Origin of the sequence: uncultured Victivallis sp. (genome assembly GCA_944389935.1) — a bacterium.
Taxonomy (GTDB): domain Bacteria; phylum Verrucomicrobiota; class Lentisphaeria; order Victivallales; family Victivallaceae; genus Victivallis.
The window spans coordinates 1-113,898 of record CALXOE010000005.1 but is presented as its reverse complement, the minus strand read 5'-3'; the positions used below and the strand labels follow the sequence as shown (position 1 = coordinate 113,898).

At 60.1% G+C, this 113,898-nt stretch carries 96 protein-coding genes and 1 tRNA gene; 45 read left to right on the top strand and 52 right to left on the bottom strand.

The annotated features are described in order from the left end of the window. The 3 genes from Q0J85_RS03155 to Q0J85_RS03145 all read left to right on the top strand — a co-directional run. Positions 1–462 (top strand): hypothetical protein (locus Q0J85_RS03155; protein WP_294478166.1); only part of this gene is annotated, 462 nt, incomplete at its 5' end. 187 nt (positions 463–649) lie between these two features. Then, entirely contained in the window at positions 650–1,051 is a 402-nt protein-coding gene (locus tag Q0J85_RS03150) for a hypothetical protein (RefSeq protein WP_294478165.1), read from the top strand. Positions 1,052–1,188: 137 nt separating this feature from the next. Continuing rightward, positions 1,189–1,743: a hypothetical protein gene (locus Q0J85_RS03145; protein WP_294478164.1), complete on the top strand. Its 555-nt coding sequence runs from the start codon at positions 1,189–1,191 to the stop codon at positions 1,741–1,743. A gap of 36 nt (positions 1,744–1,779) precedes the next feature. On the opposite strand, the gene tilS is transcribed toward Q0J85_RS03145, so the two are convergent. After that, on the bottom strand, positions 1,780–3,183 hold the full coding sequence (gene tilS / locus Q0J85_RS03140) for a tRNA lysidine(34) synthetase TilS (protein ID WP_294478162.1): 1,404 nt from the start codon (positions 3,181–3,183) through the stop codon (positions 1,780–1,782). Between the two features lie 68 nt (positions 3,184–3,251). Between tilS and rdgB the strand changes: the two genes are divergently transcribed. The 5 genes from rdgB (at position 3,252) to Q0J85_RS03115 (ending at position 10,670) form a co-directional block, all read left to right on the top strand. Then, on the top strand, positions 3,252–3,857 hold the full coding sequence (gene rdgB / locus Q0J85_RS03135) for an RdgB/HAM1 family non-canonical purine NTP pyrophosphatase (RefSeq protein WP_294478161.1): 606 nt from the start codon (positions 3,252–3,254) through the stop codon (positions 3,855–3,857). 246 nt (positions 3,858–4,103) lie between these two features. Next, entirely contained in the window at positions 4,104–5,807 is a 1,704-nt protein-coding gene (locus Q0J85_RS03130) for an alcohol dehydrogenase catalytic domain-containing protein (protein ID WP_294478160.1), read from the top strand. Then, positions 5,804–8,449, top strand: coding sequence for a hypothetical protein (locus Q0J85_RS03125; RefSeq protein ID WP_294478159.1), 2,646 nt, complete (start codon positions 5,804–5,806; stop codon positions 8,447–8,449). The genes Q0J85_RS03130 and Q0J85_RS03125 overlap by 4 nt, the downstream gene beginning before the upstream one ends. A gap of 2 nt (positions 8,450–8,451) precedes the next feature. Then, positions 8,452–9,441 carry an ADP-glyceromanno-heptose 6-epimerase gene (rfaD, locus tag Q0J85_RS03120; protein WP_294478158.1) on the top strand — a complete coding sequence of 330 codons (990 nt, stop codon included), beginning with the start codon at positions 8,452–8,454 and terminating at the stop codon, positions 9,439–9,441. Then, positions 9,429–10,670, top strand: coding sequence for an RsmB/NOP family class I SAM-dependent RNA methyltransferase (locus Q0J85_RS03115; protein ID WP_294478157.1), 1,242 nt, complete (start codon positions 9,429–9,431; stop codon positions 10,668–10,670). Before rfaD ends, Q0J85_RS03115 begins: the two co-directional genes overlap by 13 nt. On the opposite strand, the gene Q0J85_RS03110 is transcribed toward Q0J85_RS03115, so the two are convergent. The 8 genes from Q0J85_RS03110 to pheA form a co-directional block, all read right to left on the bottom strand. Continuing rightward, a complete protein-coding gene (locus tag Q0J85_RS03110) occupies positions 10,625–11,335 on the bottom strand; it encodes a polyprenol monophosphomannose synthase (RefSeq protein ID WP_294478156.1) in 711 nt (236 codons plus the stop codon). The two genes, Q0J85_RS03115 and Q0J85_RS03110, sit on opposite strands and share 46 nt — an antisense overlap. 24 nt (positions 11,336–11,359) lie before the next feature. Then, complete coding sequence (locus tag Q0J85_RS03105) at positions 11,360–11,662, bottom strand: putative quinol monooxygenase (protein WP_294478155.1); 303 nt, start codon at positions 11,660–11,662, stop codon at positions 11,360–11,362. Between the two features lie 9 nt (positions 11,663–11,671). Next, positions 11,672–12,415, bottom strand: a complete 744-nt coding sequence (locus Q0J85_RS03100; protein ID WP_294478154.1) for a rhamnogalacturonan acetylesterase — start codon at positions 12,413–12,415, stop codon at positions 11,672–11,674. After that, complete coding sequence (locus tag Q0J85_RS03095) at positions 12,412–13,605, bottom strand: iron-containing alcohol dehydrogenase (protein ID WP_294478153.1); 1,194 nt, start codon at positions 13,603–13,605, stop codon at positions 12,412–12,414. Before Q0J85_RS03095 ends, Q0J85_RS03100 begins: the two co-directional genes overlap by 4 nt. 3 nt (positions 13,606–13,608) lie before the next feature. After that, positions 13,609–15,483 (bottom strand): beta-N-acetylhexosaminidase, encoded by a 1,875-nt coding sequence (locus tag Q0J85_RS03090; RefSeq protein ID WP_294478152.1) that lies wholly within the window; start codon positions 15,481–15,483, stop codon positions 13,609–13,611. A 219-nt stretch (positions 15,484–15,702) separates the two neighbouring features. Then, on the bottom strand, positions 15,703–16,731 hold the full coding sequence (ilvC, locus tag Q0J85_RS03085) for a ketol-acid reductoisomerase (RefSeq protein WP_367274586.1): 1,029 nt from the start codon (positions 16,729–16,731) through the stop codon (positions 15,703–15,705). An 84-nt stretch (positions 16,732–16,815) separates the two neighbouring features. Next, complete coding sequence (gene amrB, locus Q0J85_RS03080) at positions 16,816–17,697, bottom strand: AmmeMemoRadiSam system protein B (RefSeq protein ID WP_294478150.1); 882 nt, start codon at positions 17,695–17,697, stop codon at positions 16,816–16,818. A 15-nt stretch (positions 17,698–17,712) separates the two neighbouring features. Next, positions 17,713–18,783 (bottom strand): prephenate dehydratase, encoded by a 1,071-nt coding sequence (gene pheA / locus Q0J85_RS03075; protein WP_294478149.1) that lies wholly within the window; start codon positions 18,781–18,783, stop codon positions 17,713–17,715. A 135-nt stretch (positions 18,784–18,918) separates the two neighbouring features. Between pheA and Q0J85_RS03070 the strand changes: the two genes are divergently transcribed. From Q0J85_RS03070 to Q0J85_RS03060, 3 genes are read left to right on the top strand one after another with little or no spacing between them, the layout of a single operon-like run. Continuing rightward, positions 18,919–19,968 (top strand): hypothetical protein, encoded by a 1,050-nt coding sequence (locus tag Q0J85_RS03070; RefSeq protein ID WP_294478148.1) that lies wholly within the window; start codon positions 18,919–18,921, stop codon positions 19,966–19,968. 2 nt (positions 19,969–19,970) lie between these two features. Further along, on the top strand, positions 19,971–20,417 hold the full coding sequence (gene nrdR / locus Q0J85_RS03065) for a transcriptional regulator NrdR (protein ID WP_294478147.1): 447 nt from the start codon (positions 19,971–19,973) through the stop codon (positions 20,415–20,417). A gap of 31 nt (positions 20,418–20,448) precedes the next feature. Next, complete coding sequence (locus Q0J85_RS03060; RefSeq protein ID WP_367274585.1) at positions 20,449–21,633, top strand: class I SAM-dependent rRNA methyltransferase; 1,185 nt, start codon at positions 20,449–20,451, stop codon at positions 21,631–21,633. Between the two features lie 16 nt (positions 21,634–21,649). On the opposite strand, the gene Q0J85_RS03055 is transcribed toward Q0J85_RS03060, so the two are convergent. The 4 genes from Q0J85_RS03055 to Q0J85_RS03040 all read right to left on the bottom strand — a co-directional run bounded on the left by Q0J85_RS03055 (position 21,650) and on the right by Q0J85_RS03040 (position 25,971). After that, positions 21,650–23,470, bottom strand: a complete 1,821-nt coding sequence (locus Q0J85_RS03055; RefSeq protein ID WP_294478145.1) for a PQQ-binding-like beta-propeller repeat protein — start codon at positions 23,468–23,470, stop codon at positions 21,650–21,652. 129 nt (positions 23,471–23,599) lie between these two features. After that, positions 23,600–25,195, bottom strand: a complete 1,596-nt coding sequence (locus Q0J85_RS03050) for a flotillin family protein (protein ID WP_294478144.1) — start codon at positions 25,193–25,195, stop codon at positions 23,600–23,602. 21 nt (positions 25,196–25,216) lie between these two features. Further along, complete coding sequence (locus tag Q0J85_RS03045; RefSeq protein ID WP_294478143.1) at positions 25,217–25,378, bottom strand: hypothetical protein; 162 nt, start codon at positions 25,376–25,378, stop codon at positions 25,217–25,219. A 17-nt stretch (positions 25,379–25,395) separates the two neighbouring features. Continuing rightward, positions 25,396–25,971, bottom strand: coding sequence for a hypothetical protein (locus tag Q0J85_RS03040; RefSeq protein WP_294478142.1), 576 nt, complete (start codon positions 25,969–25,971; stop codon positions 25,396–25,398). A 200-nt stretch (positions 25,972–26,171) separates the two neighbouring features. Here Q0J85_RS03040 and Q0J85_RS03035 point away from each other — a divergent pair, with 200 nt between their 5' ends. Beyond that, a complete protein-coding gene (locus tag Q0J85_RS03035; RefSeq protein WP_294478141.1) occupies positions 26,172–26,852 on the top strand; it encodes a hypothetical protein in 681 nt (226 codons plus the stop codon). Positions 26,853–26,894: 42 nt separating this feature from the next. On the opposite strand, the gene Q0J85_RS03030 is transcribed toward Q0J85_RS03035, so the two are convergent. The 11 genes from Q0J85_RS03030 to lnt all read right to left on the bottom strand — a co-directional run bounded on the left by Q0J85_RS03030 (position 26,895) and on the right by lnt (position 39,988). After that, the gene (locus Q0J85_RS03030; protein WP_294478140.1) at positions 26,895–27,674 is read right to left on the bottom strand and encodes a prepilin-type N-terminal cleavage/methylation domain-containing protein; all 780 of its coding nucleotides are present in this window, start codon (positions 27,672–27,674) and stop codon (positions 26,895–26,897) included. A gap of 43 nt (positions 27,675–27,717) precedes the next feature. Further along, complete coding sequence (locus tag Q0J85_RS03025) at positions 27,718–31,491, bottom strand: discoidin domain-containing protein (protein ID WP_294478139.1); 3,774 nt, start codon at positions 31,489–31,491, stop codon at positions 27,718–27,720. Between the two features lie 3 nt (positions 31,492–31,494). Next, positions 31,495–32,526 carry a LacI family DNA-binding transcriptional regulator gene (locus Q0J85_RS03020; RefSeq protein WP_294478138.1) on the bottom strand — a complete coding sequence of 344 codons (1,032 nt, stop codon included), beginning with the start codon at positions 32,524–32,526 and terminating at the stop codon, positions 31,495–31,497. A gap of 145 nt (positions 32,527–32,671) precedes the next feature. After that, positions 32,672–33,979, bottom strand: a complete 1,308-nt coding sequence (locus Q0J85_RS03015) for an MFS transporter (protein ID WP_294478137.1) — start codon at positions 33,977–33,979, stop codon at positions 32,672–32,674. A 400-nt stretch (positions 33,980–34,379) separates the two neighbouring features. After that, on the bottom strand, positions 34,380–34,874 hold the full coding sequence (locus Q0J85_RS03010; RefSeq protein WP_294478136.1) for a flavodoxin: 495 nt from the start codon (positions 34,872–34,874) through the stop codon (positions 34,380–34,382). A 37-nt stretch (positions 34,875–34,911) separates the two neighbouring features. Continuing rightward, positions 34,912–35,526 carry a DUF3793 family protein gene (locus Q0J85_RS03005; RefSeq protein ID WP_294478135.1) on the bottom strand — a complete coding sequence of 205 codons (615 nt, stop codon included), beginning with the start codon at positions 35,524–35,526 and terminating at the stop codon, positions 34,912–34,914. 104 nt (positions 35,527–35,630) lie between these two features. Then, positions 35,631–35,930 carry a putative quinol monooxygenase gene (locus tag Q0J85_RS03000; protein ID WP_294478134.1) on the bottom strand — a complete coding sequence of 100 codons (300 nt, stop codon included), beginning with the start codon at positions 35,928–35,930 and terminating at the stop codon, positions 35,631–35,633. Positions 35,931–35,946: 16 nt separating this feature from the next. Next, positions 35,947–36,489, bottom strand: coding sequence for a DUF2059 domain-containing protein (locus Q0J85_RS02995; protein WP_294478133.1), 543 nt, complete (start codon positions 36,487–36,489; stop codon positions 35,947–35,949). Next, positions 36,486–37,352, bottom strand: a complete 867-nt coding sequence (locus Q0J85_RS02990; protein WP_294478132.1) for a S1-like domain-containing RNA-binding protein — start codon at positions 37,350–37,352, stop codon at positions 36,486–36,488. Before Q0J85_RS02990 ends, Q0J85_RS02995 begins: the two co-directional genes overlap by 4 nt. Before the next feature lie 3 nt (positions 37,353–37,355). Further along, a complete protein-coding gene (locus Q0J85_RS02985) occupies positions 37,356–38,213 on the bottom strand; it encodes a DUF89 domain-containing protein (protein WP_294478131.1) in 858 nt (285 codons plus the stop codon). 2 nt (positions 38,214–38,215) lie between these two features. Beyond that, positions 38,216–39,988, bottom strand: coding sequence for an apolipoprotein N-acyltransferase (gene lnt / locus Q0J85_RS02980; RefSeq protein ID WP_294478130.1), 1,773 nt, complete (start codon positions 39,986–39,988; stop codon positions 38,216–38,218). Positions 39,989–40,153: 165 nt separating this feature from the next. On the opposite strand from lnt, the gene nadB reads away from it, so the two are divergent. From nadB to Q0J85_RS02950, 6 genes are all read left to right on the top strand, one after another. After that, positions 40,154–41,806 carry an L-aspartate oxidase gene (nadB, locus tag Q0J85_RS02975; RefSeq protein WP_294478129.1) on the top strand — a complete coding sequence of 551 codons (1,653 nt, stop codon included), beginning with the start codon at positions 40,154–40,156 and terminating at the stop codon, positions 41,804–41,806. Positions 41,807–41,815: 9 nt separating this feature from the next. Then, on the top strand, positions 41,816–43,084 hold the full coding sequence (gene pcnB, locus Q0J85_RS02970) for a polynucleotide adenylyltransferase PcnB (RefSeq protein ID WP_294478128.1): 1,269 nt from the start codon (positions 41,816–41,818) through the stop codon (positions 43,082–43,084). A 4-nt stretch (positions 43,085–43,088) separates the two neighbouring features. Then, positions 43,089–44,447 carry a family 10 glycosylhydrolase gene (locus Q0J85_RS02965; protein WP_294478127.1) on the top strand — a complete coding sequence of 453 codons (1,359 nt, stop codon included), beginning with the start codon at positions 43,089–43,091 and terminating at the stop codon, positions 44,445–44,447. A 69-nt stretch (positions 44,448–44,516) separates the two neighbouring features. After that, on the top strand, positions 44,517–45,707 hold the full coding sequence (locus Q0J85_RS02960; RefSeq protein ID WP_294478126.1) for a PHP domain-containing protein: 1,191 nt from the start codon (positions 44,517–44,519) through the stop codon (positions 45,705–45,707). A gap of 1 nt (position 45,708) precedes the next feature. Next, positions 45,709–46,701: an aldo/keto reductase gene (locus Q0J85_RS02955; RefSeq protein ID WP_294478125.1), complete on the top strand. Its 993-nt coding sequence runs from the start codon at positions 45,709–45,711 to the stop codon at positions 46,699–46,701. A gap of 16 nt (positions 46,702–46,717) precedes the next feature. After that, positions 46,718–47,575, top strand: coding sequence for a hypothetical protein (locus Q0J85_RS02950; protein ID WP_294478124.1), 858 nt, complete (start codon positions 46,718–46,720; stop codon positions 47,573–47,575). A 4-nt stretch (positions 47,576–47,579) separates the two neighbouring features. Here the strand turns inward: Q0J85_RS02950 and dut are convergent, their stop codons facing one another. Then, entirely contained in the window at positions 47,580–48,014 is a 435-nt protein-coding gene (gene dut / locus Q0J85_RS02945; RefSeq protein WP_367274583.1) for a dUTP diphosphatase, read from the bottom strand. A gap of 138 nt (positions 48,015–48,152) precedes the next feature. On the opposite strand from dut, the gene Q0J85_RS02940 reads away from it, so the two are divergent. Then, positions 48,153–50,363 (top strand): type IV pilus twitching motility protein PilT, encoded by a 2,211-nt coding sequence (locus Q0J85_RS02940; protein WP_294478122.1) that lies wholly within the window; start codon positions 48,153–48,155, stop codon positions 50,361–50,363. 90 nt (positions 50,364–50,453) lie between these two features. Here Q0J85_RS02940 and Q0J85_RS02935 read toward each other — a convergent pair whose 3' ends face one another. Then, positions 50,454–53,564, bottom strand: coding sequence for an efflux RND transporter permease subunit (locus tag Q0J85_RS02935; protein ID WP_294478121.1), 3,111 nt, complete (start codon positions 53,562–53,564; stop codon positions 50,454–50,456). A 10-nt stretch (positions 53,565–53,574) separates the two neighbouring features. Next, positions 53,575–54,828 (bottom strand): efflux RND transporter periplasmic adaptor subunit, encoded by a 1,254-nt coding sequence (locus tag Q0J85_RS02930; protein ID WP_294478120.1) that lies wholly within the window; start codon positions 54,826–54,828, stop codon positions 53,575–53,577. 219 nt (positions 54,829–55,047) lie between these two features. Here Q0J85_RS02930 and Q0J85_RS02925 point away from each other — a divergent pair, with 219 nt between their 5' ends. The 4 genes from Q0J85_RS02925 to Q0J85_RS02910 all read left to right on the top strand — a co-directional run bounded on the left by Q0J85_RS02925 (position 55,048) and on the right by Q0J85_RS02910 (position 58,416). Beyond that, positions 55,048–56,406 (top strand): RsmB/NOP family class I SAM-dependent RNA methyltransferase, encoded by a 1,359-nt coding sequence (locus tag Q0J85_RS02925; protein ID WP_294478119.1) that lies wholly within the window; start codon positions 55,048–55,050, stop codon positions 56,404–56,406. Continuing rightward, positions 56,403–56,885 (top strand): tRNA (cytidine(34)-2'-O)-methyltransferase, encoded by a 483-nt coding sequence (locus tag Q0J85_RS02920; protein WP_294478118.1) that lies wholly within the window; start codon positions 56,403–56,405, stop codon positions 56,883–56,885. Before Q0J85_RS02925 ends, Q0J85_RS02920 begins: the two co-directional genes overlap by 4 nt. A 10-nt stretch (positions 56,886–56,895) precedes the next feature. Beyond that, entirely contained in the window at positions 56,896–57,183 is a 288-nt protein-coding gene (locus tag Q0J85_RS02915; RefSeq protein ID WP_294478117.1) for a hypothetical protein, read from the top strand. A gap of 162 nt (positions 57,184–57,345) precedes the next feature. Continuing rightward, a complete protein-coding gene (locus tag Q0J85_RS02910) occupies positions 57,346–58,416 on the top strand; it encodes an ADP-ribosylglycohydrolase family protein (protein ID WP_294478116.1) in 1,071 nt (356 codons plus the stop codon). A gap of 43 nt (positions 58,417–58,459) precedes the next feature. Here the strand turns inward: Q0J85_RS02910 and Q0J85_RS02905 are convergent, their stop codons facing one another. The 5 genes from Q0J85_RS02905 to Q0J85_RS02885 form a co-directional block, all read right to left on the bottom strand. After that, the gene (locus tag Q0J85_RS02905; protein ID WP_294478114.1) at positions 58,460–60,898 is read right to left on the bottom strand and encodes a hypothetical protein; all 2,439 of its coding nucleotides are present in this window, start codon (positions 60,896–60,898) and stop codon (positions 58,460–58,462) included. Positions 60,899–60,908: 10 nt separating this feature from the next. Then, on the bottom strand, positions 60,909–61,556 hold the full coding sequence (locus Q0J85_RS02900) for a DUF1559 domain-containing protein (RefSeq protein ID WP_294478112.1): 648 nt from the start codon (positions 61,554–61,556) through the stop codon (positions 60,909–60,911). Positions 61,557–61,578: 22 nt separating this feature from the next. Then, complete coding sequence (locus Q0J85_RS02895; RefSeq protein WP_294478110.1) at positions 61,579–62,685, bottom strand: GntR family transcriptional regulator; 1,107 nt, start codon at positions 62,683–62,685, stop codon at positions 61,579–61,581. Positions 62,686–62,840: 155 nt separating this feature from the next. Then, a complete protein-coding gene (locus tag Q0J85_RS02890) occupies positions 62,841–64,208 on the bottom strand; it encodes an NCS2 family permease (protein ID WP_294478109.1) in 1,368 nt (455 codons plus the stop codon). 195 nt (positions 64,209–64,403) lie between these two features. Continuing rightward, positions 64,404–64,883 (bottom strand): hypothetical protein, encoded by a 480-nt coding sequence (locus Q0J85_RS02885; RefSeq protein WP_294478106.1) that lies wholly within the window; start codon positions 64,881–64,883, stop codon positions 64,404–64,406. Between the two features lie 183 nt (positions 64,884–65,066). Between Q0J85_RS02885 and Q0J85_RS02880 the strand changes: the two genes are divergently transcribed. The 3 genes from Q0J85_RS02880 to rfaP are packed head-to-tail and all read left to right on the top strand — an operon-like array spanning position 65,067 to position 67,793. Then, complete coding sequence (locus Q0J85_RS02880; RefSeq protein ID WP_294478104.1) at positions 65,067–65,855, top strand: glycosyltransferase; 789 nt, start codon at positions 65,067–65,069, stop codon at positions 65,853–65,855. Next, positions 65,852–66,991, top strand: coding sequence for a glycosyltransferase family 4 protein (locus Q0J85_RS02875; RefSeq protein WP_294478102.1), 1,140 nt, complete (start codon positions 65,852–65,854; stop codon positions 66,989–66,991). The genes Q0J85_RS02880 and Q0J85_RS02875 overlap by 4 nt, the downstream gene beginning before the upstream one ends. Further along, positions 66,975–67,793, top strand: coding sequence for a lipopolysaccharide core heptose(I) kinase RfaP (gene rfaP / locus Q0J85_RS02870; RefSeq protein ID WP_294478100.1), 819 nt, complete (start codon positions 66,975–66,977; stop codon positions 67,791–67,793). The genes Q0J85_RS02875 and rfaP overlap by 17 nt, the downstream gene beginning before the upstream one ends. Here rfaP and Q0J85_RS02865 read toward each other — a convergent pair. Genes Q0J85_RS02865 through Q0J85_RS02855 form a run of 3 tightly spaced genes read right to left on the bottom strand, consistent with a single transcriptional unit; the run spans position 67,784 to position 71,630 of the window. Next, positions 67,784–68,314, bottom strand: coding sequence for a Fe-S-containing hydro-lyase (locus Q0J85_RS02865; RefSeq protein ID WP_294478097.1), 531 nt, complete (start codon positions 68,312–68,314; stop codon positions 67,784–67,786). The two genes, rfaP and Q0J85_RS02865, sit on opposite strands and share 10 nt — an antisense overlap. Further along, positions 68,311–69,165 carry a fumarate hydratase gene (locus Q0J85_RS02860; protein ID WP_294478095.1) on the bottom strand — a complete coding sequence of 285 codons (855 nt, stop codon included), beginning with the start codon at positions 69,163–69,165 and terminating at the stop codon, positions 68,311–68,313. The genes Q0J85_RS02865 and Q0J85_RS02860 overlap by 4 nt, the downstream gene beginning before the upstream one ends. Further along, positions 69,162–71,630, bottom strand: coding sequence for a Na/Pi symporter (locus Q0J85_RS02855; protein ID WP_294478092.1), 2,469 nt, complete (start codon positions 71,628–71,630; stop codon positions 69,162–69,164). Before Q0J85_RS02855 ends, Q0J85_RS02860 begins: the two co-directional genes overlap by 4 nt. 169 nt (positions 71,631–71,799) lie before the next feature. Between Q0J85_RS02855 and Q0J85_RS02850 the strand changes: the two genes are divergently transcribed. From Q0J85_RS02850 to Q0J85_RS02825, 6 genes are all read left to right on the top strand, one after another. After that, positions 71,800–72,720, top strand: a complete 921-nt coding sequence (locus Q0J85_RS02850) for a DUF362 domain-containing protein (RefSeq protein ID WP_294478090.1) — start codon at positions 71,800–71,802, stop codon at positions 72,718–72,720. 2 nt (positions 72,721–72,722) lie between these two features. Further along, positions 72,723–74,297 carry a 4Fe-4S binding protein gene (locus Q0J85_RS02845; protein ID WP_294478088.1) on the top strand — a complete coding sequence of 525 codons (1,575 nt, stop codon included), beginning with the start codon at positions 72,723–72,725 and terminating at the stop codon, positions 74,295–74,297. A gap of 41 nt (positions 74,298–74,338) precedes the next feature. After that, positions 74,339–75,109, top strand: coding sequence for a 1-acyl-sn-glycerol-3-phosphate acyltransferase (locus Q0J85_RS02840; RefSeq protein WP_294478086.1), 771 nt, complete (start codon positions 74,339–74,341; stop codon positions 75,107–75,109). Beyond that, positions 75,102–75,887 carry a hypothetical protein gene (locus tag Q0J85_RS02835; RefSeq protein ID WP_294478084.1) on the top strand — a complete coding sequence of 262 codons (786 nt, stop codon included), beginning with the start codon at positions 75,102–75,104 and terminating at the stop codon, positions 75,885–75,887. Before Q0J85_RS02840 ends, Q0J85_RS02835 begins: the two co-directional genes overlap by 8 nt. A gap of 20 nt (positions 75,888–75,907) precedes the next feature. After that, entirely contained in the window at positions 75,908–77,089 is a 1,182-nt protein-coding gene (locus Q0J85_RS02830) for an FAD-dependent oxidoreductase (RefSeq protein ID WP_294478083.1), read from the top strand. A gap of 116 nt (positions 77,090–77,205) precedes the next feature. Next, complete coding sequence (locus Q0J85_RS02825; protein WP_294478081.1) at positions 77,206–78,000, top strand: DUF134 domain-containing protein; 795 nt, start codon at positions 77,206–77,208, stop codon at positions 77,998–78,000. 65 nt (positions 78,001–78,065) lie between these two features. Here Q0J85_RS02825 and rbr read toward each other — a convergent pair whose 3' ends face one another. From rbr to Q0J85_RS02790, 7 genes are all read right to left on the bottom strand, one after another. Further along, a complete protein-coding gene (gene rbr / locus Q0J85_RS02820) occupies positions 78,066–78,602 on the bottom strand; it encodes a rubrerythrin (RefSeq protein WP_294478079.1) in 537 nt (178 codons plus the stop codon). Positions 78,603–78,797: 195 nt separating this feature from the next. Then, positions 78,798–80,021: a Gfo/Idh/MocA family oxidoreductase gene (locus Q0J85_RS02815; RefSeq protein ID WP_294478078.1), complete on the bottom strand. Its 1,224-nt coding sequence runs from the start codon at positions 80,019–80,021 to the stop codon at positions 78,798–78,800. Positions 80,022–80,103: 82 nt separating this feature from the next. Continuing rightward, positions 80,104–82,032, bottom strand: coding sequence for a penicillin-binding protein 2 (locus tag Q0J85_RS02810; protein ID WP_294478076.1), 1,929 nt, complete (start codon positions 82,030–82,032; stop codon positions 80,104–80,106). Then, positions 82,029–82,583 carry a hypothetical protein gene (locus Q0J85_RS02805; protein ID WP_294478074.1) on the bottom strand — a complete coding sequence of 185 codons (555 nt, stop codon included), beginning with the start codon at positions 82,581–82,583 and terminating at the stop codon, positions 82,029–82,031. Before Q0J85_RS02805 ends, Q0J85_RS02810 begins: the two co-directional genes overlap by 4 nt. Further along, entirely contained in the window at positions 82,580–83,449 is an 870-nt protein-coding gene (gene mreC / locus Q0J85_RS02800) for a rod shape-determining protein MreC (protein WP_294478072.1), read from the bottom strand. The genes Q0J85_RS02805 and mreC overlap by 4 nt, the downstream gene beginning before the upstream one ends. 26 nt (positions 83,450–83,475) lie before the next feature. Next, on the bottom strand, positions 83,476–84,507 hold the full coding sequence (locus Q0J85_RS02795; protein ID WP_294478070.1) for a nitronate monooxygenase family protein: 1,032 nt from the start codon (positions 84,505–84,507) through the stop codon (positions 83,476–83,478). A gap of 99 nt (positions 84,508–84,606) precedes the next feature. After that, a complete protein-coding gene (locus Q0J85_RS02790) occupies positions 84,607–85,983 on the bottom strand; it encodes a hypothetical protein (protein WP_294478068.1) in 1,377 nt (458 codons plus the stop codon). 94 nt (positions 85,984–86,077) lie between these two features. On the opposite strand from Q0J85_RS02790, the gene thiD reads away from it, so the two are divergent. After that, positions 86,078–86,935 (top strand): bifunctional hydroxymethylpyrimidine kinase/phosphomethylpyrimidine kinase, encoded by an 858-nt coding sequence (thiD, locus tag Q0J85_RS02785; RefSeq protein WP_294478066.1) that lies wholly within the window; start codon positions 86,078–86,080, stop codon positions 86,933–86,935. Continuing rightward, positions 86,932–87,906, top strand: a complete 975-nt coding sequence (locus Q0J85_RS02780; protein WP_294478064.1) for an N-acetylmuramoyl-L-alanine amidase — start codon at positions 86,932–86,934, stop codon at positions 87,904–87,906. Before thiD ends, Q0J85_RS02780 begins: the two co-directional genes overlap by 4 nt. Positions 87,907–87,909: 3 nt before the next feature. Here the strand turns inward: Q0J85_RS02780 and Q0J85_RS02775 are convergent, their stop codons facing one another. Then, a complete protein-coding gene (locus Q0J85_RS02775) occupies positions 87,910–88,809 on the bottom strand; it encodes an AraC family transcriptional regulator (RefSeq protein WP_294478063.1) in 900 nt (299 codons plus the stop codon). Positions 88,810–88,906: 97 nt separating this feature from the next. Here Q0J85_RS02775 and Q0J85_RS02770 point away from each other — a divergent pair, with 97 nt between their 5' ends. Both Q0J85_RS02770 and Q0J85_RS02765 read left to right on the top strand, forming a co-directional pair. Further along, positions 88,907–90,028: a TIM barrel protein gene (locus Q0J85_RS02770; RefSeq protein ID WP_294478061.1), complete on the top strand. Its 1,122-nt coding sequence runs from the start codon at positions 88,907–88,909 to the stop codon at positions 90,026–90,028. Positions 90,029–90,032: 4 nt separating this feature from the next. Continuing rightward, positions 90,033–91,565 (top strand): xylulokinase, encoded by a 1,533-nt coding sequence (locus tag Q0J85_RS02765; protein WP_294478058.1) that lies wholly within the window; start codon positions 90,033–90,035, stop codon positions 91,563–91,565. Positions 91,566–91,672: 107 nt separating this feature from the next. Here the strand turns inward: Q0J85_RS02765 and tsf are convergent, their stop codons facing one another. From tsf to argH, 3 genes are all read right to left on the bottom strand, one after another. Then, positions 91,673–92,482 carry a translation elongation factor Ts gene (gene tsf, locus Q0J85_RS02760; protein ID WP_294478056.1) on the bottom strand — a complete coding sequence of 270 codons (810 nt, stop codon included), beginning with the start codon at positions 92,480–92,482 and terminating at the stop codon, positions 91,673–91,675. A 33-nt stretch (positions 92,483–92,515) separates the two neighbouring features. Further along, positions 92,516–93,376: a 30S ribosomal protein S2 gene (rpsB, locus tag Q0J85_RS02755; RefSeq protein WP_294478054.1), complete on the bottom strand. Its 861-nt coding sequence runs from the start codon at positions 93,374–93,376 to the stop codon at positions 92,516–92,518. Between the two features lie 113 nt (positions 93,377–93,489). Continuing rightward, on the bottom strand, positions 93,490–94,863 hold the full coding sequence (gene argH / locus Q0J85_RS02750; RefSeq protein WP_294478053.1) for an argininosuccinate lyase: 1,374 nt from the start codon (positions 94,861–94,863) through the stop codon (positions 93,490–93,492). Between the two features lie 141 nt (positions 94,864–95,004). On the opposite strand from argH, the gene Q0J85_RS02745 reads away from it, so the two are divergent. The 5 genes from Q0J85_RS02745 to Q0J85_RS02725 all read left to right on the top strand — a co-directional run bounded on the left by Q0J85_RS02745 (position 95,005) and on the right by Q0J85_RS02725 (position 102,234). After that, positions 95,005–95,199 carry a hypothetical protein gene (locus Q0J85_RS02745; RefSeq protein ID WP_294478051.1) on the top strand — a complete coding sequence of 65 codons (195 nt, stop codon included), beginning with the start codon at positions 95,005–95,007 and terminating at the stop codon, positions 95,197–95,199. Positions 95,200–95,319: 120 nt separating this feature from the next. Beyond that, positions 95,320–96,849 carry a hypothetical protein gene (locus Q0J85_RS02740; protein ID WP_294478049.1) on the top strand — a complete coding sequence of 510 codons (1,530 nt, stop codon included), beginning with the start codon at positions 95,320–95,322 and terminating at the stop codon, positions 96,847–96,849. 44 nt (positions 96,850–96,893) lie between these two features. Next, positions 96,894–97,772: a bifunctional methylenetetrahydrofolate dehydrogenase/methenyltetrahydrofolate cyclohydrolase FolD gene (folD, locus tag Q0J85_RS02735; protein WP_294478047.1), complete on the top strand. Its 879-nt coding sequence runs from the start codon at positions 96,894–96,896 to the stop codon at positions 97,770–97,772. 25 nt (positions 97,773–97,797) lie between these two features. Further along, on the top strand, positions 97,798–99,063 hold the full coding sequence (locus tag Q0J85_RS02730; RefSeq protein ID WP_294478046.1) for an efflux RND transporter periplasmic adaptor subunit: 1,266 nt from the start codon (positions 97,798–97,800) through the stop codon (positions 99,061–99,063). 9 nt (positions 99,064–99,072) lie between these two features. Beyond that, the gene (locus tag Q0J85_RS02725; protein ID WP_294478045.1) at positions 99,073–102,234 is read left to right on the top strand and encodes an efflux RND transporter permease subunit; all 3,162 of its coding nucleotides are present in this window, start codon (positions 99,073–99,075) and stop codon (positions 102,232–102,234) included. A gap of 15 nt (positions 102,235–102,249) precedes the next feature. On the opposite strand, the gene Q0J85_RS02720 is transcribed toward Q0J85_RS02725, so the two are convergent. Further along, on the bottom strand, positions 102,250–103,467 hold the full coding sequence (locus tag Q0J85_RS02720) for a hypothetical protein (protein WP_294478043.1): 1,218 nt from the start codon (positions 103,465–103,467) through the stop codon (positions 102,250–102,252). Between the two features lie 81 nt (positions 103,468–103,548). Here Q0J85_RS02720 and Q0J85_RS02715 point away from each other — a divergent pair, with 81 nt between their 5' ends. Together Q0J85_RS02715 and Q0J85_RS02710 are read left to right on the top strand one after the other, a co-directional pair. After that, positions 103,549–104,736 carry an ATP-binding protein gene (locus Q0J85_RS02715; protein WP_294478041.1) on the top strand — a complete coding sequence of 396 codons (1,188 nt, stop codon included), beginning with the start codon at positions 103,549–103,551 and terminating at the stop codon, positions 104,734–104,736. A gap of 127 nt (positions 104,737–104,863) precedes the next feature. Further along, positions 104,864–106,336, top strand: a complete 1,473-nt coding sequence (locus Q0J85_RS02710) for a TIM barrel protein (protein ID WP_294478038.1) — start codon at positions 104,864–104,866, stop codon at positions 106,334–106,336. A gap of 70 nt (positions 106,337–106,406) precedes the next feature. On the opposite strand, the gene Q0J85_RS02705 is transcribed toward Q0J85_RS02710, so the two are convergent. Together Q0J85_RS02705 and Q0J85_RS02700 are read right to left on the bottom strand one after the other, a co-directional pair. Continuing rightward, positions 106,407–106,931 carry a hypothetical protein gene (locus Q0J85_RS02705; RefSeq protein ID WP_294478036.1) on the bottom strand — a complete coding sequence of 175 codons (525 nt, stop codon included), beginning with the start codon at positions 106,929–106,931 and terminating at the stop codon, positions 106,407–106,409. A gap of 15 nt (positions 106,932–106,946) precedes the next feature. After that, positions 106,947–108,236: a 3-isopropylmalate dehydratase large subunit gene (locus tag Q0J85_RS02700; protein WP_294478035.1), complete on the bottom strand. Its 1,290-nt coding sequence runs from the start codon at positions 108,234–108,236 to the stop codon at positions 106,947–106,949. Between the two features lie 154 nt (positions 108,237–108,390). Between Q0J85_RS02700 and Q0J85_RS02695 the strand changes: the two genes are divergently transcribed. Then, a complete protein-coding gene (locus Q0J85_RS02695; RefSeq protein ID WP_294478033.1) occupies positions 108,391–108,948 on the top strand; it encodes an XRE family transcriptional regulator in 558 nt (185 codons plus the stop codon). 31 nt (positions 108,949–108,979) lie between these two features. On the opposite strand, the gene Q0J85_RS02690 is transcribed toward Q0J85_RS02695, so the two are convergent. The 3 genes from Q0J85_RS02690 to cysS form a co-directional block, all read right to left on the bottom strand. Then, entirely contained in the window at positions 108,980–110,764 is a 1,785-nt protein-coding gene (locus tag Q0J85_RS02690) for an ATP-binding protein (RefSeq protein ID WP_294478031.1), read from the bottom strand. Between the two features lie 13 nt (positions 110,765–110,777). Beyond that, positions 110,778–111,473, bottom strand: coding sequence for a response regulator transcription factor (locus tag Q0J85_RS02685; protein WP_294478029.1), 696 nt, complete (start codon positions 111,471–111,473; stop codon positions 110,778–110,780). A 99-nt stretch (positions 111,474–111,572) separates the two neighbouring features. After that, positions 111,573–112,982, bottom strand: a complete 1,410-nt coding sequence (cysS, locus tag Q0J85_RS02680; RefSeq protein ID WP_294478027.1) for a cysteine--tRNA ligase — start codon at positions 112,980–112,982, stop codon at positions 111,573–111,575. Positions 112,983–113,204: 222 nt separating this feature from the next. Between cysS and Q0J85_RS02675 the strand changes: the two genes are divergently transcribed. Beyond that, positions 113,205–113,294 (top strand) — tRNA-Ser (locus Q0J85_RS02675). Positions 113,295–113,898: the final 604 nt, after the last annotated feature.

The window sequence follows — 113,898 nt, the reverse complement described above, 5'->3', positions numbered from 1 at the left end:
AAAATGCTCCTCCTTTTGAGACTCGAAAAATTCGCCATTTTGAGGTGGAGAGAATTTTTCTGGAAAATAAAAAAATGGTCCAGGATTTGTGCCGGTCTGAATCTGTTTTTTGTGGCGGCAGCACTCTTCCTGACGTATGCAGATATCAGGATAATTTGTTTGAAAGTGGATAAGATATTCATCCCGATTATTTTGGCTCTGGGAGCTCTCTTTTTTATATTGGTCGCCGGGTATCGGGACGGGGGGGCGAACGGGATATTCTTCCATATCGCCTTTTCCCTCCTGATATGCAGCGTATTATCCGCTTTTCTGGTGCTGATGGGCCGGCTGTTCGGAAGCAATGGGAGGGAGGCGGCTCCCCTGCGCTTTTCTGCCCGCGAAAAGAGGAAATATCAGGAGGTGAAAAATCAATTACGGTGGATCCGGCTGAAACGCCGGGTCGCCGGCTCGAGAGAAAAATAAACGTTCAACCAGTTTCATGCGCATGTTCCTGCCGGCGCGTGACCGCAGAGAAACTGCCGGTGAAGTGTTCCAGGATCGGAACGGAAACCGATGTCGGAACCTGCAATCGGTAAAACGCGGGATATGGTAATACAACGACTTGAACGCCAATCTCTTCCAGAAACGTTTTCAGATCGGAGGGACGCGCATGGTTATCAAAACACTCTTCTGTTTCATCACGGAGGATGATCCCGGGATCATCCGTTCAAAGGTCAACCGTCCTCCCCGGGAGGTCTCCTCCATTGAGGGCTATCACAATCGTTATATTCATGGTCGGAAATCCAATCTCATTGTCTGGGAAATGGATTCTCAAAGTCTGGAAGAGCAGGTTCAGGAAGTCATGGATCTCGCGGAAAAACTGCGTTCCGTCCCGGGAGACCGGCATGTTTCGTGTTATCTGATCCGCGAACCGCAGAGGGTCAATGAGTTCTACGCTTTTTTGTCCTCTGAAGTTCTGAAAAAATATTCGAGTCTGGATCTTGAATTCAACTTTGAATATGTTGAAAAAGAGCCGATCCCCGATGCCGGAATGGGAAAGAACCGTTCGTGACATCTTTGAAGAAAAGGGAGCGGGGCGGATGCGTCTGATTTTGTGCGGCCGGGGCTTATGATTTTCTCGGCCCGGCCTTTTCCCGGGAGAGCCGCGCAACGATGTTTGAGATGAAAAGAAAGCGAGGGAAAACCGCAATGGAGAGAGAGATCACCTCTTCGATTCAGGAATACCGTTCTGTCATTCAGCCTCTGTGGCGGACTCTGTCCGGTTATGCCCTGGAGGAGTATGACTGGGATCTGTGCGATGCTTTTGCCGACCTCTGCGACAGGATTTTTCAGCTGACCGTCCTGCGGTCGAATGGAATTTCCGGTGTGAAGAAAGCCCGGCAGTACGATCAATTTCCCGCGGAGATCCCCGCTTTCGTCTGCTCTCCGGCTCCGGGGGCGGAGACGCTTCTGCTGATTCCCCGGGGCAGCGAGGGCGGCTGGACATCGAGAGTGGAGAATTTCCCGCCGGAACGCTGGAGGCTTCTGTTCGTCGACCTGTACGATTTCGGTCTGTGGCTTCCGGATCGGACGTTCGCGTATATTCTGGCGCGGGCCGTCCCGGTGGAGTCCGCGGGGGCGTCGCCGCGTTATTATGCTCTGCTCCCCGCGGATACGACGAGAGTTCTTTTCCGCCCGCCGCGAAGAGCCGGCGGAAAAGGACGCGCCGTCAGCGGAAATGTCCGCAGAAAACAATCGCCTTGATCCGGAATCGTTCCCTTTCGGCGTTCAATCCGATAATTAAGGAAAGGTGCTGCCGTTCCGGATTGATTTCTCTCTCTCTCCGCTGGAGTCTGTCCGCATCGCGAGGTGGACGATCGCGGCGGTCGCCGGCGTGACCGGAGCCGCCGCAGTGTGGCGGATTCCCGGCGCCCAGACGATCCGGCCGTCCGATGAGCGCACTACGGGCAGAGCCGTCTCCGCAGGGAGTTTCCGGTCGATCCGCAGTTTTTTCAAGCTCTTCGGCGCCGTTTCACCGAACGGAATCAGCCGGTCGCCCGGACGCCGCCGGTCGATCAGCAGAGGGCAGGGGAGCGCGTCCGCATCGAACATCGCCTCATGAAGCGCCATCGCGCGCGGCGCGGCAAGAGCTTCCGCGGAGAAGCGGAATTTCCCCCGGTGTGTTTCCGGTTTCGTGCGCCAATTCCAGATGGTCGGTCCCGGTTCCGTCTCCCCGGCCGCCGCTCCGGAGGACGGGAGTTCCAGCGCGAGCGTGTTCCCCCGGATGCGCAGAGACCGGTTCGCGTCCAGCGGAATCCGCCGGGAGACCACGCACTTCTCCGGGAGCGCGGTGAACCGCTCGAGCAGCCTGCGGTTCGGAATGTAGTCGCGCCCCGATTGCGTCGCCACGAACCGCCGCAGCAGGCGGATCAGCAGCGCGGGCGGCTGCTTTCGCCAGAAGTCGAGCGGGGTGACGGTTTCCCCCGCGATCCGGCGAAACTGTTCCTCCGCGGCGGCTTCGAGAAATTCCGCGTCGGCTTCCAGCGCGTCGAGGGAGTGGAAGAGTCCCGCCTCGCTCCCCGACGAGAGCGCCCGGAACGCCGGAAGAATCGTATGACGCAGCGCGTTCCGGGCGTACCGCTCGTCCGCATTGCTCGAGTCATTGGCCCAGCGGTCGATTCCCGCCGCATTCAGGAACTCTTCGATCCCGGCTCTCCGGAAGCGCAGCAGCGGCCGCAGAAACGTCACTCCGTCCACGACGGAACGTTCGCGGAGCGCGGTCAGGCCGCTCGCGTTCGCGCCGCGCGCGAGACGCAGCAGCAGATTCTCCGCCCGGTCGTCGGCATGGTGGCCGAGCACCACCGCCGTATCGCTCCGGTCGGCCGCAACGGTTCGCCAGTATGCGAGACGCGCTTCGCGCGCCGCCGCCTCAAGATTGGGACCGGCAGAGAGCTTCAGGCGAATGCAGCGGAATTCGATCTGCCGGGCCGCCGCGAATTGTTCCGCTTCACATGCCTCCCGCTGCGACTCCTTCCCCCGCAGGCCGTGATCGAAGTGGACGGCAATGAGACGGCAGCCGGAACGTTCGCGGAAGTGCAGCGCGGCGAGCAGTGCCGCCGTGCTGTCCGCCCCGCCGGAAAATCCCGCATAGAGCGTCCCCGAGGCAAAAGGAGCAAAAAGTTTGACGCAAATATCGAGATCCATTTGTAAAGAGTCCATTCCGGTTATACTATATATGACGGAAAGAACGAATGCAAGGAGCTTGGAAAGATATGGCCTATATTGTCGTTGCCACGAACAACGCGCACAAAGTCAAAGAGTACGCCGAACTGCTCGAGGGACAGAAAGTGGAACTGAAGTCGCTGCTCGACTATCCGAACTTCCCCGGAGTGGAGGAGGATGGAACGTCGTTTCGCGAGAATGCCGCGAAGAAAGCGCTCGCAGCCTGCAAATATTGCGACGTTCCGGCATTTGCCGACGACTCCGGGCTGGAGGTCGAGGCGCTCGACGGTCGTCCCGGTATTCTCTCCGCCCGCTACGCGCCGACCGATAAGGAGCGGATCGCCAAACTTCTTGACGAACTCAAAGACAAGGAGAATCGCCGCGCCCGCTTCGTCTGCGCGATCGCGATCGCGATCAACGGGGAAGTGATCGAGACGTTTGAGGGCGAGGTGCGGGGACGGATCGTCGATTCTCCCCGCGGAGAGTCCGGATTCGGATATGATCCGGTCTTCCAGCCGGACGGGTACGAACAGACATTCGGCGAAATGCCGCAGGAACTCAAGAACAAGATCAGCCACCGGGCGGCGGCGTTCAAGCTTGCGCTGAATTTCGTCGAGGACGAGATGTCCGTGCTGGACGACGATTTCGATCTCTGACGCGCGGATTGCAATTTGCGCGGGCGCGTGATATATTAAGGGGTTTCGGTCATTGATTCACGATAACCGGTTGCAGGGTGCAATGAGTTTTTTTCGGTATCTTTTCCGCGGGGATGCGTCTGGAGCACCCGCTGATGGACGCGGTATTCTTCCTCTGCACTTCCGCTTGTCGTCATGGGGCCGCGGCCATTACTTGGTGAATCATTCCGGCGACTTTGCGTTCGGCGCGTCGACGGGAGGACGTTTTTGAAAAAACTGGGTGAGGAACGGGGAGACGATATGAACAACGCTACGATTCCGGAGAAGATGCTGGCATGGCCGCTGTTCGGCGCGGGGATGGAGAATTTCGGTGTGAACGATCAGCCGTGCGAGATTCCGGTTCCCGCGATCGGGCCGGAGGAGCTGCTCGTCCGGATCGATGCGATTGGATTGTGTTTCTCCGATGTGAAGCTGATCCGCGCGGGGGAGGCGCACCCCCGGGTGATTTCAAAAGATCTGAAGAAGGATCCCGTGATTCCCGGCCATGAGGCGGTCATGACCGTCGTGAAAGTCGGAGAAAAGCTGACCGGTAAGTTCGACATCGGCGAACGCTTCATCATTCAGGCCGATATCTACGTGAACGGCAGAGGTTTCGCGTATGGTTACGCGATCAACGGCGGGATGGAACAGTACAGCGTGATCGACCAGCGCGTGCTCAACGGCGACGAGGGGTGTTACCTGCTGCCGATCTCCGACGACATGCCGGCGGCCGTGGCGGCGCTGCTGGAGCCGTGGACCTGCGTGCAGGCCAGTTACATGATTGAGAACCGCACCGCGCCGCTTCCGGGCGGCCGCGTTTTCATTGCAGCCGGGGATGGGCAGGTCTATGGAGCCGGGGAGGCGTTGAAGCAGGCTGCGCCGTCGAGTGTGGTCGGTTTCGGTCTTTCGCCCGCCGCGGTCGAACAGTTGAATGCCGATCTCGGGGTGAAGATGACGCTGGTTGACGAGATTCCGTCCGGCGTGCAGTTCGACGATATTTTTCTCTGCAATCTTCCGACGGAGTTTGCGGAAGCTGCGGCAAAACTCGGCAGCCGCGGCGCGGTCACGAGTTTCATCGGTGACTATGAGGGGAAAACCGGCATGTTCGATGTCGGGCGGATTCACTACGAGGGATTTTTCTATCAGGGAGCTCCCGGAACGGTTCTTTCGGCCGCCTATGGCCGGAACGTCCGCAGCCGGATGAAGAAAGGCGGCATCTGCTGGCTGCCCGGTGGCGCGGGGGCGATGGGGCAGATGCACACGCAGCTCGCCGTGGAGAATCCGGACGGGCCGTCGCGGATTCTCGTGACCGATATGGATTCCGACCGCATTGCGAACGTCGAAAAACTTCTGGCCGAATCGATTGCGGAACGCGGAATCGAGTTCCGGGCGGTGAATCCGTCGAAACTCACGCCGGAGGAGTTCGACGCCCTGCTGCGCGACTTTGCTCCGCAGGGGTTTGATGATATTGTCATGCTCGTTCCGGTGGTGCCGGTGCTGTCGCACGCGGCGAATTACCTGGCGGAGGACGGGCTTATGAACATTTTTGCCGGAATCCCGGCGGGGATGGAGGGCGTGCTCTCGATCGACGGCATCGTGAATTGCGGGCATCGTTACATCGGCTCGAGCGGCAGCCGCACGGAACATCTGCGGCATACGCTGGTTCTGGCGGAGACCGGGGAACTCAATCCGGTTACGGCACTGGCGGCGATCGGCGGGATGAAAGCGCTCAAACAGGGACTCGAAGCGGTCATCGGCGCGAAGTTTCCCGGAAAAACGGTGATTTTTCCGAATGCGCCGGATATGCCGCTCACCCCGATTCGGGAGATTGCGAAACTCGGGCCTGCGATCGGCGGTACGCTTGACTGCGCCGGATGTTACACCATGGCGACCGAGATGGAATTGAAACGTATTTACGAGCAGGAAAGATGACGCGATTGCTCTCAAACAAGGGGAAGTTTCTGCTGGCGTCCCTCGTGCTTGCCGCCGTTCTGGCGGCGCCGCTCAGCGCCGCGAATCTGAGTGCGGCAAAAATGAACTTCTCCTCTTTCAAGGAGTTCAATGCCGAAAGCTGGCAGTTCGCCGGGCAGAACATCGTGGCCAGAGGGGTGTACATCCCGGCTGGAGATCTTGAAATCTATGCCGATCAGGCGGTGATCAACATCGAGAGCCGCGACTTCGAGGCGAGCGGGAATGTGCAGGTCTACCGCTGGCAAACCACGACCGGGGTCGTCGACATGGCGAAACTCGCCCGCATGCAGAATGCGCCGAACACCAGTGTGAGCGTACTCGGAATCGTCGGGAACGTCTGGGGCGAGCAGCAGGTCAGCGTTTCGGTCTCGATGCTGACGGACAACATCAAGGCGCAGAAGCTCATCGGCAACCTCGAGAGCGGGTATTTCCGATTTGAAGAGGCTCAGCTGCGGTTTCAGACCTTTGTCTGCCGCGCCGAGAGCGCGGAACGCAAGCCGGACGGCATCATCACCGTGACGAACGCCGAGATCAGCTCCTGCAATTATCTGGAGGACGACAACGGCCACTATTCCATCGGCTGCACGAGTGCGCAGTTCACGCCGCATACGACGGAATTTTACGGACTTGAGACGATCGACACGGATGTCGGCGACCACTCGGTGTTTCTGACCAACGGCTTCTGGAAGGTTTACGGTGTTCCGGTCATGTGGCTGCCGATTTTCTACAAACCGAAAGACGAGTCGCCGGGGTTGTTCAGCACGCAATGGGGCAAGGATTCCGACTGGGGATATTACGTGATGCTTTCCAAACGTTTCACGTTCAGTGAATATCCGTATGCCTCGGTGAAGCTGCTCGGGGATTACTACTCCTACCGCGGATTCGGTTACGGGGCGCGCGGGGATTTTGAGACGGACAATTCGCGCACGGAGATCTTCGGCTATGGCATCTGGGATCTCGACCAGTACAAGACGGATGATTATAACAAATACCGGATCCGGATTCCGAAGATGCGGTATGATTTCCGGATTTCAAATGTGACGCATATCACGCCGCGACTCGATTTCCGCGGGGTGTTTGAGCTCATGAGCGACCCCTACATCACGCGAGACTTTTTCAGCGACCGGTATAACCGGGATCCGCAGCCGGCGACCTACGCCTCGCTCGAACAGCAGTTTGACCATTTCAGTGCGTCGCTTTACGTCCGGCCGAAAGTGAACAGTTTTTACACGACGGTACAGCGTCTGCCGGGATTCCGGCTCGACGTTCCCCGGCAGCAGATCTTCCATACGAATTTCTACTATCAGGGGGATCTCTCGCTCGATTACCTGAAGATGGACTGGATCAAATTCGACAAGCGGAACAAGCGCTATCCGAATGAGCGGTTGAAGAACTACTCGAGCTTCCGGATGGATACGACTCACTTTCTCTATTTCCCGATCCGGTTCGACTGGCTGACGGTGGTTCCGCGTGCCGGAATGAAGCTGACGGCTTATTCCAACACCTCGAAGCGCAAGGTCAGCACGGAGGCGCTTCTGAACATGTTCCGCGCGGCGGATCCCCAGAATACGACCGGTTTCCCGCTGGTCAATTACGACAACAAGGGGGGCTCGAAACTGCGGTTCCTCGGGGAAGTCGGCGTGGAGGCTTCGACGAAGATCTACAACACCTGGCAGGACGTCCGCAGTTCGTTTCTGGCTCTGGACGGCCTCCGGCATGTGATCCGCCCCTATATCAATTACACCTTGATTCCGAGGCCGAACGTGCGTCCGGATCACCTTTACTACTTTGACGACATCGACCGGATCGACAAGCAGCACTTCGTCCGTTTCGGGTTGGAGAACCGGCTGCAGACGCGCGATGGAAATTCGATCCGGGAGTATCTCTCGATGGAGAACTACTGGGATCTCCACATGGAAAAAGAGGGTGATTACAGCCAGATCGGCGACTTCTGTACGATTTTGACGGCGACTCCGTTCAAGGGATTCTCCATTTCCACGCTGTTTTCCATCGATGCCGGGAACAACAACGGCGAGATTCCCGAGACGATCCGGAACGGCCGGAAAGCGGGGCATCCGGGGTTGAATCTGCGTTGGCTGAACCGCTGGAACATCACGTTGAAGTATTCGCCCGCGCCGGACTGGGAGTTCATGTTTGCCTATGTCTACCACCGGCCCTACGGATCGCGCAGCGCCTATTCGATGGGGTCGACGCTCACGCAGCTCGATGCCGGCTCCTACTTTACGAAATATTTTGACGAGCATACCGAAGAGTTGCGGTTCAGCGTGCGGGTCCCGATCACGCCGGACCGGCGGACGTTCGCATCCTATGCGATGGCATACGATATTCAGGAGGGGTATATCGACGTTCATACTCTGCAGGTCGTCCGCAATTTCCACTGCTGGGAGGTCGCGGCCGGGCTGCAGTGGGAACGGGATGACGACGATCACACATACAATACGAATTTCCTGTTCTCCATCTACCTGACCGGATTGCAGTCTCCGCTGCAGAAGGGGGGACAGAACAGGATTCTTTCTCAGGCCGATTCCGCGATGCGGACGCCGGGTTCGTCGCGCGGAAGTAAATTCTGGAGCAATGACTGATCATGTATATCGTTACGGGCGGAGCCGGGCTGATCGGCAGCGCGATCGTGTGGGGGCTGAACAGGCAGGGGGTCGAGGATATTCTTGTGGTCGACCACCTCGGGCAGTCGGACAAGTGGAAGAATCTGAGTGCGCTGGCGTTCACGGACTATCTGGAGAAAGAGGAGTTCCGTGCCCGCCTTGCCGCCGGCGGATTCAACGGGGAACGGGTCGAGGGCGTGATCCACATGGGGGCGTGTTCGTCGACGACCGAGCGGGATGCCTCGTATTTGATCGACAACAACTTCCACGCGACGCAGGAGCTGGCAAAATTCTGCCTTGCGCGGGGAATCCGTTTCCTTTACGCTTCGAGCTGTGCGACCTACGGTGACGGCAGCTGCGGCTACGTCGATGACGAGTCGCGCATAGAGGAGCTGCGGCCGATGAACATGTACGGTTATTCCAAGCAGCTTTTTGACCTCTGGGCGAAGCGGCAGGGGGTGCTCTCGAAGATGACCGGCTGCAAATTTTCCAATGTCTACGGACCGAATGAACGGCACAAGGCGGAGATGCGCAGCGTTGTGTTGCGCGCGTTCGAGCAGATCACTGCGACGGGAAAACTCAAACTCTTCCGTTCCTACCGGCCGGAGTATGCCGACGGCGAGCAGATGCGCGATTTCCTTTACGTGAAAGATGCGGTCGACATGGTGCTGTTTCTCTTCCGGAATCCGCATGCGACGGGGCTTTACAACATCGGCAGCGGTCGGGCTGAGACCTGGAACGCGCTCGCGGCCGCCGCGTTTGAAGCGCTCGGCAAGCCGGTCGACATCGAATACATCGACATGCCGGAACACCTGCGCGACCGCTATCAATACTACACGAAAGCGGAGATGGGCAAACTGCAGGTGCTCGGATACGGCCGCGAGGCGACGAGTCTGCATGATTCCGTGCTCGATTATATCCGCAACTACCTCATGACCGGCCGTTATCTGGGCGACGAATGCAAAAAGTGATCCCTGATACGGCATCGCACGTGCTTTCCGACGCCGCGGCGATTCTCGCGCTTGTCGAGAGCGGAGAGCGGAGTCTCGACGATGCGCTTGACATTTCGCTGGCGCATCCGGAGCTGCGTCGGACGGTGAGCAGCCTGCTCTTCGGTTACTTTCGCCACAAGCGGCTGATTGACCACTGGCTGTCGGGACTCGCCGTGCGTTCCCCCCGGCCGCGGGTGCGGCGGCTGCTGGCGGCGGCGCTGACGCAGATCCGGTTTCAGAGCGGCATCGCGCCGGAGTCGGCGGTGAACGTCGCTGTGGAACTGGCGAAAGCGCGGGGAGGGCGCGGGGAAGCCGGTTTTGTGAATGCGCTTCTGCGGCGTGCCGTCGCCGCGCCTCCTGAGATGCGGGAATCTCCGGATGAAGTGTTTCCGCCGGAGCTCCTGGCACGTTGGCGGCGGAGTCGTTCGGACGCGGAGCTCGCCGCGATGGGACGCGCATTTCTCGCTCCGGCGGAGTTCACGTTCCGGGCGGAGCGGGGATTCGAGCCGCCTGCGGAGTGGGCGGTTGAGCCGGTTGCATGCCGCGGTCCGTTCCGTTTTTTCAGGAGCGATGATCCGGGAACCGTGCTGCGGTCCGGCGCGCTGCGGGAGGGAAAAATCTACATTCAGGATCCTGCGACCGCGCTGGCGGCCTCCCTGCCGGAGATGGCGGAGGTTCGTCGTGTGCTTGACGTCTGCGCTGCGCCGGGGGGCAAGTCACTTCTGCTGGCGGAACGGATGCGGCCGGAGGCGACACTGACGGCGGCTGACCGTTCCGCCCGGCGGCAGGAGCTCACGCGCGAGAATTTCCGCTGTCGCGGGCTTGCGTTTCCGGTTGTCGTTGCGGAGCCCCGGGAGCTGACCGGGAGTTTTGATCTGGTTCTGGCGGATGTGCCGTGTTCCAATACGGGCGTTTTCCGCCGGCGTCCGGATGCGTTGTGGCGGTTCCGTGAGGAGGAACTCCCCGGGATCACGGAACTTCAATATGAGATTCTGGAGGCGGCTGCGCTGCGCGTCGCGCCGGGCGGGCAGCTTGTCTACAGCACCTGCAGCATCGAACCGGAGGAGAATGCCCGGCAGATCGAACGATTTACCGCGGCGCATCCGGAATTTGAGCCCGTCGGCGGGGAGCAGCTGCTCCCGTCGATGGAGCATGATGGCGCTTACGCTTTTCTGCTGCGGCGCAGTTCGAGGAGCATCCGCAGATAGTCGAGCATGACTTTGGCGGAGAGCTTGCTTTTGCCGTGCTCGCGCAGTCCGAATGTGATGCCGTGTTCGACCACGCGGCACGGTTCCGGGGCGCTGGTGAGCAAGAAGAGCAGTTCGAGCATGACCTTGAATCCTTTCGGACTCATCTGCGGAGCGACCCGCTCGAACGCTTCGCGCCGCAGGGCGAAGAATCCGGACATCGGGTCCTTGACTTTCACGCCGAGAACGAGATGCGCCATCATGGCGGCGGTACGGCTCACGAGTACGCGGAACGGATTCCACCTCTCCTTGAATCCCCCGCCGGAGACGTAGCGCGACCCGACCGCGAAGTCGTGGTTTTCGAGCTCGTTCAGAAGTCCGGCCAGGTCGGCCGTGTCGTGCTGGAGGTCGCCGTCCATGCAGCAGAGAAACTCCCCTTTCGCCGCGCGGAATCCCTTGACGATGCTCGGACTCAAGCCCGGTGGACCGTCGTTGAGAATCGCGCGGACGTTGCTGTGCCCGGCGGCGGCGTAGGCGTTGACCGCGTCGGCCGTTCCGTCGGGGGAGTTTTCGTCCGCGACGATGATTTCGTAATCCGTGAGGCCGCTTTTTTCGATGCGGTCGATGAGGAGCAGGATGTTCTCCCGTTCGTTCAGCGTCGGCACGACGATCGAATATTTGACCATTTCCCGCTCCTTTCCGGATTCGACTTATGCGGGTTTCACCACGGTGACGACCGACGACTCGCGCAGCGGAGTGACCGCTTCCCGATAGGCTGCCATATGGGGCGTTGCCAGGTGGGCTTTCAGGTGTTCGGGCGACTTCCAGGTCTCAAGGATCGTGACCGCGTTCGGATCGGCCGGAGTCCCGACGCCGACACCCGCGTCGACACAGGCCTCGTAGCGGATGCAGCCGTCCTCGGCCAGAACGTTCGGGATGTTGTCGTTCAGAATCTGGAGAAATTTCTCTAGCGATCCCTCTTTGATGACACAGCGTGCAATAACATGAACCATTTTTCTTCCTCATTTGATGTTGACGAAACATTCGGAGACGGGGAGGCGCTGCTCCCTCGCGCTCCGGACCACCTCCCGCGCAATGGTGGTTGCCCCGAGGCGGGAGTAATGGGTATTGTCTTTTGTCCCTTTCGGGTATCCGGGATACTCTCCGGGGGCGACGATGGTCAGATATTTCTGAGAATCTTCCGGCCCTGCGGCGCGGAACAGTTTTTCAGTGAAGTCAGTCAGATCGATGAGCGCAACGTGCTGTGCTCTGGCGGTCTTGCGGACCACTTCCGGATAGCGGCCGAGGCTCGGGCGGAACTCCCCGTTGGAACTGAAGTGACGACGGCTGACCGGCGTACAGAGGATCGGGGTGGCTTTTTTCGCCCGGACATCCGCGATGAATTTCTCGAGATTCGCCCGGTAGTCCGTATCGGCCGCGGCATAGAGTTTCGGGACGTTCTTTTTCTGGTCGTTGTGTCCGAACTGGATGAATACGTAATCCCCCGATTTCAGAGAGTCGACGAGCTTCTTCCAGCGTCCTTCGGTCTGGAATGATTTCGTGCTGCGCCCCCCCGCGGCGAGATTCACGACCGTGACGCCGGGTTTGCAGAAATCTTTCAGCGCCTGACCCCATCCGGTCATCGGCGCTCTTTCTGCCGGATAATCGCAGACAGTCGAGTCTCCCGCGAGGTAGATCGTCGGCAGTTCGGCTCCGCCGAGCAGGAACGTGGCGGCGCAGGCCGCGATGAGTAACAGACGTTTCATTGGGGATCTCCTTCTCTGGTTTGCTGCAGGATGGCGGAGAGGATTCTCTCCGACTCCGCGACCGGAACCGGACGCGGTGCATTTTCGAGTTTCATCTTGTTCTGAGCCCCGCTGCGCGCGGTTTCCTCGAGCAGCTCCTGCGTGATTCCGGGGCAGTCGCGCAGCGCGGCGGGGACTCCGACCGAATCGAGAAAATGCCGGAACGAGGCGATCACCTCCTCCGGTGTGTTTCCCGGAAACAGCGGGGACAGCTGCATCGTCCGGGCAACGACCGCCGGATTTCCGAGATAGTATCTCCAACAGGCCGGCAGCAGCATCGCCACCGCGATCCCGTGCTCAAGACGACCGAACCACGAGAAGCTCGCAAGGTGCGGCAACCCCGTCGATTTGAACCGGATCACCATGCCGCCGAGCGTCGCGGCGAAACTCATGGCCCGCCGTGCCGCGGCATCGTCGCCCGCAGCAATCGCCCGCGGCAGATGTTCCGTGATGAGGCGGATCGACTCCAGCGCCCACTCATTCGCCGCCGGGTGATTCCCGTCCGCGCCGACGTTCAGAAATCCCTCGATCGCATGCGCCAGCGCGTCACATCCGGTTGCCCGGGTGACCGCGGGCGGCATCGAATGCGTGAGTTCCGGTACCAGCAGCGCGAGTTCCGGGACGATAAATCGCTCGGCAATAAGTTTTTTGACCTTCTGCGCCGGATCGACGATGTTGCTGTAAGGTGTCGCTTCCGAACCGGTCCCGGAGGTTGTCGGAATGCAGATGACCCGGTCGAGACGCGCTTCCGGATGACAGTCGCTGTAACGGTTTACGCCGAAGTGCTCCGCCAGCGGCCAGCCCGACTGTGCTGCGAGACAGGCCGCTTTCGCCGCATCCATCACGCTGCCCCCGCCGAGAGCCACGACTGCGCACGGTTTCTTTTCCCGGATCAGTGCGCACATCGTCTCGACCGTAGCGACGACCGGTTCCGGCTCGATCCGGGAGAAACGGATGAGTTCACATCCGGCCCGCTCCGCAGCCTCCTCCAGCAGTCCGATTCCGCCGCAGAGTTCGGCGGAGCGTCTGCCGGTGAATGCGATGACTCTGCCGGGGCCGCGCCGGCGGAACTCCTCCGCAAGCGCTTCCCGGGGGGAGCGGGTGACGATCCGCTCTCCCGGAGCCGCAGCGATGAATGATGGTGCGTCCACTCTTCAAAGTCCCATGGAGCCGGTGACCACTCGGTTGCACCGGAGCAGAAAATTCACGGTTTTCTCGGACGGGGAAATTCGGGCGTCAAGCTCCTCGATCGAGGCGACGGTCCCGTCGAGATACTCCCGGATCCGCAGCGCGGTCTCTTCGAGCCGGGCCGCCTGCACCGCGTTGCGTGCCTGAATCACTTCGAGCCCGAACGGCTTTGCGCACTTGAGCCACTGGCGCCGGAACGACGCATCGAACTCCCACACCGCCGCGATCACCGCCGGAATGAGCGAGACCGCGATCTGGCGCAGCGCAATCCGGTCGTCGCGGTCGTAGGCGGCCTCGAGCGCACCGCGCAGCTCCAGTTTCAGCAGCAGAAGCTGCAGTGCGTTGATGATGTGTTCAAAGTCTCCGGCGAAGCACTCCTCCTGATACGGCAGAAGTTTGCGCAGCATTTCGTCGTAGCGGTCACTGAGCTTGAGGTCGAATTCCGGGTTGCGGCGCTTGCAGTCGTCGAAAAGAATCCCCAGCAGCGGATCGTCCCAGATCATCAGCGCGGGATCCACTCCAAAGTCATCCCATGCTTCGATATCCGATGCGACCAGATGCGCCTCGTAGCTGCTCTGGCAGATCGCCGCAAACCGGCGGGAGGTCTCCTTGTGCGGATCGTTCGCAGGAACGCCGAACGCGAGATCCGCGCAGAAGATGATTCCTGCCAGCGACGAGTCGTAGTTGCAGTAGGCTCCATCGTCGCCCCACATCGTGAAGAAGAGTTCCGAAACTTTCTGCTTCCGACACGCCTGAATGCAAGGAACAGCGGTCTGCATCGTCTTTTTGTGGTCGTACCAGAGGCGAGTCCACGTCCAGATGCCGGATCCCATGACCGGATCAAAGCCGATGTCGCGGTGGCGCTGGATCATCTTCTCATACATCGCGGCGTCCTGGTGGTAGTAATCCCAGTAGACAAGCTGCACGTTCTGCGGAATCTTCTTCTGAACCGCTTCCGGCACCGCGTGTTCGAGATCGTAGTAGTCCTGATTCGGATTCGAGAGTCGGAAGTACATATCCGACCAGATCATCGGCGAAAGTCCCGCCTCTTTGCAGATCGCATTGACTTTGCCGAGATGGCGGTTGAACAGCTCGAAGCCGCTCTCGTATCCGTGGATATCGAGGAAGCGCCCGCGCCCGAGGTCGTGGGTCTCGTCCATGCCGATGTGGATGCGGCGGCTCGTGAGCGCTTCGCTCCAGAAGCGGATCATCTTTTCGATCAGTTTGTAGGTCTCCGGCTCATCGACCATCAGGACGCTTGCGGTATCTTTCACTTTGTTGTACGCGCCGTCCCATTTGAGGATCTGCTCAAGGTGGCCGAGCGTCTGAATGCAGCCGACCAGCTCGATTCCGAGGCGCGAGGCGTAGACGTCAAGTTCGCGGATCTCGTCGAGGGTATAAGCCCCACGCATGTAGCCGAAAAACGGCTCGTCCGGCAGCTCGTAGACATCCTCCGTGTAGAGCATGACCATGTTGTAACCCGAGAGCGCGAGACGGCGGAGCCACATTTTCAGGTGATCGATCCGCATGACCATGTTGCGCGAGACATCGAGCATGATTCCGAGTGTCTTGAACGGGGTGCTCTCGTCGCACTCGATTTTTCCAAGTGCAGACCCGATTCCACGAGCCGCCGCCGCGATCGAGTTGTACTCCACGAGCACGGTGCCGGGTGAGCGCTTGACGCGCGAAATCGTGCCCGCTCCCTCGACCCGTTTCGCCTTGAGTTTCAGGCCGCGCCCGTAACTGGAAACAGGATACTCCTCCTCCAGTGTCTCCAGAAGTTCATGCAGTTCTTCCGGCACATCCGCGGAGCGCCACACCAGCCTCGAAATCTGAGCCATACCAATTCCTTATAAAATAGTTGAATCTTACTCGAATCCATTCCGGTTTCCGCCCCCCCCGGCGAAAGCCGTAACTCCATTACAATACCACTCGTTTCCCCGGATGCAAATGGAAAATTCCCGCAAATGGCATGTCAAAATCGCGTTTGCGCAAAAAAAGCGGAACAACCGTCTCGGACGATCCGGTCGTTCCGCCAGAAATCACATACGCAGAGAAACTCAGTTCTTCTTCTGGAAGAGACTGCGAATCCGCTTGCCGACGATCTCCGCCGGATGTTCGCCGAGCGCAGCGCGCTTGGCTTTGAGGTTCGGGGCGCCGTTGCGGGCTTCGGCGATCCACTTCTTCGCAAACTCGCCGGATTCGATGCGGCGCAGCGACTCTTTCATGCGATCCTTGACCGACGGATCAATGATCCACGGGCCGTTGTCGTACTCGCCCCACTCGGCGGTGTTCGAGATGACCGCATTCATCTTCTGGATGCCGCCCTCATAGATCAGGTCGACGATGAGCTTCGCCTCATGGATGCACTCAAAGTAGGCCATTTCCGGCGGATAGCCCGCCTCGATCAGGGTCTCGAAGCCATACTTCATGAGGTCGACCATGCCGCCGCAGAGCACGTTCTGTTCGCCGAAGAGATCCTCGTAGGTCTCCTGCTCGAACGAGCACTCGAGCACGCCGGCGCGGGTCAGACCCTCGGCTTTGGCGATGGCGAGAGCGACTTCTCTGGCCTTGCCGCTCGGATTCTGCTTGACCGCGATGAGGCCCGGCACACCGAAGCCCTCGACAAAGCGCTTGCGCTCCTCGGTTCCAGGGCTCTTCGGGGCGATCATGATGACATCGACATCTTTCGGCGGCTTGATCTCGCCGAAGACAATCGAAAATCCGTGCGAGAACGAGAGGGTTTTTCCTCCGGTCACGACCGGGGCGATCTCTTTCTCGTAAATCGGTCCATGCAGCTCGTCCGGCAGCAGGATGTGAATGATGTCCGCACGCCGGGCTGCTTCGGTGACCGACAGGGTCTCGAAGCCGTCTTCATCGGCGGCGTCCTTGGATTTGCCGGGACGGATGCCGATCACGACCGAGAGGCCGGAGTCGCGCATGCAGAGCGCCTGCGCGCGGCCCTGCGCGCCGTAACCGATCACTGCGATGGTTTTGCCGTTGAGCACGCCGAGATCGGCGTCCTCGTCATGGAGGATCTCCATTTCTTTCATTTTATCATCTCCTTCTGTCCGGCTCTGCCGGACGATTGTGTGATAACAAGTTAATATAACCGTTCCTTTGACCGATTGCAAACCCGGAAATCCGCTTTTTCCAGTCAAAGCGTTTTTTTGTCACTTTCGGAAAACGATCCCCTCATAGCCGACTGCGTTCCCGTAGTCGCCGGTGAGTTCTCCACTGTTCGATTCTGCCGCGATCTCGCCGTGAAAAAGCCGATCAGGATCGATCACGTCGAGCGTCGCGAGAAAAAGCGCAATCGGATTCATCCCGCAGATCGTCGCCCCGGTTTTGCCGAGGAACGCCGCGAATCCGGAGAGATCGCGATTCGCGACAAGCTCCGCCGCCGCGTGGTCCTGCGCCCGGAGCCGCTCCGGAACCTCTTCCGTAAACGGCACATAACGGAAGCGGGATCCGTAATGCGTGAAATCCGAACTCACGATCCAGAGCGTCTCCGGCGTATCGAGTCCGGCCATGCGCGGCGCAAGATGGAGCACATCCTCCATCGACAATGCGCCGACTACGAGCGGCAGCACCTCGGGCTGACCGAAAAAGTACTGGATGAGCGGAAACTGCACTTCCAGTGCGTGTTCTTTCACATGAGCGTCATCCCGGATCGTCACAAGCGGGGAGTTCCACTGCTCCATCTCGTCGAGGAGTTCAGTCGCGGTCGAGAGGTCGCCGAAAGGAGTCCGCCAGCGCGAATAGTCCGCCGCCGCGATTCCGCGGAAACCGACGTAATGCGACGGCCCGAGCAAAATCACCTTGCCGATCTTTTTTTTCCGGAGAAACCCGAGCGCCGCCATCGCGGTCGGCAGGGAAAAAACGTAGCCCGCATGCGGCAAAACAACCCCTTTCGCCTCGGGCGCATCCGGATCGACGGGTGGAAGTTTCCCCTCCGCCTCGGCGAGGCGGCGACGCAGGATCAGCGGGTCGTTCTCGTAGAACATCCCCGCAACGGCGGAGAGCCGCACTTTCTGCTGATCGCGGATCGGCATCTCATCCCCCCGTCGTTACTGCTGCTGGATCACCCGCGGATAGCTGCCGAAAATCTTGAACATCGCACAATCCTGCCGGAGTTCCGAACAGGCGGCGGCGACTTCCGGATCTTCCATGTGGCCGAGGATGTCCGCGAAGAAGCAGTATTCCCAGTTGCCGCTCTTGAGCGGGCGGCTCTCGATCATCGTCATGGAGATGTTGTGGTTGCGGAACGGGCGCAGCGCGTCGTACAGCGCGCCGGCGCGGTCGTGAAGCGCGAAGCAGAGACTGGTCTTGTCATCGCCGGAGGGCTTGTTCTCCTGTTTGCCGATCACGAGGAAGCGCGTGATGTTGCGCGAGTTGTCTTCGATGTTCTCGGCGATGCAGGGCAGATCGGAGTGTTCATGGGCCATCGCTCCGGCGATGGCGGCCGAGTCGGATTCGCGTTCGGCCAGTTCCATCGCGCGGGTCGTGCTGGTCACTTCGATCAGCGTCGCATTGCGCAGATTCGCCTGGAGGTACTCCCGGCACTGACCGAACGGCTGCGGATGGCTGTAGATGCAGCGGATCTCTTCGAGCGGCCCGGCGCTGTAGAGGAAAAGGTGAACCGGCAAATTGAATTCCGCAACGGCTTTCACGTTCGAGGTGACCAGCGAGTCGAGAGTCGGATTCACGACTCCCTCGGTCGTGTTCTCCACCGGAACCATTCCATAGTCGGCGCGGCCCGATTCGACAGCGCGGAAAACATCGCTGATGGCGGCAACCGGCTGAGCCGAAACGCCGCGCCCGAACTTCTCGAGCACTGCGAGATGCGAAAACGTCCCCTGCGGACCCATGTAGGCTACTGAGACCGGGCGTTCGAGCTTGATCGCCGCGGACATGATTTCGCGGTAGATCGCCAGCAGCGACTCACGGTCGAGCGGGCCGGGATTGGCGGCGCTCAGCCGGTCGAGAAGCTGCCGTTCGCGTTCGGGCACATAGATCGGCATGTTGTGTTCGTGTTTCCACGCGCCGATCTTGCAGCCGAGTTCGCAGCGCTGATTCAACAGGCGGATGATGTCGGTGTCGATCGAATCGATTTCTTTTCTGAGTTTTTCAATATCCATACGTTTATATCCCTATCGGGTTTGCTTTGATTTTTCAAAAAAAAACACCGCCTCCGGCCCGGTTGTTCCGTAACGGGGTTGAATTAATAAACTTTGAAATGTACTTTATTTCAATGGCATATTGGGAGGAAACTGATGTTTTTTTTAAAAATTTTTGTTTTTGCCACGTTTTTTGCCGTTTTGGCGGCCGGCTGCGCGAGTTCTCCCGCCCCCGGAAACGGCATTGTTCATGCGCCGCCGCAGAGTGACGAGTCGACGATGGCCCGGCGCGCGGAGGAGTTGGCGAAAACCCTTGCATCGTGCGAAACCCGCGGATTGGCGTTCCGTCCGGAAATGCTGGCCGAACGTCATTTCACGTCGCCGGCGGATTTTCTGGCGCTCGTCCGCAGATTCGGTTTCAACCGGCTTTACGTCTATCTCGATTCTCCGGAGTCGCTGGAATTGCCGCAGCTCGACGCGCTGCTGGTGGAGGCCGGCAAAGAGGGAATGCCCGTGGAGGCCGTTCTGCCGGAGGGCCGTTACGTGATCGGTCGGCGCGGAAACTTCATCCTGCGCTCATTCGTCTCCAGCGGTACCACGCTTGAGGAGATGCTTGAGCATCTCCGGAAGTTCGAGACGGAATCCGAACCGTTCCGCTTCTCCGGAGTCACCGTGCTGGCCGAACCGCATACTTTCACCTCCGCGAACATCCACCGCCCGAAAGCTCTGGTCTACGCCTGGAGCAGCGATACGTTCGGGCCGGGGCTCGACAACGACAGGATCATGCGCATCACGCTCGATAAACTCGCCGCTTTCGGCGGGAAGCTCGGCGGGATTCCGTATACGGTCGGAATCCCGGATTTCTACGAGGAGCTTGTCGCAGAGGGGAAACTTTCCGCCGGTTCCGTCCGGGATTTCGGTGGAATCGCCTCGAAAGTCCTCATCCGCAACGCCGGCAACAAGCCGACCGAGACGGTTGAAGCGGTCAGAAACGAACTCAAGGCGGCGAAAAACGGGACGCTGCTGGTCTCAATCACGCTTGCCGAACACACCTCCGTCACCTCGGGGTCGCTGCGGCGTCGCAACTGGGCGGACTTCATCCGTTCGCTCGATTACGCGATCGGGCAGTGGAAAACATTCCCCGCGTTCGACGGTGTCGTGCTCGGCCCGTTCCCCCGGATTGAAACGCTGTATCAGGAGAAATAGCGATGCGCTGCCCGAAATGTGGATGTCTGGATGACAAGGTGATCGATTCCCGTTCCGTCAAGGACGGCGCCGGAGTGCGCCGCCGCCGGGAATGTCTGGGGTGTTCCTACCGCTACACCACGATCGAGGGAATCATTCCCGAGGAGCTCAAGGTGGTCAAACGCAATTCCGTCCGCGAGGATTTCGACCGCGACAAACTGCGGCGCGGCATCGCCAATGCCTGTTACAAACGCCCGGTCAATCCGGATGAGATCGACCGGGCGGTCGAGGACATTGCCGCCGCGATTCTGCGCGATTTCGACAAGGAGGTCACGAGCGCCGAGATCGGCAGCCGCGTGATGGCCGAACTGCGCAAGATCGACCAGGTCGCCTATGTCCGTTTCGCTTCGGTCTACCGTAAATTCGAGGACGTCGACGAGTTCATCGACGAAATCCGCACCCTCAAATAAACCAGGACAGGTACTGATCTTGAAAGAACCGATGCTGATTCTGGCGCCGGGCCGTGAAAAGTCGCTGCGGCGTCGCCATGTCTGGATTTTCTCGGGCGCGATTGCCGCGCTCGAGGGGAACCCCGCCCCCGGCGAAACCGTCGTCGTGGTTGATTCGGAACGCCGTTTCCTCGCGCGGGCAGCCTGGTCGCCCGAGTCGCAGCTCGCGGCCCGGGTCTGGAGTTTCGACCCGGATGAGCCGATCGACGCGGCCTTTTTCCGCCGCCGGGTCCGGAACGCCGTGGAGTTCCGCCGCTTTCTGCGGCTCGATGCGCCGTCAGGGGGGGGCCGTCTCATTCATTCCGAGGGGGATGCGCTGCCGGGCCTGATCGCGGACCGGTACGGCGAATTCATCGTCGTGCAGTTTCTGAGCACTGGGACGGAACGTTTCCGCTCCGAGATCGTCGACGCTCTCCGCAGCGAGACCGGCGCCCGGGGAATCTATGAACGCTCCGATGCCGGGGTGCGTGCCAAGGAGGGACTTCCCGAACGGTGCGGCGTCGTTGCGGGCGAGGCTCCGCCGAATCCGATCGTCATCGAGGAGAACGGTGCGAAATTCGCCGTCGACGTGCGCCACGGCCAGAAGAGCGGATTCTATTTCGATCAGCGTGACGCCCGGGCATTTGTCGCCCGGCTCGCCGCCGGGAAACGCATGCTGAACGCATTTTCCTACACCGGCGGCTTCGGCGTTGCGGCTGCGCTCGCGGGGGCGGAACATGTCATCAACATCGACTCGTCCGCTCCGGCTTTGAAGCTTGCGGCGCACAACATGGAGCGCAACCGGATCCGTCCGGATCGGTATGAGAACCGTGAAAGTGACGTTTTCGCCGAACTGCGCTCGCTCTCTGCGGAGGGGCGGAAATTCGATTTGATTGTGCTGGATCCGCCGAAATTCATCGATTCGCGCAGCGCCCTGACGCGCGGCTGCCGCGCGTATCAGGACATTGCCCGGCTCGGATTCGGGCTGCTCGCCCCGGGCGGGGTTTTGTGCAACTTCTCCTGTTCGGGGTTGATGACGCCTGAGCTTTTTCAGAAGATCACGGCCGATGCGGCGGTCGAGGCGAACGTGCGCGGCGTGATCCTCCACCGCTTTGAACAGGCGGCCGATCACCCGGCGGCTCTGGCGATTCCGGAGAGTTTCTATCTCAAGGGACTCGCGATCCGGATCGATGCTTGAACTTCCGGCGGGCGGGTCAGTCGCGGATCCGGTAGATCTTCCCCTCGATGAGCGTGGCGTAAATCGCGCCGTCCGGACTCCGGGAGAAATCGTTCACCGCGGAGTCGCCCCCGCGAAAACGCCAGAGCAGCGTCCCACTGTCCGCGTCGACCGCGGCGATGACACCGTTGCGGCTGCCCGCATAGACGACTCCATCCGACTCCAGAATCGGGCAGGGGGCGTGTTCGTAACCGAACTTCAGGTCACACACCCATTTCAAGGTGAATTCCGACCGCCCGGTTTCGACTGCGATGAGTTCTCCGTCCATGGTTTTGGCGTAAACGGTTGAGCCGTCCACGCTTCTGCCGAGAGACTCCCGAACTTTATACGCATTGCTCCGCCAGATGGTTTTGCCGGTTTTGAGGTCGATCGCGGTCATGAACCGGTCCGGCGCAACGATGATGGCCTGCCCCCCGGCGATGACGGGATTCACGTTGCCGGGGGAGTAGAGAATTTGCGACTTGCCGTTGTTCCACTTCCAACGCAGTTCCAGCGTATCGGCATCGAGCGCGTAGAGATTCGTGTCCCACGCGCCGAACACGACGACGCCTTCCCCGACGGCGGGACGCCCCTGCATGGAACCGAACCCCTCACCGGAGGCTTTGATGCAACTGCCGTTTGCGTCGACCCGGTAGAATGAACGACTGCCGCCGCCGATGTAAAGTTCGTTCTCCGTCGCACATCCTCCGCCGATGACCGGCGCGGGAGTCGCCTGCCAGTGCAGCAGTTTGCGGGCGCGTTCCGAGAAGAATGCGATGCCCCCGCCTCCCTCCTGGCCGTCCGGCGCACTGGTCGTGCCGATGGCGACCGTTCCGTCGTAGGCCGCCGGCGTGGAGTAGAGCGGCGAACCGAGCTGTTTCTCCCACAAGACCCGGCCGTCTTCCGGGCTGAGCGCCACAAAACGGCCGTCGCTGGTCCCGTAATAAACTCCGTTCTCCGTGGCCGCCGCGCCCGTGAATACCGAAGCCGGATCCGCATGCAGCAGCGTAACTTCGACGTGATCGGGCAGGGGGGCTTCCGGAGGAAATGGTTTTACTTCCACCGGATCGCGCCGCTTGAATGCGAGAATTTCACCGCCAAGCCGCTTTTCGACCGCTTCGAGTGTTTTCCCGTCGGTCCTGAGCAGATTGTAGCCATGCGTCTTATGCCAGTCCGTGAGCGGGCGGCAGACAATGCTTTCGAGTCCGTAGATACGCTGCCGGAACTGCTCGTGCGTGTGTCCCGAGACGATTCCGAGCACATTGTATTTTCGTAGAATTTCCGCGATGGCCGGCCCGTTGCCGAGCTCTCCTGCCAGAGGATAGTGGCAGAAGACGATGACCGGTTTGCCCGCCCCGGCGAGTCGCTTCAGCGACTCTTTCAGGAATGCAACGTCCTCGCTGCGGACGTAGCCGTCCCCCATTTTCAAATAAGGTCCGGTCGGGAAGCCGATCAGCACAACCCCTTTGTTTTTGACGGCGAACCGCTCTTGCCCCCAGAGCCTGACAAAAGTCTGCCCCGCGCTTTCGGACCAGTTCGTCTCATGATTGCCGGAGAGAACGTAGAGCGGTTTCCGGATTCCGGAGAGTTGCCGGTGCACATTTTGCAGTTCCGCGTCCGATCCCCGGTTCGTAATGTCTCCGGTCACAACCACAAGATCGGTATCATTCCCGTTGATCTCCTCGACCAGCTGCGGCATGAGTTTGTCATCCGCGTTCCCCGGGGTGAGGTGCAGGTCGGTGAGCACTGTGATTTTCAGTTCCGCGGCAGTGGTAACCAGCGCCGAGATCAGCAAAAAAACGATCAGAATATTTCGCATGAGCGGCAGTCCTCCTGAATTATTTTTTTGGGTAACGTATCCTGCATCCGACCGGAAGTCAAGTTTTTGAGCAAAAAAAACGCCCGGAACCATGCTCCGGGCGCTCGCCTGCGGCAGTTTCCGCCGGGATTATTGAGCGGTTTTTTCCGTTTCAACGGGTTTGGAATCCACTGCGTCGCGCTTGTCGTTTTTGACCTTCCCGAGGTAATCGGGCAGGTCGAGCCCGGCCATGCCGGCGACGTCGTGCAGCGGCGGCAGGCTCTGCAGCATACCGGAGAGGAAGTTCGCCGTGGTGGTCTTGCCGTCGCCCGCCCGGCTGCCGCCGTCCCAGACGGTGACCTTGTCGATCTTGATCCCCTTGATCGCCTCGGTCTGCAGGGCGACGATCTCCTGAAGTTTTTCGATGAGCAGCATCTTCGACGCGGCGTTGGAATCGTTTTCGCACGCTTCGATGATTGCGCGGTAACCTTCGCCTTTGGCTTTCAGAATTTCATAATTTCCGCGCGCTTCGGCTTCGAGTTTCGCATAGATCGCGTCGGCCTGGCCTTTCGCTTCACGCCGCAGTTTTTCCGCTTCGGCGTCGGCCGCGATTTCGATCTGGTTCTTCTGGATTTCGGCCGGGACGATCACTTCGGCGCGCTGGCGCTCCATCTCCATCTTCGCGCGGGAGATCTGGGCGTCGGCTTCCGCTTCAAATTTCGCCTTTTCGATCTGGGCGGCCGCAACCTGACGGGCGGCTTCGGCGCGGCGGTACGCCTCGGCTTCCTGTTCGGACCTTGTGGCGTTCGACTTCGCAATCTCGATCGCGGAGACGTTCTCGCCCTGGGTCGCGGTCGAATCCGCCTGTTTGACTGCGATTCGGCGGTCGCGGTCGGCGTTCGCCTCGCCGGCGGCCGCGGCGGCTTCGGCCTGTTTGACGGCGATGCGCTGCGCCCGGTCCGCGTCGGCCTCGCCCGCGATGGCGGCGGCTTCTGCCTGTTTGACGGCGATGCGCCGTTCGCGGTCGGCATCGGCTTCGCCGGAGGCGGCTTCCGCCTCGGCTTTCGCAACGGCGATTCGCTCGAGCTTGTGCGCTTCAGCTGCGCCGATGCTGCCTTTGCGCTGTTCTTCGGCGACGTCGACTTTCGCCTTGTTGATCGCACCGGCGGCGGCGCGCTGCCCGATGGCCGCGATGTAGCCGGATTCGTCGGTGATGTCGGTGATGTTCACGTTCAGAAGTTCGAGGCCGATCTTCTTGAGTTCCTCCGCCACATTCGCCTCGACGGCGCGCAGGAACGTTTCGCGGTCGGCGTTGATCTCCTCGATCATCATCGAGGCGATGACCAGACGCAGCTGGCCGAAGATGATGTCTTTCGCGAGTTCCGCGATCGCTTCCGGACTCTGGCCGAAGAGACGTTCGGCCGCGTTGCCCATGATCTCCGGACTCGTCGAAACCCCCACTGTAAAGACCGACGGCACATTGATGCGGATATTCTGTTTGCACAAAGCATTGTCGAGATTCACCGCGATCTGCAGCGGGCGCAGCGAAATGTAGCCGTAATCCTGAATGACCGGCCAGACGAACTTCGCGCCGCCGTGGATGCACTTCGCCGCCTGATGACCGCCGGTCCTGCCGTAGATGATCATGATCCGGTCGGAGGGACACTTGCGGTACCAGGTCACCAGCGAGATGAAGAACATCAGGATGACGAACCCGGCGATGGTTGCGATGATGATGACTCCCATGCTTGAACACTCCTTGTTTCGTTAAAAGTGAAAGTCGTATGGTTGAGATTTGGCGATGGGCCGACTCTTCGCTTTCGCCTTTTTCTTTTTGCGGTTCAGGTAAAGCGTGAAGAGAAACGCACCACCGATTCCGGCGGCGAACCCGGCCGTGACCGGCAGGACATTCAGCAGGATTTTCAGCACAGACTTCTCCCCCCGGATCAATTCGGTTTGACGAGGAAACTGCCGTCGCCGAGATCTTCGGCGATGATGACGAGGCTGCCGGTCTTGAATTCCTCGTCGGCGCGTGCGCTGATCTGCCGGGTGCAGCCGGGCAGATTGACTGTTACGAGCCCGCCCGGAGCGCGCCCCGCCGGAATCGTCAGGTAAACGGTCCCGTGCCGCCCGACCAGCGCCTCGGCTGTGATGTTGCCCGACTGCTGCAGTTTCAGCATGAGCGATACGAGGAACGCCGTCAGCACCATCATGACCAGGCCGCTGATGATCGCGATGCCGAGCCCGCCGATCCCGAGATGGCCGTAGAAGAACCCGCCCCATCCGAAAAACGTGATGAACGCCATGATCGCTTTCAGCGAGAAGAAGTTCAGCCCGGCAATGTCGGAGACGTCGTTCGCGTTCACGTCGAAATCCATCCCGGCAGGATCCGCATCCACATCCGCGTGGAGTCCGGTCATGCTGAGGATGAACTGCAACGCGAGAACGACGCTGCCGGCCACGGCGATGAACAAATAGACACTGCGTCCGCCGGCCAGAAATTCATTGAGATCCTGCCACATGATCCGCCTCCTTTCTTTCGGGTTGTCTGTCGGGGGTAGACTCTGTCTTTATGTTATCACGTTTTCCGCCAAAATCAAAGGATTTTTCCGTTCAGACGCGAAAAAAACGAAAAATTTTTTCTTCCGCTTGCATTTGCGGAAAGCGCGGAGTATCTTCTCCCTGGTTTTCCGAAAAAAAGCAGAAAAAAGCGGGGTGGCTCATGATTCACTGTCCCGAGTGTGGTCGAGAGATTCCGGAGAGGGATTTCAACGTCTCGACCGATCTGGCTTTCTGCAGCGTATGCGGCACGAATTACAGCTATTCCGAGCTCGTGCAGGCGGAGAATGATGGAGATGTCTACCGGCCCGATCTGCCGCCGCGCGGGTTTCGGGTGACAAACATTCCGCCGTATGAGGAGGTGCTCTCCTACCGCTTCTTTTCGAGCGGGGTGTGGGGGCTGCTGATTTTCGGGATTATCTGGTGCGGGATGACAGGAGTATTCACGGTGAATATCTGGTTCGTTGAAGTCACGCCGTGGCCGGTGAAACTTTTTCTGCTCCCGTTTCAGGTGATAGGCCTCTGTATTCAGGGGGCGGTTCTTGTGACGTTGTTCGGCCGGGGGGAACTGCGGGTGCGGGATGGAATGCTTGAGACCTTTGCCGGAATCGGCGGACTCGGTTTGACCCGCCGGTGCGATCTTGCGAAAATCGAACGGGTCGCGATTGAGCCGACCTCCATGCGGCAGAACAATCGGCCCATCTACGGCGTTCAGATCCGCTGTGACGGACGGAAGCGGTTCGTCGGCCGCTGGCTGAGCAGCGAAAAGCAACAGTACATCGAGAGTTTCATCCGCCATCACATCCGCCGGAACGACGCCCGGAAAAAAGGGTTCTGGGCGTAACGTTCCGGCGCGGCGGAGGAGCGGTGAATGATAAGCGCTCTTTCAATCATTTCCAGTGTGTTTGTAGTAGGCGACGGATTCCGGTTTGCTGTCTGAATTCAGAAGACGCTTCTGGTACTCCGCGGCGGTATGGGATTTGACATGCCCGTCGAGATAACAGATGTTGCCGCCCATCCCATGCCGGGTGTAGCCATTGGTCGGCCTGACCGAGCCGCTGTTGTAATAGACAATGTCATTGCGGATGTCGCAGATCGCCATGACCGCGCTCGGACTCGGAACCGCATTGATCTTCCGGGGAACCGAATGCGGAATGCCGTCTGTCGCATCCACCGTAACCATGAGTCCGGCATTTTTTTCGCCGTTGACGGTCTGAATATAGGCGTTGAATCCATACCCGCGTTGCCACCAGGAGTAGTCGTTTTCACCATACTTTTCATTGTTGGCGGGGCAGCTGTAGGTGGAGGGACGGAACCGGTTCGGATCGTCAATGCTCCGGCTCTGATAGAGAATCCCGAGCAGCCGCGCATAGTTGTGGTTCCAGTACGTCCCCCCCCGGCCGGGCGGCAGCCCCTGGGTTTTGGCCGGGACGATGTAACCATCGTAATCATTGATGTACATCATGACTTCGGAACCCTGTTGCTTGAGGTTGTTCACGCAGGAGATGTTTCTGCCGCGCTCTCTGGCCTGCTGCAGCGCAGGCAGCAGCATCGCGGCGAGAATGGCGATGATCGCTATCACCACGAGGAGTTCGATGAGTGTGAAACAATGCGGGAGTGACGTTTTTTTCTGACGGAATTCCGGTGAACAGTTTGACGTTTTCATGTTGCAAATCCTTTCCTGTAAATGTATTGAATGAAAGTGTTTTTCAGTTGTCCATCCGGGAGAAAATCCATTTCAGGGTGCCGTTCCAGCTTTCTCCGGGGGCGAGAATCAACTCGCGGCTGCTCTCCATTTCAAAATTGCAGCAGCCGATTCCGAACCAGAGACGCGGTTTGCGGAATTTATCCGGAGAAAACTCCTGCCGGATCCGGTAGTTTTTCGAGGGGCTCACAAGTTCCCAGTATCCGGCCGTGAACTCCGGCGTGGTGCGGTCGCCGAGCCCCGTCCAGTACGGAATCTCAACCTCACCGCCACCGATCGGCAGTTTCAGCAGGTCCGAATGACTGACCGCCTCTCCGCCGACCGTGTACTCCGGGTGCATGTACCAGGAGCATTTGACCGGGGCGGCATTGAGGTTTTTCACCGTCACATCGAGATTCAGTATTCCCCGGTTGCCGAGCGTGATTTTTTTCGTGACGGCGAGTTTTCCGGGATTTTCCGCCGAAAGTTCGAGCCCGTCCGGAAGTACGTTCACGCGGTATGGCGTGTTGCGCCCGATTCCGAATCCATGCGGGCCGCGCACTTCATCCCAGATGCAGTAGTAAAATGCGATATTGTGCAGTCCCGCAAGTCGATCGTAGGGTACTGTAATCTGATTTTTCCCGGTGTGACGATCGTAAATCTCGAGAATGCGGCCGCCGCGCTGCGGGTCGACGGTCACTTCGAGCGAGTCGTCGGAGAGCACATAGACGTCATTGGCGTACCCGTACATCTTCGCGGTGTTGATGCCGGTTTTTTCCGCGAGACGGCGGACAAATATCGTCGCTTTTTCCGAGCTGCTTTCGTATTTTCCCTCGTAGCTGATCGCCAGTTCAAACCGGTCGAGAATGTTTCCCGCCGCGGCCGGAACCGGGAGTGCGGCATGTTCGCCCGCTTTCGGGCCGAGTGTTATGACCTTCGACTCAACCGTTTCCCCGTCGGGCGTTTCGAGAGAAAGATTCACTTCGACCGGCTCGGCGGTCGGATTCGTCAGCGTCGCGCCGATTTCGGCTGCATGTCCCGCACCGGTTACGACCACGGGGGTGTCGGGTTTGAGTCCAATGCGGTCGGAAGCCGCCTGTTCTTCGACTTTGACCGCTCTGGTCAGCTCGACCGGAGCGGCGCTTTCGAGATAGACCGGGGCGGGGCCGTAGAGCGTACGGAATGTTCCGTCCGCGGCGGTCCGGATCTCCTTGGTTTCCCCCATCATTGAAACCACGGTGACGGCACCGGGCTGCGTGCGGAAACGCCCGGTCATCTCGGAAGCGCCGTTCCACACGATCGTGATGTACCGGTTCGTCTCCGGATTCCGGTAGACGTAGCCGAAGTTCACCTCGTCGGAGCCTTTCATTTTTCCGGAAAAGACGCATGGCCCGAGTTCGCGCCCGAGCACCTGGCACGCATAGAACGCGGGTTTCTTCTGGCCGTAGTAATCGAGCATGCCGAAAGAGTGCTCTGTGTAATTTTCGTCGCGCCCCTCGTCCCAGAAGCTGTAGACAAAGACGCGGCGGAATCCGAGAACATGCTGGATGACCAGTCCGCGCACGAGAAACGCCGCCTTGCGTTCCGGCGTCATTTCACCGACCGGATTGGCGACGTTGCAGTCGGTGTAGCCGAATTCGGTCGAGATCATCGGCTTGTCTCCGTCTCCGTATTTCGCCATAATTGCGCGGATTTTGCTGACCCGTTCAAACAATCCCTCGGGACTGCCGGAGGGGTAGCCCGGCGGATAGACGAATTCGGTTGTGTTGCCGAGGTAGTTGTGGATGTCGAGCACATCGAAGTGCTCTTTCGCTCCGGCGGCGTAGAACTCTTCGAGGAAAGTCAGCGACCGCCCGTCAAGGCAGACGGTTGGCGCATAGAGCAGGGCGTTGGGAATTGCCGCTTTCAGTTCCCGATTCGTGGCTTCCACCTTTTTCACGTATTCCGCTCCGCGAATGCCGCGCAGGTGCGGTTCGTTCCCGGCGCCGTAAAGGTGAATTCCCAGCTGGCCGCCATTGGTGTAGTTGCGTTTTCCGGAAAAAGTGGTTACCGCGATGCCGCGGTCATAGCACATCTTCACGATTTCAGGATAACTCTCCCACCAGCGGATCGTCTTGAACGGGGTCTGGGAGAGCAGATCGAGGGCGACCGTCTCCCATTCCCTGGTGCGTCTTTCGTGACGCGCGCCGCCGCCGCCCCAGTAGTGATTGATTGCGAGCATATCTCCGAATGTTTTCACATCGATCGGCCCCGGAGGTTCGTAGGCGAATGGCTTTACGACCGGATATTCGCCTTCTTCGTAGAGCGCGGTGACACCGTAATATTTTTTTTCACCGGGCGTCAGTGGATAGACGATGAAACTTGTGATGTTCGCGGGGAAATTCCCGATGCGTTCGACGTTCGGAGCTGTGATTTTGGTGAACGGTGTGTCGGAACGGTAGAGGCGGAACTTCTTCACCTGCGAGGCGGATCCGAAACCGCTCCAGTCGAGTTTCAACGCGCCGGATCCGATGCCGTTTCCGCGCAGCGTCACTTCCGGCCGCTGGTTTTCCGGCAGAAGTGCGGTTGTGTCCGCGTCCTCGGGAAGCCGGATGCCCCAGACCGCGGCTTCCGAAAGGATCAGCTGCATGCGTGCGGGGTGTTTCTTCACGCGGAACTGCACATAACGCGCCGCCGCCGGTTTCTCGAGCTTGAGCTCGACCATTTCGCCGAGCTTTTCCTTCTGGTTCAGCAACCCGTCGGGACATTTCACTGAGCCGACCGAGACGAATTTCGTCCCATCCATTGAAAGCAGCAGTTCGAAAGTTTCAAACCCCTGCATCTTCGTTTGTTGCGACCAGATCGCTGCGCGGGTGACAACACAGGCTTCCTTAAGATCGATGGTGAAAGTTGCGTAATATTGACCGCCCCAGTTGCCGAACGCCTGGCAGGTCCCGTCGGTTCCGCGCCGTCCGTCGAGCAATACGCGGTTCGTTCCGTTCGGACGAGAGCCGGTTTTGAGCATCTCTTCGGATTTTGTGGCATAGGGACCATCCGTTACCCACTCAAGAGTGGCTCCCGTTGCAATTCGTTTGCCGTCGGCGGGAAATACGCTGCCTGCGGGGTTGTCGCTCAACAGCTTCTCTTCGATCTTCACTTCCGGCGCGAGCTGGACGGTGATCGCTTCCGCGGCTTCCGTCGTTCCCGCCTCGTTGCCCCAGATGGCGGCTTCCGAGATGATCTGCTGCGGCGAGCCGTCCCGCACTTTGACCCGGAACAGCACATACTGCGCCCGGACCGGTTTTTCAAACCTCAGTTCCAGAGGCGCGCCGAGACGTGTCTGTTCGGTTGAGAGTCCATCCGGAAATGCGCCGTCCGCCACCACTGAGAAGTTTTTTCCATCAGTTCCCGCCAGAATCTCAACCCGCCCGCTTTTCTGATTTTTGCTGAACTGTGCCCAGACCGTGACCCTGGTGAGGTCATACGGTTTTTTAAGGTCGATGATGAAACTTTCGACGCGGTTTTTCGGCATCCACGATCCGAATCCCTGGCAATCTCCCTCCGGTCCGCGCCTCCCATCCAGAAGTGCGCGGTGTGTTCCGTTCGGCGCGGCGGCGGTCTTGATGAATTCCGGGCTGCAGCCGAACTCTCCCTCTGTGATGAGGGACAAGGTCGCTCCCGTTTTGATGCGGGGTTCCTCTGCGGGGAATGTATTGGATTTCCATCCCGGGCGCTCGTTGTCCGTCAGCAGAAAATCGCCCGCATAGAGTGCGGAAGTGAGGAGCAGTGCTCCGGAGATCAGAAAGGTTGATTTCCTCATGTTTCAGTTTCCTTTGGTTATGTCTGCGACAGAGTCACGGACGATCAATTCAGTTTCCAGTGTATCGCAAGGCAGGTTGTTCCTCCGGTTCTTCAGAAATTCATCCAGATATTTTACCGCGAGGAATCCGAGTTCCGTCAGCGGCTGCTTTACCGTGGTCAGAGCCGGATGCTGATAGCGGCCATGCAGAATGTTGTCGAATCCGATAACGGAAATGTCTTCCGGTACGCGCAGATTCGCATCCCAGCATGCCTTGATTGCCCCGATCGCCATTTCATCGTTTGAGCAGAATACCGCTGTGATTTCCGGGCAGGTCAGCAGTAGTTGGGTGCACTGATTGTAGCCCGCCTCATAAGTTTCCGGCGTCGGCTGGTGCGGGATGATCCACGCTTTCCGGTACTCCGGATTGATTTGTTTCATCATGTCCTGATATGCCTGAAGCCGCTGCTGATGATTCCCGTTGTGTTCAAGTGTGTTACAGAGAAATCCGATGTTCCGGTGGCCGCAGCCGGCCAGATATTCCATCGCCTTGACCGCTCCGGAATACGATTCGTTGTTCAGAAATCCCATCTTCGGCGCACTCTGCTCGCCGTTGACCAGCATGGTCGGGATTTCCGCTTCAATCAGCTGCGGAAGCTGATCGGTCACCCGTTCCGGCGGAAACAGCACCACCGCGTCGCATCTGCGCTCGCGAATCAGCTGCAGCAGCGGCTTCGCCTCCGGCGCAATCCGGTATAAGATCACTGTTACGTCCAGCAGCCCGTCGTCACTGTAATCCGCCACCCCGTCGAGCACCTGCGAAATGTATTCGTTCACGAGCGACGAGTCCATCACCACGATGATCCCGATGTTGAATCTCCGCTCACTCCCTTTCGTCGGCGCGAAGTTGAACTTCTCCACCACCGCCGAAACCCGCCGGCGCATCGCCTCGCTCACGTCCGTCCGGTTGTTGATGACCCGCGATACCGTCGCAAGCGAAACCCCGGCCTCCTCCGCCACAAGTTTGATGTTGATCTCTTTTTTGTGTCTTGCCATTTTTCGGAATCTCTCCCGTCATAATTTATTTTCGTAAATTAATTATGACACAAATCAACCCGAAAAGCAAGAGGAGAAAAATTTATTTTCGAAAAAAAATTTCCCCGAAGGGCGACAGCCGCACAAGACGTGGAGACGCGGGAGTTCAGACGGTATCGTTCCAGCTCTTTTTGATTCTGCGCTTTTCAAGCGGAAGAGGCCGGAGACGGGCGATGACCCAGATCCCGACCGAGAGCAGAATCGTCGCGACGGCGAAGTAGATCCGGTAACCATACAGCGGATTTCCCTCCGGAGCAAAACCGGCGCAGAGATCGAGCAGTACCCCGGTCACGGTCATTCCGGCGATTCCGGCACCGGCGCCGTTGATGACCGCGATGAACATGGAACTTGCCACGCGCCGCTCTTCCGGCACGGTCTGGAGAAAATAGTGGGTCACCGAATTCGTCGTCCCGAGGTTCATGCTTCCGGCCAGCAGGAACGGGATGATCAGATAACCCGGCGTGAATTGTGCCGGGGCGAGAAGCCAGAGCAGGCCGATCCCGAGCATCAGGATATAGGCGTACAGCATCGTTTTGCGCGGTCCGATCGTGTTGGCGACCTTGCCGGAGAGAAACGACGCCGCCGCGCTCGCCCCGAATTGCGCGAGCGCATAGAGCAATGCTCCCGTGTCGCTGACCCCGCAGCCGCGCTTCAGCGCGAGCATCGAAATCGGAATCAGCATGATGACCGCCAGATTGACGCAGAAGCCCGCTGCGAGCAGCCGCAGCAGCTTGCGGTCGCGCAGGACCTTGCGGAACTCTCCGGCGATCGGTTTCCGGGCCGAGTCGCGGATTCCCTCGGTTTCATCGATCCGGTTGATGAAGCGCGATGAGGTGAACCCGCACAGCGCCCCGGCGACGATGATTCCGGTCAACATCCCGAGGCTGTCGCTGAATTTCAGAAGCAGACTGATGGTGATGAGCGCAACGAGGCAGGAGACGTAGAAGAGACCGGTGCTGACTCCGATTACTCTGCCGCGATCCGCATCGGTCGTGATGTTTCCGATAAGCGGCTGCGACATGACGACTCCCGCCGCACGGAAGCCGTAGAAGAAAAAAGCTCCCGTGAGCAGCATCCCCATCGCCGTCGTCCGGAATCCCGAGATACATACGAGCGCCGAACCTGCCACAAGCAGCGCCGCGATGTTCCGCGCAATCCAGAAGATCGACTGGCTGCGGGCGGCGCCGGTCCGGGCCGTGACGATCTTTCCGAGCGGCAGAAGCAGATAGCCGAAGTAAAGCATCGCTCCCAGAGCCGAAACGATGTAATCCGGGCAGCCGAGCCGCACCGCGAGCAGAATCAGCACCGTCTCCCCGAGGCACATGTAGGAGAGCCCGTTGATGAGGTTGAAGAGATTGTAATTACGCTGCGACTCCCGGCGCTGAGCCGGTGTCAGCGGTTGTTCCCGGATCATTTTTGTCCGCCTCCGGTACTTCCGGCTCGATTCCGCATGAGTAGCTGTTCCTGTTGCCCCGGAAAGCACCGCGCCTGCCGGTTTGTGTGATAATATACTCTCTGCCGCGTCAATTACCACAGGAAAAACTCTTTTTTTCCGTTTTTCCCGCGCGGAGCTTGACATTGTCGTTCCCCGTGATACAGTAAACTGTGCTGTTTCAGCAAATCAGGAAAGGAGGCCGTTGATGAGCAAGAGCCACGATGTCAAAAAAGATGCCAGGAAACCCGCGTCCAAGACCCTGAAAGAGAAACGCGCGGAAAAGCGCGCCAAGCGCGGAGAGTAAACAGCATCCGGAGGAAATGAAAACACAGAGGCGGCTGAACCCGTTCCGGCCATCCGCCTCTGTTGCTCCGCCGGGTCAGAGCTCGTCTGCGAGCCGGGCGCACCATTGATTGATGCGTCCGTCCGTTTCTCCCGGTTCATTGTCTTCGTCCAGGGCGAGTCCGACGAAGAAGCCGTTTTCCTCGGCGGTCGAGCCGGTATGGGAATACGTTTCGCTGCTCCATTTCCCGATGAGCCTGCCGCCGGCGGCGACGGCTTTGTCGGCGATTTCCGCCATTCCGTTTACGAAAGTATCGGAGAACCCAACCGAGTCGCCGAGCCCGAAGAGTGCAACCGGAGTTCCGGAGAGATCGGCAGATTCCAGCATCGGCAGTGCGTTCTGCCAGTCGTCCTGAAGTTCGCCGCACCCCCAGGTGGAGGTGCCGAGAATCAGAAGATCCGCCTTAAAATCGTCCGGCCCGGCTTCCGCAACGTTGATCACTTCCCCGCCGAGTTTCGCCGCTATGGCTTCCGCCGCGCGTCTGGTGTTGCCGGTACTTGAACCGTAGATGATTTTAATTGTTTTGCCCATGGGATGTCTCCCCCTTTCTGTTGACCGTCCGCGTACGTCATGCCGCCCGGGCGGTATTGTGAATTTTGCGCAGGGAGGCGGCAAGCGGCTCCCCGCTGTCGAGAATGATTCGGATTGAGTGTTCCGCGCGCCGGTAGCGCGCCATGATTTCAAGTGATTCTGCCGGATCGCCCGCTACCCGCCAGAGCCCGTGCGGCAGAGTCAGGCAGTCCGCAGGGTTTTCAAGAAAGCCGCGCACGTCTTTGAGCGGATACCCGAGAAATATACCGATTTCATGCGGAAATTCTCCCGTTGAATCTTCGCAGCGGCAGGCCAGCTCCGTGAGTTCCGCGCCGGGGATGTAGTTGCGCTCCCGCAGAAACTCCGCCGTCTCGGGCCGTGCCAGATGCGCTGCGAGAATTTCCTGCCGGAAAAACAGCACGACTAGGTTTCTGCTGTTCCGCCTCAATATCCGGCATTCGAGCCGCAGCGCCGCGAGAATTTCCCGCTGCCTGGCGCAGAACAGATCAAACTGCTTTCCGCCGGCCAGGCGGCGGCAGTTCGTCAGCCGCAGCAGCCCCGCCGGTTTCTCCCCGAGAATCACCGGCGCAAGTTTTATGACCAGGTGCCGGATCAACCGGCATGTCTCCGGACAGTTCGGCAATCGCTCCATTTCGGCTCTTCCTTTTTTTTGTTAGTTTTGTCTAATTTCCTGTGTAAATAAAAAAGCCACACATCACAATATAGATGCGTGGCGGAAGATGTCAAGAGGAAAAATTAGAAAAGTCTAAGTTTTTCCGGTTCGATCCGGTGCAGGGTGAGTTTTCCGTCGAGATACTCGTTGATGCTTTCGGCAAAGGCGAGGTAGTGCGCGGTCCGGTTGTGGATCTGCAGCGCGTCGTCGCTCTCCCAGGTTTCGAGGATGAGATACCAGTTCGGATGAAGAACATCCGGATAAATGTCGTAACTGATGTTGCCGGATTCTTTCCGGGAGTTTTCGATGAGGGGCTTGACCATCTCCTCGAATGCTTCGGCTTTTTCGGAGCGGACCGGGACGGTGACGATGAGTTTGAACATGTTGGATTCCTTTGGGTTAAGGTTGTTCGGGGGAGGGGATCACCGGGCCGGCGGGAGCTTGTCCCGGTTGCTGCAGAAGCTGTTGTTTCTGCATCTCCTGCTGAAGTTGCTGTTGAAACTGCGGCAGATTCTCCGCCATCTTCCGGCGGGTGACCTCCGCGAGTGCGACGGAGATTTTCGCGTCCGCAGCCGCTTTTTTGCGCCCGATGGGGGTTTGATAGAAACGGATCAGTTCGCGGATCTCGTCGAGTGTGTAGAGTTCGAGATAGGTTCTGGCGAGCTCCTCTTTCTGCGCTTCATAGGAGATCGTCCGGCGCAGATAGGACTCGAATACATGACGGAACGGAAGCAGCTGCGGATTGCTCTGAAGCTGGGCGTCGAGGCTGTTCTGCAGCGTCAGCTCCATCGTACGGGGCGTCCCTGCAACCTCGAGCAGCGTACAGGCGAGCATTCGCTCTTCCGGTCGCAGTACGCGGGTGGACGGCTCATCGGCCGCCGCGGCGCTCCAGCCGAGAGCCGCGCCGAGTGCGACAATGGAAAACAGCGGGCGGAATTTCATGGTTTTTTCTCCTTTCCCGGCTCACCGGCCAGCCGGATTCCGTCGTCGGTAATCACGATTTCACGCTCCTTGTAGAGCATGCCGATGAGCTGTTTGAACACACGTTTGCTGAACGGAAAATATTGCCGGATCTCCTCCAGGCTGCTTCTGGATGTGAGCGGCAGAAATCCTCCCGCTTCGCGCAGTTTGTCGAGAACGGCCGGTTTTTCGGCGACGACCCCGCGGAATCCGTCCCGCCGCAGCCGGACGTCGACCCGGTTTTCGCCGGGTCGGATCGCGTGGACGTATCCGGTCAGCCGATCGCCGGGCGCGACGGGCCGGAAGAGCTCGTTGAAGTAGAGAATCCCGATGTATTTCTCATCGACGAGTACGCGCCAGCCGAGGCGGATCTTCTCCCAGACCGTCACGCGAACCTCCTGATCCGGTTTGAGTTCCGATACGTCGCCCCTGCAGAAGCGCCCGAGGCGGCGCGAGGCGGCGATCCGCCCGGTTTTCGGATCGACGTAGATCCGCACAAGACACTCTTCCCCCGGGGAGACCCGCTGCGGCTGTTCGCGGAACGGCAGGAGCAGATCCTTGTCCATTCCCCAGTCGAGAAAGGCCCCGATCTTCGTGACCTCTTTCACACGCAGCAGTGCGAACGTTCCGGCTTCGCCTTTCGGCTTCCGGGTGGTGGCGACGGGGCGGTCCTCGGAGTCGCGCAGCAGAAACACTTCGATCTCGTTCCCCGGTTCGAGATCGGGAGGAACGAATTTATTCGGCAGCAGGACTGTTTCCCGGTGATTGCGCCCGTCGGAGAGGTAGAATCCGGAATCGGTTCTCCGTTCGGCGACGAGCTGACAGATTTTTCCAATGGGCAGCATGGTTCACAGATTCTTTCCGATGATTTTGATCGCTCCGAGGGGACTTGCGACCCGCCGCGATACGACGGCGCACTTGACGCGCAGCAGGAAGAAGATCGGACGCGCCGTAAACTCTTCGTCGAGCGACTCGAAGTTGCCCTGACCCTTCGAGATGACCACATCCGCTTTCTGCATCGCCTCGAGGAGTTCAGGCCTGCTGCGGCGCAGTGAGACGCCGGGCGCGCAGTCGCCCGTGTCGACGATCGGCACTCCCGTGATTCCGGAGAGCGCCGCTTCGCGGCGGGTCACGTCGTTCAGGATCGGTTTCCCGCGCACGCCGACGGTGATTTTGTCTCGATATGGTTCGATGAGCAGCCGGTCGATGACCGCTTCCCCGCAGTTGTCGAGCATGTAGAAGATCGATCCGGCCGCGTCGAGGCGGCGTTTGAATTCCGCGCAGAGTTCGCGGTCGAACGGCAGATCGAGCACCTCCCGGATCTTCGACTCGGCCTCGTGCAGATCGAAGTTCGGATTCACGCCGTAGTCGATGATGTTTCCGCCGATGGCGAACCGCACGGCCGCCTCGAACGGATCGGGAGCCTGTCGCACCATCTGCTGCAGTTCCGGCAGCAGTGCGAGCCCGAGTTCGGTCGAGCGGTCCTTGATTTCGCGCAGCGGGTCGCCCACTCCGGTGAGTTCCGTCATGAGGGAGTGGAACATCGCGGCGAATTCGGGCGGAGTCGTTGTCTCATCCGCTTTGATCACGAGTTCCAGCAGCCGTTTCACGATCGCGTGCTGGCCGGAGGCGTCCGGGGCGGCCTCTTTCGCGAGCTCCGAGAGCTGCGAGAGAATGCACGGGTAACAGTCAACTTGAACACGCATCGTTACGCCTCCCCCTCCGAAGTGCCGGCGGCATCGAGCTTCTGCCGGAAAAACCGCTTCCGCGCAACGAAGCTGCGCACGGCCAGACCCCACCATGCCGCACAGCCGATCGCGAGCACGAGCAGAATCCACTCCCCGAACCGGACGAAGAACGTCGGGGCGGGGTGATCCGGAACGTGGACCGCAAGTTTCCGGAAGCCGCGTCCGCGCCGGAGTTCGAGCCGCTTTTCCGGGCCGGGAACTTCGAGGATCTGCGTGATTTCGCCGGTCGGCAGGACGACGAGAGATCCGCCGTTGTTGCCGCACCGCACCATCGGCAGCCCCGTTTCGACTGCGCGCATGACCGCGTTGGCCAGATGCTGCTCGGGTTCGCTGCTGGTCGGATACCACGCATCGTTCGAGATCACGACGAGGACATTCGCTCCGCGCAGTGCGAATGCGCGGGTGAGATAACTGAAGATTCCCTCGTAACAGATCGCCACTCCGGCGCGCACGTTTTTCCCGAGCGGAACCGGGTCGAAATCGGTCCCGGGAGCGAGGTCGCGGTTCATGTCGATCCGCCGGATGACGAATTCGGGCAGAAACGCCCGGAACGGCACATACTCGCCGAACGGGACGCGGTGAATCTTGTCGTATTTGCGGCGCAGTTTCCCGGTTTCGTCGAAGTGGAGCGCGCTGTTGGTGACCTTGAGGTCGCGTCCGTCGACCGGGAGCGGATCCTGGAAGTCGATCGCTCCGATCAGCATCGGTACATGGTACGCATACGTGAGCATCCGGATTCCGGTCCGGAACAGCGTTGAAACAGGATGTGCCGCGCGGAACGGCACCGGTACCGCCGATTCGGGCCAGATCACGAGATCCGGTTTCGGGTCGGCCGTCATCGCTTCCCGCGAGAGGGTGAGGTAAACTTCGAGCGCCTCCCGGGCCTCTCCGATGTCCGCGTTGCGCCGCTGGGAAATATCTCCCTGCAGCACCGCCGGAAACCAGTTCGCCGGCTGTTTCCCGGCCGTTTCCGCGCGGCGCAGGTAGAGCGCGAAGCCCGCCGCGTGCAGCAGCGCGAAGCAGGCCGCCGCGAAGAGCAGGAGCTTTTTCCCCGGCATCCGGAAGCGGGTCGCCGCCGCCGTTCCGACCGCCGTTCCGAAGAAAGCGGTTGCGAACATGATTCCGAAGTGCCCCGTGAACGAGGCGAACTGAATGAGCGGCAGATCGCGCCACATCGTAACCGAGAGATCGTTCCACGGAAAGAGTCGCGAGCGCGTCCATTCGATGAGCGTGTAGAGCGCGGCGGACGCGGCGGCGAATCCGAGCAGCCGCCCGAACGCCGCGGCCGATCCGAGGAACCGCATGCGTGAATCGAACCCCTCGAGCTCCACCGCGACCGGAAACACCGTGTTCCGCCAGAGAAACGGCAGGAGTGCGCTCCAGAGCGCCGGCCAGAGCGAGATCGCCCACGGCATGAGGAACGGGATCACCGGCTCGATCTCCCGCAGGAAGCGGAACGCGAAGAGCGACCAGCCGAATCCCCAGGCATAACCGCACAGCGCCGCGAATTTCCAGCGCGACCGGCACGCGACCGCCGTCACCGGCGCAAGTGCGATGAGCGCGAGAACATTCCAGTTCAGAGGCGGCAGCGCCGCCGCGAAGCAGACGCCCCCCAGAAAACAGCCGAGCAGGTCGAGCAGCCGGTAACGGAGGGCCGCCCGGCGGATTTCATTCGGCTCTTTTTCCGCCGAAGTGTCCGGTCCTCCGGAAAAAAACTTGCGTAAATACAACATTTCGGAACGATTCCCATTGACAGAAACGTGGATCTGGTGTAATTTACACTGCTTTGTGGATAAATTCAAAAGCTCCTCCGGATTTATCTTGTGAAATGAGGAGTCAACGGCCGGTTCCGCCCTCTGAAAAGGGGGAGTCCGGTTTACAGGTTTGCAGGAAAGATCATGAAAATCGCAGAGATTCAGGAATTCGATCATCTGGTGATCGGCAGCGGGCTGGCCGGACTGTCGAGCGCGCTGCATCTGGCCGAATCCGGTCGCAGCGTGGCAGTCGTGACCAAGCGGGAGATTTACGAGTGCAACAGCCGTCTGGCGCAGGGCGGTGTCGCCTGCGTGATGGACAGTCTCGACTCGTTCGAGGAACATGTGAAAGATACGCTCGAGGCCGGGGCCGGCCTCTGCGACGTCGGCGCCGTGCGCGCGATCGTCGAGGCGGGGCCGGAGGCGATCCGGGAGCTCATCGAACTCGGCGCGAAGTTCACGACCCGCGGCGACCTCGGCTATACCGAGGAGCCTCAGGAGTATGACCTCGGCCGCGAGGGCGGCCACCACAAACGGCGCATTCTGCACGCCGGAGACATCACCGGCGCGGAGCTCGAGCGCGTGATGATCGAAGCGGTTCGGTCGAAGCCGAACATCAAGGTGTTCGAATATCATGTCGCGATCGATCTTGTGGTGAGTTCGCGGCTCAATTTCGGCGGGCCGAACCGCTGTTTCGGCGCGTATGTGCTCGACGTGAAGAACGGCAACATCGTGACGTTCCTCTCGGCTTCGACCACGATCGCCTGCGGCGGAGCGGGAAAGGTCTATTTGTACACGAGCAACCCGGACGTCGCGTGCGGGTCCGGGGTGGCGATGGCTTACCGGGCCGGGGCGAAGATCGCGAATATGGAGTTCATCCAGTTCCATCCGACGATCCTCTATCATCCGACGATCCGGTCGTTCCTCATCAGCGAGGCGCTGCGCGGCGAGGGCGCGGTTCTCAAATGCCGCGATTCGCGTGACTCCGAGCCGGTCGAGTTCATGCAGAAGTATCACCCGATGAAGAGCCTCGCGCCGCGCGACGTTGTGGCGCGCGCGATCGATTCGGAGATGAAACGCACCGGGGAGGAGTGTGTCTACCTCGACATCCGCCATCTCGACGAGGAGACGCTGCGGCGTCGTTTCCCGAACATTTTCGCGAAGTGTCTCGAGGCGGGGATCAACATGGCGAAAGACCTGATCCCGGTGGTTCCGGCGGCCCACTTCGTCTGCGGCGGAATCAAGACCGACGTGAACGGCGAGTCGAGCATTCAAGGGCTCTACGCGGTCGGGGAGTCCGGCTGCACGGGGCTGCACGGGGCGAACCGCCTCGCGAGCAACAGCCTGCTCGAGGCGCTCGTGGTCTCGAAATTCTCCGCGAGGGAGATCGACCGGAAGTATCCGATGTTCCTCGCGGGACGTCCGACCGCCGAGAGCGCGCTGAACTGGACGACCGGCAACGCGACCGATTCCGACGAACAGGTCGTCATCACCCACAACTGGGATGAGATCCGCCGCTTCATGTGGGACTACGTCGGCATCTATCGGACGAACAAGCGGCTCGAGCGTGCGAAAAACCGCATCAAATTGATCCGAAAGGAGATCGAAAAGTATTACTGGGATTTCATCGTGACCGCCGACCTTGTGGAACTGCGCAACATCGCGACGGTGGCGGAACTCATCATCGACTGTTCGCTGCAGCGGCACGAGAGCCGCGGGCTTCATTATAACGCCGATTATCCCTACAAAGATCCGGAATTGGAGTGCGTGGATACGGTCATTCAACGGAAGCTGTGATTGTCTGCCATGAAACATGAATTACCGGTGCCCGCTCATGTCGTCGACCTGATTTCGGAGTTGCAGGAGGCGGGTTATGAATCTTACATTGTCGGCGGCGCGATCCGCGATCTGCTGCTGGGGAGACAGCCGAAAGACTTCGACATCTCGACCTCGGCCACGCCGGAGGAGGTGCGCGCGGTCTTCGGGCGTCGTTCCGCCCGGATCATCGGGAAACGATTCCGGCTTGTGCATGTGACCTGGTGCGGAGAGCTGTTCGAGGTGAGCACATTCCGCCAGGCGCCCGCGCACAGCGGCGCGAATGCGAAAAAGGATCTGCCGGAGAATCTGATCCTTTCGGACAACTCGTTCGGCACGGCGGAGGAGGATGCGTGGCGGCGGGACTTCACCGTCAACGCGCTCTTCTTCGATCCGGTCAAAAACGAGCTCATCGACTTCACCGGGCAGGGGGTGGAGGATATCCGGAACCGGGTGGTGCGGGCGATCGGCAACCCCGGACTCCGCTTTGAAGAGGACCCGGTGCGCATGCTGCGCGCGCTGAAACTCATCGGACAATACGATTTTACGATGGATTCGGCGACGGAGAACGCGCTGTTCTCCCATCTGGAACTGATCCGGGTCGCTTCGCCGTCGCGCCTCGCCTTGGAACTGGAGAAAATTCTTGCAAGTTCCTATGGCGACAAACATTTTCAGGCGTTCCATGATTACGGGCTTCTGCCCTATTTTCTGCCGGAACTCAACCGGGCGTGGGATACGCCGCACGGGGATTATGCGCTGAATCTGCTCAACGAGCGCAACTGCCGGGTGCGCGAGGGGCTCTACCGCAACAGCGTTTCTCTGGCGATGGCGACTCTGGCGCTGCCGTTCGTCGAAAAGGAGTGCGGCGCGCAACCCGGCAACTTGTGGAAACCGGGTCCGGATTCGACCGCCGCGATCCGTGGCGTGCTCGATACGCTCTTCAAGCCCCAGACGATGATGAACCGCATGACGCTTTCGGCGGAGCGGGTGTTGATTCTGCAGCCGCTCTTCGGCGACGCACAGTCGAAAGAGAAACTTGTGGAGGCGAAATCCTATCCGCACAGCCGCGAGCTGCTGTTGATCCGCACTGCGGTCGCGGAGGAAGACACGGCGGAAATCGAACGGCAGTGGCCGCCGGCTTCGGCACGCCGCCGTTCCGGATCGAAGCGGGAGCGGAGCGACAACGGCGGAGACGGGCCGAAACGCCGCCGGCGCGGACGCCGCTCCGGTCGGGGACACGAAAAGAATCGAGGGGAGTGACGCGATGAAATTGTTTCCGGGTGCGGGATTCCGGAGAGGAATGGTTCTGCTGCTGACTGCAGGTTGTCTGTACGGGGCGGCCGCGGGGGAGCGGATTCTCAAGCATCCGGTGACCGGCCGACCGGTCGCCTACGGCGGGAAGTTCTCGAGTGCGCAGGTGAGTGTGCCGGATGCGTATCGACCGAAAGCGCGCGAAATGCGCGGCGTCTGGGTCGCGACCGTCGAGAATATCGACTTCCCGGCGCATAACAACGCCGCGGCATTTCAGCGCGACTATCTGACGATTGTGAACAACTTGAAGCGGGCGAACTTCAATACAGTTTTCTTCCAGGTGCGCCCGATGAACGATGCGTTCTACCCCTCGAAACTCAATCCGTGGTCGCGCTGGATGACCGGGCAGGAGGGGAAAGCCCTCGCGGGCTTCGATCCGCTCGCATTCATGGTCACGGAAACCCACCGGCGCGGGCTGGAATTCCATGCCTGGCTGAATCCCTACCGGGTGGTCGCTTCGACGAAACTGCGCAAAGCGGCCTACTTAAAGACGCTCGACAACCGGAATTTCGCAAAGCGCAATCCACACCTCGTGCTGGAGGTGAAGCGGCCGGACGGCACCTGGTCGCTCCTGCTGAATCCCGGTGAGCCGCGCGTCGTGCGGCACATCATTGAGACCGTGCGGGAGATCGTGCAGAATTACCCGGTCGACGGGATTCACTTCGACGACTATTTCTATCTGTACGGCGGAGTCGGAGATACGGACCGCAACACGTTCCGGCAGTATAATCCGCGGCGGCTGCCGCTCGAGGATTGGCGTCGCGCGAACGTCGACGCGGTGATCTCCGGAGTGAAACAGGCGTTGACGGTTCACTTCCGCCGGACCGGGCGGAAAGTCGCGTTCGGCGTGAGTCCGTTCGGGATCTGGGCCAACCGCAAAAGCAATCCGGCCGGTTCGTTGACGGGAGGCTTCCAGTCGTTTTCCGGTCAGTATGCCGATACGCGCGGCTGGGTGAAGAAAGGGTGGGTCGATTATATCGCTCCGCAGCTTTACTGGCCGTTTTCGATGGATGTCGCGGCTTATGCGGCGCTGGCCGACTGGTGGGCCGGAACAGTGAAAGGGACGAATGTGAATCTTTACATCGGTCAGGGAGTTTACCGCCTCGGGTCGAATCAGACCTGGCCGGCAGGGGAGATCGTCGACCAGCTCTTGTACAATACGAAGCTGGGCGAGGTGGACGGGTCGATCTTCTTCTCCTATCGCAGCGTTTTCTCCCCATCGAATCCGACCATGCGGGAGGGGGTGGCGCGGGTACTGCGCGATTGCTGGCGCACGCCGGTTCCGGCGCCGGAGTACCGGAATATCCGGTGAGTTTCATCCCGGATGATGGAGGCGTGTTCCATCCGGTTGAAAATATCGAAAGATGAACAGGTTGCATTTATGAAAGTTGCCGTTGTCTCGAATCCCCGTCACCGGGCCGGGGATCTGATCGAGTTTCTGATGTTGCGGGCGGTTCATACGTTCCACCGTTTCGTCCCGGTCGATCTTCTGATGATCGAGGGGGAGTTCGGCGATGCGGAGGAGGGGTTTCTGTCGGAACTTTTCCGTTCGATCAAACACCGCAAAGTCACGCTGCCGATCATCTGGCTGCCGCACGGCACGGGCTGGAATCTGCCGCCCGCGCCGGAAGCGGTCGATGGAAACGGGCAGACGGTCGCCCCCGCCGTTCTCCTCGAACGGATCCGGGCTGCCGCCGGTGGATTTCCGGAGTTCCGTTGTTCTCCTTTCGAGGCGACGGTGGCGGAACTCGGGGCGGACGGTTCGATCCGGACCGAACGCTGTGCGATGATCGTGCCGGAATATCCCGGAATCGGGGACTATCACGTCCATACCCGCGCCGCTTACTGCAGTGAAAACATGGACATCCCGAAAGCGCTCGAGATGGCGCAACTGTCGAACCTCGCGGAAATCGCGTTCACGGAGCACTCCGGGCAGCTCTATTTCTGTGCCGACGACTATTGGAACGGGCGTTACGTCTGGCGCACGCGCGGGACGGAGGCGGGGTGTCGGGTCTTTCCGCGCATGGCGGAGTATGAGGAGACGCTGCGCGAGGGAGCTGCCGCCGGGAAGTTCCGGCACGGATTCGAGCTCGATGTGGATCGGAACGGCGATGTGGCGCTCGACGCGGCCGACCGGAGAGTCGCACAGGTGCGGCTCGGCGCCGTGCACCATCTGGCGGAAAGATTCGATCCGCACATCGCCGCGCGGCAGTTTCTGTTCTGCACGGAGTCGTTGCTGAAGTACGGCGTTCACATTCTGGCGCACCCGTTCCGGATCTTCGCGTGGTCGGGGCTGCCGGAACCGCCGGAGCTCTACGAGCCGGTTGCGGAACTGCTCCGGCAGTATGGCGCGGCGGCGGAGATCAACTTCCATCAGAACGAGCCCCGGTTGGAGTTTTTTGACCTCTGCCTCAGAAAAGGGGTGAAACTTTCGCTCGGGAGCGATTCGCACAATCTGTATGAAGTCGGCTTTTTTCTGCCGCACTTCCGTTTCCTTGACGAGCTCGGCGTGATGGGGCGGCTCGACGAGGTGTTGTTCCGATTCCAGGAAAATTCCGACAGGAGGGGGTAAAATGTTTTACAAGCCTGATGAAAACCGTTATTCGTCCATGCCTTACCGCCGCTGCGGAAAGAGCGGGCTGAAACTGCCCGCCGTTTCGCTCGGACTCTGGCACAACTTCGGGAGTGCGGCACTCTACGACAATGCGCGCGCGATGGTGCAGACCGCGTTCGATCTCGGCATTACGCATTTCGATCTTGCGAACAACTACGGGCCGGAACCGGGATCGGCGGAAATTACATTCGGACGCATTTTAAAGCAGGATCTGGCGCCGTTTCGCGATGAGCTCGTGATCTCGAGCAAGGCGGGGTACACGATGTGGCCCGGACCCTACGGCGACTGGGGGTCGCGCAAATACCTCATCGCGAGCTGCGACCAGAGCCTGAAGCGCATGAATCTGGAGTATGTGGACATCTTCTACCATCACCGGTACGATCCCGAGACCCCGATGGAAGAGTCGATGAGTGCGCTCGATCATCTCGTGCGTTCGGGCAAGGCGCTCTATGCCGGGATCTCGAATTATCCGCCGGAAAAGGCGGCGGAGGCGTTCCGGATTCTGCGCGAACTCGGCACCCCGTGCCTGATCCATCAGATTCCGTACAACATGCTGAATCGCACGCACGAGCTTCAGGGGTCGTTCCGGCTGCTGGAACGCGAACAGGTCGGCGGAATCGTTTTCTCCCCGCTCGCGCAGGGGCTGCTGACGAACCGTTACCTCGATGGAATTCCGGCCGATTCGCGGGTCATGCGCAACGGCTTTCTGAAGAAAGAGGCGCTGACGCCCGCCGTGCTGGCGAAAGTCCGCAAGCTCAACGAAGTCGCCACCGGGCGCGGTCAGACGCTCGCGGAGATGGCGATCGCATGGCTGCTGAACCGCCCGGGCGTGACCTCCGCCCTGATCGGCGCGAGCCGTCCGGAGCAGATTCGCGATGTGGTCGCGGGACTTGCAAACCTCGATTTCACCGACGCGGAACTCGCCCGGATCGAAGCGATTCTCGCGGAGTAGTCGGAGAGTGTGTCCCATGCGCCGCAGCGTCTGGATTCTGCTTTTCGGCCTGCTTCCGATTGTGGCGCAGGCGCTCTCGTGTTCGGTATGCGGGCGGGAGATCCGGGGGCAGTATCTGCGTTCGGAGGGGCGGATTCTCTGCTCGCCCGAGTGCTGGGAGAAGATTCTGCCACGTTGTTCGCTCTGTGACGCGCCGCTGGCCGGGCGGTACGTTAAATTTGTGACCGGCGGGAGGGAGCGGCTCTACTGCCTGAAGTGTTCGGAGCTGCCGCGCTGTTTTTCGTGCGATCTGCCGACGAACGGAGCCTCGCTCCCGGATGGCCGGAAACTCTGCCCCGAGTGCGCGGCCACCGCCGTTCGCGACCCGGGGAGGGCCGAGGCGCTCTACCGCCGGATCGAGAATGAAGTGTCCGGGATTCTCGGATCGCGCGGGTGCGGCCGTGCCCGTTTCGGACTTTGTTCTCTCGCGGAGCTGAATCCCGGGCGCGGAGTCGCCGACGGGAAAAAATTTGAACTCGGACAGTGTCGTTACGAGCGGCAGAGCCGGAGTGATACGGGGAAAATCGTTTCCGAGAAGTGCACGGTCCGCATTCTCGATTCACTCCCTGCGGCGCAGTTCATCGAGGTCGCCGCGCACGAGGCCGCGCACGAGTGGCTGAATCATCATGCGGAACACGTTCCGGCACAGTGGAACGAGGGATTTGCCGAGTATGTCGCCTCCCTCGTGAACAGCCGGCACGGCAACGACGCCCGCAACCGGCGCATGGAGGAGAATTCCGATCCCGTCTACGGAGACGGATTCCGGCTTGTGCGCGATTACGCCCGGAGGTACGGACTGCCGGCGCTGCTGGAGAAACTCGAGGGGAAACGGTGAACGGTCAGCTCCGTCCCGTGCTGCCGAAACCGCCCGCGCCGCGCCCGGTTTCGGAGAGTTCGTCGGCGAGAGTGAGTTCGACTTCCGGGAGTTTTGCAATCACCATCTGGGCGATGCGGTCGCCGCGTTTGACCGGGAACGGTTCGCTTCCGGCGTTGAACATGATGACGCCGACTTCGCCGCGGTATCCGGCGTCGATCGTGCCGGGGGAGTTGGTCAGCATGAGATTGTGTTTGAGCGCGAGTCCGCTGCGGGGGCGCACCTGCGCCTCGTATCCCGGGGGGAGCTCGAGGAAGAGTCCGGTCGGCACGAGTACGCTGCGCCCGGGGGGCAGTTCCATTTCCATCCGGGAACGGAGATCGAATGCGGCATCGTCCGGATGGGCTTTCGCCGGGGCCAGATCGGCGCAGTTTTCGGCCATTTTGATCTTTATCTGCAACTTTTTCACCATTTTGTGGACTTTGGGGTTTGCTTTCATGCGATATTGCATTTAAAGTAACAGACGTACTTGTGCTTTTCAAGTCCGGCAAGATTGACTTCAGTGATTTTACATATAACAGGTAAGGAAATGTGAGTTATGGACATCAGTGCTCTTCTGCAGTACGCCATGGAATCGGCGGCGTCGGATCTTTTCGCTTCCGCGGGGAAACCCCCCGCGTTCCGACGCTCCGGACAGGTTCTGCCGGAGGGGGAGGAGCTGCTGACCGCTCAGGAGATCGACGCATTCCGCAAGCAGTGCATCTCGTCGAAAGCGGAACAGGAGTACCGCAACCGGGGCAGTTACGATGCGGCGTTCACTCTGCCGAGCGGGGAACGGTTTCGTCTGAACTTCCTCGATACTCTGACCGGTCCGGCATTCGTCGCGCGTCCGGTTTATCCGGGCGAGGCGCTCTTCTTTGAGGAGCTCGGGCTGCCCGCCGCGACGTTGACGGAAATGTGCGGCCACAAGAACGGCATCATCATCGTGGTCGGCTCCACCGGCAGCGGTAAATCGACCACGCTGGCGGCGATGGTCAACTACATCAACCACAACTTCAACAAGCATATCATCACGATCGAGGACCCGATCGAGTTTCTCCATCGCGATATCAACTGCCTGGTGACGCAGCGCGAACTCAATTCGAGTACGACGAGTTTCTCCGATGCACTGCGTGCGGCACTTCGTGAAAGTCCCGACGTCATCGTTATCGGCGAAATGCGCGACATGGATACCGCGCAGGTTGCGATCACCGCGGCCATGACCGGACACCTCGTCATCACGACCGTTCACACGGGTGACACCGTTCAGGCGGTTGAACGTATCATCGACCTCTACCCGGAAGAACAGCGCCTCCAGATCGCGAGCGATCTCGGCAATGCGCTGGTCGGTATCGTTGCGCAGCGGCTGATTCCGCGCGCGGACGGGCAGGGGATGATTCCGGCGCTCGAAGTCATGGTCGGCACGCCGACGATCAAGAAGCTGGTCGGCGACCGCGATATGCGTTCTCTCGCCGAGGCGCTCAAACGCGGCGCTTCGAGCGGCATGATGACATTCACCCGCGCGGTGTTCCGTCTCTACAAGGATGGATTCATCACGCTCGACGATGCGAATGCGACCGTCTCGAACCGCGATGAGCTGCAGCTCATGCTCAAGGGCATGGAGTCGGGCGTAGAATCGTTTGCGAGCCAGTACGGCAGCGCTGAAGATGCCGAAGATCCGGACGTTCAGTTCATCGACATGAGCCGTCTGCTCAAGACCGCCGTCAAAACCGGCGCGTCCGACCTGCTGCTGTCGGCAGGGTCGAGCCCGGTGCTGCGCATCCACGGCGAACTGCGTCCGCTGGAACTGCCGGTTCTGACCGGAACGGATACCGCCCGGCTGCTGAACAGTATTCTGAACCCCGTTCAGAAGGTCGAATTTGAAGAGAATCGCGAAGTCGACCTCGCGTTGTCGATCTCTCTGGTCATGGATCAGGAGAGCGGCGAGAGTGAGAACTGGCGTTTCCGTGTGAACGGATTCCATCAGCGCGGCACGGTCGGTATCGTCTGCCGTGTGATCGTGAGCAAAATTCCGAAGCCGGAAGATCTGCATCTGCCGCCGCAGATTCTGCAGCTCACAACCAAGCAGCAGGGGCTGATCCTGATCACGGGTCCGACCGGCAGCGGTAAGTCGACCTCACTTGCGAGTATGATCGACTTCATCAACCGCAATCGCGCCGAGCACATCATCACGATCGAAGACCCGATCGAATACGTGCACAACAACATCATGTCGCTCATCGAACAGCGCGAAGTTCACTCGGACACCCACTCGTTCGCGGCGGCGCTCAAATACGCACTGCGTGAAGACCCGGACGTGATCCTCGTCGGTGAGATGCGCGATACTGAGACGATCGCGGCGGCGCTGACCGCGGCGGAAACGGGCCACCTCGTGTTCGGTACGCTGCATACGAACAGTGCGCCGCAGACGATCGACCGTATCATCGACTCGTTCCCGTCGCACCAGCAGAACCAGATCAAACTGCAGCTTTCGAGCGTGATTCTCGGAATCATCTCGCAGCGACTGCTGCCGACCGTCGACGGCAAGGGGCGCGTGGCCGCGTTTGAAATCCTCGTCGGCACCCCGCCGGTTCAGGCGCTGATCCGCGAAGGCAAGACCGCCATGCTCCAGTCGCAGCTCGAAACCGGCGCGAAGGACGGCATGATCACGATGCAGAAATCTCTCGAAACGCTGTACAGCGAAGGCAAGATCAGCCTCGAGGAGATGCAGTCCTACATGCTCGACTACAAGGCGGACGACGCTTACTGATCTTCCCGGAACAGGATTCCGGAATACGGCAGAACCCCGACGGCCGGAAACCGTCGGGGTTCTTTGTCTCTTCGTGCTGTTCGGATTCGGTTACTCCTCCGGCGGCAGTTTTTTCTCCTTTTTCCGGAAGAGCGACTCCGCGACGGAGTAGACCGCCGGGATGAAGAAGAGCGTGATGAACGTTGAACTCGAGAGTCCGCCGATCACGGCACGCGCCATCGGTGCCTGCGTTTCGCCGCCGTCGCCCCAGCCGAGCGCGAGCGGGAAGAGCCCGAGCACGGTCGTGAGCGTGGTCATGAGGATCGGGCGGAGCCGCCGGGTGCCCGCTTCGCGGATCGCCCTGTCGAGCGGCATCCCCTCGCGCCGCAGCAGATTCGCCGTGTCGACGAGCAGAATCGCATTGTTCACCACGATCCCCGCGAGCATGATGCAGCCGATGAACGACTGCATATTGAATGTCGTATCGGTCAGGAAGAGCGCGAGAATGACTCCGAATCCCGCCAGCGGCACCGAGAACATCACCACGAGCGGATCGCGCAGCGACTCGAACTGGCACGCCATCACCATGTAGACAAGCACGAGCGCGAGCACGAATGCGAACGAGAGTTCGCGGAACGACTCCTGCTGATCCTCATAGTCCCCCGAGAAGAGCAGTGAGAACGAGGGCGGCATCGGGATCTGCGCGATTTTCTCCTGAATGTCCGCGACGACCGAGCCGAGGTCGCGATTCAGGATGTTGCCGCCGACGGTCAGCACGCGCTCCTGATTTTTCCGTTCGATGTTGACGGGGCCCATGACGCGGTTGTAGTCGATGAGATTCCGCAGAACGATGTTTTCGCCCTTGTCGTTGCGGATCGAGAGGTCGAGGATCTGGTCGAGGGTCAGGAGGTCGGCGTCCTTGACCTTGACGAGGATCGTGTACTCGTCGCCGTCCTCGCGGAATTCGCCGGCTTCCGAACCGGCGAGGATCGTCCGGAGCGCTTCGGCGATCTGCCGGACCGGCACGCCGAGATCGTTGGCTTTATCGCGGTCGATGTAGAGCCGCTCCTCCGGTACGCCGAGGTCGCGCGAGAGCTTCACGTCCGTGATGCCGCGGACCGACTGCATCGCCTCGCTGACCTGCGCCGCGAGCGACGCGGCCACATCGAAGTCGAACCCGCGGACTTCAACCGCGACTCCCTCTCCGGAACCCGCGCCCATCATGCGCGAGAAGAGCCCCTGTCCCGCGCGGACGCGGAAAACCGTGCCCGGCCATCCTTTGAGCCGGCGGTCGAGCTCTTCGGCGATCTGCTGGTCGGAGCGGATGCGCTCCGAACGCGGCTTGAGCCGGATGTTGTAGTTCGCCTTGTGTCCGCCCGAGGCGCGCCAGCTCGAGGCTCCGGCGAATGTGACCCAGCCGTTCATGTCGTCGCGGCAGACTTCACGGATCACATCCTCGGTGGAGCGGACCATCTCGTTCACGACTTCCGGACTCGTGCCGACCTCCATTTCGAGGTAGATCCGGACCTCGCCCTCGTCCGCTTTCGGCATGAGCTCGGTGCCGATCAGAAACACGAGCGGAATCACCGAACAGACGAGCGCCACGAGCGCGAAAATGAACAGCCAGCGGAAACGCAGCACCACATCGAGTGCGTTGCCGTAGATCCGCTCGAGCCAGCGCTGGAAATATTCCGTCGAGGCCAGAATCCGTTTGATGGGCGAAAGATTCGGATCGTCGACGCTGAAGCTCGAACTCAGGCACTTGGCCGCCATCATCGGAACGAGCGTGATCGCCGTGAAGAGCGAACAGGTCAGCGAGAACGTCACGACGCTGGAAAACTGCTTGAACATCACACCGGCCATCCCCTGCATGAAGAGCAGCGGCAGAAAGACCGCCAGCGTGGTCAGCGTGCTCGCCGTAATGGCGATGGCGACTTCGCCGGTGCCCTTGATCGCGGCCTGATCCGGATCCATGCCGTGATCGCGCAGCCGGGTGATGTTTTCGAGCACGACGATCGAGTTGTCCACGAGCATGCCGACGCCGAGTGCGAGTCCGCCGAGCGTCATGATATTCAAATTGTAACCGCAGAAGTAGACCAGAGCGAAAGTCGCGATGATCGACATCGGAATGCTGATGCTGATGACCACCGTGCTGCCGAAATTGCGTAGAAAGAGGAAGAGCACAATGACGGCGAGCAGGCCTCCGGTGAGCGCGGAATCGGCAACGCCGGCGATTGAGTTCTCAATGTACTCCGCGGAGTTGATGATCGGCATGAGTTTGAGCTGCGAACCGAATTCCGCGTTGAGTTTCTCCAGTTCGTCGAGCACATCGTTCGCGACGCTGACGGTGTTGGCTCCGGACTGTTTGTAGACCTGAATCATAATGCCGTTTTTGCCGTTCACGCGCACGAACCGGGTGACTTTCTTGTGCGTGTCGACGACTTCGGCGACGTCGCCGATGCGGATCTTGTCGCCGTTTTTCCCGGTGGCGATGACGGTATCGCGGATCTGTTCGACGGAGGTGAACGTCCCGGGAGTGCGGACGCGGACTTCGAGCCGGTCTTCGCGCAGATTGCCCGCGGGAGTCGTGACGTTCGCATTCTCGAGCACGGAGAGCACGTTCTCGAGCTGGGTATCGAGCATGCGGGCCTTGTCGACGTCGAACAGCACCTGGATTTCCCGTTCGAGTCCGCCGCTGATTTCGATGGAGGCGACACCGTCGATGCGTTCGAGTCGGTATTGAATCTGGTCCTCGATCAGTTTGCGCGCGTCGAGCAGGTCGATGTCGGTCGCGACGCCGAGCCGCATGATCGGGGAGCTTGCCGAGTCGAATTTGTAGAGGATCGGCTTGTCGGCGTCGTCCGGCAGCCTGGGTTCAACCCGGTCGAGGCGGTCGCGCACGTCGGAGACGGCCGCGTCTAGGTTCGTTCCCCAGTTGAATGAGACGGTCACGTTGCTCGAACCCTCGCCTGAGGTCGACGTGATCTCTTTCACCCCGGAGACCGCCGAGAGCGAGGTCTCGATCTTCTTGGAGATCAGTTCCTCGACCTCTTCTGGACTCGCGTCCTCGTAGGTCGTCACGATCGTCACGCCGGGATAGGTGATGTCCGGCATGAGGTCAACCGGCAGATACGAGAGCGCAACCCCGCCGAGGATCAGCACGATGCAGCTGACCATCGAGATGAAGATCGGTCGCTTGACGCAGAATTCCGGTATGTTCATGCGTATGTCCTCACTTCGCGGTTTCGGTTCCGGTTTCCGCTCCGGCTTCGGCCGGCGGGACTGTTTCCGCTTTCTCATTCTTCGCGGGAGATTCCGGGGCGGCCTCTTCCGGAATGAGCACCGGCACGCCGTCGGTCAGCAGATGGTTGCCGAGGGTCGCGACAGCCCGCTTGAGATCGGGGGAGAGGATCTCGACCCGGTTCCCGGAAGAGATGCCGAGTTCGACCGGGACGAATTGGGCGATCCGTTTTTCCGGGTCGATTTCAAATACGCCCTGGCGTCCGTCGCGTTTCACGATCGCATTGCGCGGGATGACGACGGCATTGTCTTTCGAGGCGAATTCAAGCCGGACGCGCACGAACATGCCGGGTTTGAGCTTCAGCTCCGGATTCGGAATCTCGAGCTGCACTTCTGCCTGGCGGGTGCCCTCTTCGAGGAGCTGGGCGATCCGGGCGACTTTGCCCTTGAATTCGACGCCCGGGTAGGCGTCGGTGGTCAGAACCGCTTCCTGCCCGGCCTTGACGTACGGATAATCGCGCTCGATCACGTAGATGACCGCGCGGAGCGGATCGAGTTCGGCGATACTGAGGATCGACTGGTTCGGCGCGAGCAGCGCGCCCTGGTCGACGTAGCGGGCGCCGACGAAACGGGGGTTGGCGTCTCCGGGCCATTCCGCCGCGATGACGCAGTCGGCAAGTTTGAGTTTCGCATTGTCGAGGATCGCTTCGCGCCGTTTCACTTCGGCTTTCTGCATGTTGTAGGTGGCCTCCTGGGCGAAGAACGCGGTTTCGGCCGATTCGAGCAGCGCCTGGGTCGTCGCTTTCTTCTCGTCGAGGGCCTTGTAACGCTCATACTCGCGGCGGCGCAGGTCGAGCATGACTTCCGCCTGCCGCAGCTGTGCCTTGGCCACCTCGAGATCGGCGGCGGCCTGGTCGACGCTCTGCTTGTATTCGATGTCCTCGATTTTGGCGATCTCGTCGCCGCCGGAAATCCGGTCGCCGACGTCGAAGTGAATCGCCTCGAGCCGGCCGCCGACTTTCGGGGCAACCTCGTAGAGAGACCATGATTTCAGCGCCCCGGTGAAGATCCGGTGATCCTGAATCGCCGCCCGTTCGGGCAGAACCGCTTCGACGGCGATTGCCGCGAGCGTTCGCGGTTTGATTTGTGCCTCCTCCTGCGTTTTCTGCCATGCCCGGTATGCGATTCCGGCGGCCGCACAGGCGAGAATGATGAGAATCACCAGCCAGGTCAGTCTCTTTTTCATTTTGTGAAAAGTCTTTCTTTCTTGTATGATGGCAACCCGTGTGGAAAAATCCGGTTTGTCCCGGCATATCTGCCGGTTTTCCGGGCTTTTACGGTAATTCCGAAACAGGTGATTTTCAACTAATTTTTATTGAAAAAACGCAATTCTCTTGCAAAAACGGTGGGATTGGGGTTATCTTATAAAGATAACAAACCTGTTTGACCGGGAGAGAGTGGAATCGTGGCGGGTGAATTGAGTGTGAAAAAATTGAAATCCCAGGTGAAAGCGGGAGGGAATGCGCTGCGCGCTGTTCTGCGGGCGGTGTTCGGAGAGGGGAAACCGGCGGACCGGGCACTTTCCGGATTCTTTCGGGAGAATCGGCAGTACGGCTCGCGCGACCGGCAGTTTGTGAGTGAATCGGTTTATGCGCTGCTGCGCAGCTGGGGAATTCTGCGCCGGTTTCTGCCGGAGGAGCGGCGCGCGGAGCTGGAGTCGGGTATGATCCGGATCGGTCGGGCGGAACTTGACGCGCTGCTGTTCGGGGCGCTTTATCTGGAGGGGGTGAATCTGCCCGCCGCGGATCTGCTGGCGAAAGAGCTTGGAGTTCCGTGGCCGAAGCCGGATCCGGACAATCCGTCGCCGTTCCTCGCGAAAGCGGAGGCATTGGGCGTTTCGTTCGGGATGAAGCTGCGCTTTGCGGATCGCGACCTCGTGCCGGAATGGGTCTTTTTGCTGCTGCCCGGGGAGTTCCCGGCGGACCGGTTTCTGTCGGATCTGCGGCGCCGCCCGCCGATGTGGCTGCGGATTCAGTCCCCCGATCTCGACCGTCTCGCGGCGGAGTTGCGCAGCTGCGGGACGGAACTGCTGCGTCAGGCGCGGATTCCGAACGCGCTCGGCATTGTGAATCCGAAAGTGAATTTATACACGCTCGAATCGTTTCGGCGCGGGGAGTTCGAGGTGCAGGATCTGGCGAGCCAGTGCATCGGGCTCGTCGCCGCGCCGAAGCCGGGCGAACGGTGGCTCGACGCCTGCGCCGGAGCGGGCGGCAAAACGCTGGAACTTGCGGAGCTCATGAAACGCACCGGCACAGTTGTCGCATGCGACGTGCGCGCCTACAAGCTCGACGATCTGCGCACCCGCGCACGCCGGGCCGGGTTCCCGAACATCGTGACCCGCGCCTGGGACGGCAGACCGTTCCGCGGAAAACAGGTCGGGCAGTACGACGGCGTGCTTGTGGACGCCCCGTGCAGCTGTTCCGGCGTCTGGCGGCGGAATCCGGACGGGCGCTGGACGCTCTCGCCGGAAGCGGTCGGCGAGGCTGCGGAGCTTCAGAAGAAGATTCTCGAGGCCGCTGCGATGGCGGTCCGTCCGGGCGGAGTGTTGATTTACGGGACCTGTTCGCTGTTTCCGCGGGAGAACGCGGAGGTGGTTGAAACTTTTCTCGCAGCGCACGCGGAGTTTCAACTTGAAGCGTTCGAGCATCCGCTGACCGGGGAAGCATGCGGCGGCATGCTTCAGATCTACAGTTTCGACGGCGACTGCGACTCGATGTTCGTCGCGCGCATGAGGCGCCGCACCGGGGAGGAGGCGCGGGCATGAAACCGTTCAACATCGTTCTGGTTGCGCCTGAGATCCCGCAGAATACAGGTACGATCGGGCGGCTCTGCGTCTCGACCGATACGCGGCTGCATCTGATCAAACCGCTCGGATTTTCGCTCGACGAAAAGCACCTGAAGCGGGCGGGGATGGATTACTGGCCGCATCTCGACCTTGCGGTTTACGAGGACTGGGATGAGTTTCTCGCGGCGAATCCCGGGGCGATCATGCATTTCATCTCGACGAAAGGGCGGGTGAGTTACTGGGATATCCCGTATCCGGAGGGGTGCTGTCTCGTGTTCGGACGGGAATCGAGCGGGTTGCCTCCGGAGTTCTACGAGCGTTACCGTGAGCGGCTCGCCGTGATTCCGATGGAGGGAAAATTCCATCGGAGCTTGAATCTTGCGAACGCTGCGAGTATTGTATTATACGAGGCGTTGCGCCAGAGCCGGGCGGCATCCGGACGTATGGGGGAGCAATAAGAGGGATTTCATGAGCCGGGATATCGGGAATTACATCACCTGCGGCATATTAGCCGTGTTGTTTATTTTGTTTCTGCCGGTGGTTTTGGTGCTGATCGCGGTTGTGGCGATTGTGCAGCTTCTGACCGGGCGGAGAGTGATCCGCATGAGCCGCTGGTATCAGCGGCAGACCGAACCTGAACCGCCTGCGCCGGATGAGCCGGAACGGGAGGTCCGTGCGAGCGAGGCGATCATCGACGCTGAAGTCATCGATCTGCCCGACGAACCTCCCGCCGGAATCGAAAACCGCGATCGGTGATTCACCGGTGAAAGTTTCTCTCAGATCCGGCTGAACTGCGAATTCGGGGGGGGAGGAGGGACGGTTGCCGGCATTCTGCCCGGCCGGATTGTCGATGGCCCGGTTTGATTTGATTTCCATTGCGAACATGATATATTGAAGTATTGCAAACGGAGAATGCCAATGGAAATTGACGATCGGGAATCTCGCGCGGTCGGGCTGCTGTTTGGATGTGCTGCCGGGGATTCTCTCGGGCTGCCGGGGGAGCGGCTGGGACGGAAACGCTGGGCGAGTCGCTTCCCCGGACCGTTGCGGCAGCGGTTTCTCTTCGGTCATGGCATGGTCAGCGACGATACGGAGCTCTCGATCCTCGTCACGCAGGCGGTACTCTCGTCGGCAGGTGATTCAGAGAGTTTTCTGCTCTCATTGAGCTGGCGGTTGCGTTACTGGCTGCTTTTTCTGCCGAGCGGCTGCGGCTGGGCGACGCTGCGCGCCGTGCTGCGGCTGTGGTGCGGAGTCTCCTGCCGGGAGAGCGGCGTGAAGTCGGCCGGGAATGGCGCTGCGGTACGCAGTGCGGTTCTGGGTGCGTTGTTTCCGGATCCGATCGAGCGGCATGATTTCGTGCGGCTTTCAACGCGGCTTACGCACCGGGACGAACGGGCGTTTGTCGGGGCGCTCGCAGTCGCCGAGATGGCGGCATTGACGTTGCGGGTGCCCGTCGGGCGGAAGCCGGAGATGGCGGAGGTTTCTGCCCGGTTGCGGATGGCCGCTTCCGGTGACGCGGAATGGACGGAACTCGTCGATCGTATGGAAACCGGCTGGAGAAACGCGATGACAGTCGAGGCGTTTGCCGATTCACTCGGACTGGCGAAAGGTGTCTCCGGATATGTTTATCACACGGTTCCGGTTGCTGTTTACGGCTGGTTCCTTCACTACGGCGACGTTGCCGCGACGCTCGAATCCGTGATCAAATGCGGTGGAGACACCGACTCAACCGGTGCGATTGCCGGTGCTCTTGCCGGGGCGGCCGCCGGGGAGAGCGGAATCCCTCCGGAATATCTCAACCGTATTTGTGACTATCCCTGGTCGGTGACATTTCTGCGGCGGCTGGGCGAGCAGCTTGCCCGATTTTCCAAAGGGGTTCCGGCGACGGTGGTGCCGACCGCCTACTGGGCGATTCCATTCCGGAATCTGCTGTTCGGCGCGACGGTGTACGTCCACATCCTTCTGCGGCTCCTCCTCTTCTGGCGATGAAAAGAAGAGTCGCAGCGATCGACGTCGCGAACAGGAATGCCTCTCACTTGTCAGCCGGCGTGATTTCGAGGAAGCAGAGCGCGTTCAGTTCCATCTCGAGTTCGAGAGTGAGACGACCGCTCTCGAGCCGGAATGCCGTAATTGGTTCGGCTTTGAGCTCGTTTGCTTTCCGGAAACCGGAAACGTCCGGCTGTCTTTTGTCTGTCGGTTTCCCCTGTCGGACGAATTCCGCGAACGAATTGGCCCGGGAACTGTCTACACGGGTCGCGCTGATTTCGATTTTCCGGTACGGTTTCGGCAGCTTGACTTCGAGCCGGAGTTTTGCCGGAGAGGCGGCTGCGGGCTGCCGTTCGTCGAACGAGGTGATCAGTATCCGGATGGCGTCCTCCTCCGGCGTGATACCGGCGAGGGCGTCGAACGGTTCGTTTGAACTCTCGACCTGCAGGCGTCGGCAGTCGGTCAGGCGGTTCAGCAAAATGACACTGTTGAACACCGGTTTGGGTATTCCTGTCGAGGTGAAAAGCCCGAGTCCGCCTTTGAAGTGTTTGTTGTCCCACGCCCAGAGAAAGTCGCAGACACTGAAAAAGTACGCGCGTTCGATCCCGTTGTCCAGAAAGCATTTGACAGCGCGGACGTTGAATGCGGCCGCCGTCGCCTGATCGAGTTTGGTGTCGCTCATCGTATTGGCGTTGTATTCCGTCAGTCGGAGAGGACGGCGATCCATCGGCGGATTCTGCGCGGCGATTTTGCGCATGAGCGCGATTCCTCCGGGAAACTCATCCATGGAGTTGACGAATCCCCCGTAGAGATGGAACGAGATGAAGTCGATCTTATCGAGCTTGCCGAGAGTTCGCGCTTTCTCGAAGATGTTGAAGAACCACGGCGTCGGGCCGGCCGCGCTCATCGTGCCGATGTCGAGATCAATCTTCTCCTCCTGCTCAATGGCGGTCAGCGTTTCGAGGTAGGTGCCGAAGATCTCGGTGAATTCCGTATCGGTTCCGCCGAAGAATGCCGAGGCGTTCGGTTCGTTCCAACACTCGAAGCTCCAGCGTTCCACGGTTTCCCGGCCGTAACGGGCGAGCCAGTGTTTGACGATCTCTTTGAGAATTTCTCCCCAGATTCTCCGGTCGCGCGGCGGATGGATGTTGGTGAAAGCGTCCGGTTTTCCGGTCGGTTTCACGGAGAGCTGATCCGGAGTCGGTTCCACCGTGAATGTCAAGTCATACTTCAAATCGCGGACCACATAGTCGAGAAGTTGGTCGGCCAGGGTGAAATCCAGCTGGAATTTACCGTCCGGAGTGAGCGACTTCACGATTTTGAGTCCCTGCATGCAGCCGCGCAGCCGAAGATGACGTACTCCGCTTTCCCGAATCCGGGCGAGTGCATACCGCATTTCGCGGTGACAGATGTCGCTGGCGTAGGACATATCCGCCGCCTGCCAGATCGGCGGGAATTCATTTGCAGGACGGCGGGCGTCGATCTTCATTGTTCCCCGGGTCTCGTCGTAGGGAGCTCTGCGTACCGCGCTGCCCTGCCGGATTGCACAGGTCATCCCCACTTGAAACGTTCCGCTCGCGCCGTCGAAAACCCGGATGTAAATGGCGAAACTCTCCGTCTGGCGCGAGACTTTTCCCGGTTCAAGCGTCATTAGATGGAACTGCCACGGTTTGTCGCCCGGTTCGAGCGGACTCAGGTCCCGGTGTCCGATCTCTTTGCCGTTCCGGTCGAACTGAACGATCTGGATGGTCGCATACGCCCAGCCGGGTTTGTCTTTGCCCTTGACCAGATTCTGCTGACGGAGCCAGGCGCCGATGAGAATCTTCTCCCCGTTGTACGGGAATACCGGGGTCGTTACGGTTCCGGCGCCGTTCAGTTCAAGCAGTCCGCCGCCGCCGGGACCGCCGGAGGAAATGAGCCGGATGCCTTTGCCATTTCCGGAGTAGAGGAGATTATCCCAATCGCGTCCGCCCCGGCGTACGATCCAGTGATCGCGGCCGAGCGCGTTCTGGAAGAGGGGGTCGCCCGTGAGCAATGCTCCTTCCACAGCAAGCGAGAGTTCCAGAAAATCGAGTCGAAGCGCTTTCTCCGAAGTGTTTGCAATCCGCAGCTCGAACCGGTCGCAGTCACCGGGCAGTCGGGCAGGGAGGAGGGTTTCGGCAAAAGCTCCGCCCCGGCAGCGGACCGGGATCGTTTTGATCTCATGGGTCCCGCGGAAAAATCCCAGGCATACGTCCAGTTGTCCGGAGGCATTTCCCCGCACCCGGAGCGTTCCCTCCGTCAATGGCAACCGTGGTGTTCTTACGGCACTTCCCGGCGGCAGTTCCAACTGCCGGTCGCGAATTGACGGAGCGGGGTTTTCGGATGGAATCAGCAATTCCGGCCAGTCGTTCCGGGAGAAGTCCGGTCGCAATCGGATCAGGTCGGCAGCGGGAACGATTGTGCAGACGAATAAACACAGCAGCGCTAAAGAAAATCGACTCATTTCCGTTCTCTCAGTTGTTGGGGTCGTTCATCATTTCCAGCGTGATCTCGTCGATCTGGAGCGAAGTCGCGTGTCCGTCGGCGAAAAGTCCGTTCATGGTGTTGTTGTGGCAGAATGCCCCATACTGTTTCAACTGAGAGTAGCGCAGAGACTCTCCATTGCGCGGGGCGGAATTCTGTCGGTTCTCGTATCCGGTAGGTGCGAACCGGCTCTCCATGACCAGGATTTGCCGGGATGGCTGCGGCAGCCGGCTCAGCTTGTAAAAACGGTCGGTCCCCTCGTAACTGTTGCAGAACGCACGCCATTGGTTGTGGTTGACCCGGCAGTAGGTGATGTCGACGGTTTCCGGCTTTGGAGCTTCCTGCAGATTGGTCTGGCAGATCCAGATTTGTTTCCTGGGCAGATATCCGAGAAGTCTCAGATTCCAGTACCACCATTCGGAGGGCTTATATCCGGATTTCCAGTAGCCGACGATCCATGAATCATAGTCTCCCGCGTAGAGTTCGATTGCGAGTCCGATCTGTTTTTCATTGTTCAGACAGTTGGTTTTTCTGCTTCTCTCGCGCGCCTGATTCAGCGCGGGAAGCAGCATCGCCGCCAGAATGGCGATAATTGCAATCACGACAAGAAGTTCGATCAATGTGAATTTTCGCTTCATAGGGGTGACTCCTGTTTGATGATTAACTGGTTTTCCGGACCACGAGAGTGGGCTGGATGATATGGACCGTGTTGATCGGCAGCGGACGCGACAGATTGCGCGTGAGGATTTCAAGTGCGTTGCGGAGCTGTTCCGAGTAAGGCTGCCAGATATGGGAGATTTCCAGATTCAGTACGCGCGACGCGATGGCCGGATCGTCGTAAAGGATGAGTGAGACATCTTCCGGAATCCGGATCTTCTTTTCACGGAGTACATTGACCATGCCGATGAACGCCCAGTCACCGCGCACGATGAGTCCATCGAAAGTCTGTTTTTCATCCAGTAACCGGCGGATGACTTCCGCTCCGCTTTCGATGGACATGGGGTCGATTTCGTAATGGCGCCGCGCTGCGGGAGAGGAGTCTATGCCCGCTTCGTCCAGCGCCCGGTTGAACCCGGTCATCTTGTCCCGGTTGACCTTGATGTCGAGCGAATCGTGGAAGAAGATGAGTTCGCGCCGCCCGCGGTCGAGCAGATGGTTGGTCGCCAGATGGGCGCCAGAGACGTTATCGATGGCGGCATACGAGATCTCCCGGTCATCGCACGGCTCCTGCAGAGCCACAAAGTGGCGGCGCTCCTGTTCGAGCAGGTCGAGTTCTGGTGCGGTCAACTGCCGCGTGAAAATCAGTCCGTCGAAATCACACAGCCGGATTCCCTGCCGCGCGAACGCCCCCATGAAATTGACATCTCTCGGCTGCACGACGATGAAATTCGCCGAAAAGTCGAGCGTGTTTCCGTTCTGAAGCAGGCCGTGCATCAGATGGGAGAAATAGGGATCGACTCCCTGAAAAAAGGGATCATCGTAAGTTGCATCCCCGACGAGGGCGATATTTCTGCGGCTGGAGAACCGCACCCCCTCGCTGCTGATGTAAGTCCCGTCACCGCGCACGCGCCGGATGAGTTTGAGCTCCTGAAGCTGCCGCAGGCTTGAACGGACGGTGATTCGTGAGCAGTTATGCGCTTTCGCCAGTTCTGACTCTGAGGCCAGGCGGGATCCATGCTGGAGTTCCCCCCTCCGGATCGCATCGTAAAGATAACGGAATAACCGTTCGCTTTTGTTGAGTTCCCGTTGTTCCACGCCGTCGTACATGGATCGAATCTTTCTGTTTGATTTCCATGTTAATTATACCACGGGGAAACGTTCGAGCCAAGAGCTTGTTCTGTAAAAATCGCATTTTATATAACCAATCATACTTCTATATAACAACTTGCCCGGGAATTCTTGTGGATGCGGTGGCTTTCCGGTTATTTTCCGTTCAGCAGGATGAGGTAGAGAATCAGGAACGCTGCGGAAAGATAGGAGAACCAGTTCAGATCCCGGATTTTTCCGCTGCCGATCTTGATGAACGGATAGAGGATGAGGCCGAGGGAGATTCCGCCGACAATGCTGTTGCTGAACGGAATTCCGGCGAAGATCAGGAACGCGGGAACCGCCTCGGTGTAGTCATCCCATCGGATTTCGGAGACGGAACTCATCATCATGACTCCCACGACCACAAGCGCGGCCGAGGTGACCGGCGGATATCCCGCGATCGCCATGATGAACGGCGAGAAGAACATCGCCAGCAGAAAACAGATTCCGACCACCACGGCGGTCAGTCCGGTCCGGCCGCCCGCCTCCGCTCCCGCGGCACTCTCGAGATAGGAGGTGACGGTGCTCTGTCCGCAGAGAGCGCCCGCCACGGTCGCGGTGGCATCGGCGGCGAATACCCGTTCGAGTCGTTCGATTTCGTTGTTTTTATTGAGGAGTTTCGCGCTGGTCGCCACCCCGAGGACGGAGCCCATCGTGTCGAACATGTCCATGAAGAAGCAGATGAAGATCAGCGGCAGCAGCTGGATGATGTGCTGAAAAACCGTGACGACGTCGGCCTTGAGTACGAGCGGCATCGGATTGGCCGGCATTCCGACGATGCCGGAGAACTGGATTTTTCCGCAGAGAAACGCGACGAGTCCCGAAGCGAGAATCCCGAGCAGCACGCCGCCCTTGACCTTGAAGTGGTGCAGAATCGTGATGGCGACGACTCCCGTGAAGAAGATGAGGGAAGCCGTATCGGTCACGGCGGTTTTGAGTGTCATTTGTCCGTTGGTGATGTCGATGATGCCGCCGTTCCGGAGTCCGAGCATGGCGATGAAGAGGCCGATTCCGGTCACGATGCCGTATTTGAGGGAGGGACTCAGCGAGGTCAGCATCCACTTCCGCAGTTTCGTGAACGAGGTGACGAGGAAGATGACTCCGGAGATCAGTACGACGCCCATCGTGGTCTGCCAGACGACCGGATCGCCCATTTTCCCGCCGGTGGCGGCGGCACAGCCGCCCATGACGCTGAAGAGGATGAAGAAATTCGTCCCCATGCCGGGGGCGAGTCCGATCGGATAATTGGCGAGCAATCCCATTAAAATCGTGCCGAACGCCGAGGCGATGCAGGTGGTTGTGAGCAGCGCCCCGAACGGCATTCCGGTCGGCGTCCCGGTCATCTGCCCGGAGAAGAGCGCCGGCTGGATGCAGATGATGTACGCCATCGCCGCAAAAGTCGAGAGTCCGGCGATGACCTCGGTTTTGATCGAACTGTTGTGGGCGGAATAGTGGAAGAAACGGTCGAGAAAACGATTCATGATTTCAGCAGCTGTCCCCGGTTTGGTTGGATCGTCAATCGCGAAAACGCTGCTTTACTTATAGACGCTTCCCCGGGAAATTGCAACCCGGGAATACTTCCGGCGAGTCCGGAAACAGGTCTTTTTTTTGCGGGAGTTCGACGGAGAAGAGGCTCCCCCGGGCGCGCTGCACGGGGGGCGCAACGTTTTGCAATTTTATTGGAAGAGGAGGATCGAAACGGCTCCCTCTGCGAATTTTCCGATGGCGACCGCTCCTTTTGCGTACCAGCCGATGGCGACCGCTCCATGGGCGTTGGTTCCGATGGCGACCGCTCCGAGCGCCGACCAGATTCCGATGGCGAGTCCGCCGATGGCCAGTCCGAGCGAGAGCGCAACCCCTCCGACTGCGAACAGAAGAGCCGCTGCGATTCCGCCGCTGCTGACCCCGCCGATCGCGCCGCCGCCGAATGCTGCGACTCCGATCGCAAACCCGCCCGCTGCGATTCCGCCGCGCGCAACCCCGCCGAGCGCAATCACGCCGGTGGCGATGTCGCCAATGGCGATGATCCCTCTGGCGCGGCCTCGTTTCTCATCCTTTTCCGGATCCGGCCCGATCGCGATGTCGTAGAGCGGCAGCCCGAACAGTTTTTTCTTCGAACGTTTCCGCACGCCTATCCGCTGACGAATGTTTCCCATGCATGCCTCCTGCGGTTGAAACCGGGATCCACGAAGTTAAAGATAACACTTCCGCGGAACATTTCCAGCCGGATTCCGGCGGATGCGGAGTTTTTTTTCCGCGGCTGCTTGTCAAACCGGAAAAGCAAGGGTATATTATCCGAAAAAAGAGTAACACGCAATCAGGGAATTCCTTACGGAAAGATGCAGAAACCGGAAGTCACCATCATCATTCCGAATTACAAGACCGCGGGGCTGACGAAGTTGTGTCTGCGTTCGCTGCGGTTGCATACGAATCTCGAACGGGTCAAGGTCATCGTCGTCGACAACGATTCGCAGGACGCTTCAACCGAATATCTGCGCGGCGTCGAGTGGATCCGGCTCATCGAACGTCCCGCCGTTCCCGGCGAAACCGGACCCCAGATGCACGCCCGCGCGCTCGATCTCGCACTTGCCGAGGTCGATACCCCTTATTTCATGGTGATGCACACCGATACGATCGTCATCAACGATCTCTGGCTCGATTTCCTCATCAACCGGCTCATCGCCTCCCCGAAAATCGCGGGAATCGGCAGCTGGAAACTCGAAATCGTCTCCCCGTGGAAACGGGTCGGAAAGGTGTTCGAGACGTTTTTCCGCCGCCTCCTCGGCCGGAAGAGTCAGAAAGAGGTCCGGTATCTGCGCAGCCATTGCGCGATGTACCGCACGGCCCATGTCCGCCAGGTCGGGCAGGGATTCTTCGATGACACCACCGCCGGAAAATCACTCCATCTTGCCCTCGTGAACGCCGGATTTGAAATGTATTTCATCGAGTCGGCCGAATTGATGAAATTCGTCCGCCACCTGAACCATGCGACGATGATTCTGAATCCGCAGCCGAAGGACCGCAAGACATCGAAACCCGCCGCGCGGCAGCGCATCGAACGCGAACTCGAGTCGCTGCACTACCGCGAGATCCTGGCCGACGATTCGCTCGACAGGTTGCAGGCATGAGGCTGCTGTTTCCGATCTTCCGCTATTTCCCTCACGGGGGGCTTCAGAGCGACATGCTGCGGATCGCCGAAGCCGCGCTCCGGCGCGGTCACGAGGTCACAATCGCCACAATGGCGTGGCAGTGCGAAGATGCTCCGCCCGACGGCATTGAGCTCAAACTGTTCCCGGCGCGCGGCCTGTCCAATCATGCGCGTGCAAAGCACTTTGCCGCAGAGATCGGAGCGTTCGCGGCCGCCGGGCGGTTCGATCGGATTGTCGGATTCAACCGGCTGCCCGGGCTCGATCTCTATTTCGCGGCGGACAACTGTTTTGCGAAGAGTGCGGCGGCGCGCCATCCGAAGTGGGCGCTGGCGCTTCTGCCGCGTTACCGGACGTTCCTCGCTCTCGAGCGGGCGGTGTTCGCGCCGGAGTCGAAGACGCGGATCCTCTGCCTGACGGAACGGCAGAAACGGGAGTTCATCGAAGTTTACGGCACACCGGAGGCGCGGTTCACGCTGCTGCCGCCCGGAATCTCTCCCGCGCACAGACGCCCGGAGAATGCGGAGGAAGTGCGCGCTGCCAAACGGGCCGAACTCGGGGTCGCTCCGGAGGAGACGCTGCTGCTCGAAGTCGGTTCCGGCTTCCGGACGAAAGGGGTCGACCGCACGCTCGAAGCATTTGCCGCCCTGCCGGAGGAGCTGCGGAGAAAGACGAAACTGTTCATTGCCGGGCGTGAGTCGAGCCGGAAGTTTGAAGCGCTCGCGCGCCGGTTGAATCTGGCCGGCCGCGTGACGTTCGGCGGCGGCCGCGACGACGTCCGGGAGCTGATGCTCGCGGCCGACCTGCTCGTCCACCCGGCGCGCAATGAGGCGGCGGGGAATGTTCTTGTCGAGGCGATCGCGGCGGGAACTCCGGTTTTCTGCACGGAAAACTGCGGCTTCAGCGGCTACGTGGCCGAGTCGGGCGGAATGGTGCTGCCCGGGCCGTTCGACCAGGCGGCGTTCGCTGCTGAACTGGCGGAATTGCTCTCGACTCCCGGGCGGCTCGACGCCATGCGGCAACAGACGGTCGCTTATGGGAAAAACGCGGATTTCTACCGTCGCCCGGAGGCGGCGGTCGATGCGATCGAGGAGGCGGCACATGGCGCAATTCATTGATCTGGCCCCGGAATTTGCGCGGGCATGGCAGGGACGCGATCCATTCGAGGCGGTCGCGGCGATTGAGGGGGAGGTGTTCCGCCACGTCAAGAGCCGCCGCACGTTCCGGTTTGAACTCGAGGGGAGGGGGTATTTCGCGAAAGTTCACCACGGCGTCGGCTGGCGCGAGATCTTCAAGAACTGGCTGCGCTTCAAGAAGCCCGTGCTCGGCGCGCGCAACGAATATGAGGCGCTTGCGCTGCTGCACCGGGTCGGCGTCGACACGATGACTTCACATGCCTGCGGCTGCCGGGGGACGAATCCCGCGAAGCTCGAGTCGTTCCTCGTGACCGCCGAGCTGAAAAATATGACGAGCCTCGAGGATCTCTGCCGCGACTGGCCGGAACATCCGCCCGCGCTGCGGTTCCGCATCGGGCTGACGCGGCGGCTCGCGACGATGGTGCGGACGATGCACGCGGCGGGGTTGAACCATCGTGACTGCTATCTCTGCCATTTCCTGCTCGACAACGCGACGCGGGACGAAGCGCTGCCGCACTTGTATGTCATCGATCTGCACCGGGCGGAAATCCGTTCCGCCGTGCCGTACCGCTATCGCGTGAAAGATGTGGCCGGGATTTACTTCTCAAGCATGGACATCGGACTGACGCGACGCGACCGCTGCCGGTTCATGAAGCTCTACAGCGGCAAATCGCTGCGGCGGACGCTCGAGGAGGACGGCGCATTCTGGCGCGCGGTCGAACGGGCGGCGGTCTCTCTTTACCGCCGCGAACAGATCCGCGCCCGCCGCCGCGCTCAGCGATAGAGTGTTTCGCCGTTCGCGTCGGTCGCGACGACGAGCGGAAAATCCTCGACTTCGAGCCGGTAGATCGCCTCGGGGCCGAGATCGGGAAACGCGACGAGCTCACACTTTTTCACGCACCGGGCGATGAGCGCCCCCGCACCGCCGGTGGCGGCGAAGTAGACCGCGCCGTATTGTTTCATCGCCTCCACGACCGGGGCGGTGCGCGCTCCCTTGCCGATCATGCCGCGCAATCCGCACTCCGCAAGCAGTCGCGGCGAATAGGCGTCCATGCGGTAGCTCGTGGTCGGACCGGCGCTGCCGATCGGCATTCCGGGTTTCGCGGGGCAGGGGCCGACGAAGTAGATGACCTGCCCGTCAAGATTGCACGGAAGCGGCTTCCCATCGTCGAGCAGGGCGACGAGCCGCTTGTGCGCCTGGTCGCGCCCGGTCCAGATCACGCCGGAGAGCAGCACGCGGTCGCCCGCTTTCAAACTCCGTACTGTTTCGAGCGAAAGAGGAGTCGTCAGTTTGATCGTATTCACAGTTCCACCTCCGCATGGCGCGCCGCATGGCAGTTCACATTGATCGCGACCGGCAGACTTGCGATGTGGCACGGGAAAAATTCGATGTGCACGGCAAGAGTTGTCACCGAGCCGCCGAGTCCCTGCGGGCCGACGCCGGTCGCGTTGATTTTTTCGAGGATCTCCGCTTCGAGTTCGGCGTAGCGCGGATCGGGATTCGGATCGCCGGTCTTGCGCAGCAGCGCTTTTTTCGCGAGGAACGCGGCCTTTTCAAATGTTCCGCCGATGCCCATGCCGACCACGGTCGGGGGACAGGGGTTGCCGCCCGCCTTGCGCAGCGTTTCGACCGCGAAATCGACCACGCCCTGCCGCCCGTCGGAGGGTTTCAGCATGCGGATCGCGGACATGTTTTCCGAGCCGCCGCCCTTGGGCGCGAGCGTGATGTGGAGTTTTTCCCCGGGAACGAGTTCGAGATGGATCACCGGAGGCGTGTTGTCCTGCGTGTTCTTCCGGTCGAAAAGCGGGTCGTTCACGATCGACTTGCGCAGATAGTGTTCGCGGTAGCCGCGCGCGACTCCCTCGCTGATCGCCTCGTAGATCGTGCCGCGATCGAAGCGGACGCGGTCGCCGAGTTCGACGAAACAGACCGCAAACCCGGTGTCCTGGCAGAGCGGCATGCGCTCCTCGCGGGCGATGCGGGCGTTTTCAAGATACTGCGCGAAAAAGTCGCGCCCGAGTTCGGACGTTTCGCGCGCTTCCATCTGCCGGAGGCGGTCGAGCACATCCGGCGGCAGGTCGCAGGCGGCTTTGCCGCAGAGGTCGGAGACGGCCTGCGCGACGGCTTCAAACGATACGATTCTGTAATCACTCATTTCTGCAACTCGATATAGTGTTTCTGAATTTCCGGCGTGCGTTCCGCGATGTTCGTGAGGCGTTCGCCGATTTTGGTCATTTCTCCGAGCATCTCGATGAAGATGACGGCGTTCGCAAGCTGACACTTGCCTTTGCGCAGCCGCTCGGTGTGGGCGTCTTCGAGTTTTGCGGCCATTTTCTGGAGTCGCCGTTCATCTTTCAGGGCGAACTTGACCTGTTCGGGATTCGTGCTGCCGAGCGCGGAGATCGTGTTGCGCGCCTGGTCGTCGAGGACGTTCCAGAGTTTGCGCAGATCTTTCTTGCCGGAGAGCGAAACCTTTTTCCCGGTTTTGAGCAGCCGGTCGGTCAACTGGAGGATGAGCGCGGTGTGGTCGGCGATCCGTTCGGCGTCGTTCGTGCAGTGCATCAGCAGCGGAACGAGTTCCGACTGCGGTTCGGTGAGGGGGCGGCGCGTGATCTGCACCAGGTAGGCGGTGACTTCGGCCTGCATGGCGTCGATCCGCTCTTCAGCCTGGGCGAGCGCCTCGTACTTCTCCTTGTCGGAGACACCGGCGATGAAGTGCATATTGACCGCCTGATCGACCATCTTCCAGGCGTCCTCCACCATCGTGTGAATGGCGGAGACCGCCTGCTTGAGCGCGATCGACGGCGTGGCCAGCAGATTCGGTTCGAGAGGCTGAATATGGATCTTCTCGTCGGCCGGAATCGGCAGCAGCCGGTTGCAGAGCTTTGCGAACTGGCTCAGGAACGGCAGCAGCAGCACGACCACTGCGACGTTGAAGAACGTGTGCGCCATGGCGATGTGGCGCTCGATGTTCTGCGGGTCGGGCGCAAAGACGTTGCCCGGCGTGATCTCGTTGATGAAGTAGAGGAAGATCGGAATCCGCTGCGGCCCGAACGGAACGTAGAAGAGCACAAGCATGAGCAGCGCGCCGAAGACATTGAAGAGCGTGTGAGCCAGCGCCGCCTGTTTGGCGACGCGGTTCGCCGTGAGCGAGGCGAGCTGCGCGGTGACGGTCGTGCCGATGTTCGTCCCGATGAGCAGCGGCACGGCGGTCCAGAAGTTGATGAGTCCGCCCGCGGCGAGTGCGAGCACAATGCCCATCGCCGCGGAGCTCGACTGGATCAGCATGGTCGCCACGAGCCCGATCAGGATCGTTCCGAGCACGGCGCCGATCGGCATCCAGCCGCCGACGGCGGCCGGCGCGCAGTCGAACCAGCGGAACGCCTCCCGGAATCCCGGAAAGTCCGCGAGCAGTTTGAGTTCGTCGGACATCATGGTCATGCCGAAGAAGAGCAAGCCGAATCCGAGGATCGATTCGCCCCAGCCCTTGGCCGAGCGCCTCTTTGAAAGCGTGATGACGAATCCGATCGTGATCGCCGGCAGCGCGAGGCCCGAGAGGTTGAACGAGATGATCTGCGCGGTGACGGTCGTACCGATGTTCGCGCCGAAGATGATGCCGATCGCCTGCGTGAGATTCAGCAGTCCCGCGTTGATGAACCCGATCACCATGACCGTCGTCGCGCTCGACGACTGGATCACGGCCGTGACGAGCGTTCCGGCAAGCACCGCGACGATGCCGTTGCGGGCGAAGAACTGCAGCACTTTCTTCATGTTTTCTCCGGCGATCTTCTGGATGCCGTCGCCCATGAGTTCCATGCCGAAGATGAAGAGCGCGAGTCCGCCGAGCACGGCGATCACGACGGAGAGGACGTTGAATCCGAGCAGTTTGACGGTTTTGTTCTGGATCAGGAATCCCTCCTCCGGATTCAGAACGCTGATTCCGATGTTGTAGATGCCGGTCTTGTCGCCGAGCTGTACATCGGTTTCGGCGACGCCGTCGGCGTTGGTCACTGCGATGGGGGTGAGGATTTTCGCGCTGGTACTTGCCCCTTCGCTGGTGGAGAGCAGATCGAAGTTCACGGGGATGCCGGTCGCGGGCGACCCGTCGGGTTTCACGAGTTTGACCGAGAGCGGCTCAACCGTGACCGACCCGGTCCGGTACTGTCGTTCATCGCCGTCGATCCGCATGCCGGTGATGAAGCGCAGCGTGATGCTTTTGCCGGGATAATCTTTCGGAATGACGCGCAGATACTGGTCGCCGGTGGTTTTTCCGGCGGTGACGTTGACCGTTACGCCGCCGCCCTCGTCGGTCGTGGCGGTGGCGGGTTCGACTTTGAGGTCGGATCCGTCGGCGGGCTCGAAGAACACCACCGCTCCGGCGGCGGGGGCTCGATTCCCCTGACCGCCGAGCATGCCCGGTTTCTGCGGGCCGAGGAGTTCGAGCTTGACCGGTCTCGCGTAAGGTTGTCCCGGCAGAGTGCACTGTTCCGCACCGTCGACGACCCGGATCTTGTCGACGGTCGCGTCGGCGGATTCCCCGCAGCCGGCCGCAAAAAGGAGCAGCAGTCCGGCGATCAGTGTGAGCGATAAAGACTTTGCAGTCCGGAAAAATGAAGACATAACGCTTTCCCTGATTGTTGTTCGCACTGTGATACGGTCTCATACTATACTCCCGAAACGGCGGATTCTCAAGTTTTCCGGGTTCTTTTTTCTTGTAAAAAGGGGTGAGGCGTGCTATTATTTATACAGTTTCGCAAGTGATCGATCAATTCTGTACGGGAGGGTATCATTGGAGCGACGGGATTTTTTGAAAGGCGCCGCGGTTTTTGCGCTGACTGCAGGAATCGCCGGGAAACTCAGTGCGGCCGCATCTCCGGGACAGAAACCGACGACCGGGCAGGGCGTTCCTGACCTGGTTGCCCTGCGCGGAGAGTCGCCCGCGGAGATGTTCGACGCCGGGATCGCCCTTTTCGGCGGGATCAAGGCATTTGTCAAGCCCGGGCAGAGCGTTGTCATCAAGCCGAACATCGGGTGGGATCGTCCTCCCGAGAGCGGCGCGAACGCGAATCCCGAACTCGTCGGGCGCATGGTGAAACGGTGTTTTGAGGCGGGGGCAAAAGAGGTTTTCGTCTTCGACCATACCTGTGACAACTGGGTCAACAGCTACTCCCGCAGCGGAATCAAAGCGGCGGTGGAGGCCGAAGGCGGCACGATGGTGTCCGGCGCCGTCGAGGAGGACTACCGCGAAATCGATGTGCCGAACGCGCTGCGCATGAAGAAGCCGAAAGTGCACCGGCTCATCCTCGACTGCGACGTATTCTTCAACGTCCCGGTGCTGAAACACCATGGCGGGGCGAAGCTGACCTGCGCGATGAAAAATTTCATGGGACTTGTGTGGGATCGTCGTTTCATGCACGCGAACAATCTCCAGCAGTGCATCGCCGACGCGAGTCTGATCCGGCGTCCCGATCTGAACGTGGTCGACGCTTTCCGGGTCATGAGCACGGGCGGTCCGCGCGGCAATGTGAATTCGATCGTCCGGAATATGAAAAGTCTGCTGCTCTCGCGCGACATCGTCGCCGTGGATACTGCCGGAGCGCGCCTGATCGGGTTTCCGCTTGAAACCGTTGCGCATATCACGAACGGCGAAAAACTCGGACTCGGCACGACGAAACTCAATACGCTTGACATCCGGAGGATCATGCTTTAACCATGTGGAAATACCGTCTGCTCAAAACGCTCCGGGTTCTCGTCTCGCTGCTGGTGCTGGCGTGCTTTGTCGCGGGATTCTCTTCCCTGCACCGGTTTGCGGCGAATGCCGCCAAAGGAGAATTTCTGCCCGCGCTGCTGCGGATGATAACGCAGCTTTCGCTCATTTCGGCACTGTTCTTTGTGGTGATTGTGGCGGTCACGCTTCTGGTCGGGCGGCTCTACTGTTCGTTCTGCTGCCCGCTCGGGGTGCTTCAGGACATCGCCTCCCGGATCGGAAAACTGGTTACGTTCAACAAAATGAAATATCGGACGCTGCCCGATTTCCGCCGGACGCGGATCATCATGCTCGTCATTCTGATCTGCCTTGCGGTCGGCGGCTGGATGTTTCCGCTCGGGTTGCTCGACCCGTATTCGCTCTTCGGCCGGAATGCGGCCGGACCGGGACAGGCGTTGTTTACGGAGGTGAACAACGAGCTTTACGGGCGGATCGAGGCAATTCAGCCGCTTGAGCCGCGGCCGGAGTTCCCGCAGGCGCTGGCGATTTTGTCGGGCGTGATTCTGCTGGCGATCTTGCTCGCGGCGGCGTGCCGGGGGAGGGTGTTCTGCAACACGCTCTGCCCGGTCGGCGGGTTGCTTGCGGTGCTCTCGAAACGGGCGCTCGCACCACTGCGGCTCGATCCGGCGAAGTGCATGAAGTGCGGCATGTGCGTGAAGGTCTGCAAAGCGGGCTGTATTGACATTCGCGGAGGGAAACTCGATTCCGCGCGCTGCGTCGGCTGTATGAACTGCGTGAGCGTCTGCCGCTTCGGCGCACTCGGATTTCACCGGGCGGAGAAAGGAAAAATGGAAGATGCTGCGAATGCGGAACTTCCGCCGGAAACTCCGCTTCCGGACCCGGGGCGGCGCACTTTTCTCGCCGCGGCCGGAGTTTCGGGTGTGGCGGCGCTGGTGGTCGGCCGCCTCGCCGGAACGGCCGGGAAAAAGGCGGCTGCTGCGGGTGGCGTTCCGCCCGTGATGCCGCCCGGAGCGGGGAATCGAGACGACTTCAACCGCCGCTGCACCGGCTGCGGCATCTGCATTGCGAACTGCACCGGGCATACGCTCAAGCCGGCGTTCCTCGAATACGGACTTGCGGGGATGGGGCAGCCGCGTTTGTCATTTGAAATCGGCAAGTGCGAATACGAGTGCAGCAAATGTTCGGATCTGTGTCCGACCGGTGCGCTGCGCAAGCTGACCCGGGAGGAGAAGCGGAGCTGCCGGATCGGGCAGGTTCATTATTTCCGCGAACGCTGTGTGGTCGTGACCGACGGCACCAGCTGCGGCGCGTGCGCCGAGCACTGCCCGACCGGTGCGCTGCAGATGGTTTCGTACAAGGGACATCTGACGATTCCGCAGGTGATTGCGGATCTGTGCATCGGCTGCGGCTGCTGCCAGTACATCTGCCCGGTCATGGATGAGGCAGGGAAGGCGGTCATGATTTACGGAGCGACCGAGCAGACGCGTGCGGCCGATCCGCGTGAAGTGCTCAAACAGGCGCAGCCGGTTCTGAGTGAGATGGAAGAGTTCCCGTTCTGACGGGGGAAGTAACGGGAAGAAAGAGGGCGTTCGCAGAAAGTATGGTCAGGAAATTTTTTCGCAGGCTGTTCCGGTTGTTCAAGGTGGTCTGGTGGTTTGTGGTATCGAGTTACCGGGTTCACCGCGATCAGAAAGGGCGGAGCGGCTGGGATGCGGTGGCGTGTTCGGCGCGCCATGCCAGGGAGTGGGCACGCGGGTCGGCGGAAATCGCCAATTTTGAGCTCGTGGTGCACGGCGATCCCGAGCAGTTCCCCGGCGGTTTGCTGGTCAGCAACCATCAGGGGTATCTCGATATTCTGACGCATGCGGCGATCTTCCCGATCCGCTTCGCCCCGAAGCAGGAGATGCGACGCTGGCCGGTGCTCGGACCGTTCGTTGCGCAGAGTCATCCGATCTGGATCGACCGCACGTCGCGTCAGAAGTCGAAAGATGCCGCGGAGGAGATGATTGCGACGCTCGAGCACAAGATCAATCTGCTCGTTTATCCGGAAGGAACCAGTACCGACGGTGAGCACGGGCTTCTGCCGTTCAAGTCGACGCCTTTCGAGGCGGCGGTGGACGCGAAGTGCGCGGTGCAGCCGCTGCTGACCTTTTTCAGCAGTGAAGATCCGGAAGCGTATCCGCTCGCATGGTACGGGCATGCCGCGCTGCTGCCGCATGTCTGGAAAGTGCTCGGACTTTCGCATGTCCGGGCGGATGTGTATGTTCTGCCCGTTGTGGAGCCTGTCCCCGGGGAGAACCGTAAGGAGCTGGCCGCGCGCGTGTATGAACTCATGCGGGCCGAATACAGAAAGATCAAGGGGCATGATTAAACCGGAAAGACTGCTGCGTGGGATGATCGGCGCCTGGGAGATGCTGATCGACTTCCCTTTGCCGGGGAGCCTGGTTCGGAGATTCGGCGGGCACGTGGATTCGACCTCGAAATTGGCGGGGTTCCCTCTGGTCGGAGCGGCAGTCGGGATTCTGCTGGCTTTCGTTGCGGTATTTTGTTCGACGGTGTTCCGGCCGGTGGCGGGGAGCGTGATTTTCGCGATTCTTGCGACAGCGTTTCTTGATTTGAAAGATTCCGGACGGGGACTTGCGCTGTTGACCAGTGGAATTTTGATGCGGCAGCGCGGAATTCCGTTCCGGGAGGCGCTGCCGGGGCTGAATGCCGACTGGAACCGGATGAGTGGCACTCCACTTGCGGCGGTCTTTGTTTCGTTGCTGGAGGTTGCGAAAGCGGCGCTGCTTTTCGCACTGGCGTTCGGAGGCGCGAAACTCTGGATTGCAGTGATTCTCACTGGAGCGTTCACCGTGCAGGGGATGCTCGCGCTCGAGCCTGATCGCGATTCGGGAGTCCCGCTGTTGCCGGTTTCGCTGGAAAACAGGCGGCTGGGATGGTGGATGGCGGGAATCATCGGCGTGGTGCTGCTGCTTTTCTTCCCGTTCGGTGTGATTGTTGCGGGGGCGGTGGTCTATTTTGCGTCGAGCGGATTCGCCGGGTTTTTCCGGCGGAATTTCGGCGGTGTTTCTGCGGATTTCATCACGTTGGCGGGTGCGTTGGTGGAGCTTCTGCTGCTGATTGCCGGACTGCTTTTCGTCCTTTAAAGCCTGGGAGAAACTGGAAGATGCGCAATGATTTTGAGAAGAGTTATGACGTCGTTGTCGTAGGCGGAGGCGTCGCCGGAGTCGCCGCAGCACTCGCTGCCGCGCGCCGCGGGCGGCGGGTTGCCCTGGTCGAAAAAACCGTGCTTTGGGGTGGTTTGGCGACGACCGGAATCATCTTTATCTATCTGCCGCTCTGTGACGGCAACGGCACGCAGGTCACGTTCGGAATCTCCGAGGAGCTGTTGAAAGCGGGGATGAAGTACGGACCCGGTGATATCCCGGCCGGATGGGAAACGGGTCGTAATCTCGCGGAGGAGAAACGTTACCGCACGGTGTTTTCTCCGGCGTCGATGGTGCTGGCGCTCGATGAACTGCTGGCGGAGTCGGGCTGCGACCTCTGGCTCGATACGCTGCTCGTCGATGCCGAGTGCCGTTCCGGTCGGGTCGAGTCGATCACCGTGGCGAACAAGTCCGGCATGGGGAAACTCCGGGCGGCGGCGTTCGTCGATGCGTCGGGAGATGCCGATCTGGCGTTTTATGCGGGCGCGTCGTGCCCGGTGGCGGCGAATGCGCTTGCGAGTTGGACGCTGGAGTATTCCGAGCAGGACGGCGGGCATTTGCTCGCTCCGACGGTGCGGGCTTCGATCGTCGGCGGGTCGGTCGATCCGGACTTCACCGAGCCCGGGATCAACGGGCGGATGGTCAGCGAGTTCGTGATGGCGGGGCGGGCGGAGTATCGCCGCAGACTCACCGAGGAGTACACCGCGGGAAAGTCGACCCGTTACACACGCTTTCCGCTGAAAGTCCCGGCGATGGCCGATCTGCGCCACACGCGCCGGATTCAGGGTGGTTTCACGCTCCAGCCCGGGATGGAGTGGCAGCGGTTTGACGACTCCATCGGGGTGTGCGCGGATTGGAGAACCACCGGAAAGGTGTGGGAACTTCCGCTGCGGTCGTTGCTTCCGCAGGAGCTCGACAATGTGATCGCCGCGGGGCGCTGTATCTCTTCGCATGGCGATGCGTGGGAGGTGACCCGGGTGATTCCGGTCGCGGCTCTGACCGGCGAGGCGGCGGGAATCACGGCCGCACTCGCGGCGGAACGGAGTTGTTCCGCCCATGAAGTTCCCTGTCCGGAGGTCCAGAGCGCGATGAAGCTGGCCGGAAATCCGGTCCACATTTCCGAACTCTATCCGGATAAGTGAAACGGAGCTCTTTTTCCTCCTCCCGAACGAAAATCATTTTCGATCCGATTTGACTTCGGGTAAAACAGAACTATATTATGTGCATATGCACATAATGAAACGGGAGGAAAGCTGCGATGCCGCGCAATCGGAAATGTCGTCGAGTCTGTGTGGAGCCGGCGTGCCGGATGTTTCGCGGTGTCCCGCGGAAAACGCCGCTGGAACTGCGGCTCGACGAACTTGAGGCGATCCGCCTGGTTGATCTCGAGGAGTTCGATCAGGTCGAGGCGGCGGCGCGCATGGAGATCTCGCGCGGGACGTTGCAGCGGCTGCTCTACTCCGCGCACCGTCAGATTGCGCTGGCGCTGACCTCGGGACGCAGCATTGTGATTTCGGACGGCGGTGATACGGTTGCCGGTCCGACCGGCTGTGATGCTTCCGTCTGCCGTTTCTGTTGCCGAAAACACCCGGAGACGGCGTCGGGCTGTCTGCCGGAAAACAGAAAGAAAGGGGATATCATGATTATCGCGGTCACCTGTGAAAACGACAATGTGTTTCAGCATTTCGGGCACACTCCGGCCTTTGCGCTTTTCACGGTCGAAGAGGGGCGCCTGACCGGGCGCGTCGACGTTCCGACCGGAGAGAGCGGCCACGGGGCGCTCGCTGGATTTCTGAAAGAGCGCAACGTCGATGTGCTGATCTGCGGCGGCATCGGCGGCGGAGCGCAGCAGGCGCTTGCAAATTGCGGAATCAAACTGGTCGGTGGAGTCCGGGGCGATGTGACCGAGGCTGTCGGTCACTATCTTGCCGGTACGCTTGAGGCCGATCCGAACTTCAGCTGCAACCATCATGGGCACGGTCATGAGCACGGTTCCGGCAGCTGCCACGGCGGCCATGACGAGGGACACTCCTGCCAGTGCGGCAGGCACTGATCTCCCGTTTTTCGCGGAAAAAAAAGCCCCGGAGAATCGCTTCCCCGGGGCTTTTTTATCAGAACTTAATAGTTCTTCGCTTCGATCTCGAAGAAAGCCTTCGGCTTCTTGCAGACCGGGCAGACTTCCGGCGCTTTCGTGCCGATGTAGACGTGTCCGCAGTTGCGGCACTCCCAGCGGTTCTCGCCGGTGCGGACCCAGACTTCATTTTCCTCAACGTTCTTCAGCAGCGTGAGATAGCGCTCCTCATGGCGCTTTTCAATCGCGGCGACGCGCTCGAACGTGCGGGCGAGTGCGGAGAAACCCTCCTGCTCGGCAACTTCGGCGAAGTTCTTGTACATCTCAGTCCATTCGCCGTGTTCTCCCTCGGCGGCGGCTTTCAGATTCGCAGCGGTATTGCCGATCAGTCCGAGCTCCTGAGCCCAGAGCTTCGCATGCTCTTTCTCGTTGTTCGCGGTCAGTTCAAAGATCGCGGCGATCTGCTCGTACCCCTCTTTGCGGGCGACTTCCGCAAAGTAGGTGTACTTGTTGCGGGCCTGGGACTCCCCGGCGAATGCGAATGCGAGGTTTTCGGCGGTTTTGCTGTTCTTGAGTTCTGCCATTTTCATTTCTCCTGTGTTCCCCGTTTCTGGGCATTTCTCTCGCGGAATTTCAGGAATGCGGCCTGCCGTATCCATCTCTTCCAGCCGATTTTTCTGCTGATCCGGCAGCGCACCCGCACCAGTCCGGATCGTGATCTCTTTTAAAATATAGTAATGATTATCAAAAATGCAAGGAGAGTTTGAAAAAAAACGCGATTATTTTTCTTGTTTGGCCCATCGCCCGATGAATCCGTGATAGTGATCGAGCGGGAACGGCGCTCCTGGGACCGCCCACGGGAAATCGCGGGTATCGACGAGACGGTTTTCATCAAAGGCCCGGCGGATCACCTCATCGATTCCGGGGACGACGCGGCGGGCGACTCCATCGCTGCCGACGACGTTGCGGACGAACTCATGAGGAATGTCGAGGTTCGGAGCCGAGTCAAAGACGGCGTTGGAGATCAAGGTATGTTTGGACGCGATGTCAAGAGTGCAGATGAACTGTTTCGGATCCTCCAGCCGTTTGAGGAGCGCATCATAGATGTGCTTGCGCATTTCATGACCGGGGGTGGATTCAAACATTTCGACTTCACCGTTTTTGCGGGTGATGACGGTGCGTTGTTCGTTATAGTCGATCGTCCCCTCGTCACCCTCGATGCGGGAGATGGGATTCACGTTCGTTTCGCTCACGTGCGTCACATGGAAATAGATTTTCTGACCGAGGGAACTTGTGATGCGCAGCGTGGCGAAATCGTTGGTTTCGATCTGGTTGGCCCGGAACATTCCCGCCTGCACTTCAACCGGATCGACGGTTCCGGTGAAACTGGTCCCCGCGTAGAAGATCAGCAGATTCAGAAAGTGGGCGAGCGCATTCGTGAACGGGCAGTCAAGAACCCATTTGCCGTTGACAGAAAGCATGCCCGCCCAGTTGTTGCGGCTGTAATAGGCGTCGTTGCGGGGCCACAGCGCGTAGGACTTGAAGATGCGGGGCGTGCCGATCGCGCCGGAGAGCAGCAGCTCTTTGATTCGCCTGGTTTCGGGCTGGTACATGGTCTGGTAACCGACCGCGACGAAACGGCCCGTGCGCTTTTCCGCCTCTTTCATGATCTCCGTCTCTTCGACGGTCGGAGCGACCGGCTTTTCGACGTAGACGTTGGCGCCGGATTCGAGAGCCGCGACCGTCATCGGACAGTGCATGGCGATTCCGGTCGGGATGAAACAGATGTCGATCTTGCCGCGAAACTCCTCAAGCATCTTCCGGTAGTCGGTGAAAAGCCGGCAGCCGATCGATTTCAGGAATGCGCATTTTTCGGCCTCCTCGGCCTGGTTGATGACGGTGGCCGCGACCACGTTCACGCGACCCGCTGCGTGTTCCCGGACAAAATCATTGTAGTGCACTGCTCCGAATCCGGAAACCCCGATGACTGCGACATTGATCATAATCTTGAATTCCCCAGATAATGGTGAAAAGTGAATCATCCCAAGATAAAATAACGCATCCCGGTATTTTATGCAAGTTCCGTCACGGTTTTTCGAGCAGATAACGGCGGAAAAATTCCGCCGCCAGCGGCGCACAGCTCGCACCTCCGGAGCTGCCCCCCTCGACCATGACGCAGCATGCGTAGGTTTTCCCGCGGTAGGTCACGAACGAGATGAACCAGGTCGTGAGAATGCGGTTGGCTCCGGAACCGACCTGCGCCGATCCGGTTTTGCCGTAAAGTTCGAGTCCGGCGACTTTCCCCTCACGCCCCGAACCGCGCGGCGTGTTGACCACGTCGAACATGCCGCGCCGGACTTCATCGAGAAAACGGGGCGTGGTTCGGAGATTGCTCACGACTTCCGGCTTGCGTTCGTAGAGCACGTTCCCATTGGAGTCGACCACTTTCCAGACCACGTGCGGTCGGAAAATCTTTCCGCCGTTGGCCAGCGCGGCCGTGTAAACCGCCGCCTGAAGCGGACTCAGGGTGATGACTCCCTGGCCGATCGACAGCAGGCCCGTATCGTAACTGTTCCAGCGGACGGCGTTGCGGTGGCTGCGCTTCTTGCTGGCGTTGCTGGGGAATGTTCCGGCGATCTCCGGAAGCTCCACGCCGGTCTTGCGGCCGATTCCGGCGCTGCGCAGCACATCCGCGATCGGAACGAGACCGATTGCGGTGGCGTGTTCGATCATGTAGTCATTGCAGGATTTTGCCAGGGCACCGCGCAGATTCAACGGGCCGTGGCCGGCGCGGGCTGCGCATCGGATCCGGACGCCGTTGACGATCGTTTCCCCGTCGCAGTTCACGATCTCCTCCGGAGAGACTCCCGAATTGAGGAACGCGAGCGCGACAAGCGGCTTCAGAATTGAGCCCGGCGTGTAGTTCCCGAGAAACGCGCGGTTGTAGAGCGGACGCCCCGGGCTTTTCAGGAGCTTGTCGTAATAGTCTTTCCGGATGATCGTCGAAAATCCCGCCGAGAGATTGTAGGTCGGACTCGACGCCGAAGCGATGACGTCGCCGTTCGAGGCGTCCAGAACGACGAGCGCGGCACGCTGGCCGCTGATGATGGATTCGGCGATCTTCTGGGCGCGGGAGTTGATTGCGAGAATCACGTTGTTGCCGTGGTGCGGCTCGATCCGGCTGATGATGTTGCGGCGGATCATGCCGAGATGATCGACCTGAACGAGCGAATAACCGGGCATTCCGCGCAACCCCAGCGGCGTTTCCGGCGTCCCCGGCTGCGGATCGTAATCGGTCTCCTCCTGCGACGTGCCGGGGAGACGGTCGAACGCGCGCTCGATGCCCTCGACGCCGATCCGGTCCGGCACATAGTAGGAGTATTGTTTCCGGTCGCTGGCTTCGAGCGGATTGTCGGGATGAGCGGGCCGGGTATACCCGATCAGATGGGCGGCCAGAGCTCCTTCCGGATAGGTGCGCGATTCGTCGGGTTCCACGTCGATTCCGGCAATGTCCCGGCTCTTCTGGAACGCCCGCTCAAGTTCGCGCGGCGTGAGCTGGCGGAAAACCACCAGCGGCAATCCGGGCTGATAATTCAGATGGCGGGCGATATCCTCTTTCGAGAGCGGATTCGGTTTGCCGATCGCGCGCGAGACGGTTTCGGCGGTTTCGTAAATATGGTCGATGGTCTGCTTCCGGTTTCCTTTTACGCGCATCTCCTGCGGGTAGAAGACCAGATTCAGGTCGCTGCTGCTGCCGGCGAGGAGCTTCAGATCTCTCGTGTAGATCTTTCCGCGCCGGGCGGGAATCCGGATCCGGCGGATGGATTGATTCGAGATCGCCGTGATGCTTCGATCCGCAGACTGGATCTGCACGTAGGCGAGGCGCACGAGCATCGCGAGGAATACGAATGCGACGATCCCGCCGAGGATCAGAATCCGCAGCCGTTCCGTCGTGAGGATTCCCGAGGCCGATCCCCGGGGTTTTTCCTCCTTGCGTCTGGCGGCGGGGCTCACGGCAGCCTCCTTGTGCGCGGTTCGCGCACCCGGCGCGGCCGCAGCCGGTCGAACGTCGATTTCGGTTCGCGCAGCGCTCCGGGAATCCCGAGTTTTCCGGCGACTGCATCGAGCGAGAGCGTCAGAAGCGGCATCAGAAAGAGTCCGAGCGCACCGAAGAAGATCAGTTTCCAGAAAAACGACCCGAGCGATTCCGGCTGGCGTGAGAGGGCGAAGTTCGTCAGTGCGTCTCCGATCAGCGCGGTCAGAATCACTCCCATGCCGGGCAGGGCGGTTTCAAACGAGTGCACCGGCGCTTTCAGGTGCATCAATCTTCCCGTCGCCAGCGCAGCGGTCAAAACCACGGCCGTCGCGGGAAGTTCCCTGCCGTAGCTCAGGTCGAGCACCACCCCGAGGAGAATGGCCAGATAAAATGCCGCCGCGGCCGGCCCGACCAATGCCAGATAATAGATCACCAGCGCGGACAGGAAAAGCGGCAGCCCCAGCGAACCCGCCAGCAGTTCAATCAGAAGTGAGAGAAAGAGCAGCACGAAGAAGAACAGCGTTTTCACTTCTCCCCTCCCTCTTCCGCGGATTCCGGCATTGCAACGAGGACGAAATGGAGATTGTCGAGATCGACATCGGGCGTCAACAGCCCGGAAACATGTTCTGAACTTGAAAAATTCGGATCGACTTCGTCGAGCGTCGTCAGGCGGCCGACCTTGAGTCCGGACGGAATTCCCGCCGCGAAACCGGTCGTCACCGCGGTGTCGCCCGGAGCAGCCATGCGATTCACCGGAATGTATCCGACCGGAACGGTCCCGGGGGTGGCCTGGCGTTCCCCGGCATTCAGAAAGCCGTTTCCTCCTCCCGGGAAAGCGACCGAAAGCCGCAGATTTCCGGAGAAGATGGTTTCCACCTCGGCATTTCGTTTCCCGGTCCGGGATATGATTCCGACGAGCGAGGGCGTTCCGTCATTGCCGGGAGCGATGACCACAGCCCCGGGCCGGATTCCGGAATCCGGGGCGATCGAAATGGTGAATTTTTCGCGCCAGAAAAGCGGATCGCGCAACAGCACCTGCGCCGTGTGGTATCTCCAGCGCGGCGCAGACGGGAGCAGCGCGAGTTCCCGCAGTTCCCGGTTCTCCGCCGCGAGGGTCTGCAGCTGCCGGTTTTCCGCTTCGAGCCGTCGATTTTCCTGAATCAGGGATTCGGTTTTGGCCGCGAGCTCCGTGCGGCTGAGCAGCAGCAGCGACTGGCGCGCAACCTGATCCGTCGCGATCCGGGTCAGCGCCAGATACGGATAGAAAAAGTCTCCGAGCAACAGTCCCGCACTGCGGCGGAGCGCCCGATACCCGGCGAATGCGAGAATCAGTGCAAGTACCACCGAGGCCGCGAAAAAGACCCTGCGGTCGGAGATTTTCCCTGGTTCGCTCATCGGCCGGATTCGGAACCCCTTTCTCCTCAGCAGGAGCAGAGTTTTTTCTTGAGTTCCACAAGTTCGGCTTCGGCGCCGGTGAGCAGTTCGTCGATGAGCTCCTGGACGGAAATGACCTCGTCGACGAGTCCGACCGACTGCCCCGCCATCAGCGAGCCGTGATCGACATCTCCCTCGACAGCCGCGCGGCGCAAAGCGCCGATCCAGAACTTCTCGACCTCCTCCTGCGCCTGGGTGCGATGGATCGTCCCCGCTTCAAGTTCCCGCAGCAGACGGAGCTGAAGTTTCCCGAAGAGCTCAGTCCCCTTGTTGCGCAGTGCGCGAACCGCGACGACCGGGAGTTTCTGGTCGTACTGCGGCGTCGAGATCGCATCGCGGGCGTTCGCATTGCGGAACGCCTCCTTGAACGCCGGATGCACAGTCGACTCTTTCGTCATGACGAAACGGGTGCCGAGCTGAACCCCCGCCGCACCCATCGTCAGCAGATGCGCGACCATTTTCCCGGTGCCGATGCCGCCGGCGATGAAGATCGGAACTTGCTCGTGGAATTTGTAAAGCACCTGCTGGATCAGCACCATGCTCGACACGTGGCCGATGTGGCCGCCCGCCTCGCTCCCCTCGAGGATGATTCCGTCCGCTCCGAAGCGGATCATGCGCTCGGCAATCGATACGGTCGAGGCGAAGCAGAGCACCTTGGCACCCGTGGCTTTCGCCGCGGCGATCTCTTTCTCTTTCGGGAAGCTGCCCGCGAAAATGATGTACGGAACCTTGACCCGGCCGAGCATCGCAAGATGATCCTGATAGGCGGGCGCAATGGTGATGAGATTGACCGCAAAATTGTTCGGCGTCAGACTTTTGAGCTCGATGATCTGCTTTTCGAGAATATCGCACGGCGCGTTGCCGCCCGCGAGGCAGCCGAAGCCGCCCGCATTACACACGGCCGAAACCAGTTTCGGCTCGGAAACCCAGGTCATCGCACCGCAGATAATCGGGTACTTCACCCCGAGAAACTCACTCCCGCGACGCATCAACGGAGTCAACATCGACAAATCGTTCATTGGTTACCTACTCTTTTCCCCTGAAATAAAATTCGTTTTTCCCATTCTGCGCCCCGCATTCGGGGCAACCTGTAAATATAGCACTTCTTCGCCCTGATTTCAATCTCCGATCCACCTGGATTCGACCTGTTCCAGAAATCTCTGCGCCTCCGGCGGCAGGGCGGGCGATGGGCGCTGCGCTTCCGTGATCGCTTCGCCGTAGAATTTTTCCGGGGGGGCGAGCCGGATCTCGGTTTCGGCGAGTTCGCGTTCGATTTTTTCCCGGCGCTCGAGTCCGGCACGGATCTCCGCGATCTGCCGTCGGAACTGTTCCGGCAGCGGGGAGGGCTCCTCCTGCGGATCCGGCGGCGTGAGCGGCAGGAGGTAAAGTGTTTCAGTCAGGGCGGCCAGTTCGGCAGCGTAAGCGCGGTTGTTGCCGGCTACGAGCGCGCGAAGCCGTTTCCGCAGGGTGGAACGCAGTTCGGCCGCGTCGGGGCGTCCGGGCAGAAGTTCCGGCAGATCGACGAGTTCAGCCGGAATGGTTCTGCCGGTCGGCCTGCCGTCCGGTCCGAGCTCGGGCAGCTCGAATTTCATGGCCTCCTCGAATGCGGCCGCGGCGAGATGAGCCGGCTGCGGGAAAAATTCGTTGAAAGCGAGTTCCCGGGCGTAACGTTCGAGGGCACGCTGAATGATTTCGTCGGGGGGCAGGGCGGGCTCGGAGCTCCCGCTGCCCGCTTCCGAAACGTCCGGAGACGCCGCGGCCAGAATGAGCCGTCCGAGCGTCGCTTTGAAGTTCTGCTCCTCGATGCTGCCGGGCAGATTCGCGAGCAGGCAGTAGTCGAGCAGAGCGTTGTCCGCGGCACTTGAGAGGGAGGCCCCGCAGTCGAGCAGAACGCAGCTGAGTTCGCAGTACCACCCCATCGCCGGCGGGGCGAGCAGTTCGGGCGTGAGAAGCCGCATCTGCCGGAAATCCGGAAATCTCCCCAGTTCGCAGAGCGCCCGCAGCACTGGAAAGTAGCGGTTCCGGCTCAGGAGCAGTTCACTCTCCCGGGAACTCTGCATCCGGGAGGCGATTCCCGCCGCAACCCAGCCCGGCAGAAAATCCGGAGACAGCGGTTCCGCCGCATTCGGGATCTTCGCGAGCAGCATGATCCCCGTCAAACGGCGCCGGAGTCGGAAATTGCTGCGCCACGTTCCGTCCCGGTCGTTGAACGTGAGATGCCACTCCTGCGGTTTGAACTCCATTTGAAGCTCTCCGGGGGGAGCGTCTCCGGAAACCGTCACGCGGCAGCGGCGCGGCAGCCGTCTGCCGCTGACCCGGAAAAGCGTCGTGATCTGGCGATCGAGCGCGCGCAGCTCCTCGATCGTCGCGAGAGAACCGGAGTCGCTGCGGTCCATGTCGATCTCGACTCCGTCCGCCGTCACGACGGTGGCCGCCCGCAGCGGAAGAGCCGCGGCGAACGCGATTGCGGACAATATCTGCAAAAACTTCAACATATGGATTTGTTTTTTTCCGGGAATGGATGTATTTTCAACTTGATCAATCCGGTTTAAAGAGCAATATAACCGCTGGTGCGGACAAAAACAAATCATGATGAAAAATAATCCGAAAAACAAGATCTATCCCGCAGCCCTGACGATCGCCGGCAGCGACTCGGGCGGCGGAGCCGGAATCCAGGCCGATCTGCGCACGTTCAATGCGTTCGGCGTCTACGGCTGTACGGCGATCACGGCCGTCACGAGCCAGAACCCGAAGCGGGTCACGAGAATCGACGCCCTGCCGGCGGAGGGGGTCGTTTCTCAGATCGACACGGTCCTGGAAGCCGTTGCCATCCGCCACGCCAAGAGCGGCATGCTCTTCTCCGCGGAGATCGTCTCCGCCGTGGCCGATGCCGTGAAGCGGCATCGAATTCCGCTCGTGGTCGATCCGGTCATGGTATCGACGTCCGGAAGCGTGCTGCTGGAGAATTCTGCGATCGAGGCGTTGAAAAGGGAGCTCCTGCCGCTGGCGGAGTGGATCACCCCGAATATCCCGGAGGCGGAGCTGCTGCTCGGCCGCAAACTCCGCAGCGGGCGCGACTATTTCGATGCCGCGCGCGAGTGCCACGAGAGATGGGGAGCGGCAATCCTGCTCAAGAGCGGGCATGCTCCGGCGGGGAAGTTCGCGGATGATGTCGTCTGCCGCGAGGGGCAGCTCTACCGGCTTCGCTCGCGCCGGCTGCCGGAGCACGGCTGTTCTCACGGAACGGGCTGTACGCTTTCCGCGGCTCTGACGGCGGCGCTTGCTCTCGAAATGCCGTGGAAAAATGCGTTGTGTGAAGCGAAAGCGTTCGTGCTCGGCTCGATGGAGGAGTTCGTCGAAATCGGCAAAGGGGTGACGGCGATGTATCCCCCGGTGGAGGACCGCATCGATCAGGTGCGACTCGAAAGGGTGTCGCCGGAGAGATGAGGCATTTTCGGAACACGGTTCTGCCGCTGCTGCTCTTCGGAGTCTTCTTCGGGGGTGCGCTGCTTGACGCCGCGCCGGTCCGGCTGCGTTCAATCTGGGCTGCGGGGCGGCGCAGTGTTCATTTGCTCGATGCGGCGTCGGGACTCGGAGCGACCGTTTCCCGGAGCGCCGCGCAGATCGCGCTTTCGCGCGGAAAAGAGCGGCTGGTTTTTTATCCGGACCGGCGGTATGCCGCGTTCAACAGCGTCCGGGTCAATCTCTGTTATCCGCTGTTGATGCAGAAGACGAATCCGTATCTGGCCAAGGTCGATTATGACAATCTGCTCGTCCCCTTTCTCGGGACGCGGCTTCCCTATAAACACAAGATCGGCAGGATCGTGATCGATCCCGGGCATGGCGGGCGCGACCGGGGAACCGCCGGGCAGCATCTGCAGGAGAAAACGATCACCCTGAATCTCGCGAACCGGGTCGCGAATATTCTGCGCGCCTACGGCTACAAAGTCGAACTCACCCGCACCCGGGATGCGACGCTCTCGCTGGGTGCGCGCAGCGCCTATGCGAACAAACGCGGGGCGGACCTGTTCGTTTCGATCCACGTGAATTCCGCGGCGGACCGCAGCGTGCGCGGCATCGAGACGTTCTGCCTGACGCCGGAGGGGGCCGCCTCGAGCAACAGCGGCAAACCGGTCGCGAGCCGCTATGCGGGCAATGCGAAGAATCCGAACAACTTTCTGCTCGCCTATCACCTGCAGCGCGCGATGCTGCTGCAGACCCGGGCGTCGGATCGCGGTGTCAAGTTTGCCCGGTTCGCGGTGCTGCGCGATATTCGTTGTCCCGGGGCGCTGGTCGAGGTCGGCTTCGTCTCGAACCGCAGCGACGAGGCGAACCTCGGCAGTGCGGCGTATCAGGACAAGCTCGCGCGTGGAATCGCGGCGGGTATTCTGAACTATCACCGGTCTCTGTCGCGGTAGGGATTATTCGAGGCCGCCGCGGAATGTTCTGGGGCTGACTCCGTAGAGCGCGCGGAATCGTTTCGAGAAGTAGTTCGAGTCGTGGAACCCGCAGCGGGCCGCAACTTCCCCGACCGGCAGCCCGGTCCGGCGCAGCAGTTCGGCGGCGCGGCGCAGCCGGACCTCGAGCAGGTATTCGATCGGAGTGGTGCCGGTCGCGGTCCGGAAGAGCCGCAGCAGATTGTTCGGTGACGTGCAGGCCACGGCGGCGAGCCGCTTGAGGGTGAGCGCGGAAGCGTAATCCCGTTCGATCCGGCTGATGACCTCGCCCATCCGCAGCAGCGCTGCCTGATTCGGCGCGCGGGAGCTGCCGCAGCGGCGCGAAACAAATACGATGAGTTCGAGCAGCTGTGCGAAAGCGGCCGCCTCGTAGCCCGGTTCGCGGCGTTCGAGTTCGGCGCGCAGCCGCCGGATTCGCTCCTCCGCGAGTGCGAGTTCCTCCCGGTCGAGCCGCAGCCGGTTCTCTCCGCTGCGGTTGTTCCGCATGGCCGGTTCGAGCTGGAAGATCACGTTGTACCCCGGGATCTGGCGCAGAAAGTCGTCCGGCAGCGCGAGGTGTTCCGGATCGAACTGAACGTTCAGCATGCTAATCCGCCGTCGGTCCGGAAAGCAGTGGCGCGTGTGCCCCTGGATGAGGAACACATCCCCCGCCGAGACCGTACACTCCGTCCCGTCGATGAGCTGTGGACCGCTCCCGGCCGTGATGAGCACGAGTTCCGAGAAGTCGTGCGAATGTTCGCACGCGGTGAGATCGTGCGCATGCTGAGCTTCCGCAGCGGCCCTGACTTCGGAAACCGCGATCGGAAGAGCCGGATTTTCAAAGTAATAGGTGCCGAATGCTTTTGTCGATTTTTCCTGTATCATGGTGATATAATACCTCTTTTTGTTGAAAAATTCAAGGTAACGGCGGCAAAACCGGCTATATTCATGAAGAAAAACCTTTAACGCAGGAGGGTGAAACATGGATTTCAATCAGGGTTGTGTGACCTATCGTTCGATGCCGTTCTGGTGTGTGGGGAGTCCCTTGAGCGATCCGTTCGGCGGCGCGGTGCTCTCCCGGTTCGATTCGCTCGAGATCGCGAAAATCATCGCCTGGGCCGCCCGCGAGGGATACGTCGAGGCGACGAGCTACCACGACGACGACCTCGTCCCCTGGGATCCGGAACATCCGGAAGACGACCTCGATCCGGCCAGTCCCGTCTACCGCAGGCTGCGCGAGATCAAGGCCGTGCTCGACGAAGCGGGCGTGAAAGTCCACGCTTCGATCTGCAGTCTGCACGGGAACCGGCTCTTCCGGGACGGCGGTTTGTGCAATCCCGATCCGGAGATCCGCCGCCTCGCCGCCCTGAAAGTCGAACGCACGCTGCGCATCGGGCAGTTTTTCGGCGCGAAGTATTACATTTACTGGGTCGCGCGTGACGGCTTTGAAGTGCCGGTCGTGACCCGGTGGGAGCAGGTCTACGAGTGGCTCGCCGAGGGACTCAATCATGTGACCGACTACATCCGCGCCAACAACATGACCAGTTACATCGGCGCGACGGTCGAACCCAAGCCCAACGAGCCGCGCGGTCAGATGTTCCTGCCGACCAGCGGCCACGCCGTCGGATTCATCTGCGGGAAACTCAAAGAGCCCGATTTCTGGGGCGTGAATCCGGAACTGCTTCAGCATGAGTCGATGGCGCTTATGAACGCCTGCATGACGGTCGCATATCTGTGCAGCATGAACAAGCTGAAATTTCTCCATTTCGGTTCGCAGATCAAGGCGCAGTTCGATAACGACTTTCCGCCGCTTATCGGGCCGGAGGGACTCAAGGAGACGGTCATGATGTTTCACGCGCTGAACCGGATCGGCTGGCGGGGCGCGGTCGAGTTCGACTGCCACATGCTGCGCGCCGAGGGGAATCCCGCCGACGAGATCGGCTGCCGCAAACAGTTCATCGTCGACAGCGTCACGGCGCTCTCGATGGCGCTCAAGCTCGCGGAACGAATTGAGCTGCCGGGCGCTTATGCCTCACAGTCGGCGGCGGACCTCGCGAGTATCCGTCAGATGTGCGCGCTCGGCGACGTCGATCCGCGGAGGTGAGCCGATGGCGCTCTCGCTCGGGATCGACGTCAGCACGCAGGGGATCAAGGCCGAACTCATCGATCCGGCGGATTCCTCGCGCCGTTTCCCCGGCGTTTCGGTCAATTTCGGAGCCGATCTGCCGCATTACGGAGCACCGGAGGGATTCCGCCCCGATCCGGATCCGCTGATCCGGCAGGCCGACCCGGGCATGTGGCTGGAGGCGCTCGATCTGCTCTTCGCGCGCATGCAGGGCGCCGGGCTGCCGCTCGCCGAGGTCGGAATGATCTCCGGATCCGGTCAGCAGCACGGCTCCGTTTATCTCTCCGGGCGGTTTGCGGCATCGCTTGCGTCGCTCGACCCGGCCGGGACGCTCGCGGAGCAGATCGTTCCCGCATTGTCGCGGCGGTACGCGCCGATCTGGATGGACCGTTCGACTTCGCGCGAATGTCGCGAACTCGACGACCGGTTCGGCGACCGGTTGCGCCTTTCCACCGGATCGCCCGCCATCGAGCGATTTACCGGGCCGCAGATCCGCAAGTTTGCGCGTGAAAATCCCGGTGCGTATCACGGCACTGCGGTGGTTCATCTTGTCAGTTCATTCTGCTGCTCCGTGCTCTGCGGAGTTTCCGCGCCGATCGATTACGGCGACGGTGCCGGGATGAATCTGCTGAATCTCGAAACGCTCGCGTGGGATTCAGAGATCGCCGCGTTCACCGCGCCCGGACTCCTCGGTAAACTTCCCGAGGTCGTGCCCTCGAATACGGTCGCGGGCGGGCTCTCCCCCTATTTTGAGAAGTATGGCCTGAAAGCCGGGACTCCGGTCGCCGTCTGGTCGGGCGACAACCCGAACAGCCTCGTCGGAACCGGCGCCGCCGAGCCCGGGACTGCTGTTGTGAGCCTCGGAACGAGCGACACGTTCTTCGCTTCGATGCGTGACTTCCGCACCGATCCGGAGGGGTATGGAAACGTGTTCGGGAATCCCGCCGGCGGATTCATGAGTCTCATCTGCTTTACGAACGGTTCGCTCGCACGCGAAGCCGTCCGGAAAGCGTGCGGCCTCTCGTATGAGGAATTCGATCGGGTGACACCGGTCCCCGCGGAAGAACGGCTGATGCTTCCCTACTTTTCGCCGGAGTCGACGCCGCTTGTGCTGAAGCCCGGCGTGAAGTACGATTTCGACCCGTCACAGGCGGATGGTCCCGCCCGGGTCCGGGCGCTGCTCGAGTCGCAAACGCTGTCCATGCGCCTGCACAGCGCATGGCAGGGGTTGACTCTCCGCCGCATCCGCGTGACGGGCGGCGCTTCCCGGAGTCCGCTGCTGCGCCGGATCATCGCCGACGTGTTTCAGGCTGAAGTCGAGACGGTGGCTGTCTCGAACTCCGCCGGACTCGGGGCGGCGCTTCGAGCGGCGAATGCCGTTGACGGGGTCGCGTTTCCGGAACTCTTCCGGAGATTCTGCCGTCCTGTCGAGACGCTCCCGGCGGATCCGTCCGCCGCGCCGCGTTACGATCGGATGCTCGCGAAATATCGCAAATTCGAGCGGAGCGTGAAATAATTCCCCTGGACACAACAAATCCCGGAAAGCTGAAGTGAACTTTCCGGGATTTTTCTGTCGCCGGAAGAGAGGTTTCTCCTCTCTCTTCCGGGATGATCTGCGGGATCTCAGAGCTCTTCGCCGACTTCCCAGCGGACGAAGCGCGTGACCTTGCAGTTCGGGCGCAGCTTGCCGAGAGAGGTCTTGTCGTCGCGAACCCAGGGCTGATCCATCAGGCAGACTTCGCTGAAGAACTTGCGGATCTTGCCGGCGAGGATCTTGTCGAGCATCGCGGCCGGCTTGTCCTTGAGTTTCGGATCAGCGGCGGCGGCGATCTCTTTCTCCTTGGCGATGACTTCCGCCGGAACATCCTGCTCGGTGATGTAGCGCGGACGGAACGCGGCGATGTGCAGGCAGATGTCGTTCAGCACGACCGGATCGCTCTCGCCGGAGACTTCGACCAGCACGGAGACGCGCCCGCCGTCATGATGATAGCTGACATAGCGCTCCCCGCCCTCCCATTTGTCGGCGCGGCGGATCTGCATGTTTTCGCCGATCACACCGATATTGTCGGTGAGGGCGCTCTTCTCGGCCTCCCGGACTTCCGCGGAGATGTCGCCGTTGCCCGGCATGGAGAGCATGTCGGCGGCGAACTTCTTGACCATGTCCTGGAACTTGTCGGTCTTGGCCGCGAAGTCGGTCTCGCAGAGCACCTCGATGATCGAGGCTTTCTGCCCGTCGATCGCAGTCAGGACTTTGCCCTGATTCGTGCTGCGCCCGGACTTCTTCTCCGCTTTGGCGGCGCCGGATTTGCGCAGGTTTTCAATCGCGAGCTCCATATCGCCGTCGGCGGCGACGAGCGCTTTTTTGCAATCCATCATGCCGGCCCCGGTCTTTTCCCGGAGGTCCTGAACCATTTTTGCAGTGACAGCAGCCATTATAATGATCTCCCAGTCAATAATTACAGTAAATTACTCAGCCTTGGCTTCGGCGGCTTCGGCCTTGACTTCCGGCTTGGCTTCCTCGCGGCGCGGAGCGCGGCGGCGGGGTTTGACCTCTTTTTCGGCCTTTTCCTCGTCGTCGGCTTTCTCCTGAGCGAGCTTCTTGGCGGCTTCGGCGGCCTCACGCTCCTCGGCGACTTTCTTCTGGTGAATCTCCTTGGCGATCTTCACGGCTTCAGCGAAGAGGCTCGTGATGATCTGGACCGACTTGACCGCGTCGTCGTTCGCAGCGACGGGGTAGTCGACCAGAGACGGGTCGCCGTTCGTGTCGACGATCGCGACGATCGGAATGTTCAGCTTGTTCGCTTCGCGGACCGCATTGAGCTCGTTGCAGACGTCAACAACCACGAGCGCGGCCGGAAGACGCTTCATCCCGACGATGCCGTCGAGGTCGCGATGCAGTTTCTCGGCGCGGCGCGCGAGAACCGCGATCTCTTTCTTCTTCATCCCCTTGGCGGAATCGGATTCGAGAGTCTTGTCGATCTCGCCCATCTTGGAAATGCTCTTGCGAATCGTGACGTTGTTGGTCAGCGTGCCGCCGAGCCAGCGCTCGGAGACGTGGAACATCCCGGTCTCTTCCGCGAGATTCTTGATGATTTCGCGGATCTGCCGCTTCGTTCCGACGAAGAGGATATCTCCGCCGTTCGCGACCACGCGCTGCAGAAAGTTGCAGGCTTCCGCAATCTGGTACATGGTTTTGGTCAGGTCGATGATCGAAATCCCGTTCTTCGCCCCGTAGACGTACTCTTTCATTTTCGGGTTCCAGCGACGGGTCTGGTGACCGAAGTGACACCCGGCTTCCAACAGATCGTTGATCGAGATCTTTGCCATTTTACGGCTCCTTGTTTCTGCGGCGCTTCTTTTGGTTTCAGCAAGACGCCATTGGTTTGATTGTTACACCCCGCGAATTTACGCGGCGATTTTGCTAATATACACGCGAAAAGTCAGATTGCAAGTGTTTTTTTCCAGAATTCAAGCTGTTTGGCGACCTGGTCGAATCCGGTTCCGCCGGTGATGTTGCGTTTCCCGACGCTGGCGACCGGATCGAAGAGGGTCAGAAATTCGGGAGTCGCCTCGGGAATCGTCTCGCGCATTTCATCGAGCGTGACCTCGTTGAGCGCTTTCCCATGTTCGCGGCAGTATTTCACGAACGCGCCGACACGGTGGTGCGCGCTGCGGAACGGCACCCCGAGTTCGACGAGTTTCTCAGCGATATCGGTGGCCATGAGCGCCGGATCGCTCGCCGCGGCGAGCATGTGGTCGGCTTTGAGCTTCATCGTCTCGATCATCGGCGGATAGACTTTCAGAATCATCTTGACCGTGTCGAGCGCATCGAAAATCGCGACCTTGTCCTCCTGCAGATCACGGTTGTAGGTCAGCGGCAGCCCCTTGCACATCGTGAGCAGCGCGGTCAGCGCTCCGTAGACGCGGGCGGTTTTGCCGCGGGTCAGTTCGCAGACGTCCGGATTTTTCTTCTGTGGCATCAGCGACGAGCCCGTGCAGAATGCGTCGTCGAGCTCGATGAAGTCGAACTCCTGGCTGCACCAGAGGATCAAATCCTCCGAGAGGCGGCTCGTGTGCATCGCGAAGATCGCGAGATCCGAAACCAGTTCAATCGCGAAGTCACGGTCCGCTACCGCGTCCATGCTGTTCCGCGTGACCCGGCTGAAATCGAGGGCGCGGCAGACCGCCTCGCGGTCGATCGGCAGCGTGCTGCCCGCAATCGCGCCGGACCCCAGCGGCATGACGTTGATCCGTTTCCGGCACTCCGCAAGCCGTTCGGCGTCGCGGTCGAGCATCTCGACATACGCGAGCAGATGGTGCGCGAACAATACGACCTGCGCGTGCTGCAGATGGGTGAAGCCCGGCATGATCGTGCGCGGATTCGCATCGGCCTGCGCGACGAGCGCGCGCTGAAAATGGCGGATCCCCTCGATGAGTTTGTCAACTTCATCGCGCAGATAGAGCCGGATGTCCAGTGCGACCTGGTCGTTGCGGCTGCGCGCGGAGTGGACGCGGGCACCCTCCGCGCCGAGGGCGTCGATGAGCGCGCTCTCGATGTGCATGTGGATGTCCTCCATCGCGATGTCGTATTTGAAATCCCCGGCGTCGATCCGTTTCTCGATCTTGTCGAGTTCCGTGCGGATCGCTTCCGCGGTCGCTTCCGGGATGATCTTCTGCGCCGCCAGCATCGTGACGTGTGCCTTGCTTCCCATGATGTCGAAATGATAAAGCCGCTGATCGAATGAGATCGATTCCGAATATTGTGTAACTTCGTTCCGCGTTTCGGAACTGAATCTGCCGCCCCAAAGAGCCATTCTTCCGTCCTCCCTCCGCAATTCCGGATCACTGATTCCGCGATAACAATATTTTTATAAAATAGCTGTTCCCGACTGGATTTTCAATCGGAATGCACTATATTATCCAGTATTATGAGTGATATTTGCAATAACCGGCCGTTGAAGCCCCTCAACGGCAGTATTCTCTGCCCGAATTGCGGTGAGCGTCTGACGCCCGCCGATCTTGAGGTTTATGCGAAGTGCCCGTTCTGCGACTGGAGTTTTCCACGCGACGCGGGTTTTGATGATTTTGTCATCAGTCCCATCGTAAACCGCTGGATGGCGCGGGCTCACAGTCAGTTCCCGCGTGAATGAAGAGCGACTCCGCCCGATCCGCGATTGAAACCCTTATCCGGCAGAGATACGGGAATGCCCGGCTTCTTTCGCCGGAATGCAATCGTGGGGTGGAGACGTGCGTGAATGACAGGAGGGGGCGTGGAACGGAAATCCGAGAGCGGGGAGAGGGTGCGGAGCGGCCCGTGGCTGGATCGCAACGGCTGGGTGCTGTTCGTGATTACGCTGTTGTGCTTTACGCCGTTTGCGTTCTTCAGCGTCGATCTGCACCATGACGGCGTGATGCTCAAGCCTGCCATGGATGTCGCCGCCGGGCGCGTGCTTTTCCGCGACAGTTTCAATCAATATGGCTTTCTCACGACTTTTCTGCAGGCCGCGGTCGTCCGTATCTTCGGCGGCGAACTGCTCGCCATCAAACTGCTGACCGTGGTGTTCTACGGACTCTGTGCCGTGGAACTCGACCGGTTCTGGCGGAGATTCCTCTCCGTGCCGTTCCGCTGGCTCATGATGATTCTCTTCTGGGGAATGGCCCCGCTCTATCTGCTGCCGATGCATCCGTGGTCTTCGGTTTACGCGCTCTATTTCATGCTTCTGACCGGAACGTTCACAGTTCGTTACCTCGACAGCGGCGACCGGAAACTGCTGTTCGGCAGCGGAGTCGCCGCCGGACTCGCGTTCGGCTGCCGTCAACCCTGCGGTTTTGTCCTGGTCATCGCCGCGGTGATGACGCTCGCGCTCGAAGCGTGGGTGCGCCGCACCCCCTGGCGCGGAGTGCTCCGGAAAGGGGCGGTCTGGTGCGCGGGTGCTCTGGTGATTCCGGCGATTCTCGCATTCTATCTGACATTTTGCGGCGCGTGGCCGGATTACCTGCAGCAGTGTTTCGTTGCCGTCGGCCGGTTCGGGTGGGAGCGGGGCGGCGGCGGTGTGTTCGAGTCGATTCTCCTGGCATTCTTCCCGGCGGAGGGGTTCATCGTGTTTCCGCTGTTGTCGCTCGGGCTGTTTTTCTACGCCTGTTCGGCGCTCGTGAGACGAGACGAAGTCCGGCTTTACCTGCCGCTGGCGGCGGCGGTCCTGATCGGTCTGGCATCCTGGCATCAGTTTTTCCCGGTGCCGTGCATCCGGCATCTCTACTGGGGCAGCGTTCCGATGATGGGGGCGGCGGCATATGTCGCCGAACGGATCTGGCGCAGCCGGTGGCGTCGCATTGTGCGTGTCGCGCTTCTGGCCGGAGTGCTGATCCTGCCGGGGCTGGAGATCGGCTACCGGATGTTCGGCGCGGTGATGCGGATCGCCTATCTCTCCGAACGGGAGTGGTCGGATCTCCCCGGTACGCGCGGGATGTTGATGTTTCCGGGAGAGATCAACTATCTCCGGAACATGGCGATCGTTCTGGCGCAGATCCCGGAACCGTTCCGGGAGCGTCCCTGTTTGAATATGACGGAACAGGCGATGTTCTGCCGGCTGCTTCCCGACCAGCCGCCGGTGCATCCGATGTATGTGGACTGGGGGCGCGCAGTTTATCCGGATTATCCGGAGGTCATGATGGAGTTCGTACGGGAGCATCGTCCCGTGATTCTTTCCCGGAAACCTGAACCGTTTCCGGGATACCGGCCGATCGGCGGATTTCCGCTGGTGAAACCGGTTTATTATCTGTCGCTCCCGCCCTTTTAAGGTGCGGCGGAGCAGTGTTCCGCAATGAGGAAGGAAAAGATTGTATGTCAGCAAAAATCATTGATGGAAAAGCGATCGCAGCAGCCGTGAACGAAGAGACCCGCCGCCGGGTCGAGGCTTTGAAAGCCGCGGGAAAAACTCCGGGGCTGGCCGTGGTTCTGGTCGGGGACGATCCCGCTTCTCAGGTTTATGTGAACTCCAAGGCGAAGAAGTGCGCCGAACTCGGAATCTTCTCCGACAAACGGGTGCTCCCGGCCGATACCACAATGGAGGAGCTCCTCGCATTGATCGACGAGTTGAACCACAATCCGGCGATCGACGGCATTCTTGTGCAGTCCCCGCCGCCGCCGCAGATCGACGAAGAGGCGGTGATCGCCGCGATCGATCCGGATAAGGATGTCGACTGTTTCTGTGAGCGCAACGTCGGCAAGCTTCTGATCGGAAAAGAGGACGGATTCCGCCCCTGCACGCCGTGGGGCGTCATGCTGCTGCTGGAGCATTCCGGAATCGACCCGGCCGGAAAGCACGCCGTCGTGATCGGCCGCTCGAACATCGTCGGCAAGCCGATGGCGGCGCTGCTGATGCAGAAAGCGAAAGGGGCGAATGCGACCGTGACGGTCGTTCACTCCGGCACGCCGGACATCGCGAAATATACGCGTGACGCGGATATCCTCATCGCCGCGATCGGAAAACCGGAGTTTGTGCGCAAAGACATGATCAAACCCGGGGCCGTCGTGATCGACGTCGGAATCAACCGCAAGCCGAATCCGGCCGGCGGGAAAGATAAACTCGTCGGGGACGTGAAGTTCGACGAGGCCGTCGAAGTCGCCGGAGCGATCACACCCGTTCCCGGCGGGGTCGGGCCGATGACCATTGCCGTTTTGATGAGCAATGCCGTGACCGCGTGCGAGCGGCGGAAATAACGTTTTTTTTCTGGAGGGGGAGTGCATGAGAGTGTGGGGGAGAGTCGGGGCGACGGGAGTCTTCGCCGCAGTCGCGTTGTTATCCGGATGTCGCGAAAAGGCCGCGCCGCCGCCACCGGAACCTCCGGTGGTGAAAGTCGTCCCGGCGACGACAGGATACATGTTTGAATCCTCCGTGGCGATCGCTTCGATCAAAGCGTTTGAAGAGGTCAATCTGGTTGCCCGCGTCGAGGGATTCCTCGTCAAGCGGCTGTTTGAAGAGGGGCAGCCGGTGAAGAAAGGGCAGCTGCTCTACGAGATCGAGCCCGAGGTCTATGCCGCGAAAGTCAAGGCCGCCGAGGCGGAACTCGCGAAAGCGCGCGCAACCCGGGCAAACGCGAACATTGAATACGAACGCCAGAAAACACTCAACACTCAGGATGCGACCAGCAAGCGCGCATTCGATTTCGCCGTCGCGAACAAACAGGAGGCGGATGCCGCCGTCGAGGGCGCCGAGGCGAATCTTGCGCTCGCACAGCAGAATCTCGACTACACGAAAATCTACGCGCCGTTCGACGGTCAGATCGGCTTGAACACCTACAGCGTCGGAAATCTCGTCGATCAGCAGTCCGGGACGCTGGCGACGGTGGTGATGGTCGATCCCGTGCGCGTGGAGTTCGTAATCTCCGAATTCAACCTCATCAAACTTTTGAAGCTCCGGAGAGACACGGAAGTTCCGGAGGTTCGTGTCCGGCTCTATCTGCAGGACGGTTCCGAATACGCCCTGCCGGGGAAAATCGCTTTCTGGGGCAACCGGGTCAATACGAGTACCGGGACGTTCCGGCTGCAGGCGCTCTTCCCGAATCCGAAGCGCGAGCTTATGTCCGGGATGTTCGTGCGCGTGAGCATCGGGCCGGCGAAACCGACGAAAGCACTGATCGTGCCGCTGGTCGCATTGATGTCCGATCAGGCCGGAGATTACGTCTATGTCGTGGAGGCCGACGACAGAGTGAAGCGGCACAATGTGACGGCCGGTTACCGCAGCGAAGAGTTCTTCATCGCCGAGTCCGGCCTCAAGGCGGGCGACCGGATCATCGTCGAAGGCGTCCAGAAAGTTCGGCCCGGTTCTCCGGCGTCGCCGCAGGTGGATGAGAAGCTGCTCGCCCGGATTCCGCAGACTCCGGCGGCCGCGGAGAAACTCGACACTCCCGAGGCGGTCCGGCAGGATGATCCCTCCATTCTCGGCGACACGCTCGCCCCGGTCGGCGAGGAGATCGAGGGGGAAGTGCCCGTCGTTCCGGTCGGAAAGTGAGGCGGGACGATGATCAGTAAATTTTTTATCGACCGCCCGCGGTTTGCGTTCGTGATTTCGATCGTGATCACGCTTGCGGGCATTGTGGCGCTTTTCACGCTGCCGGTGACACAGTATCCGGACATCACGCCCGGGCAGGTCTCGATCAGTGCGACCTATCCCGGAGCTGACGCGAAAACCGTGCAGGAGACCGTCATTCAGCCGATCGAAGCGCAGGTCAACGGCGTCAAACGCATGATCTACATGTCGAGCAACGCGACCGACACCGGCGCCGCGACGATCACCGTGACGTTCGACATCGGCACGGATGGCGACTCGAACACCGTCAACACCCAGAACCGCGTGAACTGGGCCTCGGCCCAGCTTCCGGAAGAGGTGCGCCGCCAGAGCGTGATCGTGAAAGAGAAATCTCCGAGCATGCTGCTTGTCATTGCACTCTTTTCGCCGGACGGCCGGTATGACGACCTTTTTCTGAGCAACTATGCGAGTATCTATCTGAAAGACGAGCTCGCGCGTATTCCGGGGGTCGGCGAGGTGCAGCTGCTCGGCGAACACAAATATTCGATGCGTATCTGGCTCGATCCGGAACGCATGGCCGGCATGAACATGACCGTCGACGAAGTGACGAATGCGTTGAAACAGCAGAACGTGCAGGTCTCGGCCGGCGCGCTCGGCGAGGCCCCGACCGGAGGGAACGGAATTTTCCGTTACGCGCTGCAGACGCAGGGACGGTTGTCGGAGGTCTCGGAGTTCGAGGAGATCGTCGTGCGGTCGACTCCGGACGGCGCTCAGGTCAAGTTGAAAAACATCGCAGAAGTCGAACTCGGTGCGGAGAACTATTCGTCAACCGGCACCTACAACGGAAAACCCGCTGCTCTGCTGGCGGTCTATCAGCTCAACGAAGCGAACGGAATCCAGATCCGCGAGGCGTGCGCCGCGCGGCTCGAGGAGCTCAAGGCCTATTTCCCGGAGGGAATCGATTACGGCATTCCGTTCGACACGACTTCGTTCATCACCGCTTCGATCGACGAAGTGGCCATGACGCTGATTATCGCGGTGATTCTCGTGGTTGCGATCACCTACTTGTTTCTGCAGGACTGGCGTTCGACGGTGGTGCCGACGCTGGCGATTCCGGTGTCGTTGATCGGCACATTCGCGGTGCTGCTCGTGATCGGCTACACGATCAACCTCATTACGCTGTTCGCGCTCATTCTCGCGATCGGCATCGTGGTGGACGACGCGATCGTGGTCATCGAAAACGTGAACCGGCTTATGGAAGAGGAGCATCTCAGCCCGAAACAGGCGGCGGTCAAATCGATGGAGGAGGTCACCGGCCCGGTCATCGCGACGACGGCGGTGCTGCTGGCGATGTTCATTCCGATCTGTTTTCTGCCGGGGATCACGGGGGAGATGTACCGGCAGTTCGGCATCACCATTGCGGTGTCGGTCGTGATCTCGAGCGTCAATGCGCTGACGCTCTCACCGGCGCTCTGCTCGATTCTGCTCAAGCCGGTCGAACCGGGCGGGAAAAAGTTCTTTCTGTTCCGCTGGTTCAATGGTGGATTCGAACGGCTCACGGGTGGTTACATCCGGCTCGTGCGTCTTATCGTGCGGCGGGCGCTTTTTGCGCTGGTGCTTTTCGCGGTGATCGTCTTCGGCTGTTACTGGTTTTACGTGAATCTGCCGACCGGGTTTATTCCGGAGGAGGATCAGGGGAAGCTCTTCGTGAACATCCAGCTGCCGGATGCGGCGTCGTTCGACCGCACGCAGGCGTTCACGGAACGGGTCGTGGAGGAGGTGCGCAAGGTTGATGGCGTCGTCGACGTACTCGGCGTGGCCGGTTACAGCATCCTCACCGGGTCGCAGGCTTCAAACAATTCGATGGTGCTTGTTTCGCTCCTGCCGTGGAAAGAGCGCAAGAGTCCGGAGCTCTCGCAGGACGCGATTCAGCGGAAGCTTCAGGCGCTTCTCAACCGCGATCCCGGTGCGGTCGTTCAGGTGTTCGGTCTGCCGACGATTCAGGGAATCGGAACGACGGGCGGGTTTTCGTTCGTCGTCGAGGATACCACCGGGACCTATCCGGAGCGGCTGGAGACCGCCGTGAACGACCTCTGCGCGGCGGCGCGGCAGAATCCGGCGATCGGATCGGCCTACTCGACATTCCGGGCGCAGGTGCCGCAGGTGTTTTTGAATATCGACCGCGAAAAAGCGTTGAAACTCGGCGTCGCGATTTCAGATATTAACACGGCGCTGCAGGGGTTGACCGGATACACCTACGTGAATGACTTCAACAAGTTCGGCAAAGTATACAAGGTCGAGATTCAGGCGGCGGCGCGGGCGCGCCGCACCGTGCCGGACGTCCGGGGAATCTACGTGCCGAACAGTCAGGGCGAAATGGTTCCGCTCGGGACGCTCGTCGAGGTCGAACAGCGGCTCTCCCCGCAGTATTTGAACCGTTACAACATGTACTCCTCCGCGACGATCAACGGCTCGAATGCGCCCGGTTACAGCACGGGGCAGGCGATGGAGGCGATGGAGGAGCTCGCGCGGCAGATTCTTCCGGAGGGGATGAAGTTCGACTGGACCGACATGTCCTACCAGGAGAAAGCCGCGAATCAGCCCGTCAGGCTCGGCGGGGGAGTTTCGTTGAACATGACGATGATCATCTTTTCGCTGGCGCTTCTTTTCATGTACCTCTTTCTCGTGGCGCAATATGAGAGCTGGATGATTCCGGTGGCGGTGCTGTTGTCAGTGCCCATCGCATTTTTCGGATCTCTGCTGTTTCTCTGGGTGATGAACGTCGAGAACAACATCTACACGCAGGTCGGATTCGTACTGCTCTTTGGTCTCGCCTGCAAGACCGCGATTCTGATCGTGGAATTCGCGAAAGTGAGCCACGAACAGGGCAAATCGATTTTCGATGCGGCGGTCGAGGCGGCAAAACTGCGTTTCCGCGCGGTGCTGATGACGGCGATCTCGTTCATTCTGGGCGTTTTGCCGCTTGTGGTTGCGACCGGTGCGGGCGCCGCCAGCCGGGTTTCGCTCGGGAGTGCGGTGTTCGGGGGGATGATCGTTGCGGCGATCGGCGGAACATTGCTTGTCCCGATGTTCTACGCGGTCGTTCAGCGCCTGATCGAGTTCCGGCGGGGAAAAAACGCCCCGGAAAGATGAGAAACGCAAAATATTTTATTTCGGCGCTTCAAAGATGAGCCGTTTCTGCCAGCGGCGCGGTTTCACCGTGAGGTTGAAGATATTCGCGCGGTTGTCGATGAGAATGAGTTCCGGCTCAGAGGTCGAGGTGCGGGCGAAGAATCGGAAATTGCGTCCGGTCATGCGCGGGCGCAGTTCCCCGGGCGAGCAGGTCGCCTGCGGTTCGATCTCGTTCGGGAGTTGATAGAGGTTGATCGCCTCTTTCTGCTGGATGCCGAGGAAAAGTTTGCGGTCGGCGGTGCGGCAGCAGCCGAGCCCGGTGAGTTTTCCCTCGATTCTGCGGAATACCCCGCCAGCATAGAGGTACCCGCTGCCGGACGGATCCAGAAAGACCAGAGTCGAGGCGTCGTTGTCGGCGGCGATCGCCCGGGACGGCTCGAAGTCAGTCGGGATCTCCCGGCTCGTGATGAGTTCGGGCGTCGCGGGGGTGGTGTCATAAAGTTCCATGCGGCCGCTGCCGTAGACGATGAGCCGGTTGCCGTCGGGAGTCAGCAGCAGCTGCGGATCGCGTACGAGGGTCTGGATCTGCTGCGGGGCTTTTTCAAACGCCTCGTGGGGGATCATGAGGATGGCGTCGTCTCCATCGAGACAGACGAAACTGCAGACCGCGTTGAGCACGAACGTCCGGACCGGCCGCGCGAATGGCTGCGATTCGCGCTTGACAATTCCCGTTTTCAGATCGACCGCAACGAGGCGGTCCGGCTGTTGGAACGCCTCCTGGGCGAGCTGGGGGGCGATGAACTGCGTCGTGCCCGGCACGAATGCCGCGCCCGAGAGTTTCCGATCCGCAACCGTGAAAGCGCGTACGAGTTTGTCGTTGAGCAGATTGAAGCAGAGCACGCGGGTCGCGTTCGGTCCCTCTTTCGCCCCGGTTTTCTCGAGCAGTACGAGCAGCGTCTCGTCCGTTGAGAGGAACGCATCGATGAGATTCGCTCCGCCGGTTACGCGCATCGGATCGGGGGAGGGGGTCCAGTCGTAGATGACGCCGTCGGCGGCGACGAGGGAGGCGAGCACGCCGGGCGGGGTGTTCCGGCGGTTGTCGGCATTCGGATCGCGCAGTTCGATGAGGCGGCCGGTCTCCTCCACAACGGGCGTGCTCTCCTCGTCGTCGATCCGGATCAGCGGAGCGTCGGCAGAGAGGGAGACGGCGGTGGAAAGCGCCGCCGCAAGCAAAAAGAAACGAAAGATTTTCATCGTCCTCCTCCGGCAGATTTGAGATTCTTCCATAATATGCTATTGTTATAATAGTATGGCACCGAAAGGGGATGATTTCAAATGACGGTGAAAAAAAATTTCCTGGATCGCTTCAGCGAGCGACTTGAGGACGTCGATTCCGGCAGCCGGCAGGCGTATATTTTCCGGTTGATGCGGGAACGGGGATTTCTGGAAACGGTATTCAACGCGATTGAAGAGGGGATTCTCGTGATCGATCGCCATTTGCTGATCCGCTACCACAACCGGGCGGCACAGGAACTTCTGGCGTTGCCGGACGATCTTTCCGAGGTGCGTGCGTCGCAGCTGCTGCAGGGCGTGGACTGGGCGCGGATTCTCGGCGCGGATGAGAAAGAGTGGGTGCGTGTTGCACGGCAGGAGTTCGAGATTCTGTATCCGGTCCGCCGTTTTCTGCAGTTCTACCTGGTGCCGTATCCGGGGGACAATACGCTCGCTGCGGTGATTTTCCGGGACGTGACCGAAAGTCGTGCACGTGCGATCAGTGATATCGAACATCAGAAAGGGGAGGCGATTTCGATGCTTGCGGCGGGAGTCGCGCATGAGATCGGCAATCCGTTGAACAGTCTTTATTTGAATCTTCAGATTCTCGACCGGTCGTTCGCCGGCGGGGAGGCGTTTTCCCGCGAGGAGGCTGCCGAGATGATCGCCGCATGCAAATCCGAGGTGGAGCGTCTCGACAGCATCATCCACGGTTTTCTCTCCGCGCTGCGTCCGGGGCGTCCGCAGTTCACGCAGGTCGATGTGGCGTCGCTGGTGACCGAGGTGCTGAATTTCATGCGCGCCGAGATCAATGCGCGGCTGGTTTCGGTCGAATGCGAGTGGGAGGCGCAGTCGCGCCCGGTGTCGGGTGATCCCGGCCAGCTCAAACAGGTGTTTTACAATGTGATCCGCAACGCGGTGCAGGCGATGCCGAACGGCGGGAAATTGCTGATCCGGAGTTCATCCGATGCCGACGGGCTCACCATAGAATTTGCGGATTCCGGGACGGGAATCACGCCGGACGAGCTCGGGTGCATGTTCAAGGCGTTCAGTACGAACCGCTCCGGCGGGAACGGCATCGGCATGATGGTGATCGAGCGGATCTGCCGGGAACACGGAGCATCGTTCGGTCTGCGTTCGATTCCGGGCAAGGGAACGGTGTTCGAGATCCGGTTCCCATTCCCGGGGCAGAGGATTCGGATGCTGCCGCCCGCATCGGAACAGTCGACGGGAAACGCCCCGGAACAATGATGAAAGAATGGCGGTCTGCCGGATTCGGAGACTGACTCCAATATTGGAGGCGCGGTGTTTTCCGGGTGGAACTTGATCGAGACGAATTCGTCTTTCGGGAGTTGAGTCGTTGAAGAAGGAGGTGCCTATGAAAATTGCGCTGCTGGCTGATCTGCATCTGCCCGACTCGGAGCGGAGCGTCAAGGAGGAGGTGCTCGACTGGGCGCTTGCGACGGCGAAACGTCTGCACGCGGATCGCATCGTCGGAGCCGGAGACCTGACCGCGACCGGCTCTGCCGTTTCCGCAAAACGGCTGCGCTCAAAACTCATCGCAACCGGAATCCCGTACCTCCTGACGCCGGGCAATGCCGAAATGCGTTCGCCCGTCGACCGTGCGAAGGTGGCGGAACTTCTGGCGACGCCCGTGGAGGCTGAGGGAATCGTGCTGCTGGATACCTCGCGTTCGCGGCTTTCCGAGCCGGCTCGGGCTCTGCTTGCGAAGTCCTCGCCGGCGGGAGTGCTCGCCGTGACGCACTGTCCGCCCGACATCTGGCCGGAAGAGGATCGGGCGCTGCTGGAGAAAGCGTTCCGATCCGGGCGGATTTGCAAGCTCATCGCGGGTCACTGGCACATTGACGGGAGCTTTGAGCGGCTCGAACTCGTGCGCGGGCTCGATCCGGACAAGGCTTCCGGCGGAGCTCCGGAACTGGTGATCTTCGACGGAGGTGAGAGGGAGAATATCGTCCTGGAAGATGCCGATCCGCGCAGTTGGCCGCGGGAAGAGCGCGAGGCATTTTGCGATCGTCTCGGCTGCTCCGGAATGAAAGAACCGGTCGGTGTTCTCAAACGCGGCAGTGAGGCCGGAATGAAAGTGTTTGAACTACGTTTCACCTCTCCTGACCGGATGGATGAGCCGGCGCTGTTGCGCGCGCTCGGAGAGTGGCGGGCGCGTGGCGGAGTGGTGCTCTCCCTGCATCTGCCGGACTTGAGCTGGCGGGATGGAGAAATTCACGGCGCGGCGGAATTCCGCGAGGCGGTACGGATGGCGCTCGATCTCGGGTGTTCACACGTAACATGGCATGTTCCCCGGGTCGCAATCGCGGATTTCGAGTCCGCCTGCGACGCGCTGCTCGATGCGGCAGAATCCCCGGTCAGACGGCTGCTTGCTGCCGGGATCAGCATCGGCATCGAGAATCTTCATATCGTCCCCGGAGAGAGTGTCGACGCCCGGAATTTCGGCTGCACGCCGGACGAGTGCCGGGAGTGGATCGAACTTCTGCGCTGGCGTCTCGACTGTTGTTCGCGCATCGGATTCAACTTCGATCTCGGACACGCGCGCAACAACGGGCCGCTGGCGAATCTGTTCACGATCAGCGACTGGTATGAGGAGCTGGGCGATGAGATCAACGGCTTCCATCTGCATCAGGTCGTGAAACGGCCGGACGGGACTCTCTGCAACCATATGCCGCTGGTGAAACCGTTCGGATCGTTGATTTCCCTCGCTTCGCTGTTTCTCGGCTGGAGGCGCGGCACGGTGAATCCGGCGCCGATGTTTCTCGAGATTCGCGACGGCGATCCGGTCGAGAGCATGTGCCGGCTGCGGGCGGCATTGCAGCCCTGACCCGGAATCAAAAAAAGGCGCATCCCGGAAAAAACGGGATGCGCTTTTCTCTGTGGGCTCCGGTCACGCCTCAGTATTTGTTGTCGGCGTAGCTGACCCAGCCGCCCGCTTTTACGAGTTCGAGGTCGAATTCGCCGATGGTGAACGGGTAGACCTTGCTGGTCTTCGCGTTGGAGACCGTGAAAGTCTTGTTCTCGAGATCGGTCGTGAGCGTGGCGTCGGTTCCGGCGAAGAGCTTGAAGAGCTCGTCGATCACGGCCGGCTCAAGTGAAATCGCCATAAGTCCGCAGTTGAACATGTTCTGGCGGAAGATCCGCGCGAAGTTTTCGGCGATGACGATGTTGATGCCGTTGCACTCGAGCACCCACGGCGCGTGTTCACGCGAGGAACCGCAGCCGAAGTTCGCCCTGGTCACGATGACGCTCTTGCCTGCGATGTCTTTCTTCGGATCGAAGCCGGGCAGGGAGAGATCCTCGAGGCAGTACGGTTTCAGCGCAGCCTTGGTCAGCTCGGTCAGGTATTTGGCCGGGATGATCTCGTCGGTGTTGATGTCGGAACGGTCGAGAAACAGGATTTTTCCGTTGAAGTTCTTCATTTTCAGATCCTACGCTTATTTTCCGGTGAAGAGCGGCGAGTTGGTGATGACTCCGGCGATGGCGGTCGCTGCCGCGGTCGCGGGACTCATCAGATGGACCATGCCGCCTTTGCCCATGCGTCCGTTGAAGTTGCGGTTCGTGGTCGAAGCGCACGATTCCCCATTCGCGAGAACGCCGTTGCTCATGCCGAGGCAGGCGCCGCAGGTCGGATTCGTGACGCAGAAACCTGCGTCCATGAAGATCTCGATGATCCCCTCCTTGAGCGCGTCGCGATAGATTTTCGGCGTGGCGGGCGAGACGATCGCGCGGACGTTTTCACTGATTTTTTTCCCTTTGAGGATTCCAGCGGCGATGCGCAGGTCTTCGAGGCGGCCGTTCGTGCAGCTGCCGATGTAGATCTGGTTGACCGGAGTGCCTGTCATTTCGCGGACGGTTTTGACCTGGTCGGGTTTGTAGCCGAACGTGACCATCGGTTCCAGTTCGGAGACGTCCATGGTGACGACCTTGTCGTAAACCGCGTCGGCATCGGGCAGCCACTTCGAGTATTCCGCCAGCGCCGCTTCCTTGCTCGGGAAGTCGTTCTGAATGAACGGCCAGAGGAAGTCGACCGTGACCATGTCCGGATAGCAGACGCCGCAGGTGCCGCCCGCCTCGATCGCCATGTTGCAGAGCGTCATGCGCGAATCCATCCCCATCGCGTCGACGGCCGGACCGGTGAACTCGATGACCTTGTCGGTCGCGCCGTTCACAGTCAGCAGTTTGATGACTGCGAGGATCACATCTTTCGCGAAGACGCCCGCGCGCAGCTTGCCGTTCAGCACGACTTTGATCGTGGCCGGTTCGCGCATCGTGCAGACACCCTTGAGGATCCCGACTTCGAGGTCAGTCGTGCCGACGCCTGCGGCGAATGCGCCGAATGCACCGTGCGTACAGGTGTGCGAGTCACCCATGATGACCGTGAATCCCGGACGGACGAACCCTTTTTCCGGGAAGATCGCATGACAGACGCCGTTTGCGCCGATATCGAAGAAGTCTTTGATCCCGTGACGTTTCGCCCATTCGCGCATCGTCTTGCCCTGCTCGGCGGTCTTGGAATCTTTCGCCGGGGTCACGTGGTCGATCACGGCTTTGATCTTTTCCGGATCGAAAACGCGGTCCTTGCCGATGGCGACGAGGTCGTTGATCGCGATCGGGGTCGTGATCTCGTGACAGAACACCCGGTCGAGCGACAACACCCGCACTCCCGGCGCGGGCGTGTCGACGGTGTGGGCGTCGAAAATCTTCTGGGCCAATGTCTTTCCCATTTTTCTCAAACTCCTTTGGACATAATTGGGGTTTCGTTTGCGGTCACGTTTATAAAATACCACGGATTCAAAAAAAATTCAATATTTTTACAGATTTTAAATATAATAAACAAAAATGGTGCTATATTGATCTGGAAACAACAGGAGGTGCGGTATGGTGGAGAGTCGGATCGGCCGGAGAATTCGCCGGTACAGAAAAGATAAGAACTTGACGATCAGGCAGTTCTCTGAGATTTCCGGGGTCAGTACGGCATTGGTCAGTCAGTTGGAGCGCGGTATCGGCAATCCGAGTTTGTCGGTGTTAAAATTAATCTGCGCAACGCTTGGAATTCCGCTTTCGGCGTTGTTCAACGAGGAGATCGACAACGCTTCGCTGATCCGGCGCCGCACGGAACACGAGCGGATCCACAATCCGAATGAAAAGAGCGCGGTTTACTTCAATTTGACCCCCGGCCCGCTGAAGTCGAACGTTGAACTGCTGATGATGGTGCTCGGTCCGGGCCGTGAGACGAACCGTGATTTTTCGCAGCATTTCGAGGAGGAGATCGCGTTTCTGCTCGAGGGGGAGGCGCATCTGGTTTTCGAGGATGAGGAGTTTCTGCTCGAGCCCGGCGACGCGGTGCGCATCCTCCCCTCCCGCAAGCACAAACTGCGCAACGCCGGGGAGAAGCGCGTGCGCGTGCTCTTCATCAAGAGCCGGAACAACGGCTGAACATGTTACCAGCTTCCCCGAAAGTATCGTCTCAGCTTGAGGCGATCGGGAGTTTGAGGCTGAACGTGCTCCCCTCGCCGGGGCGGCTCTTCACTTCGGCAGTTCCGTGGTGAAGCTGCATGGCGTGTTTCACGATGGCCAGTCCGAGTCCGGTGCCGCCCGCCTTGCGGCTGCGCGCCTTGTCGACGCGGTAGAACCGCTCAAAAAGCCGTTCGAGATGGACGGAGGCGATGCCGCAGCCGTGGTCGATCACATCGAGAATGGCGAATCCGTTTTCGGCATGGAGACGAATCCGGATCTCCTCCTTTTCGCCGCTGTGTTTGATCGCATTGTCGATGAGGTTGACGATCGCCTGTTCCATAAGCTGGGGATCGATCCGGACGGGAGGATCGTCGATGATCTCAGTTACGAGTCGGATTCCGGCCTCCTCCGCGCGCGGCTCTTCGAGTTTGACCGCCGAACCGATCACCAGCGAAAGCGTGGCGTTCTCCAGTTCCCGTTCTTCGCTGAGCGCGCGGCATTCGAGCTGCGAGAGGCTCAGAATATCCTGCACAAGACTGTTCAACCGTTCCGAGTGGGTCGCGATGATCTCGAGAAATCGCTTCGCGTGTTCAGGATCGTCAAGGGCGCCGTCCAGAAGCGTTTCGACCGCACCGCGGATCACGGTGAGCGGCGTCTTGATTTCGTGCGAGACGTTCGCGATGAAATCCCTCCGGAAACTCTCAAGTTTGCGCAGCTGCGTCATATCGTAGAAAACCAGCAGAATTCCCTGGCGCGTATCTTCGTTCCAGCGCAGCGGGCAGCCGCGGACGCGCAGCTGCTTGTCTCCCTCCGGAAGCGGGAACGTGAATTCCGCTTCGGCCGGATTGCCGGTTTTGCGCAGCTGTTTCAGGAAGTCGTCCAGCGCCTCATTCCGCAGCAGGGCGGCCGCCTGGCGGTTGCGCGGATCGCCGTTGATCTGGAAGATCCGGCGTGCGGCGCGGTTCGTGTCGATGATGATTCCTGCCGCGTCAAGGACGACGACTCCCTCGGAGAGAGCCGCGAAGATCGCGTCCCGTTCGTTCTTCTCCCGTGAGATTTCGTCGATTCGAGCCTTGAGTTCCTCCGCCATGCGGCTCACGCTGTTGCCGAGTTCGCGAATGACGCCGTGTTCCGGCACCGGCAGTTTGGCGTCGAGATCTCCAGCGGCGATTTTCGCCGAGGCGCTGCGCAGCGCCCGGATCGGCCGCGTGACGGTCTGAAAGAGAAAGTAACCGATTCCGGCGGCGATCAGGATCGTCACCACCACCGCCCAGACTACATCGATCCGCGCCTTGCGCACGATCCGGTCGATCTCATGGATCGAAAACGCTGTCCGCAGGACATAAGGTTTCCCGTCGACTTCGAGCGGCATGGCGCAGTAGATCATCCGCTGTCCGCTCGTTGCGCTGTGGCGGATCGTGGAGAAAGAGGTTTCGCCCTGATCGAATGCCTGGATCGCCTCGGTGATTTCCGGACGCTGCCGGTGATTGTCCATATTCGCGGGATTTTCGTCGGAGTCGGCGATGACTTTCCCGGTGTTGTCGATGAGCGTGATGCGGGTGCCGGTCGCTTTTCCCTCTTTTCTGAAAAAGCCGTGAAGCGCCGAAAGATCTTTTTTCTGGATCAGCCGCGTCGTTTCAAGCAGAAAAAGCCTGGCGCGGCTCTGAAGTTCTTCCTGCGTGCGTTCGATGCTGAACTGCTCAAGCGAAGTGGACTGCCACCAGGCGAAGACCGTGAGTCCCAATGCAACGACCAGAAAAACGATCGGCCAGGAGACGAACAACGTGTTTTTCATTTTGCGCCGTTCCTCACTCCTGCGCGAACCGGTAGCCGACGCCGCGGACCGTTTCGATGAGTTCGCTGCGATTCCCCAGCTTGCGGCGCAGACTCACCATCTGAACATCGACGGCGCGTTCGGTGACGGGGTAATCGTCCCCTTTCACCTCATTGACGATCTGACTGCGCGTAAAGACCCACCCCGGACGGCGTGCGAGCAGATAGAGGATCTCAAACTCCGAACAGGTCAGGGAAAGCGGTTCGTTGTCGATTCGCGCCTCGCGCGTGCCGCGATTCATAAAGAGCGCGCCGCGCCGGAGCGTCATGCCTGTCTCCTCCGTCTCCGTCGGATTGGCCCGGCGCAGAACCGATTTGATCCGCGCGACCAGCACTTTCGGGCTGAACGGTTTCGTGAGGTAGTCGTCGGCGCCGACTTCGAGTCCGGTCACGATGTCACTCTCTTCGGACTTCGCCGTGAGCATGATGACCGGAATCGCGGCGGTCCTGGCATCGCGCCGCAGCCGGCGGCAGACCGAAAGCCCGTCCATGCCGGGCAGCATCAGATCCAGCAGAATGAGATCCGGAGCGAATTCCTGCGCCAGGGTCAGCGCCTCTTCTCCGGAGTCGCAGAGCCGGACCCGGTCGAATCCCTCCTTGTTGAGGTTGTATCGGATCAGCTCCTGAATCGCCTCCTCATCCTCAACCACGAGTATCTTCTCTTTCGCCATCAGGAAATTTTCTCCTTTGTTAATGTTGAGGATAATGTAGTTCCGGAATGTTCAAATCCGGTGTTCCGGATGTTAGAATTCCGTTAAGTCCGGACCGGATTACGCCTTTTTCAGCCGGTATTCGTTGCCGGGCTGATCCTCGACGAGGAATCCGAGCTTGCCGATTTCGGCGCGCAGACGGTCGCTTTCGGCGAAATTCTTCGCTTTGCGCGCGGCCTTGCGCTCTTCGGCGAGGGCGACGACTTCCGGCGGAAACTCGGCCGTCCGGACCGCGTCGACTTCGAGCGCTCCGATCACGGTGTCGAATTTGCGGAATGCCGCAAGAATGCGTTCCGCGCCGGATTTCGTGAGCTCGCCGGAGTCCGCGAGTTTGTTCCCCGTGCGCAGCAGCTCGAACATGGCAGCGAGTGCTTCGGAAATGTTCAGATCCTCGGCGATCGCGGCGGAGAACGCCGCGGCGGCGGAGGCGACGGCCTGTTCCGCCTCGGAGCATTCACCCTCTTTCGCGACGGCGCGCATGCGGTCGAAGAATTCGTCGAACCGGGTGAGCGTTTCGCGCGCCTGACCGATGGCGTCGAGTGTGAAGTTCAGTTTTTTGCGGTAGTGGGCGCCGATCAGCACCCAGCGGATCTCGCGTCCTTTCCACCCCATTTTGAGCAGATCGCGCAGCGTGTAGAAGTTTCCGAGCGACTTGGACATCTTCTCGCCGTTGACCATCAAATGCGCGCAGTGGAGCCAGTAGTTGACCCATTTTTTGCCGGTGGCGGCTTCGCTCTGGGCGATCTCGTCCTCATGGTGCGGGAACATGTTGTCGATGCCGCCGGTGTGGATGTCGAATGCGTCGCCGAGGTATTCGCTGGACATGGCGCTGCATTCGATGTGCCAGCCGGGACGGCCCTTGCCCCACGGGGAGTCCCACGCGACATCGCCGTCGAGTTCGTCCCACGCTTTCCAGAGGGCGAAGTCTGCGACGGAATCCTTGGCATATTCATCGTTTTTGATCCGCACGCCGGAGCGCTGGTTTTCGCGGTCGATTCTGGCGAGTTTGCCGTAGTCCGGGAACTTGTCGATGGAGAAGTAGATCGAGCGGTCCTCGGCCTGATAGGCGTACCCTTTCTCCATGAGGATCGAGATGAGCCGGATCATCTGCGGAATGTGATCAGTGGCGGCGGGATAGACTTCCGCCGGTTCGATGTTCAGCGTCTTGAGGTCCTCGAAGAACGCCTGTTTGTATTTCGCGGTGAATTCGCGCAGCGGGAGTCCGGCGGCGCGGGAGTCGCGGATGGTTTTGTCGTCGACGTCGGTGAGGTTCATGACCTGATGGACCTTGTAACCGAAGTACTCGAGCGTGCGCCGCAGCAGATCCTCGAACATATAGGCGCGGAAGTTGCCGATGTGGGCGTAATTGTAAACGGTCGGGCCGCAGGTGTACATGCCGACTTCGCCGGGACGGATCGACTGGAACGGGACGACGCGCCGCTCCATGGTATTGAAGAATTCGAGACTCATCGTATTTCTCCATTCAGGTTGTTTGCCACTGTCTCGGCTATAATTTACCGTCGCTGCGGCGGATTTACAACAAGGGGAGGGGAGATTTTCCGCTGAAAATCATCTGAGGTGATGCGGCATGAAGATGGAGGCGGGGGATGAAGTGCGGATTTTCCGGATTTTTTGCGGCCGCGGGTTTGAATTTCCGGAAAAGGCGTGATATTTTATGAAAACACACCGGTCGGAGAGATGGCTGAGTGGTCGAAGGCGGCGGTCTCGAAAATCGCTATATCCTTACGGGTATCGAGGGTTCGAATCCCTCTCTCTCCGCCATTTATTTTTCCCCGTCTGATTTCTGGTAAAAAGAGAATCTTTTATTCAAAAGCGCTAAAAGTCGTTGGCGTAAAGGGTTTTACGCAAATTGCCGAGGTGTGTTTGAAACACACTCAGAATCTGAAAAAAGGTCTTTTTCAGAGGAAAATCACGACTCCGGCGTCTGAATTCTGAGTTTTGCTGAAAAGGTCAAAAATTCAGTTAAAGTAGCAAGTCGTTGATTATGAACAATCTTTAATTTTTGTAGTGTAACTGGCATGGGTGGGGGGTATCGCACTCGGTCGAAATGAAAAAACACCCTCTTTTTTCTGACCCGGATTTGAGTTCAAAAATGATAACTGACACCCTGTTTTAACGGGGGGCCAGAAAACATTTCTCTATCAAGATTTTTTCCGCACCCTCAGTCTGATTTGAAAAACATTGGCTCTTTCGCCTCAAAAATCGTTCTATTTTAACTGGCAAAAAGGGTGCAGTTGAACACATGGCTGCCGTTTTTCATTCAGACCCCCGTTTTCTGTGAAATTTTCTTTAAGGGTCTTCACGGGAATTTGTGGGTAAATCGGTGTGAGATACATCAGAACCCGTCGTCAGTCAAGCGGCAATC

Excerpts from the sequence above, each read along its gene's own strand:
- Q0J85_RS03150 (WP_294478165.1), top strand. The coding sequence starts at position 650 with ATGGTTATCAAAACACTCTTCTGTTTCATCACGGAGGATGATCCCGGG.
- Q0J85_RS03145 (WP_294478164.1), top strand. The coding sequence starts at position 1,189 with ATGGAGAGAGAGATCACCTCTTCGATTCAGGAATACCGTTCTGTCATT.
- tilS (WP_294478162.1), bottom strand. The coding sequence starts at position 3,183 with ATGGATCTCGATATTTGCGTCAAACTTTTTGCTCCTTTTGCCTCGGGG.
- rdgB (WP_294478161.1), top strand. The coding sequence starts at position 3,252 with ATGGCCTATATTGTCGTTGCCACGAACAACGCGCACAAAGTCAAAGAG.
- Q0J85_RS03125 (WP_294478159.1), top strand. The coding sequence starts at position 5,804 with ATGACGCGATTGCTCTCAAACAAGGGGAAGTTTCTGCTGGCGTCCCTC.
- rfaD (WP_294478158.1), top strand. The coding sequence starts at position 8,452 with ATGTATATCGTTACGGGCGGAGCCGGGCTGATCGGCAGCGCGATCGTG.
- Q0J85_RS03115 (WP_294478157.1), top strand. The coding sequence starts at position 9,429 with ATGCAAAAAGTGATCCCTGATACGGCATCGCACGTGCTTTCCGACGCC.
- Q0J85_RS03110 (WP_294478156.1), bottom strand. The coding sequence starts at position 11,335 with ATGGTCAAATATTCGATCGTCGTGCCGACGCTGAACGAACGGGAGAAC.
- Q0J85_RS03105 (WP_294478155.1), bottom strand. The coding sequence starts at position 11,662 with ATGGTTCATGTTATTGCACGCTGTGTCATCAAAGAGGGATCGCTAGAG.
- Q0J85_RS03100 (WP_294478154.1), bottom strand. The coding sequence starts at position 12,415 with ATGAAACGTCTGTTACTCATCGCGGCCTGCGCCGCCACGTTCCTGCTC.
- Q0J85_RS03090 (WP_294478152.1), bottom strand. The coding sequence starts at position 15,483 with ATGGCTCAGATTTCGAGGCTGGTGTGGCGCTCCGCGGATGTGCCGGAA.
- amrB (WP_294478150.1), bottom strand. The coding sequence starts at position 17,697 with ATGCCGATCCGCGATCAGCAGAAAGTGCGGCTCTCCGCCGTTGCGGGG.
- pheA (WP_294478149.1), bottom strand. The coding sequence starts at position 18,783 with ATGGATATTGAAAAACTCAGAAAAGAAATCGATTCGATCGACACCGAC.
- Q0J85_RS03070 (WP_294478148.1), top strand. The coding sequence starts at position 18,919 with ATGTTTTTTTTAAAAATTTTTGTTTTTGCCACGTTTTTTGCCGTTTTG.
- nrdR (WP_294478147.1), top strand. The coding sequence starts at position 19,971 with ATGCGCTGCCCGAAATGTGGATGTCTGGATGACAAGGTGATCGATTCC.
- Q0J85_RS03060 (WP_367274585.1), top strand. The coding sequence starts at position 20,449 with ATGCTGATTCTGGCGCCGGGCCGTGAAAAGTCGCTGCGGCGTCGCCAT.
- Q0J85_RS03055 (WP_294478145.1), bottom strand. The coding sequence starts at position 23,470 with ATGCGAAATATTCTGATCGTTTTTTTGCTGATCTCGGCGCTGGTTACC.
- Q0J85_RS03050 (WP_294478144.1), bottom strand. The coding sequence starts at position 25,195 with ATGGGAGTCATCATCATCGCAACCATCGCCGGGTTCGTCATCCTGATG.
- Q0J85_RS03040 (WP_294478142.1), bottom strand. The coding sequence starts at position 25,971 with ATGTGGCAGGATCTCAATGAATTTCTGGCCGGCGGACGCAGTGTCTAT.
- Q0J85_RS03035 (WP_294478141.1), top strand. The coding sequence starts at position 26,172 with ATGATTCACTGTCCCGAGTGTGGTCGAGAGATTCCGGAGAGGGATTTC.
- Q0J85_RS03030 (WP_294478140.1), bottom strand. The coding sequence starts at position 27,674 with ATGAAAACGTCAAACTGTTCACCGGAATTCCGTCAGAAAAAAACGTCA.
- Q0J85_RS03025 (WP_294478139.1), bottom strand. The coding sequence starts at position 31,491 with ATGAGGAAATCAACCTTTCTGATCTCCGGAGCACTGCTCCTCACTTCC.
- Q0J85_RS03020 (WP_294478138.1), bottom strand. The coding sequence starts at position 32,526 with ATGGCAAGACACAAAAAAGAGATCAACATCAAACTTGTGGCGGAGGAG.
- Q0J85_RS03015 (WP_294478137.1), bottom strand. The coding sequence starts at position 33,979 with ATGATCCGGGAACAACCGCTGACACCGGCTCAGCGCCGGGAGTCGCAG.
- Q0J85_RS03010 (WP_294478136.1), bottom strand. The coding sequence starts at position 34,874 with ATGGGCAAAACAATTAAAATCATCTACGGTTCAAGTACCGGCAACACC.
- Q0J85_RS03005 (WP_294478135.1), bottom strand. The coding sequence starts at position 35,526 with ATGGAGCGATTGCCGAACTGTCCGGAGACATGCCGGTTGATCCGGCAC.
- Q0J85_RS03000 (WP_294478134.1), bottom strand. The coding sequence starts at position 35,930 with ATGTTCAAACTCATCGTCACCGTCCCGGTCCGCTCCGAAAAAGCCGAA.
- Q0J85_RS02995 (WP_294478133.1), bottom strand. The coding sequence starts at position 36,489 with ATGAAATTCCGCCCGCTGTTTTCCATTGTCGCACTCGGCGCGGCTCTC.
- Q0J85_RS02990 (WP_294478132.1), bottom strand. The coding sequence starts at position 37,352 with ATGCTGCCCATTGGAAAAATCTGTCAGCTCGTCGCCGAACGGAGAACC.
- Q0J85_RS02985 (WP_294478131.1), bottom strand. The coding sequence starts at position 38,213 with ATGCGTGTTCAAGTTGACTGTTACCCGTGCATTCTCTCGCAGCTCTCG.
- lnt (WP_294478130.1), bottom strand. The coding sequence starts at position 39,988 with ATGTTGTATTTACGCAAGTTTTTTTCCGGAGGACCGGACACTTCGGCG.
- nadB (WP_294478129.1), top strand. The coding sequence starts at position 40,154 with ATGAAAATCGCAGAGATTCAGGAATTCGATCATCTGGTGATCGGCAGC.
- pcnB (WP_294478128.1), top strand. The coding sequence starts at position 41,816 with ATGAAACATGAATTACCGGTGCCCGCTCATGTCGTCGACCTGATTTCG.
- Q0J85_RS02965 (WP_294478127.1), top strand. The coding sequence starts at position 43,089 with ATGAAATTGTTTCCGGGTGCGGGATTCCGGAGAGGAATGGTTCTGCTG.
- Q0J85_RS02960 (WP_294478126.1), top strand. The coding sequence starts at position 44,517 with ATGAAAGTTGCCGTTGTCTCGAATCCCCGTCACCGGGCCGGGGATCTG.
- Q0J85_RS02955 (WP_294478125.1), top strand. The coding sequence starts at position 45,709 with ATGTTTTACAAGCCTGATGAAAACCGTTATTCGTCCATGCCTTACCGC.
- Q0J85_RS02950 (WP_294478124.1), top strand. The coding sequence starts at position 46,718 with ATGCGCCGCAGCGTCTGGATTCTGCTTTTCGGCCTGCTTCCGATTGTG.
- Q0J85_RS02940 (WP_294478122.1), top strand. The coding sequence starts at position 48,153 with ATGGACATCAGTGCTCTTCTGCAGTACGCCATGGAATCGGCGGCGTCG.
- Q0J85_RS02935 (WP_294478121.1), bottom strand. The coding sequence starts at position 53,564 with ATGAACATACCGGAATTCTGCGTCAAGCGACCGATCTTCATCTCGATG.
- Q0J85_RS02930 (WP_294478120.1), bottom strand. The coding sequence starts at position 54,828 with ATGAAAAAGAGACTGACCTGGCTGGTGATTCTCATCATTCTCGCCTGT.
- Q0J85_RS02920 (WP_294478118.1), top strand. The coding sequence starts at position 56,403 with ATGAAACCGTTCAACATCGTTCTGGTTGCGCCTGAGATCCCGCAGAAT.
- Q0J85_RS02915 (WP_294478117.1), top strand. The coding sequence starts at position 56,896 with ATGAGCCGGGATATCGGGAATTACATCACCTGCGGCATATTAGCCGTG.
- Q0J85_RS02910 (WP_294478116.1), top strand. The coding sequence starts at position 57,346 with ATGGAAATTGACGATCGGGAATCTCGCGCGGTCGGGCTGCTGTTTGGA.
- Q0J85_RS02905 (WP_294478114.1), bottom strand. The coding sequence starts at position 60,898 with ATGAGTCGATTTTCTTTAGCGCTGCTGTGTTTATTCGTCTGCACAATC.
- Q0J85_RS02900 (WP_294478112.1), bottom strand. The coding sequence starts at position 61,556 with ATGAAGCGAAAATTCACATTGATCGAACTTCTTGTCGTGATTGCAATT.
- Q0J85_RS02895 (WP_294478110.1), bottom strand. The coding sequence starts at position 62,685 with ATGTACGACGGCGTGGAACAACGGGAACTCAACAAAAGCGAACGGTTA.
- Q0J85_RS02890 (WP_294478109.1), bottom strand. The coding sequence starts at position 64,208 with ATGAATCGTTTTCTCGACCGTTTCTTCCACTATTCCGCCCACAACAGT.
- Q0J85_RS02885 (WP_294478106.1), bottom strand. The coding sequence starts at position 64,883 with ATGGGAAACATTCGTCAGCGGATAGGCGTGCGGAAACGTTCGAAGAAA.
- Q0J85_RS02880 (WP_294478104.1), top strand. The coding sequence starts at position 65,067 with ATGCAGAAACCGGAAGTCACCATCATCATTCCGAATTACAAGACCGCG.
- Q0J85_RS02875 (WP_294478102.1), top strand. The coding sequence starts at position 65,852 with ATGAGGCTGCTGTTTCCGATCTTCCGCTATTTCCCTCACGGGGGGCTT.
- rfaP (WP_294478100.1), top strand. The coding sequence starts at position 66,975 with ATGGCGCAATTCATTGATCTGGCCCCGGAATTTGCGCGGGCATGGCAG.
- Q0J85_RS02860 (WP_294478095.1), bottom strand. The coding sequence starts at position 69,165 with ATGAGTGATTACAGAATCGTATCGTTTGAAGCCGTCGCGCAGGCCGTC.
- Q0J85_RS02855 (WP_294478092.1), bottom strand. The coding sequence starts at position 71,630 with ATGTCTTCATTTTTCCGGACTGCAAAGTCTTTATCGCTCACACTGATC.
- Q0J85_RS02845 (WP_294478088.1), top strand. The coding sequence starts at position 72,723 with ATGTGGAAATACCGTCTGCTCAAAACGCTCCGGGTTCTCGTCTCGCTG.
- Q0J85_RS02840 (WP_294478086.1), top strand. The coding sequence starts at position 74,339 with ATGGTCAGGAAATTTTTTCGCAGGCTGTTCCGGTTGTTCAAGGTGGTC.
- Q0J85_RS02835 (WP_294478084.1), top strand. The coding sequence starts at position 75,102 with ATGATTAAACCGGAAAGACTGCTGCGTGGGATGATCGGCGCCTGGGAG.
- Q0J85_RS02830 (WP_294478083.1), top strand. The coding sequence starts at position 75,908 with ATGCGCAATGATTTTGAGAAGAGTTATGACGTCGTTGTCGTAGGCGGA.
- Q0J85_RS02825 (WP_294478081.1), top strand. The coding sequence starts at position 77,206 with ATGCCGCGCAATCGGAAATGTCGTCGAGTCTGTGTGGAGCCGGCGTGC.
- rbr (WP_294478079.1), bottom strand. The coding sequence starts at position 78,602 with ATGGCAGAACTCAAGAACAGCAAAACCGCCGAAAACCTCGCATTCGCA.
- Q0J85_RS02815 (WP_294478078.1), bottom strand. The coding sequence starts at position 80,021 with ATGATCAATGTCGCAGTCATCGGGGTTTCCGGATTCGGAGCAGTGCAC.
- mreC (WP_294478072.1), bottom strand. The coding sequence starts at position 83,449 with ATGAGCGAACCAGGGAAAATCTCCGACCGCAGGGTCTTTTTCGCGGCC.
- Q0J85_RS02795 (WP_294478070.1), bottom strand. The coding sequence starts at position 84,507 with ATGAACGATTTGTCGATGTTGACTCCGTTGATGCGTCGCGGGAGTGAG.
- Q0J85_RS02790 (WP_294478068.1), bottom strand. The coding sequence starts at position 85,983 with ATGTTGAAGTTTTTGCAGATATTGTCCGCAATCGCGTTCGCCGCGGCT.
- thiD (WP_294478066.1), top strand. The coding sequence starts at position 86,078 with ATGATGAAAAATAATCCGAAAAACAAGATCTATCCCGCAGCCCTGACG.
- Q0J85_RS02780 (WP_294478064.1), top strand. The coding sequence starts at position 86,932 with ATGAGGCATTTTCGGAACACGGTTCTGCCGCTGCTGCTCTTCGGAGTC.
- Q0J85_RS02775 (WP_294478063.1), bottom strand. The coding sequence starts at position 88,809 with ATGATACAGGAAAAATCGACAAAAGCATTCGGCACCTATTACTTTGAA.
- Q0J85_RS02770 (WP_294478061.1), top strand. The coding sequence starts at position 88,907 with ATGGATTTCAATCAGGGTTGTGTGACCTATCGTTCGATGCCGTTCTGG.
- Q0J85_RS02765 (WP_294478058.1), top strand. The coding sequence starts at position 90,033 with ATGGCGCTCTCGCTCGGGATCGACGTCAGCACGCAGGGGATCAAGGCC.
- tsf (WP_294478056.1), bottom strand. The coding sequence starts at position 92,482 with ATGGCTGCTGTCACTGCAAAAATGGTTCAGGACCTCCGGGAAAAGACC.
- rpsB (WP_294478054.1), bottom strand. The coding sequence starts at position 93,376 with ATGGCAAAGATCTCGATCAACGATCTGTTGGAAGCCGGGTGTCACTTC.
- argH (WP_294478053.1), bottom strand. The coding sequence starts at position 94,863 with ATGGCTCTTTGGGGCGGCAGATTCAGTTCCGAAACGCGGAACGAAGTT.
- folD (WP_294478047.1), top strand. The coding sequence starts at position 96,894 with ATGTCAGCAAAAATCATTGATGGAAAAGCGATCGCAGCAGCCGTGAAC.
- Q0J85_RS02730 (WP_294478046.1), top strand. The coding sequence starts at position 97,798 with ATGAGAGTGTGGGGGAGAGTCGGGGCGACGGGAGTCTTCGCCGCAGTC.
- Q0J85_RS02725 (WP_294478045.1), top strand. The coding sequence starts at position 99,073 with ATGATCAGTAAATTTTTTATCGACCGCCCGCGGTTTGCGTTCGTGATT.
- Q0J85_RS02720 (WP_294478043.1), bottom strand. The coding sequence starts at position 103,467 with ATGAAAATCTTTCGTTTCTTTTTGCTTGCGGCGGCGCTTTCCACCGCC.
- Q0J85_RS02715 (WP_294478041.1), top strand. The coding sequence starts at position 103,549 with ATGACGGTGAAAAAAAATTTCCTGGATCGCTTCAGCGAGCGACTTGAG.
- Q0J85_RS02710 (WP_294478038.1), top strand. The coding sequence starts at position 104,864 with ATGAAAATTGCGCTGCTGGCTGATCTGCATCTGCCCGACTCGGAGCGG.
- Q0J85_RS02705 (WP_294478036.1), bottom strand. The coding sequence starts at position 106,931 with ATGAAGAACTTCAACGGAAAAATCCTGTTTCTCGACCGTTCCGACATC.
- Q0J85_RS02700 (WP_294478035.1), bottom strand. The coding sequence starts at position 108,236 with ATGGGAAAGACATTGGCCCAGAAGATTTTCGACGCCCACACCGTCGAC.
- Q0J85_RS02695 (WP_294478033.1), top strand. The coding sequence starts at position 108,391 with ATGGTGGAGAGTCGGATCGGCCGGAGAATTCGCCGGTACAGAAAAGAT.
- Q0J85_RS02690 (WP_294478031.1), bottom strand. The coding sequence starts at position 110,764 with ATGAAAAACACGTTGTTCGTCTCCTGGCCGATCGTTTTTCTGGTCGTT.
- Q0J85_RS02685 (WP_294478029.1), bottom strand. The coding sequence starts at position 111,473 with ATGGCGAAAGAGAAGATACTCGTGGTTGAGGATGAGGAGGCGATTCAG.
- cysS (WP_294478027.1), bottom strand. The coding sequence starts at position 112,982 with ATGAGTCTCGAATTCTTCAATACCATGGAGCGGCGCGTCGTCCCGTTC.